At 32.0% G+C, this 115,343-nt stretch carries 93 protein-coding genes and 2 tRNA genes (2 of these 95 running past the window's edge); 48 read left to right on the top strand and 47 right to left on the bottom strand.

Annotation, left to right across the window (positions count from 1 at the left end):
- Positions 1 to 727, bottom strand: the 5' portion of a protein-coding gene (locus GN138_RS12090) for a hypothetical protein (RefSeq protein ID WP_157364255.1). Its footprint begins 26 nt before the window's first position; only the first 727 of its 753 coding nucleotides appear in the window; its start codon is at positions 725 to 727; the stop codon falls past the left edge of the window.
- 93 nt (positions 728 to 820) lie between these two features.
- On the opposite strand from GN138_RS12090, the gene GN138_RS12085 reads away from it, so the two are divergent.
- The 8 genes from GN138_RS12085 to GN138_RS12050 all read left to right on the top strand — a co-directional run bounded on the left by GN138_RS12085 (position 821) and on the right by GN138_RS12050 (position 11,193).
- Entirely contained in the window at positions 821 to 1,468 is a 648-nt protein-coding gene (locus tag GN138_RS12085; RefSeq protein WP_157364254.1) for a thymidine kinase, read from the top strand.
- A complete protein-coding gene (gene alr / locus GN138_RS12080) occupies positions 1,461 to 2,567 on the top strand; it encodes an alanine racemase (protein ID WP_157364295.1) in 1,107 nt (368 codons plus the stop codon). Before GN138_RS12085 ends, alr begins: the two co-directional genes overlap by 8 nt.
- Before the next feature lie 87 nt (positions 2,568 to 2,654).
- Positions 2,655 to 3,056, top strand: coding sequence for a large conductance mechanosensitive channel protein MscL (mscL, locus tag GN138_RS12075; RefSeq protein ID WP_157364253.1), 402 nt, complete (start codon positions 2,655 to 2,657; stop codon positions 3,054 to 3,056).
- Between the two features lie 183 nt (positions 3,057 to 3,239).
- Positions 3,240 to 4,229, top strand: a complete 990-nt coding sequence (locus tag GN138_RS12070) for an aspartate-semialdehyde dehydrogenase (RefSeq protein WP_157364252.1) — start codon at positions 3,240 to 3,242, stop codon at positions 4,227 to 4,229.
- Between the two features lie 149 nt (positions 4,230 to 4,378).
- Positions 4,379 to 6,544 (top strand): prolyl oligopeptidase family serine peptidase, encoded by a 2,166-nt coding sequence (locus tag GN138_RS12065; protein WP_157364251.1) that lies wholly within the window; start codon positions 4,379 to 4,381, stop codon positions 6,542 to 6,544.
- Between the two features lie 80 nt (positions 6,545 to 6,624).
- Positions 6,625 to 7,701, top strand: a complete 1,077-nt coding sequence (locus GN138_RS12060; RefSeq protein WP_157364250.1) for a hypothetical protein — start codon at positions 6,625 to 6,627, stop codon at positions 7,699 to 7,701.
- 10 nt (positions 7,702 to 7,711) lie between these two features.
- Positions 7,712 to 10,186, top strand: coding sequence for an FG-GAP-like repeat-containing protein (locus tag GN138_RS12055; protein WP_157364249.1), 2,475 nt, complete (start codon positions 7,712 to 7,714; stop codon positions 10,184 to 10,186).
- Between the two features lie 92 nt (positions 10,187 to 10,278).
- A complete protein-coding gene (locus GN138_RS12050) occupies positions 10,279 to 11,193 on the top strand; it encodes an ABC transporter ATP-binding protein (RefSeq protein WP_157364248.1) in 915 nt (304 codons plus the stop codon).
- Here GN138_RS12050 and GN138_RS16315 read toward each other — a convergent pair.
- Entirely contained in the window at positions 11,179 to 12,909 is a 1,731-nt protein-coding gene (locus tag GN138_RS16315; protein WP_157364247.1) for a phytanoyl-CoA dioxygenase family protein, read from the bottom strand. The two genes, GN138_RS12050 and GN138_RS16315, sit on opposite strands and share 15 nt — an antisense overlap.
- 137 nt (positions 12,910 to 13,046) lie before the next feature.
- On the opposite strand from GN138_RS16315, the gene GN138_RS12040 reads away from it, so the two are divergent.
- The 6 genes from GN138_RS12040 (at position 13,047) to GN138_RS12015 (ending at position 18,949) form a co-directional block, all read left to right on the top strand.
- Complete coding sequence (locus tag GN138_RS12040) at positions 13,047 to 13,655, top strand: hypothetical protein (protein ID WP_157364246.1); 609 nt, start codon at positions 13,047 to 13,049, stop codon at positions 13,653 to 13,655.
- A 410-nt stretch (positions 13,656 to 14,065) separates the two neighbouring features.
- On the top strand, positions 14,066 to 14,599 hold the full coding sequence (locus GN138_RS12035) for a tetratricopeptide repeat protein (RefSeq protein WP_157364245.1): 534 nt from the start codon (positions 14,066 to 14,068) through the stop codon (positions 14,597 to 14,599).
- Between the two features lie 139 nt (positions 14,600 to 14,738).
- Complete coding sequence (locus GN138_RS12030) at positions 14,739 to 15,035, top strand: DUF6331 family protein (RefSeq protein ID WP_157364244.1); 297 nt, start codon at positions 14,739 to 14,741, stop codon at positions 15,033 to 15,035.
- Positions 15,036 to 15,041: 6 nt separating this feature from the next.
- A tRNA-Tyr gene (locus tag GN138_RS12025) sits at positions 15,042 to 15,125 on the top strand.
- A gap of 1,087 nt (positions 15,126 to 16,212) precedes the next feature.
- The gene (locus GN138_RS12020) at positions 16,213 to 17,313 is read left to right on the top strand and encodes a slipin family protein (RefSeq protein WP_157364243.1); all 1,101 of its coding nucleotides are present in this window, start codon (positions 16,213 to 16,215) and stop codon (positions 17,311 to 17,313) included.
- A gap of 229 nt (positions 17,314 to 17,542) precedes the next feature.
- A complete protein-coding gene (locus GN138_RS12015) occupies positions 17,543 to 18,949 on the top strand; it encodes an RtcB family protein (RefSeq protein ID WP_157364242.1) in 1,407 nt (468 codons plus the stop codon).
- A gap of 87 nt (positions 18,950 to 19,036) precedes the next feature.
- Here GN138_RS12015 and GN138_RS12010 read toward each other — a convergent pair whose 3' ends face one another.
- From GN138_RS12010 to pdxA, 9 genes are all read right to left on the bottom strand, one after another.
- Positions 19,037 to 19,486 (bottom strand): 3-oxoacyl-ACP synthase, encoded by a 450-nt coding sequence (locus GN138_RS12010; RefSeq protein WP_157364241.1) that lies wholly within the window; start codon positions 19,484 to 19,486, stop codon positions 19,037 to 19,039.
- Between the two features lie 45 nt (positions 19,487 to 19,531).
- Entirely contained in the window at positions 19,532 to 20,647 is a 1,116-nt protein-coding gene (locus tag GN138_RS12005; protein ID WP_157364240.1) for an NAD(P)/FAD-dependent oxidoreductase, read from the bottom strand.
- Between the two features lie 65 nt (positions 20,648 to 20,712).
- Positions 20,713 to 23,403 (bottom strand): zinc-dependent metalloprotease, encoded by a 2,691-nt coding sequence (locus GN138_RS12000; RefSeq protein WP_157364239.1) that lies wholly within the window; start codon positions 23,401 to 23,403, stop codon positions 20,713 to 20,715.
- Positions 23,404 to 23,550: 147 nt separating this feature from the next.
- A complete protein-coding gene (gene accC, locus GN138_RS11995) occupies positions 23,551 to 24,903 on the bottom strand; it encodes an acetyl-CoA carboxylase biotin carboxylase subunit (RefSeq protein WP_157364238.1) in 1,353 nt (450 codons plus the stop codon).
- 92 nt (positions 24,904 to 24,995) lie between these two features.
- Positions 24,996 to 25,484, bottom strand: a complete 489-nt coding sequence (gene accB / locus GN138_RS11990; RefSeq protein WP_157364237.1) for an acetyl-CoA carboxylase biotin carboxyl carrier protein — start codon at positions 25,482 to 25,484, stop codon at positions 24,996 to 24,998.
- 33 nt (positions 25,485 to 25,517) lie between these two features.
- Positions 25,518 to 26,513, bottom strand: coding sequence for a beta-ketoacyl-ACP synthase III (locus GN138_RS11985; RefSeq protein WP_157364236.1), 996 nt, complete (start codon positions 26,511 to 26,513; stop codon positions 25,518 to 25,520).
- Positions 26,514 to 26,690: 177 nt separating this feature from the next.
- Positions 26,691 to 26,894 carry a 50S ribosomal protein L32 gene (gene rpmF / locus GN138_RS11980; protein ID WP_157364235.1) on the bottom strand — a complete coding sequence of 68 codons (204 nt, stop codon included), beginning with the start codon at positions 26,892 to 26,894 and terminating at the stop codon, positions 26,691 to 26,693.
- A gap of 8 nt (positions 26,895 to 26,902) precedes the next feature.
- Positions 26,903 to 27,442 carry a YceD family protein gene (locus tag GN138_RS11975; protein WP_157364234.1) on the bottom strand — a complete coding sequence of 180 codons (540 nt, stop codon included), beginning with the start codon at positions 27,440 to 27,442 and terminating at the stop codon, positions 26,903 to 26,905.
- A 79-nt stretch (positions 27,443 to 27,521) separates the two neighbouring features.
- Entirely contained in the window at positions 27,522 to 28,562 is a 1,041-nt protein-coding gene (gene pdxA / locus GN138_RS11970) for a 4-hydroxythreonine-4-phosphate dehydrogenase PdxA (RefSeq protein WP_157364233.1), read from the bottom strand.
- 139 nt (positions 28,563 to 28,701) lie between these two features.
- Between pdxA and GN138_RS11965 the strand changes: the two genes are divergently transcribed.
- Positions 28,702 to 29,292, top strand: coding sequence for a riboflavin synthase (locus GN138_RS11965; RefSeq protein WP_157364232.1), 591 nt, complete (start codon positions 28,702 to 28,704; stop codon positions 29,290 to 29,292).
- On the opposite strand, the gene GN138_RS11960 is transcribed toward GN138_RS11965, so the two are convergent.
- The 8 genes from GN138_RS11960 to GN138_RS11925 all read right to left on the bottom strand — a co-directional run bounded on the left by GN138_RS11960 (position 29,289) and on the right by GN138_RS11925 (position 37,497).
- A complete protein-coding gene (locus GN138_RS11960; protein WP_231743076.1) occupies positions 29,289 to 29,432 on the bottom strand; it encodes a PID-CTERM protein-sorting domain-containing protein in 144 nt (47 codons plus the stop codon). The two genes, GN138_RS11965 and GN138_RS11960, sit on opposite strands and share 4 nt — an antisense overlap.
- 385 nt (positions 29,433 to 29,817) lie before the next feature.
- Positions 29,818 to 30,660, bottom strand: a complete 843-nt coding sequence (locus GN138_RS11955) for an EcsC family protein (RefSeq protein ID WP_157364230.1) — start codon at positions 30,658 to 30,660, stop codon at positions 29,818 to 29,820.
- Between the two features lie 237 nt (positions 30,661 to 30,897).
- Positions 30,898 to 32,166 carry an alginate export family protein gene (locus GN138_RS11950; RefSeq protein ID WP_157364229.1) on the bottom strand — a complete coding sequence of 423 codons (1,269 nt, stop codon included), beginning with the start codon at positions 32,164 to 32,166 and terminating at the stop codon, positions 30,898 to 30,900.
- Between the two features lie 145 nt (positions 32,167 to 32,311).
- The gene (locus GN138_RS11945; RefSeq protein ID WP_157364228.1) at positions 32,312 to 33,136 is read right to left on the bottom strand and encodes an ABC transporter ATP-binding protein; all 825 of its coding nucleotides are present in this window, start codon (positions 33,134 to 33,136) and stop codon (positions 32,312 to 32,314) included.
- Positions 33,137 to 33,152: 16 nt separating this feature from the next.
- Complete coding sequence (locus GN138_RS11940; RefSeq protein ID WP_157364227.1) at positions 33,153 to 33,992, bottom strand: ABC transporter ATP-binding protein; 840 nt, start codon at positions 33,990 to 33,992, stop codon at positions 33,153 to 33,155.
- A 19-nt stretch (positions 33,993 to 34,011) separates the two neighbouring features.
- The gene (locus GN138_RS11935; RefSeq protein WP_157364226.1) at positions 34,012 to 35,118 is read right to left on the bottom strand and encodes an ABC transporter permease; all 1,107 of its coding nucleotides are present in this window, start codon (positions 35,116 to 35,118) and stop codon (positions 34,012 to 34,014) included.
- Between the two features lie 31 nt (positions 35,119 to 35,149).
- A complete protein-coding gene (locus GN138_RS11930; protein WP_157364225.1) occupies positions 35,150 to 36,538 on the bottom strand; it encodes a CmpA/NrtA family ABC transporter substrate-binding protein in 1,389 nt (462 codons plus the stop codon).
- A gap of 242 nt (positions 36,539 to 36,780) precedes the next feature.
- Positions 36,781 to 37,497, bottom strand: coding sequence for a Crp/Fnr family transcriptional regulator (locus GN138_RS11925; protein WP_157364224.1), 717 nt, complete (start codon positions 37,495 to 37,497; stop codon positions 36,781 to 36,783).
- A gap of 503 nt (positions 37,498 to 38,000) precedes the next feature.
- On the opposite strand from GN138_RS11925, the gene nirB reads away from it, so the two are divergent.
- The 7 genes from nirB (at position 38,001) to GN138_RS11890 (ending at position 49,250) form a co-directional block, all read left to right on the top strand.
- A complete protein-coding gene (nirB, locus tag GN138_RS11920; protein ID WP_157364223.1) occupies positions 38,001 to 40,520 on the top strand; it encodes a nitrite reductase large subunit NirB in 2,520 nt (839 codons plus the stop codon).
- A gap of 17 nt (positions 40,521 to 40,537) precedes the next feature.
- Positions 40,538 to 40,915 carry a nitrite reductase small subunit NirD gene (gene nirD / locus GN138_RS11915; RefSeq protein WP_157364222.1) on the top strand — a complete coding sequence of 126 codons (378 nt, stop codon included), beginning with the start codon at positions 40,538 to 40,540 and terminating at the stop codon, positions 40,913 to 40,915.
- 29 nt (positions 40,916 to 40,944) lie between these two features.
- Positions 40,945 to 41,526, top strand: a complete 582-nt coding sequence (locus GN138_RS11910; protein WP_394366133.1) for a DUF4202 domain-containing protein — start codon at positions 40,945 to 40,947, stop codon at positions 41,524 to 41,526.
- Between the two features lie 11 nt (positions 41,527 to 41,537).
- The gene (locus GN138_RS11905; RefSeq protein ID WP_157364221.1) at positions 41,538 to 43,352 is read left to right on the top strand and encodes a sensor histidine kinase; all 1,815 of its coding nucleotides are present in this window, start codon (positions 41,538 to 41,540) and stop codon (positions 43,350 to 43,352) included.
- Positions 43,353 to 43,406: 54 nt separating this feature from the next.
- Positions 43,407 to 44,069, top strand: a complete 663-nt coding sequence (locus GN138_RS11900; protein WP_157364294.1) for a response regulator — start codon at positions 43,407 to 43,409, stop codon at positions 44,067 to 44,069.
- A 220-nt stretch (positions 44,070 to 44,289) separates the two neighbouring features.
- Complete coding sequence (locus GN138_RS11895) at positions 44,290 to 47,802, top strand: nitrate reductase (RefSeq protein WP_157364220.1); 3,513 nt, start codon at positions 44,290 to 44,292, stop codon at positions 47,800 to 47,802.
- A gap of 5 nt (positions 47,803 to 47,807) precedes the next feature.
- Positions 47,808 to 49,250 (top strand): rubredoxin, encoded by a 1,443-nt coding sequence (locus GN138_RS11890; protein ID WP_157364219.1) that lies wholly within the window; start codon positions 47,808 to 47,810, stop codon positions 49,248 to 49,250.
- 4 nt (positions 49,251 to 49,254) lie between these two features.
- Here GN138_RS11890 and moaA read toward each other — a convergent pair whose 3' ends face one another.
- The 11 genes from moaA to GN138_RS11835 form a co-directional block, all read right to left on the bottom strand.
- Positions 49,255 to 50,262 (bottom strand): GTP 3',8-cyclase MoaA, encoded by a 1,008-nt coding sequence (gene moaA, locus GN138_RS11885; RefSeq protein WP_157364218.1) that lies wholly within the window; start codon positions 50,260 to 50,262, stop codon positions 49,255 to 49,257.
- A complete protein-coding gene (moaCB, locus tag GN138_RS11880) occupies positions 50,262 to 51,170 on the bottom strand; it encodes a bifunctional molybdenum cofactor biosynthesis protein MoaC/MoaB (protein WP_157364217.1) in 909 nt (302 codons plus the stop codon). Before moaCB ends, moaA begins: the two co-directional genes overlap by 1 nt.
- A gap of 85 nt (positions 51,171 to 51,255) precedes the next feature.
- Entirely contained in the window at positions 51,256 to 51,684 is a 429-nt protein-coding gene (locus GN138_RS11875; protein WP_157364216.1) for a molybdenum cofactor biosynthesis protein MoaE, read from the bottom strand.
- A complete protein-coding gene (locus tag GN138_RS11870; protein ID WP_157364215.1) occupies positions 51,665 to 52,717 on the bottom strand; it encodes a HesA/MoeB/ThiF family protein in 1,053 nt (350 codons plus the stop codon). Before GN138_RS11870 ends, GN138_RS11875 begins: the two co-directional genes overlap by 20 nt.
- 2 nt (positions 52,718 to 52,719) lie before the next feature.
- Complete coding sequence (locus GN138_RS11865; protein ID WP_157364214.1) at positions 52,720 to 52,956, bottom strand: MoaD/ThiS family protein; 237 nt, start codon at positions 52,954 to 52,956, stop codon at positions 52,720 to 52,722.
- Between the two features lies 1 nt (position 52,957).
- Complete coding sequence (locus tag GN138_RS11860) at positions 52,958 to 53,542, bottom strand: precorrin-2 dehydrogenase/sirohydrochlorin ferrochelatase family protein (RefSeq protein WP_157364213.1); 585 nt, start codon at positions 53,540 to 53,542, stop codon at positions 52,958 to 52,960.
- A gap of 1 nt (position 53,543) precedes the next feature.
- Positions 53,544 to 54,347 carry a uroporphyrinogen-III C-methyltransferase gene (gene cobA / locus GN138_RS11855; protein ID WP_157364212.1) on the bottom strand — a complete coding sequence of 268 codons (804 nt, stop codon included), beginning with the start codon at positions 54,345 to 54,347 and terminating at the stop codon, positions 53,544 to 53,546.
- The gene (locus GN138_RS11850) at positions 54,347 to 54,925 is read right to left on the bottom strand and encodes a molybdenum cofactor guanylyltransferase (protein WP_157364211.1); all 579 of its coding nucleotides are present in this window, start codon (positions 54,923 to 54,925) and stop codon (positions 54,347 to 54,349) included. Before GN138_RS11850 ends, cobA begins: the two co-directional genes overlap by 1 nt.
- The gene (locus tag GN138_RS11845; protein WP_231743075.1) at positions 54,926 to 55,660 is read right to left on the bottom strand and encodes a sulfite exporter TauE/SafE family protein; all 735 of its coding nucleotides are present in this window, start codon (positions 55,658 to 55,660) and stop codon (positions 54,926 to 54,928) included.
- A 5-nt stretch (positions 55,661 to 55,665) separates the two neighbouring features.
- The gene (locus GN138_RS11840; protein ID WP_157364209.1) at positions 55,666 to 55,995 is read right to left on the bottom strand and encodes a winged helix-turn-helix domain-containing protein; all 330 of its coding nucleotides are present in this window, start codon (positions 55,993 to 55,995) and stop codon (positions 55,666 to 55,668) included.
- Positions 55,995 to 57,170: a molybdopterin molybdotransferase MoeA gene (locus tag GN138_RS11835; RefSeq protein ID WP_157364208.1), complete on the bottom strand. Its 1,176-nt coding sequence runs from the start codon at positions 57,168 to 57,170 to the stop codon at positions 55,995 to 55,997. The genes GN138_RS11840 and GN138_RS11835 overlap by 1 nt, the downstream gene beginning before the upstream one ends.
- A gap of 328 nt (positions 57,171 to 57,498) precedes the next feature.
- Between GN138_RS11835 and GN138_RS11830 the strand changes: the two genes are divergently transcribed.
- From GN138_RS11830 to GN138_RS11810, 5 genes are all read left to right on the top strand, one after another.
- Entirely contained in the window at positions 57,499 to 58,881 is a 1,383-nt protein-coding gene (locus tag GN138_RS11830; RefSeq protein ID WP_157364207.1) for a sugar porter family MFS transporter, read from the top strand.
- A gap of 70 nt (positions 58,882 to 58,951) precedes the next feature.
- Positions 58,952 to 63,115: a two-component regulator propeller domain-containing protein gene (locus GN138_RS11825; protein ID WP_157364206.1), complete on the top strand. Its 4,164-nt coding sequence runs from the start codon at positions 58,952 to 58,954 to the stop codon at positions 63,113 to 63,115.
- Positions 63,116 to 63,512: 397 nt separating this feature from the next.
- Complete coding sequence (locus GN138_RS11820) at positions 63,513 to 66,542, top strand: SusC/RagA family TonB-linked outer membrane protein (protein ID WP_157364205.1); 3,030 nt, start codon at positions 63,513 to 63,515, stop codon at positions 66,540 to 66,542.
- Positions 66,543 to 66,560: 18 nt separating this feature from the next.
- Positions 66,561 to 68,102 carry a RagB/SusD family nutrient uptake outer membrane protein gene (locus GN138_RS11815; protein ID WP_157364204.1) on the top strand — a complete coding sequence of 514 codons (1,542 nt, stop codon included), beginning with the start codon at positions 66,561 to 66,563 and terminating at the stop codon, positions 68,100 to 68,102.
- Between the two features lie 94 nt (positions 68,103 to 68,196).
- Positions 68,197 to 71,481, top strand: coding sequence for a VCBS repeat-containing protein (locus GN138_RS11810; protein ID WP_157364203.1), 3,285 nt, complete (start codon positions 68,197 to 68,199; stop codon positions 71,479 to 71,481).
- Here GN138_RS11810 and GN138_RS11805 read toward each other — a convergent pair.
- From GN138_RS11805 to mce, 6 genes are all read right to left on the bottom strand, one after another.
- Positions 71,478 to 72,821, bottom strand: coding sequence for a GntP family permease (locus GN138_RS11805; RefSeq protein WP_157364202.1), 1,344 nt, complete (start codon positions 72,819 to 72,821; stop codon positions 71,478 to 71,480). The two genes, GN138_RS11810 and GN138_RS11805, sit on opposite strands and share 4 nt — an antisense overlap.
- Positions 72,822 to 72,823: 2 nt before the next feature.
- Positions 72,824 to 75,094, bottom strand: a complete 2,271-nt coding sequence (locus GN138_RS11800; protein WP_157364201.1) for a glycoside hydrolase family 3 N-terminal domain-containing protein — start codon at positions 75,092 to 75,094, stop codon at positions 72,824 to 72,826.
- A 29-nt stretch (positions 75,095 to 75,123) separates the two neighbouring features.
- Complete coding sequence (locus GN138_RS11795) at positions 75,124 to 76,083, bottom strand: SMP-30/gluconolactonase/LRE family protein (protein WP_157364200.1); 960 nt, start codon at positions 76,081 to 76,083, stop codon at positions 75,124 to 75,126.
- 107 nt (positions 76,084 to 76,190) lie between these two features.
- Complete coding sequence (locus tag GN138_RS11790; RefSeq protein ID WP_157364199.1) at positions 76,191 to 78,416, bottom strand: beta-glucosidase family protein; 2,226 nt, start codon at positions 78,414 to 78,416, stop codon at positions 76,191 to 76,193.
- A gap of 300 nt (positions 78,417 to 78,716) precedes the next feature.
- Positions 78,717 to 78,790, bottom strand: a tRNA-Ile gene (locus GN138_RS11785).
- Between the two features lie 82 nt (positions 78,791 to 78,872).
- Complete coding sequence (mce, locus tag GN138_RS11780) at positions 78,873 to 79,277, bottom strand: methylmalonyl-CoA epimerase (RefSeq protein WP_157364198.1); 405 nt, start codon at positions 79,275 to 79,277, stop codon at positions 78,873 to 78,875.
- Between the two features lie 133 nt (positions 79,278 to 79,410).
- Here mce and rbfA point away from each other — a divergent pair, with 133 nt between their 5' ends.
- Both rbfA and GN138_RS11770 read left to right on the top strand, forming a co-directional pair.
- A complete protein-coding gene (gene rbfA / locus GN138_RS11775) occupies positions 79,411 to 79,809 on the top strand; it encodes a 30S ribosome-binding factor RbfA (protein ID WP_157364197.1) in 399 nt (132 codons plus the stop codon).
- The gene (locus GN138_RS11770; protein WP_317162748.1) at positions 79,810 to 81,012 is read left to right on the top strand and encodes an ABC transporter permease; all 1,203 of its coding nucleotides are present in this window, start codon (positions 79,810 to 79,812) and stop codon (positions 81,010 to 81,012) included.
- 69 nt (positions 81,013 to 81,081) lie between these two features.
- On the opposite strand, the gene dusB is transcribed toward GN138_RS11770, so the two are convergent.
- On the bottom strand, positions 81,082 to 82,077 hold the full coding sequence (dusB, locus tag GN138_RS11765) for a tRNA dihydrouridine synthase DusB (protein WP_157364196.1): 996 nt from the start codon (positions 82,075 to 82,077) through the stop codon (positions 81,082 to 81,084).
- Between the two features lie 11 nt (positions 82,078 to 82,088).
- Positions 82,089 to 82,742 carry a hypothetical protein gene (locus tag GN138_RS11760; protein ID WP_157364195.1) on the bottom strand — a complete coding sequence of 218 codons (654 nt, stop codon included), beginning with the start codon at positions 82,740 to 82,742 and terminating at the stop codon, positions 82,089 to 82,091.
- Between the two features lie 139 nt (positions 82,743 to 82,881).
- Here GN138_RS11760 and GN138_RS11755 point away from each other — a divergent pair, with 139 nt between their 5' ends.
- Positions 82,882 to 83,415, top strand: a complete 534-nt coding sequence (locus GN138_RS11755; protein WP_157364194.1) for a hypothetical protein — start codon at positions 82,882 to 82,884, stop codon at positions 83,413 to 83,415.
- An 89-nt stretch (positions 83,416 to 83,504) separates the two neighbouring features.
- On the opposite strand, the gene GN138_RS11750 is transcribed toward GN138_RS11755, so the two are convergent.
- On the bottom strand, positions 83,505 to 84,098 hold the full coding sequence (locus tag GN138_RS11750; RefSeq protein ID WP_157364193.1) for a hypothetical protein: 594 nt from the start codon (positions 84,096 to 84,098) through the stop codon (positions 83,505 to 83,507).
- 66 nt (positions 84,099 to 84,164) lie between these two features.
- Positions 84,165 to 85,409: a M28 family peptidase gene (locus GN138_RS11745; RefSeq protein WP_157364192.1), complete on the bottom strand. Its 1,245-nt coding sequence runs from the start codon at positions 85,407 to 85,409 to the stop codon at positions 84,165 to 84,167.
- A gap of 150 nt (positions 85,410 to 85,559) precedes the next feature.
- Between GN138_RS11745 and GN138_RS11740 the strand changes: the two genes are divergently transcribed.
- Positions 85,560 to 86,675, top strand: a complete 1,116-nt coding sequence (locus GN138_RS11740) for a TolB family protein (protein WP_157364191.1) — start codon at positions 85,560 to 85,562, stop codon at positions 86,673 to 86,675.
- A gap of 64 nt (positions 86,676 to 86,739) precedes the next feature.
- On the opposite strand, the gene GN138_RS11735 is transcribed toward GN138_RS11740, so the two are convergent.
- Positions 86,740 to 89,145, bottom strand: coding sequence for a TonB-dependent receptor domain-containing protein (locus GN138_RS11735; RefSeq protein WP_157364190.1), 2,406 nt, complete (start codon positions 89,143 to 89,145; stop codon positions 86,740 to 86,742).
- Between the two features lie 174 nt (positions 89,146 to 89,319).
- On the opposite strand from GN138_RS11735, the gene lepA reads away from it, so the two are divergent.
- Both lepA and GN138_RS11725 read left to right on the top strand, forming a co-directional pair.
- Positions 89,320 to 91,116, top strand: a complete 1,797-nt coding sequence (lepA, locus tag GN138_RS11730) for a translation elongation factor 4 (RefSeq protein ID WP_157364189.1) — start codon at positions 89,320 to 89,322, stop codon at positions 91,114 to 91,116.
- Positions 91,117 to 91,273: 157 nt separating this feature from the next.
- Positions 91,274 to 92,146 (top strand): T9SS type A sorting domain-containing protein, encoded by an 873-nt coding sequence (locus tag GN138_RS11725; RefSeq protein ID WP_157364188.1) that lies wholly within the window; start codon positions 91,274 to 91,276, stop codon positions 92,144 to 92,146.
- Between the two features lie 320 nt (positions 92,147 to 92,466).
- Here GN138_RS11725 and GN138_RS11720 read toward each other — a convergent pair whose 3' ends face one another.
- Positions 92,467 to 94,317 (bottom strand): cation:proton antiporter, encoded by a 1,851-nt coding sequence (locus GN138_RS11720; RefSeq protein ID WP_157364187.1) that lies wholly within the window; start codon positions 94,315 to 94,317, stop codon positions 92,467 to 92,469.
- Between the two features lie 129 nt (positions 94,318 to 94,446).
- Here GN138_RS11720 and GN138_RS11715 point away from each other — a divergent pair, with 129 nt between their 5' ends.
- Entirely contained in the window at positions 94,447 to 95,295 is an 849-nt protein-coding gene (locus GN138_RS11715) for a universal stress protein (protein ID WP_157364186.1), read from the top strand.
- A complete protein-coding gene (locus GN138_RS11710; RefSeq protein ID WP_157364185.1) occupies positions 95,292 to 97,487 on the top strand; it encodes a SulP family inorganic anion transporter in 2,196 nt (731 codons plus the stop codon). The genes GN138_RS11715 and GN138_RS11710 overlap by 4 nt, the downstream gene beginning before the upstream one ends.
- 6 nt (positions 97,488 to 97,493) lie before the next feature.
- Here the strand turns inward: GN138_RS11710 and GN138_RS11705 are convergent, their stop codons facing one another.
- Positions 97,494 to 97,835 (bottom strand): DUF202 domain-containing protein, encoded by a 342-nt coding sequence (locus GN138_RS11705; protein WP_157364184.1) that lies wholly within the window; start codon positions 97,833 to 97,835, stop codon positions 97,494 to 97,496.
- A gap of 173 nt (positions 97,836 to 98,008) precedes the next feature.
- On the opposite strand from GN138_RS11705, the gene GN138_RS11700 reads away from it, so the two are divergent.
- From GN138_RS11700 to GN138_RS11690, 3 genes are all read left to right on the top strand, one after another.
- Positions 98,009 to 98,869, top strand: a complete 861-nt coding sequence (locus GN138_RS11700) for an MBL fold metallo-hydrolase (RefSeq protein ID WP_157364183.1) — start codon at positions 98,009 to 98,011, stop codon at positions 98,867 to 98,869.
- Between the two features lie 92 nt (positions 98,870 to 98,961).
- Entirely contained in the window at positions 98,962 to 100,566 is a 1,605-nt protein-coding gene (locus tag GN138_RS11695) for a S8 family peptidase (protein WP_157364182.1), read from the top strand.
- 15 nt (positions 100,567 to 100,581) lie between these two features.
- Positions 100,582 to 102,384: a M1 family metallopeptidase gene (locus GN138_RS11690; protein ID WP_157364181.1), complete on the top strand. Its 1,803-nt coding sequence runs from the start codon at positions 100,582 to 100,584 to the stop codon at positions 102,382 to 102,384.
- A gap of 78 nt (positions 102,385 to 102,462) precedes the next feature.
- Here the strand turns inward: GN138_RS11690 and GN138_RS11685 are convergent, their stop codons facing one another.
- Positions 102,463 to 104,457 (bottom strand): DUF3352 domain-containing protein, encoded by a 1,995-nt coding sequence (locus GN138_RS11685; protein ID WP_157364180.1) that lies wholly within the window; start codon positions 104,455 to 104,457, stop codon positions 102,463 to 102,465.
- Positions 104,458 to 104,673: 216 nt separating this feature from the next.
- Between GN138_RS11685 and rnpA the strand changes: the two genes are divergently transcribed.
- The 3 genes from rnpA (at position 104,674) to GN138_RS11670 (ending at position 107,616) form a co-directional block, all read left to right on the top strand.
- Positions 104,674 to 105,081 (top strand): ribonuclease P protein component, encoded by a 408-nt coding sequence (rnpA, locus tag GN138_RS11680; RefSeq protein ID WP_157364179.1) that lies wholly within the window; start codon positions 104,674 to 104,676, stop codon positions 105,079 to 105,081.
- The gene (locus GN138_RS11675) at positions 105,081 to 106,715 is read left to right on the top strand and encodes a S41 family peptidase (protein ID WP_157364178.1); all 1,635 of its coding nucleotides are present in this window, start codon (positions 105,081 to 105,083) and stop codon (positions 106,713 to 106,715) included. The genes rnpA and GN138_RS11675 overlap by 1 nt, the downstream gene beginning before the upstream one ends.
- Positions 106,716 to 106,779: 64 nt before the next feature.
- Positions 106,780 to 107,616 carry an OmpA family protein gene (locus tag GN138_RS11670; RefSeq protein WP_157364177.1) on the top strand — a complete coding sequence of 279 codons (837 nt, stop codon included), beginning with the start codon at positions 106,780 to 106,782 and terminating at the stop codon, positions 107,614 to 107,616.
- A 14-nt stretch (positions 107,617 to 107,630) separates the two neighbouring features.
- Here the strand turns inward: GN138_RS11670 and GN138_RS11665 are convergent, their stop codons facing one another.
- The 3 genes from GN138_RS11665 to rpiB are packed head-to-tail and all read right to left on the bottom strand — an operon-like array spanning position 107,631 to position 109,459.
- Positions 107,631 to 108,074 carry a GNAT family N-acetyltransferase gene (locus GN138_RS11665; protein WP_157364176.1) on the bottom strand — a complete coding sequence of 148 codons (444 nt, stop codon included), beginning with the start codon at positions 108,072 to 108,074 and terminating at the stop codon, positions 107,631 to 107,633.
- A 2-nt stretch (positions 108,075 to 108,076) separates the two neighbouring features.
- Positions 108,077 to 108,991, bottom strand: coding sequence for a cation diffusion facilitator family transporter (locus GN138_RS11660; protein WP_157364175.1), 915 nt, complete (start codon positions 108,989 to 108,991; stop codon positions 108,077 to 108,079).
- Between the two features lie 33 nt (positions 108,992 to 109,024).
- On the bottom strand, positions 109,025 to 109,459 hold the full coding sequence (gene rpiB, locus GN138_RS11655; RefSeq protein WP_157364174.1) for a ribose 5-phosphate isomerase B: 435 nt from the start codon (positions 109,457 to 109,459) through the stop codon (positions 109,025 to 109,027).
- 712 nt (positions 109,460 to 110,171) lie between these two features.
- Between rpiB and rnr the strand changes: the two genes are divergently transcribed.
- The 7 genes from rnr to GN138_RS11620 all read left to right on the top strand — a co-directional run.
- The gene (rnr, locus tag GN138_RS11650) at positions 110,172 to 112,406 is read left to right on the top strand and encodes a ribonuclease R (protein ID WP_157364173.1); all 2,235 of its coding nucleotides are present in this window, start codon (positions 110,172 to 110,174) and stop codon (positions 112,404 to 112,406) included.
- Between the two features lie 102 nt (positions 112,407 to 112,508).
- Entirely contained in the window at positions 112,509 to 112,808 is a 300-nt protein-coding gene (locus GN138_RS11645) for a YbjQ family protein (RefSeq protein ID WP_157364172.1), read from the top strand.
- Between the two features lie 2 nt (positions 112,809 to 112,810).
- Positions 112,811 to 113,047 carry a hypothetical protein gene (locus GN138_RS11640; protein WP_157364171.1) on the top strand — a complete coding sequence of 79 codons (237 nt, stop codon included), beginning with the start codon at positions 112,811 to 112,813 and terminating at the stop codon, positions 113,045 to 113,047.
- A gap of 11 nt (positions 113,048 to 113,058) precedes the next feature.
- Positions 113,059 to 113,730: a head GIN domain-containing protein gene (locus GN138_RS11635; RefSeq protein ID WP_157364170.1), complete on the top strand. Its 672-nt coding sequence runs from the start codon at positions 113,059 to 113,061 to the stop codon at positions 113,728 to 113,730.
- Between the two features lie 44 nt (positions 113,731 to 113,774).
- Complete coding sequence (locus GN138_RS11630; protein ID WP_157364169.1) at positions 113,775 to 114,458, top strand: LysE family translocator; 684 nt, start codon at positions 113,775 to 113,777, stop codon at positions 114,456 to 114,458.
- A 6-nt stretch (positions 114,459 to 114,464) separates the two neighbouring features.
- Positions 114,465 to 114,857 (top strand): RDD family protein, encoded by a 393-nt coding sequence (locus GN138_RS11625; RefSeq protein ID WP_157364168.1) that lies wholly within the window; start codon positions 114,465 to 114,467, stop codon positions 114,855 to 114,857.
- Between the two features lie 9 nt (positions 114,858 to 114,866).
- Positions 114,867 to 115,343, top strand: partial view of a GldL-related protein gene (locus tag GN138_RS11620; RefSeq protein WP_157364167.1) — the 5' portion only. Its footprint extends 69 nt past the window's final position; the window shows 477 of its 546 coding nt (coding positions 1-477); the start codon lies at positions 114,867 to 114,869; the stop codon falls past the right edge of the window.

Below are 115,343 nucleotides of genomic sequence, written 5' to 3'. Positions count from 1 at the left end.
CCATAAAACGAGCTTCATACTCTTCTTTACCAACCCAATTGTTGTAATCTGGTTTTACCATTTCTAAGATGAGTAGTTTTGTTTCCTCTAATGAATTCATGGTGTTTATTTGAGAAATCACACGATCGTAATCTTCGTTTTGACCTTCAAATAAATGTTTAATAAAAGCTAGTTTATCATTGAGTCCAATATTTAATCGTTTTCCTTTTAGCTTATCGTTTAAAGATTTTTTCGCGGATTCGGCTTCTCGTTTTTTAGCCTCTTCAATAGGTTCAAATTCTGGCATCGCTTCAAAACCAGAGGTTATAGTTTCAAATTCAATGGTTTTTGCTGGTACTTCTTCTTGCGCTAAAGCTTTTTCTAATATTGTATCTTTTGGTTCCGTATCCTTAGGCATATGCTCATACATATCCTTAATTTTAGTCATTACAGGTTCTACAATACCATCATCTTCAACCTCGTCCACATTTATATAGGTGCGGTTTTCAACCTCTACATTATCGCTTACTTTATTGTTAAAAGCAGTATCTAACATGCCAAAAAATGATGAATCATGACCAATGGTTGGCATAGTTTCTTCAAAATTTTCTTGCGCGAATTTCAAAACAGTCAATTTTTCGTAAAGCTTAGAAACTTCTTTATGCATCTGCTCTACATCTTCTTTTCCTTTTAGTTTTAGAATCCTATGTGCAATGCTAACTAATTCTGATTCTAATTTCTTTTTCATCTTTTCGTAAGTTTTACTTTTGATTTTTAATAAATTTGCGAGACCTTTATGAAAATCGAATGTTAGATTTCGATCTAGTGCTAAAATTACAAAATGTTTCTCGAAAATACAGTAAATCAGAAAGAACAATTTGGGTGGATTGAAGTCATCTGCGGATCCATGTTCTCAGGTAAAACCGAAGAATTAATCCGTCGACTAAAACGTGCGCAATTTGCAAAACAAAAGGTTGAAATTTTTAAACCTGCTGTAGATACGCGCTATGATGAAGAAATGGTGGTTTCTCATGATGCTAATGAAATTAGATCTACACCTGTACCTGCTGCTGCAAATATCCCCATTTTAGCAGACGGTTGTGATGTGGTTGGCATTGACGAAGCTCAATTTTTTGATGATGAAATTGTACGCATTTGTAATGATTTAGCTAATAAAGGCATTAGAGTTATTGTTGCTGGTTTAGATATGGATTTTAAAGGTAATCCCTTTGGGCCAATGCCAAACCTAATGGCAACGGCAGAATATGTAACTAAAGTACATGCCGTTTGTACCAAAACAGGAAATTTAGCACAATATAGTTATAGAAAAGCTACGAGTGATGATTTAGTTTTACTAGGTGAAGTTGACGAATACGAACCTTTAAGTAGAGCCGCATATTATAAAAGTATGCAACGCGATAAAGTAAGACAAATGAAAGTGAATGATGCCGAAGAAATAGATTCTAAAGACAAAAATGGAAATGCCTAAAGCTCAAGAAACAGTTCTCGAAATTGATTTAAGTGCACTTACCCATAATTACAATTACTTAAAATCTAAATTACAACCAAAAACCAAATTTTTAGCTGTAGTTAAAGCTTTTGCTTATGGAAGTGATTCTGTAGAAATCGCCAAACATTTAGAAAAACTAAATGTAGATTATTTTGCTGTTGCTTATGTAAAGGAAGGTGTTGCACTTAGAGATGCAGGTATAAAGACACCAATCTTAGTGCTTCATCCACAATCTATAAATTTTAATACACTTATAAATCGCTGCTTAGAACCTAGTATTTATAGTAACCATGTGTTAGATGAATTTATTAAAATTACAGAAGAACTTGATGTGCAAGATTATCCTATCCATCTCAAATTCAATACAGGTTTAAACCGTCTTGGTTTTAAAGATAAAGAAATTGAAAATGTAGTATCTAAAATTAAACACTCGCCATCGGTAAAAATAAAATCTTTATTTTCTCATTTAGCGGCTAGTGAAGATTTTAACGAGTTACATTTTACCCAATTTCAAATTAAAACATTTCAACATATAGCTAAACAGTTTGAAAACCTATCTGGTGAAAAACCTTGGTTACATTTATGTAATACTTCTGGAATACTTAATTATCCAGAAGCGCATTTTAACATGGTAAGATCTGGTATTGGACTTTATGGTTTTGGAAATTCTGTAGAAGAAGATAAAAACCTTAAACCTATTGCTAGTTTAAAATCTATTGTTTCTCAAATTCATACTATAGAAAAAGATGAAACTGTTGGTTATAATAGAGCTTATACCTCTCAAGGAACTGAAAGAACTGCTACCATACCCATTGGTCATGCAGATGGTATAAATAGAATATATGGTAACGGCAATGGTTTTGTTGTTATAAATAACAAAAAAGCACCTATAATAGGAAATGTCTGTATGGACATGATTATGGTAAACGTTACTGATATAGAATGTAAAGAAGGTGATGAGGTGATTATTTTTAACTCAGAATATAAAGCTAGCAACCTTTCTGAAAATGCAAAAACCATTTCTTACGAGATTATCACAGCTGTTTCTCAGCGAGTTAAACGCATTTTTTTAAGCTAATTTCACATTTTTTTAACATCTTGTGACTTTTTCTACTAACTTTGTGTCTCAACTAACACATTAACTAACTATTAAAAACATTAAATTATGTTAAAAGAATTTAAGAATTTTATTATGACTGGCAACGTTGTAGAGTTTGCCGTTGCTGTAATTATGGCTACTGCTATTGGTGGAGTAGTAAACGGATTTGTATCTAATATTGTTATGCCAGTTGTTGGTATGTTTACAGGTGGTGTAAATTTTGCAGACAAAAAAGTTGTATTATCTGAGGCTGTTGTAGATGCTGCAGGTAAAGTAACTCAAGCTGAAAACGCTATTACTTATGGTGCTTGGATAGATACAATCATTAACTTATTAATTGTTGGTTTTGTAATGTTCATAATCGTTAAGGCATACAACAAAACTAAGGCACCAGCTGAAGAACCAGCTCCAGCAGGACCTACTGAGCTTGATATATTAAAAGAAATTAGAGATTCATTAAAAAAATAAAACGTTTAGCGACACCGCTACACCGCAATTTTAATAACCAAACCCAGATAGTAAATCTGGGTTTTTTTATGTAAATTGTTAAATAATTAACATTTTGTTTTTTGTTGTTATAAGACATAGTTAAATTATTAAAAAGAGGTTTTTTGTTTAGTTTTGCTTAAAATTTATTTAAAAGTTAAAAAAATGAAAGTAGCTATCGTAGGAGCAACAGGCTTAGTAGGAAATGTAATGCTTAACGTCTTAGAAGAGCGTAATTTCCCAGTAGATGAATTATTATTAGTCGCTTCAGAACGTTCAGTAGGCAAAAAGATGGATTATAAAGGCACAGAGATTTCTGTAATTAGTATTCCGTCAGCTATAGAAGCCAAACCAGATATTGCTCTTTTTTCTGCAGGAGGTAGCACGTCTTTAGAATGGGCTCCAAAATTTGCTGAAGTTGGTACCACAGTAATTGATAATTCTTCGGCCTGGAGAATGGATAACACTAAAAAATTAGTAGTCCCAGAAATAAATGCCAATGAGTTAACTAAATCAGATAAGATTATTGCTAACCCAAATTGCTCAACCATTCAAATGGTTATGGCATTAGCTCCGTTACATAAAAAATATAAAATTAAAAGAATCATTGTGTCTACATACCAATCTGTTTCGGGTACTGGTGTAAAAGCTGTGGAACAAATGGAAAATGAAATTGCAGGTAAAGAAGGTGATATGGCTTACCCTTATCCAATTCATAAAAATGCAATTCCTCACTGTGACGTTTTTGAAGACAACGGTTACACCAAAGAAGAAATGAAATTGGTTAACGAAACTCAAAAAATATTAGGTGACCGTTCTATCGCTGTTACTGCAACTGCTGTTAGAATTCCTACAGCTGGTGGACATAGCGAAGCTATTAATGTAGAATTTGAAAACGAATACGATGTTGCTGACGTAAGAGAACTTCTAAACGCTACAGATGGAGTAATTGTTCAAGATAATTTAGAAACCAACAGTTATCCTATGCCAATGTTTGCGCATGGTAAAGATGATGTTTTTGTTGGTCGTATAAGACGCGATGGTTCACAACCAAATACTTTAAACATGTGGGTTGTAAGTGATAACCTCAGAAAAGGTGCTGCAACAAATACGGTTCAAATCGCAGAATACCTTGTAAAAAATGACTTAGTGTAAAGTAATATACATCTATACAATCTTAATAAATACGCTAATTCAATTATGTTATTAATTGAATTAGCGTATTTTTTTGCATTTTAACTAATGCCAAAATATGAAAATCTTATCTTTGGGAGAATCGTACTTTAAAATCAATCATTCTAATTATGAAAAAATTACTGCTCCTAACCCTAGTGCTGAGTATTTTTGTATCATGTAAAAACGAAACTGAAACTTTGAAAACAATTTCTGTAGACTACCCTAACACAAACAAAATTGAAGTTATTGACACTATATTTGGAGAAGCTGTATCTGATCCATACCGTTGGTTAGAAGATGACAGAAGTGCCGAAACTGAAGCTTGGGTTAAAGCTGAAAATGAAGCAACTTATGGTTATTTAGATAACATTCCTTATCGAAAAGAATTAAAAGAACGTCTTACGAAACTTTGGAATTACGAAAAAATAGGTTCACCATTTAAAGAAGGAGATTATACCTACTTTTATAAAAATGATGGTTTACAAAACCAATACGTAATTTACAGATATAAAACAGGAAATGACCCAAGTACTGCAGAAGTATTTTTAGACCCAAATACATTTAAAGAAGATGGCACCATTTCTTTAGGAGGTACAAGTTTTTCTAAAGATGGTAAAACGCTAGCCTATTCTATTTCTGAAGGCGGTAGCGACTGGAGAAAGATTCTGATTATGAATACAGATACCAAAGAAATTGTAGAAGACACTTTAGTTGATATTAAATTTAGTGGCATGTCTTGGTATAAAAACGAAGGGTTTTATTACTCTAGTTACGACAAACCAAAAGGAAGTGAATTATCTGCTAAAACAGACCAACATAAAGTTTACTATCATAAACTAGGTACAAAACAATCCGAAGACGAATTAATATTTGGAGGTACACCAGAACAAAAACACAGATATATTTATGGAGGTGTAACAGAAGATGATAAATACTTAATTATATCAGCTAGCGTTTCAACATCTGGTAACAAACTTTTTATTAAAGACTTAACAAAACCCAATAGTAAGTTAATTACTATTTTAAATCATACAGATAGTGATATTAGTATTTTAGAAAATGTAGGTTCAAAACTTTATCTGTCTACAAACTTAAACGCTCCAAATAAAAGGGTTGTAACGGTTGATGCTTCAAATCCAACTCCAGAAAATTGGGTAGATTTCATACCCGAAACGAAAAATGTATTAAGCCCATCAACTGCTGGTGGTTACTTTTTTGCTAAATACATGGTTGATGCCGTTTCAAAAATATTACAATATGATTATGATGGAAAATTAGTTAGAGAAGTTGAACTACCTGGCGTAGGAAGTGCAGGTGGTTTTGGAGCAAAAAAAGAAGAAAAAGAGCTATACTACTCATTCACAAATTATGTGACTCCAGGAAGTATCTACAAATATGATATTGAAAGCGGAACCTCAGAATTATACAGAAAACCAGATATTGATTTCAATCCAGAAGATTATGAAAGCAAGCAAGTGTTTTATAAATCTAAAGATGGTACTAAAGTGCCAATGATTATAACTCATAAAAAAGGTTTAGAGCTTAATGGAAAAAATCCAACAATATTATATGGTTACGGAGGTTTCAACATAAGTTTAACACCAAGTTTTAGTATTGCAAATGCTGTTTGGATGGAACAAGGTGGTATATACGCAGTACCAAACCTTAGAGGTGGAGGAGAATACGGAAAAGCATGGCATGATGCTGGTACAAAAATGCAAAAGCAAAATGTTTTTGATGATTTTATTGCTGCAGCAGAATATCTTATTTCAGAAAACTACACGTCTTCAGATTATTTAGCGATTAGAGGAGGTTCTAATGGAGGCTTATTAGTTGGTGCAACTATGACCCAACGCCCAGAATTAATGAAGGTAGCTTTACCTGCTGTTGGCGTTTTAGATATGTTACGTTACCATACATTTACAGCTGGTGCTGGTTGGGCTTATGATTATGGAACCGCAGAAGATAGTAAAGAAATGTTTGACTATCTTAAAGGCTACTCACCTGTTCATAATGTAAAAGAAGGAGTAGAATATCCTGCAACTTTGGTAACAACTGGTGATCATGACGATCGCGTTGTACCTGCTCATAGTTTTAAATTTGCTGCCGAATTACAAAGTAAACAAACAGGTAACAACCCAACACTTATTAGAATAGAAACAGATGCTGGACATGGCGCTGGTACACCTGTAAGTAAAACCATTGAGCAGTATGCTGATATTTATGGATTTACTTTATACAATATGGGATTTGAAGTGTTACCATCTAAAACAGAAGAAAAAATAAAAGGATAATATATTTTAAATTTAAAAATACGTTATGGTAGGGTTTTCAAGTATTTAACTGTCTTATTTATAAGGATTAACTTTAGTGCATGAAAAAAATCTACTTTACTTATTTACTAATTATTCTATGTCTATTTTCTTGCGGTAAAGATGATGGGTTAACACCTGTTGACCCAGAATCCATTGTTCAATTTGATTTAGAAAATATACCTTATCAATCACTTTCAGATTATCAATTTTTTGAAAATGATTTAAAAAATCTAGAACCAACATTTGGCGTGGTTCCATATACCTTAAATTCTACGTTATTTAGTGATTATGCAAAGAAAAAACGATTTGTTTGGATGCCTAACAACACCAAAGCAGCATTTGTTAGTGCCGATAAAAACTTAGATTTTCCAATAGGAACTATTATAATTAAAAGTTTTTATTATGATAATGTTTTACCAGAAAATGAATCTAAAAACCTAGAAACAAGACTAATCATAAGAAAAGAAGAGGGTTGGGTTTTTGCTAACTACGTCTGGAACACTGATCAAACCGAAGCTACCTTAAACATGGATGGTAGCTATGTAGATTTGCAATGGCAGCAAGACGATGAAATAAAAACAGTACAGTATAGAATACCATCAGCGGCAGAATGTCATACGTGTCACAAAGTAATGGAGATAGCGCAACCAATTGGTCCTAAACCAAGAAACTTAAATTTAATATATAATTATAGTGATGGCTCTGCAAATCAATTAGACAAATTAGTGGATGTTGGTTATTTAGAAAATTCACTCCCAAATACCATAGCAAAACTTCCAAATTATAACAATACTAATGAGACTTTAGAGCGCAGAGTAAGAGCTTATGTAGATATAAATTGTGCACATTGCCACTCAGAAGAAACACATTGCGCATACAGACCACTACGATTAGATTTCACAGATACAGAAAACCTAACAAACTTAGGAGTATGTGTTGATGCAGATACTGACCTTGGTTTTGACCTTGGACATATTATAGAACCAGGTGATGCAAGAAATTCTGTATTGCATTACAGAATTAGTTCTATTGAACCTTCAAATAGAATGCCCTTATTAGCAAGAACTGTTATGCATACTGAAGGTGTTCAATTAATTGAAGCTTGGATAGACTCATTAAATACCAATTGTAACTAAACCAACCAATATGATAAAACTTCTACGCTTTACTCTTCTATTTAGCTTGTGCTGTAGTTACACATACGCGCAACAGTTAAATCAACCTGCCAATTGGCCAAACAATCAATGGACACTTTCTGGATCTTACAATGCTTCATATTTATATGAAGACCCAACAACTAGCAGTAGCTCATTTTCATTTGATGATAATCTTGCAGGTGGTGCTTCGGTTAATGATGTTGCCGCAGAATCGCCTATTATTGATTTAAGCGCTGCTTTTAATGCTAATGAAACCAACATTGTGGTTAGTTTTCAATATGGTCTTAACATTTATCAAAATGAAGCTCTACAACTTCAGTACTGGAATAATTCTACGAGCTCATGGGAAAATTGGGGAAGCACTCTTCCTGAAAATTCTAATACAACAGTAAATTTTTGTAACGATACTCCAACAACATTTATTAGTGATGGTTTAGACATTTCAACATTTTCCACTTCACAATTAACTGGTTTTAAATATCGTATTTATTACAACGATAATAATTCTTATGGTTGGGGTTTCTGTGTTAATACCGTTAATATATCTTCAAGTACACCTCCTGCTTGTCCAAATGTTAACGCTGTAACTGTTAATAATATCACTGATACAACTGCACTTGTTAGCTGGGTTCCAGGTGATACTGAAACAACCTGGGAAGTTGCCGTCTACTTAACTACTGAATCTACACCTACATCAGGTACTACTACAGCAGAAAACCCATATACAATTACAAACTTATTACCAGAAACCGACTATATCGTTTGTGTAAGAGCCGATTGTGCAATAGAAGGTTTTAGTGGTTGGGAATGTTATAATTTTACAACGGGAATTGATTTATCTAGTTTTCCAACAACATTTACAACCAACTCCATAAACACAACTGGAACTTATGATATTGCTCTGGTAGATTTAAATGGCGACTTTTTAGATGATGTTGTTTCTGTAAGTTCCAATAATATCAATGTGCATTATCAATTAGCAACAGGCGGTTTTAATGAAACAAACATTGCAACCTCAACAGCAGATTTTGTGCCTAGTTGGAGTTTAGCTGCTGGTGATTTTGACCGAAATGGCTATAACGACCTCGTTTATGGAGGTGGATCAGGCGTTACGTTTATGAAAGCTAACAGTTCTGGCACTGGTTATACTGAAATATCTGGATCTAATTATGTTTTTTCACAGCGATCTAATTTTGTAGACATCAATAACGATGGTCACTTAGACGCTTTTGTTTGCCATGATGTTGATGCTAATGTCTATTATATTAATGATGGATCAGGTAATTTAACTTTTTACCAAGGACAGAGTGCAGGTGTTGTTCCTAATGGTCTAGGCCTAACTCCTGGTGGTGGAAATTATGGAACCGTATGGATAGATTTTGACAACGATAGAGACATGGATATGTTTATCGCAAAATGTAGAGGTGGATCGACAACTATAAGTACAAACGAATTATGGAGAAACGATGGCAATGGTATTTTCACCAATGTTGCCGACAGCAATAATTGGTACAATTCCAATTACCCAAGCGTCGGACACAATAATTCTTCAAATTTAGGAGACAACATTCAAACCTGGTCTTCTGCTTGGGCAGATTTTGATAATGATGGTGATATGGATGTATACGTTGGCGCAAGTAGTAGTACAAACGGACTCTCAAAATTAATGCAAAACAATGGTGACGGTACTTTTACAGACGTTACTGCGGGATCAGGAGTAAACGGTGCACCAATGGGAATAGAAAATGCACCTGCAGATTTCGATAATGATGGCTATGTAGACATATTAACTAATGGTGATATATTATTTAATAATGGTGATTTTACATTTACAAATTATTCAGATTATATGCCACAAAGTGGTGCCATTGGAGACACAAATAATGACGGATTTTTAGATGTTTTTAGAAACGGGAATATCTATTTAAATAATGCAAACTCTAATCACTGGATTAAAATTAACACCATAGGTACAAATAGTAATATTAATGGAATTGGCGCCAGAATAGAAATTGAAACTGCAACAGGAACTCAAATACGTGATGTAAGAAGTGGAGAAGGTTTTGAGTTTATGAGTTCACTAACGGCACATTTTGGGCTTGGTACAGAAACTTCAATTAATAGTATAACTATATATTGGCCTTCTGGTGTTGTAGATTACATAGAAAACCCAGCAATAGATACAACCCATAATATTACCGAAGGTTCTGCATTAAGTGTTATAGATGAAACCTTATTAGATCTTACCGTATATCCTAATCCTGTAGAAGACGAATTAAATATTGAAACCACTGCTGATATTACCAATAAAGTAGCAACAGTTTTTGATATTAATGGTAAACGCGTCCTTAACCTAAAATTAAACACAACCTCAATTGATGTTTCAAATTTAACAAGTGGTGTTTACTTTCTAAGATTAGAATCTAATGGAAAAATTATGAAACGAAAGTTTATAAAGAAATAAAACTTCAAAATTTAAAAATCATATGAAACCGTTTGAGAAATCAAGCGGTTTTTTTATGCAAATTAATTTTTTGAAAGACCTATCTTTGCAATATGCTTCAAGTAAAAAATGTCACTTTTGGATACTCTAAAACTAAGGTTTTAAAAGCTGTTGACTTTAAAGTTGAAGCTGGAGAAAATCTTGCCATAATAGGCGAAAGTGGCTCAGGAAAAAGCACGCTTCTAAAACTAATTTATGGCGAATACGATTTAAAACAAGGCCATATTTTTTGGAAAAACGAAGAAATTTTAGGTCCAAAACACAACTTAGTGATTGGTTATGATTTTATGAAATACGTGACCCAGGAATTTGACCTTATGCCTTTCATTACAGTCGAAGAAAATATTGGTAAATACCTGTCTCGTTTCTATCCTGAAGAAAAACAAAGACGCACAGAAGAACTTATAAAAGTTGTAGAATTAGAAGCCTTTGCCAAAACCAAAGTAAAACTATTAAGTGGAGGACAAAAACAGCGCGTAGCCATTGCGAGAGCCTTAGCCAAACAACCAGAAATCCTTCTACTAGACGAACCATTTAGCCATATTGATAATTTTAAAAAACAATCATTGAGGCGAAGCATTTTTAAGTATCTAAAAGACAATAATATTGCTTGCGTTGTTGCCACACACGACAAAAATGATGTCCTCGGTTTTGCAGACCAACTACTCGTAATTCACGATTCTAAAATTATAGAAAAAGACACACCTCAGCACATTTACAACCATCCAAAAACACCTCTAATAGCTTCATTTTTTGGAGAGTTTAATATTATTGAGCCTTTTGGTATTGTATATGCTAGTCAAATTGAAATTGTAGAACAATCCGATTTAGAAGCTGTTGTAAAACATTCTTATTTTAATGGTAGTAACTGGCTAATTGAAGCAGAATATAAGTCAGAATCTATTTTTATTGAGCATTCTAAGGAAATAGAATCAGGTCAAGACATTTACATCTCAATTGCTAAATAAATCTTCTCGCTCTGCGTAGCTCAAACCATTTGGTAATTCTATAGATGAAAATTCTAAATGCAAAACGCGTCTTCTCTTTTGTACTGTTGTTTCCGATGACGCATGCAACACTAATGGTTTTAATAATTGAACACCACCAGAAGTAACTTCACTGACAAAAGGAATAGAATTAGTGCTAATTAAATTAATGTCTTCGGTACTCAACTGTTTATTATGAGAACCAGGAATCACTTTTAGCGCCCCATTTTTTACCGTTGTATCATCTAAATGTATTCGCATTGAAAACGTGTTTTTTGAAATCGCTTCTGGTGGACGAACGCTAATTACACCTTTTTTATTTGTCCAAGACGAAAAACCTTCAGTGTCTATTTTTTCCAACACATTTATAGGCACATCTTGATGCCAAGTAACGTACCAATTATCTTTTGGCGATTTATCAAAATAAATGGCTTTAGTTAAAAAAGCATTTCTATCAATCGATTTTACGAGTTTTTTAAAATTCTTGTTGAATAAAATTTCTTTCAATTCTGGCATCTTTTTTAGCACTTTTCGCATACCAAAAGTCTGCTCGTTGTGTGCTTTAAAATAAGCGTCGAACCTAGTTTTTAATTTTCTTATATCTCGTTTAGTGTACACATGGTTTAATATGCCAAAACCTTTATGTTCTAACCGTTTGGCAATTGTTCTTAGGCTTTTATCATTAATTTCAGTTTCATAAGTATCAATAGCATCATATAAGCGTTCTTTAATGTTTCGTTTTAAACGCTCTGGTGCAATAACTTTGATGCCTTCACCTAAGCCTAAAATCTCTTTTTCTAATTCAAAATTTAACTGTACATCTAAAGAAATGGTTACACCATAATAATCTCTACTCACTTCTTTCTGCGAGTGATGAAATGGCTTTGTTAACACATATGGTGCTTGTTTATGTGTCACATAAAGTAAGACGTGTTCTGGCTCTAAATTAGGACTCACAGAAACGCCAATAGCATTGTTATAATAGTTTACAACATCAAAATTATGGTCAATTACATAAGGGCTATCACTTTTTTTAATGGCAATAATTCTATCTAAAGCTAAATTCATAATGCCTTCATTTTTATTGCGTTTCCCAATTAAAAACCACCGATTTCTAAACTCTTTCAACAAATAGGCATGAAATAAAAAGGTGTTTTCTTTCCTTGCTTTAAACGATTGATAGGTTATTTCTATCGTTTCTTTCTTTAAAATAAATTGGTACAGCTCATCTAAAAATTCTAAGCCTTTTAAATTATCGTTCTTTTCAAAATCGATTAACGATTTTTCATGTGTTTTTTGTGTGTAAACGTGGTCTTCTAATTTTTGAACCATACTTCCTAATTCCGAAAAATGAGAAAATCCTTGAAACTGTTTTAAAAAGGAAACAGCCTCTGATAATTTGGTTAAATCTTGATTAGATATTGGACTGTTTGTAATACTATAATCGTCATCATCGTATTTGTAAAACTTACGATTATAAACTACAATTGGTGCGTTGTAACCTAATTTATCGCTACGCATCATTTGCAAATCTAATTGTACAGTGCGTTTACTCACATCAACATCTTTGCCTTCGTATTCATAAAGCGCATCAGAAACGGCTTCTATTAAATCATTAAGTGTCCATTGTCTAAACCTATTCTGTAGACATTTATCAATGGTTTTATATCTTATTAATGCGTTTTTATTTACTGCCATATCACCTTATCTACATACGTTTAGACCTAGCAGATTTTAAAAATCTAGCAGGTCTTAATAATTAAATTTAAAAGAAATAATTAATCTACGCAAAAAGATTGCGCAACATCTAAAGACATTTGATCAAAATTAATAAAATGGAAACTTTAAAATTAAAAATAATCGAAGTGTTAGTTAACGATATTAGCATTGAGGAATTTGAAAAATGGTTATATCAATCAGATTTATTAAATGAAAATCTAAAACAAAACTCACTTATTTTTGAAGTTATAACGATCAATTACAGAAAAGAAACTGCGCTAAAAGAACTAAAAAATATTGCTTCAACTCTATTTGATGAAAAGCACTTAGTCGCTATGAAAATTAAAGTGAATTGTAGAAAAATAGTGAACTCAAACACACCAAAAAATATAGAAAAATATGTCTTTAACATTATTAAAGATTTTAATTTTGAAATAGAATCAACGGTATATGAAAATTTTTATAGTTTATATTACTCATTCAATGGTTTTGACTACACAAATTTCACAAAAGGTTCACTGAAGGACATAAATTTTAGAACAGTTACCTACGCAAAAACCGTCTTAGAAAACTTAAAAAACTGTAAAACTATTGACGACAAAAAAGAAGTTTTGTTCTTAGATTTACTTGATAAAAATCAAGCAATCAAACATATAAAAACGCTTCCAAAAACCAGAAAATCAACTTTAAAACAAAAATTATTTGCTTTTTTAAAAAAATTATAATACTTCGTATTATGGTCTCAAATTTTATACCATCTCGAAAATAAGTTTTGTAAAGTCAAAAAAAAAGCTAAATATTTGCATCGCATTTCAACCAAAACATAAGTTGAATTAAAAATTAGAAGCTATGAGTTTATTTATAACATATCAAAACCGTCCAGAAGGAATACCTCCTTTTGTGATGCTTCGTGATTATCGTTAGATAAACTTTTCAAAATTATAGATGAAAAATCCGAAGCCAATTAAAAACTGTTTCGGATTTTTTGTTTTCAGTCATTAGCAAACCTGCTAAACACATTTTCACAAACAGTACAAATTAAAGTTGAACAAAAATGTTTTGCAATTACGCACATTTGCGTTCAATAATTTTAAATCACTTTCTGAAATAAATTCAGGAAAAAAATAATATAACAATGGACACTAATTTATTAAACAATTATGTGCTAAAAGCTATAGATGCTTATCCATACGAACTAGAAGAAACTGTAGAAAATCTAAACTACGCCTTATCCTACGAAGCCAACAATGCCTATGCTTTGTATTTAATGGGTCGTTTACAAGCCGAACAATTTGGCGATTACGAAAAAGCCAGGCAGTATTATGCAGAAGCTTTGGCTAACAAACTAGATTTTCACAAGGTGTATTCAAAATACATTCTGGTTTTAATGTGGAATGAAGATTACCAAGAAGCTCAAAAATTAATTGACTTTGCATTAACCGTAAAAGGATTAAACAAAGGCGAAGTTTACTTGTTTCAAGGGCAACTTTTTGAGATTCTTCAAAAATACAAGAAAGCATTAAAGACTTTAAAACTCGCAAAAAAGCACGTGTACAATAACAGCTTTACCAGTTTTATCGATTCTGAAATTAAAAGAATTAAAAACAAAATGAAACCGAAAAAGACTAAAAAAGTCAAGAGCAAGAAAAAAAAGAAGAAGAAAAATTGAAATAATTATTACTACGCAAAAACATTGCGCAATAGCGTAAAATATTTGCATCGTAATTAATAAGAAGTCTTTTTGGAATCAGACTTTAAAGTAGTGCTCTGCCAGAACGAGGCATCTGGCAGAGCTTAATAAAAGGAAAATGAAATATTTAAATATTGATAATTGGATTAATAAAAATGAAACCTTTTGGAAAGCATTAGAAATTCATTGCATGGTAGAATGTTGCGGAATTGATGCTTTTGCTTTTGATAAAGAAACTATTCTTAGCAAAACATTACAGCATGACGTACTAGATATTAAAAATAATATTGAAGCGATTATCAAAGAAATTAACATTTCAAAATTTGATAAAATATCAAGTGGCTTTTTTAATCTATATGAAGACAAAGAAGTATTCGGAAAAAGAATGACAGAAATATTACTATTACTAGAGTAACAAAACGGAAGCATTGAGCAATTGGTTGGCTCACGAGATTGTAAATCTTGTTTCATAATGAACGCGTAGGTTCAAGTACTACTGCTTCCACATGAGTTAGGAAAAAAGCCATAAACATTTTTTTATGATGAAAGACGGCAAATATTCAAACCCTAAATCAATTCGCAGAATTGAACATCAAGGCGCAGAATAGATGAAGAAAAGCTTCGAAATCAGGAGAACACAGTTCGACGCGAAGTTTTCAAATCGGTTTCAGTTTGAAAAACTGAAAATTCCTTGACTTGACAGTGATTTTTTGGTTCGTTTTGTATCAAGACAAAATGAACGTATAGAAAAAAGCTAAAGAAAGTTCTTTAAAATAAAAACTGAGAATATAACGATTGGATGTTTTCTCGCTTTGGATGCGAAAGGTTGCAGGTTCGAGTCCTGCTTCTCAGACTAAGATTCCTGCTTTTGCAGGACATAATATCAAGCAAGTCTTGTTAAGTGTTTCAGTATAGCACTATTGTATAAATCCTTACCAATAGGTATTAGGTTTTTATATTCAACTTGACTTGATACCAACGGGTTATTTGGTAAAGAATAACCACCACATCTATGTACACAGGTTCGAATCCTGTCTTCTTTAACGGGAAGTAGCTAAAGCGGTTATAGCAATAGATTCAATATGTAGGTTCGAATCCTACCAAACCGAGATTCGGTTTGTGGCGGAATTGGTAAACGCGCTGTATTTCGGTTACAGTTTGAAATGGACTAAAAATCCATCATTAGTCAAAGAAGGTCACTTTTAAAAATAGACCACCAAGTGCGCCACACTTTAAATGGCAAAAACAAAGTGAACTAAAACTAGCAATAGCAACTTGTTGTTAGCGCAGTCTAGAAAACACCTTGAAATACTGATGTATTAAAAGCCGTTTTAGGTTTTCTTTTAAAGATTCATTTTTCAATAAACGATTCAACATTGGTTGCTTCAAAATTGATAAATTGTCTCAAGAACAAAGCTTAAAAACTCTTTAAATCGCAAGTATTTCCGTAGTTAGAAAGATGGTTTTCTTTCATTTTGTTTTAATTGAATAGTCATTCTCAATCCTGTCAATTATCGGGAGAGAATTCTATTATAAATGTTTAACCGTTCTGAAATAAAAAATAAAAACTTCAGAACAAAAAATTAGAAATCATGTATAGAGTAAGAATTCATGCAGGTACAGTAGGTTTAGTGTTTAAAAACGGTAATTACGCTCGCGTTATTACAGCAGGTAAACATTGGATAAATTTTAGAGAGCAAGTTTTAAAATACGACTTATCACAAGCTTTCAGTGCACCAAAAGCATTAGAAATCTTGCTTAAAGATGAGACTTTAGCCAACATGTTGCACGTTGTAGAGGTAAAGGATAACGAAATTGTTTTGCTTTACGAAAACAACAACTTTAAATGCGTATTAAAAGCTGGTCGTTACACCTTCTGGAAAGGTTTAATAAACTACAAGTTTGTTACTGCAGATTTAAGTAAAATTGACATCACAGAAGAAGTCAGCAAAGCTTTATTTAGCAATATGCAATTGCGTCAATACATTAGAACATTTGAAGTTGCAGCATACGAAAAAGCTATTATGATTGTTAATGACGCGTTTGTTAAAACCTTAGAACATGGTACATACCATTTCTGGAGAAATGAGCAAACCATTAAAATCTCTAAAGCAGATATGCGTCAATTGCAATTAGAAGTTGCAGGTCAAGAATTATTGACTAAAGACAAAGCAACCGTTCGTATTAATTTCTATGCACAATACAAAGTGACTAACGTAGAAACCGCGTTAATGCATAACAAAGATTACGAAAAGCAATTGTACATTATTTTGCAATTAGCATTACGCGCATTTGTTGGCGCTTACACTTTAGACGAATTGTTAGAGCAAAAGGAAACAATTGCCAAAGCTGTTTTAGAGGATGTAAAAACACAAGCCAACAAGTTAGGTGTAAATGTGTTGCACGCAGGTTTACGAGATGTTATTTTACCAGGTGATATGAAAGAGATTATGAATCAAGTATTGATTGCCCACAAAAAAGCGCAGGCTAATGTGGTCACAAGACGAGAAGAAACAGCCTCAACAAGAAGCTTGTTAAATACCGCGAAATTAATGGAAAACAACAGCATGTTGTTTAAATTAAAAGAGATGGAATATGTTGAGAAAATTGCCGACAAAATTGGTGAAATCACAGTTGCTGGCAACGGTAACGTCATTGAACAATTAAAGGACATATTCTCTGTGAATAAGTAAATTCTATAATCCTGCAAGGTTTCAGAACCTTGTAGGTATTATAATAAGTAGTTTATCCTATAAGGTCAAAAAAGACCTTGAATGACAAAAAGACAACTACGCAAAAACAATGCGCAATACACTATAATATTCGTAGTGTTATTGACAGTTAACTGTTATTCCGCACTTGATGCGGAATCTATAAAAAAACTATTAATTAAAAAGACTACCACTTCCGTGGAAAATGAATATGAAAACAAATAAAAAATTAACAGGTCACGATTTGTTAGCCTTAGGTTACAGACAAGGCAAATGGATGAAAGACGCCCTAACTCATATCAACAAAAATGAATTAAAAGGCGACGCCTTAAACACCTATTTAGCGCAATTTAAATCGCCAGACCCAATAGAATTACACAAAACACCGATTGAGTTTTCAATTAACATTAAAGCAGAAAACGAAGAAGAAAAAGAGAATGTTGATAAAGTGATTAATTCCATGCAAACGCTTATGAAAACACCAACATTAGTAAATGGTACTATTATGCCAGATGCTTGTCCTGCTGGTCCAGATGGAACCATACCTGTAGGTGGTGTTGCAGTGGCCAAAAACGCCATTCATCCAGGAATGCATAGTGCAGATATTTGTTGTTCTGTAATGTTAACCGATTTCGGAAAAGCAGCACCAAAAGACATTTTAGATGCAGCACATTCCATTACACATTTTGGTCCTGGTGGACGTGATAGAGATTCACAGTTTAGATTTCCTAAAGAACTTTTAGACGCTTTTGAATCTAACTATTTCTTGAATGATGGTAATATGATTTCAATCGCAAGGTCTCATTTAGGAACTCAAGGCGATGGTAATCATTTCTTGTTTGTTGGTACATCTAAAAAAACAGGAAACATCATGTTGGTTACACATCATGGCTCAAGAGGTCCTGGAGCAAGATTGCACACCAAAGGTATGAAGATTGCAGAACGTTTTAGAAAAGAATTATCGCCAGATACGAAAAAGCAAAATGCGTGGATTCCATTTGAAACTGAAGAAGGGCAGTCGTATTGGGAAGCACTGCAAATCATAAGAGATTGGACCAAAACCAATCATGAAGTATTGCATAACTCAGTAGCTGAAAATTTAGAAATTAATATTGAAAACAGATACTGGAACGAACATAACTTTGTCTTTAAAGATGGCGATTTATTTTATCATGCAAAAGGAGCCACACCATTAGATGCTAAGTTTATGCCAGATATTACAGGACCAAGATTGATTCCGTTAAACATGTCTGAACCTGTTTTAATTGTTGAAGGCGCTACTACAAACACCAATTTAGGCTTTGCACCACATGGCGCAGGTAGAAACGTGAGTAGAACACAACATAGAAAAAGGAAAACAGGAACAACTATGCAAATCTTTAAAGAAGAAACGCGTGGATTAGATATCCGGTTTTTTTCAAAAGAAATTGATATTACTGAGTTGCCGTCGGCATACAAAAATGCCAAAGCGGTAAGACAACAAATAGATGAATTTAATCTAGGAAAAGTCATTGACGAAGTCATGCCTTATGGTTGTATTATGGCAGGAGATTGGCAAAAAAATGCACCTTGGAAGATTAGGCGTGAGAAACGTAGAAACTCTAAAAGGAGACATTAACCTTTAAAAATAAGACCTGCTAGGTCAAAAAATTTAATCTTAGAAAGGGAAAAAGTGGATTGACTTCGGTTGGTCTGCTTTTTAATTTTAAAAAACCTCAACTACCTTAAATTCATTCCCTCTAAAAACAATGACATCCTCAACACCTTTAGACAGCAATAATTGTGCGATTGGTGTTGCTGCAGATATCGCAAAATACTTTGTTTTATCCACAACTAATTCGCCAGCACTAACAGCAATAAAATAATTGGCTTGCGTTGTTTTTATCACAGAACCTAATGCTACTTTTTGGTGTTTTGATTCTACATTTATTTTTTGAAGAATTTGTTTTTGCTTTTCAATTTCAGCTAATTGATGACCTGCTTTTTCGCGTTCTAATTGCAGCATGGCTCTTCCGGTTTCGTGCTTATCGCCTGCACTGCTTTTGGTTTCGGACGTTAGAGACACTTGAATATCCGAAATGGTATTTTGTATCACTTCTAAACGATTGTTTAAGAAATCTTGGCATTGATTATGTAGTTGTTGTTTTATATTCATGTTTGTATTAAAAAGTAGATTTGTGTCTGTGCAAAAATTACAAATCTATTCGATTAAATCAGCTAATTCCTTACCTACAATACTTCCAATTGCAATACCCATGCCTCCTAAACGCACGCCACAAAACACATGGTTAGATAGTTGTTTTACCATTGGTTTTTTATGTTTACCAACACCCATAATGCCAGACCAACGATGGTCAATTTCAAAATTTGTAGTTGGCAAAATTGTTGTTTTCAATAAGTCTTCAAGCTTATTTTGTATAATTTCTGTTTGGGCAAATATTGTGGTTTCTTCAGTTTTAAAATCTAGGTGTCGTCCGCCACCAAGTAAAACTCTATTATCTATATTTCTAAAGTAATAATAACCTTCATCTAAATGAAACGTGCCTTTTATGTGTAAATTATCTATCGGTTTTGTAATTAAAACTTGTGCTCTTGCTGGTTTTACTTTTTCTATATTAAGATGGTTAGCAAATCCATTGGTTGCAATACATAAATTCTTGGTTTTGAATTCAAATTGGTTGGTTTTAATTGTTACAGCATTTTTGTCTTCAGAATAGGATTCAACCGTTATGTTATTCAAAATTTTTATGCCCAAAGACTGAACTTTATTCAATAAAGCACTCATCATTTTTCCGGTATCAATCTGCCCTTCAATTGGATTAAAACAATAGTCTGATTTTATATTTTTAAAGCCAAAATCGTTGTCTTTAAACGAAAACACATTCGCATTAAAAATTGGGAACAACAGTTCATTAATTTCTTTCTGCTGACTTTTACATGAGTCATAAAGTATTTTGTTTGATTCTAAAAACAACTCAAAACCTCCTAAATTCTGATAACCAATTGTTTTATCTCCTAAGTTTTTACGAAGAATTTGTAATCCATTTATTCTTTTCTTAATCAATTCTAAAACTTCTTCTTTAGAATGCGACTGTAAATCATAAATAATCTCACTTAAGCTACCAAAACAAGCAAAACCAGCGTTTTTTGTACTTGCGCCTTGTGGAAGGATTCCTTTTTCGAGAATTAAAATCTTTGAGTTTGGAAAACGCTGTTTTAACCGTAAAGCACAATTGAGACCAACTATTCCGCTACCAACAATTGTAAAGTCAATGTTAGCTAACCACGTTTTTGTTTCCCAATACGATAAATTCATAACAACATTATTTCCCATAAAAAAAGCCCCTCAAATAAGGAGCTTTTAAAGTATACATAATATTTTTATTCTACTATAATTTTCTTGGTCACTTTTTGTAAACCGTCGGAAATCATTAGCATATAAACACCAGCCTGAGCATTACTCAATTGAATCGTTTCTTCAAAACGACCTGTGTTATCATAAATATTTTTATAAATAGAACGTCCTCTAATATCATAAACATCTATTGAAATTGCTTCACTCGATTTAGAATCGAATCCTATATTAAATTCTCCATTATTTGGATTAGGATAAACGCTTAAATTATCTAACTCATTTTCTGTAACACTTAAAGATTCTGTGCAGAATTCTAAAGACCAATTATTTAAAGTACCTGTATCACCATTATAGAAATCTACGGCCAAAATTGTCCAATCTCCATTCATATCTAAACCATTAAAAACACTTAGCGGGCTTGAGGATTCATATGTACCGGTTGTAGGTGACGCACAGGAGATAGCTGGTTCACCATCCATAAACGTAACGTCAATATTACTAAACTGACCTGTATTACATGTTCTATTCCAAACATTTACAAAATCGGTGCCGTTAGGATGTTGTAATTGTAAAATTAAATCGCCTATATAAGAATGTGTAACATCAATAGAAACTCTTAAATCTGTAATAATACCTGTGTCTGAAACATTAATAGTGTTCCCAACTACTGTTCCTTGCATATTCGCTCCAGCTCCGTCTGGAATTGCCAATGCAATATCACCTGAGGCATAAGTTGTACATATTACATCTACACCTATTGCAATACTATTACTGTTAATATTAAAGAATATACCATTTGCTGCCTCTACCATAATTCTACAGTTTGAAGAAGCTACATTTGGTACAGTAATATTCTGAGAACCATCATTTGGTGTATTACTTGCTAAAACGGTGTCAAAATTTAAACCACCATCTGTAGAAAGTAAAATATTTACATTCGCCTCATTTACACCATTGGCAGTAGTACCTGCAACATTCCAAGTTATGGTTTGTGTACTACCAACATCCCATGAAATTCCACTTGTATTTTGAGACGTTACTGTAAACGGACCTGCAGAAGTTGTTACCGTTGCAATCATACCATCAGAATCCGTTTGTCCTCCACTAGCATCATTATCTCTAACAGTTAATGTAAAGTTTATATCTCTATTTACAGTTGCTAGTTTTTCCCATGTTGTAGACACACCTCCGTTGGCAACGATATCAATTAATCTAGGAATATATCTTACAGGATCTGTAGTGCCTTCATAAGACCTTACTAATGGTCCTGAAGCTGTTGTTTCTGTAGGAACACCTGCTGCACCTAAATCATATTGTTCCCATGTATAGGTTAATGAGGCTGTACCATCTACATCAGTAGAGCTACTACCATCTAATTTATATGGTGTACCTTGAGGAATAATATAATCGGACCCAGCATTTGCAACTGGCTCAGTATTTCCGGTAGCTGTACTATTTACAGGACATGTTCCTGTACCTGATATATGACTCCACATTCTGAAAATACTATTTCTATGAAAATAAGCATCACTCCCTACTTGAATATTATCTGAACCACATATACCAGCATACGCCATTATTGTAGACCCACTTCCTGGTTCATATGCATTAGCTGCAGATCGGTTTCCTCCGGCACAGCTACCAACAGATCCATTAAATGTATGAGGCGCTCCAAATTGATGACCCAACTCATGTGCAACATAATCTATATCAAAAGAATCACCAACCGGTTGCGAAACACCTGTTACACCTCTAGCTTTATTACTATTATTACAGGTAACACCTAAACCAGCCAGTCCACCAGCTCCTGTACTAAATGTATGGCCAATATCATAATTTCCAGAACCAATTGTACCATTTATCTGGGTTTGACTTTGATTAATCAAAGTATTAGTATTATCATTACTAAAAGGGTCAGTATCTGCATCTGTGTATACTAAACTAGAGTTATTAGCAACTAATGTCATAGTAACGGACAAATCTCTTTCGTAAATGCCGTTAACTCTATTCATTGTAACAACAATTGCAGCCATAGCATCAGCAACTGTTCCTCCATGAAATGCCGTATATTCTCCAGTACAAGCAACGGCTAGTCTATAGTTTCTTAGCGTACCATCATTGGCATTTTTAGCAAAAGATGTAGCGTCATCAAATGAGCTAGTTAGCCTTTCGTCATCAATTACACCACATTCAAAATTAAAATTTGAATCTTCTAAATTTCGTCGAGAATATACCGTATATATATCACCTTCCGTTGAAAATGGATCAATAAATTGTGTGCCTTCTGCTGTGTTTAAGAACATAGCATGAAATCCTTTAGATGTTATACTAAACCTAATTATCTCGGAAGGATTTTCAATACCTTGACCTGCATAAGTTTTTATATTAGGATATTCAGCCTGAAGCTCAGCTTCCATCATCGGAGTCTCAAACACTCTATAATCTTTAAAGTCTCCATTAGAATTTGGAAAAGAAATTATAGTATTGCCTTTATTCTCTCTATTTCCAACGTTTTGTAATGCATATTTTAAATCATCAAGGTTCAATTTAAAAAATTTCTCCGTTTTTAAAGAGATTTTTCTAAAAACCTGATTATACTGAATTGCTTTGGCTTCATTTATACTAGACCATAATTCATTAGAATTCTGTGCGCTAACTGCTATTGTGAATAGCACAAAGAAAGCCATTGTTGTTTTAATAAAGTAGTTTTTATTCATAGTTACTATTATTTTTCATCCTTAAAGTTACTTGTATTTATTAGATTATCAAAAAAACGTCATTATATCTTTAAAATTGCAATAAAAAAAGTATATTATTTGAGTTAGTCTAATAAAAAACCCAAACCTTTCGATTTGGGTAGTTTTTTAATCTTCAATTTGATTTTGAATTTTAAAATCTTCCATAAATTTGGTGGTATAATTACCAGCTAAATAATCTGGATGATCCATTAATTGCCTGTGAAAAGGAATTGTAGTTTTTATCCCTTCAATTACAAATTCATCTAAAGCACGTTTCATTTTATTGATAGCTTCTTCTCTTGTTTGAGCCGTTGTAATCAACTTCGCAATCATTGAATCGTAATTAGGAGGAATGCTGTAACCTGCATAAACATGAGTATCTAATCTTACTCCATGACCTCCTGGCGCGTGAAGTGTTGTGATTTTTCCTGGTGAAGGTCTAAAATCATTAAATGGATCTTCAGCGTTTATTCTGCACTCTATTGAATGCAATTGAGGTAAATAATTTTTACCGGAAATTGGCACACCTGCAGCTACTAATATTTGCTCTCGAATTAAATCGAAATCAATAACTTGCTCCGTTATTGGATGCTCTACTTGAATACGTGTATTCATTTCCATAAAGTAGAAGTTTCTATGCTTATCTACAAGAAACTCTACTGTACCAGCACCTTCGTATTTTATAAATTCGGCAGCTTTCACAGCTGCTTTACCCATTTTGGTTCTCAATTTATCTGTCATAAAAGGAGAAGGCACTTCTTCTGTTAATTTTTGATGACGTCTTTGAATAGAACAATCTCGTTCTGATAAATGACAGGCCTTTCCACTAGAGTCTCCAACAATTTGTATTTCTATATGACGAGGCTCTTCAATAAGCTTCTCCATATACATATCGTCATTTCCAAATGCCGCTTTAGATTCTGATCGGGCAGATTCCCACGCGCTTTGAAGATCTTCTGGTTTCCATACGGCACGCATCCCTTTTCCGCCACCACCTGCAGATGCTTTTAACATTACAGGGTAACCAGTTTTTTCTGCAACTATAACACATTCTTCATAAGATTGTATTACACCATCACTTCCTGGCACACATGGCACGCCTGCAGCCTTCATTGTTGCTTTTGCATTAGATTTATCACCCATTTTGTCTATCATCTCTTCAGATGCACCAATGAATTTTATACCATGCTCTTCACATATTTTAGAGAATTTTGCATTTTCAGACAAAAATCCATAGCCAGGATGTATAGCATCAGCATTTGTGATTTCTGCCGCAGCAATAATATTTGATATTTTTAGATAAGAATCAGTACTTGAAGGTGGACCTATACAAACAGCTTCATCTGCAAATTTCACATGAAGACTTTCTGCATCTGCTGTAGAGTATACAGCAACAGTTCTGATACCCATTTCTTTACAGGTTCTAATAACTCTAAGTGCTATTTCCCCTCTATTTGCAATTAGTATTTTTTTAAACATTTCTTTTGAGTTTAAGAGTTCATGGTTTAGTTGTTTAGGTTTAAATAAAATCTATTACTTAAACTTTTAACTTAAACTTCTAAACTTAAAATTTATGAAGGATCAACTAAAAATAATGGTTGATCAAATTCTACTGGTGATGCATCATCAACCAATACTTTTACAATTTTACCAGAAATTTCAGATTCAATTTCATTAAATAATTTCATGGCCTCTATTACACAAAGTATATCACCTTCTTTAACATCTGTTCCCACCTCTACAAAAACTGGTTTATCTGGAGATGGTTTGCGATAAAATGTACCGATTATTGGAGATTTTATTGTAATATATTTAGAATCGTCTGGAGCATTACTTGCAGCTGGTTTAGCTGGAGCCTCTTGTATAGGTGTTGGTTGTTGTTGAACTGGCACTTGTTGGTGCATTACAGGTGCTGCCTGAACTGGTACTTGTTGAACAATTGTAGTGTCATCTGAACCGGTTCTAATGGTAATTTTAACATCATCCATTTCTAACTTCACTTCGCTTGCACCCGATTTGGCTACAAACCTAATTAAGTTTTGTATTTCTTTTATATCCATAATTTTAGATATTAATTAGTTAGTTAATTGTTTTTAGGAATTATAAGCCCATTTAAAATATATTGAGCCCCAAGTAAATCCACCACCAAAGGCAGCGAATATTATTTTATCACCTTTTTTAAGTTGTGATTCGTAATCAAACAATAATAATGGTAGCGTTGCAGAAGTTGTGTTTCCATACTTCTGAATATTCATCATTACCTTGTCTTCTTCTAAGTTTATTCTGTTTGCAGTAGCATCAATGATACGTTTATTGGCTTGGTGAGCCGCCAACCATTGCACATCATCGTTAGTAAGGTTGTTTTTATTTAAAAGGCGTTCTGTTATGTCAGCCATATTAAAGACAGCGTTTTTAAACACTGTTTTTCCATCTTGAAAAACGTAATGCTTACCTTCTTTAAATGTATTTTCATTAATTGGATAAGAAGAACCACCATAAGTTGCCTGAAGAAATTCTCTCCCTTCTCCATTACTTCTTAATAATTCATCTTGAAGACCTAAACCTTCTTCATTGGGTTCAAACAGCACTGCTCCTGCGCCATCACCAAAGATGATACATGTTGCTCTATCTTTATAGTTTATAAATGAAGAATTTTTATCAGCTCCAATAAGAAGAATCTTTTTATATCTGCCTGACTCTATGTAAGCAGATGCCGTAGACATACCGTAAAGAAAACTAGAACACGCCGCTTCTAAATCGAAAGAAAAAGCGTTAACAGCTCCAATTTGAGTAGCTGTATATGCTGCCGTTGCCGCAGCTTTCATATCTGGTGTTGCTGTACAAACAATTACCAAATCAATTTCTTTTGGGTCTAGACCTTTTTTATTAATTAAATCTTCGGCTGCTTTTATAGCTAAGAATGAGGTTCCTTTACCTTCTTCTTTAAGAATTCGACGTTCTTTAATACCTGTTCTAGTAGTAATCCATTCGTCGTTAGTTTCAACCATGGTTTCAAGGATTTTGTTAGTTAAAACATAATCCGGAACATAGCCTCCGACTGCTGTAATTGCCGCTGTGATTTTACTCATTGTTAGGATTTAGAAGATTAAATGTAACGGAAATCGACAAAAATTGCCGTGTTTTATTCAATTTTTATCAATTTATCGCAAATAATTACGCAAAGTAAGTAGTTTTTGCGCTATTCGAAAAATAATAACAAAAAAAACGCTCACAAGTGAGCGTTTTCTTATATGCACGCATAATAGTTATGCTACATTTTCTTCTTCAACAGATTTGTCAATTAAAATTTGACCTCTGTAGTATAATTTACCTTCATGCCAGTGAGCTCTATGATATAAGTGTGGCTCACCTGTTGTTGGGCAAGTTGCTATTTGAGGTACAGAAGCTTTGTAATGTGTTCTTCTTTTATCTCTTCTTGTTTTCGATATTTTACGCTTTGGATGTGCCATTTTAAATGTTATTTATCCGTTAATAGTTTTTTTAAATTATTCCAACGAGGATCAATTTCCTCCGATGATTTTTCATTATTGTCCTTTTTTGGACTCAATTCTTCTAATTTTGAAAGTATATCTGATTCTAATGTACCATCTTCTATACCTGGATGAATTCTCTTAATTGGAACTGCCAAAATAATGAGCTCATATATATATTGAGCTACATTAATTTCATATTCTCCATGCGGTACAATTAGTATATCTTCATTATCGTTATTGTACTCATCACCAAACTTAACTACTAACTTAAAATCGTCATTAATAGCTTGATTAAACGGTTCATTTGTAAGGTCGCAATTAATATTAACATTACCTTCTGCCGAGAAATGCAACTCTAAAAGCGTTGTTTTTTTCTCAAATTTCAGGTCAATTTTAACATCAACTGAGTTTAATTCATCGTATTCAAAATGCTCAAAGAACGTATTGTCAATTTGATAATCAAAATGATGCTCTCCTATTTTTAATCCTACAAAAGGAATTGTATAAGATTTTAATGCCTTCATTACTCCACTCATTTTGAGCCTGCAAATATATAAATTTTTAATTATTTACAGCCTAGATATCAACAAATTTTGTTTATAACTATCTCGTTTGCTTTTTTAACGGGTTTTTACTGTAAAAATTATATGTTTTACGACTCCTAAAAATTTGAATTGCAGTAAATATTGCTTGTTTCATAGATCCCTCATTGGCAATACCTTTTCCTGCAATTTCATAAGCTGTTCCATGATCTGGTGATGTCCTCACCTTACTTAAACCTGCTGTATAGTTAACACCTTCTCCAAAAGCAATAGTTTTAAAGGGTATTAATCCTTGATCGTGATAAGAAGCGATTATAGCATCGAACTTTTGATATGTACTAGAGCCGAAGAAGCTATCTGCAGAATAGGGACCATAAACCAAATTACCTTTAGATTTTATTTTTTCTAACGTAGGTTTTAAAACCACATCATCCTCATTACCTATAACACCATTATCACCTGCATGCGGATTAATGGCTAAAACAGCTACTTTTGGTTTTACAATGCCAAAATCTTGTTTTAACGATGTTATAACTGTTGCAATTTTTTCATTTATTAATTCCTCTGTAATCTTTTCGCTAGCTTCTTTAAGCGGAACATGATCGGTAAAAAGCCCAACACGAAGTCTATTAGAAACCATAAACATAAGACTTTTACCATTTAACGCATTCGCTAAATAATCTGTATGTCCTGGAAAATTAAATTTTTCGGACTGTATGTTGTGCTTATTAATTGGAGCAGTAACTAAAACATCTACTGTTCCATTTTTTAAAGCATTGGTTGCGGCTTCAAGTGATTTTATAGCATATTCCCCTATGTTTCTGTCTTCTTTGCCAAAATCTATTTTTACGGATTCATTCCATACATTTACTACATTAACCTTACCAACAACTATTTTTTCTGGTGTATCAATATTGTAAAAGTTAATTTTACTTTTAAAATGTTTTTTAAAAAACTGCATAGTTTTACCTGATGCAAAAATTAATGGTGTACTTAACTCCAAAGTTCTTGGGTCTTCGTAAGACTTTATAATAATTTCTGGGCCTATACCATTAAGGTCTCCAATTGAAATGCCAACAATCACTGATTCATTTTGGTTCATATATATGCTAACTATCTTTTTTAACTAATTACTAGTATATAATAGTGTTTCGTTTTATTTATACTATCTACAAAGTTATATTTCCACTTTTTGGGTTTAACTTTGTAATTGCAAATTTAAACTAAATAAAGCATATTCTATGTTTACAGGAATTATTGAAAATCTAGGTACAGTTAATAAACTAGAAAAGGACGGAAGTAATCTTCATATTACAATACAATCTTCTATTACAAATGAATTAAAAATTGACCAAAGTGTTGCCCATAATGGAGTTTGTTTAACGGTTGTTAATATTGAAAATGACTTGTATACAGTTACAGCAATACAGGAAACATTAGATAAAACTAATATCTATGACTTAAAAGAAAATGAGCTTGTTAATTTAGAACGTGGCATGAAACTAAATGACCGCTTAGACGGACACATTGTGCAAGGCCATGTAGACCAAACTGCAAACTGTATTAGTATTGTAGAAGAAAATGGAAGTTGGATCTTTACTTTTAAATATGATACAGCTTTAAACAATATTACAATAGAGAAAGGGTCTATAACTGTAAATGGGGTTAGCTTGACAGTTGTAAACTCTGAAATAAATAAATTTTCTGTTGCAATTATTCCTTATACATATAATAATACAACCTTTAAATCAATAAAAGTTGGAGATAAGGTAAACTTAGAGTTTGACGTCATTGGAAAATATGTAAAACGCTTAAATGACTTAAGGATTTAAATCGTTTTTTTAGGCATATTATAAATTTTGTAAGCTCCATAAATTAGAGCTACAATAAATAATACTATAATTCCCGTATCAATTGGAAGACCTGGTGGCGGTGGTGGCGCAGGCGGAGGAGGCGTTTCTCCTTGCGCCATAGATGCGAAAGCAACGAAAAAAACTAAGACTGAGGCTAACATATTCTTGTTCTGCATTCTATTAAATATGGTGTAAAAGTATTAAAAAAAATGAGCTTACAAAATTAATTGACACAAAAACGTCTATAAACGGTAAAATTTATCGACAAAACGCTTAAAAATGTAGTTTTTTAGGGAAGTTACCTACATTTCCTTTTTATTTAAGCACAAATATACTATTAATTTCTCTTATTATAAACAGAACCAAAAGTATATAAATTAAAAAAATAAGTGTTAATACTATTTTAATAAACCCAAAATATTATTTAACTTCTATGTAACAATAAACTATTCTATTTATTTTTTTTAAACTTAGACAATTAAACGCTACAAAGTTGAAATTCACTTAAACTTTAATAGTTTGAAAAGCATGCTTAACTACCGTTTCACCATACTTACGTTCTAGGCGTCGTACAGTAAAATGAGCCGTTGCCATTTTCTGAAAATGATCCACAAATACATAATTTAATCCTCCCCCTCCTAATGCTCCAATTACAGGTACAGCTTGTGCTAAAAATTTTTCACTAATTAACAGACTTAATCTCGTTGCTATTTTAGATAAAAAATTACCTATAGCGTTAGACCCTAAAACACCTGCACCTTTAGCCAAACTCTCTAAAGTCACTTTTATACCAGAAGCAGACACGTTATTAATTGTTGAGTTTAGCGCTAAACGAGTTGTATAGTAACTTGCCTCTAAATCATCGTCGTTTTTAGAACCACCTCCTAAAGCAAAAACCTGTAAACAGGCCATTTGCCCTTCTAACGTATATATATCTTCTCCTTCACTACGAGCAATATCCATTATAGTCCGCATTAAAAATTTAGTTGTTAGCGTTACTTCTGATACAAAAATTGCTGTACCAAAACCTGTAGATGCACCAAAAAAGCCACTAATCGCTCCTGTACCAGTTACAATTCCTTTATATGTTTTTTTAGAAGGCTTTTTAAATGTTTTGTTTTTCTGAATCGTTAACAAATTAGCCTGCACCACTTTTAATAACACAGACTCTGTAATTTTCTTAACTTTTAATAAAATTTTCTCAGGCACAAATTTCACACTTGTCTCTACTGTATTACCGACCTTATTAACGTTTTTAATAGCCCAACTTAAATTGTGCATACTAGCTTTAGCATTTATTAAGGCGTCTTTATCTTCAGCGGAAATTGTAATTGGCGTTATATTCAAAATATAGCTTTATTACTATCTGTCGCTAATCTTCAATTTTAGTTACACCTTAATCAATTTCTAAGAGAAAAACCTTTCAATTTCTTGAAAGGCTTAACTTAATTCTTGAATAACTTTTGAAAACTCAATAATAACAACACTAAGAACTATTACATGGTTAAAAAGAGTCTTTAAGTTTATAAAATTAAATCATCTGGTAGAATTACATTCTTAAACCCATATCCAAGAATTTAATTTTTAAAGAAATTTAGGCTTAATAACTAACATCGCCCAAGCCCAATTTTGACTACCTGCAGCTAAATCTTCAGTAATACCTTTTAACTCATACATGCCATCGCCCGCAAACATTTGAGAATAACCCAAAACCAATGCGTAACCTTTAAATTTTTGCTTAAAAACCAAATCAACCTCAGTTCCTAAAGATTTTTCACCGCTAGATAATTCTTGTTCACCACTAAAATTTAATGCTTTTACCAACAGACTAGACTTTTCACCTAGTTTAAAGTTTGCACTAGCATGTATATCTACCAATCCTATTGAATTAGCATGGTTACCTACATAGAAATAATCCATAAATCCGTTAAACTTATGGTTTGTTCCGTATAATGGAAAAAACGCTCCTGTCTCACCAGCATCAGCATCATTTCCACTAATAACTTCAACACCAGCACCAAATGTAACTTTATCGGAAGATTTGTAAGATAAATCAAGACTTAATAAATGAGCACCTTTAACATCTACTTCACCTTGTCTTTGACCAGTTTGTATATAAGCATTTGCAGCTACACCAAATTTACCACTATTATATTTTAAGTGCGTACCTATTGTTTGCAAACCACTTGTTCCATCAGCAGTTACACCATCATCTTCATATTCCTGAAAACCATTATTCATCAATAATAAACTTCCAGAAAATTTAGACCACTTTTTACTTAAATGGAGCATTTGCATTGTTTTATAAGAGAAAAAACCTGTAGTATCGTAAGAAGTACCTGAAGAAACAAAACCGGTTGGATTACTATAATCTTGATTAAAAGCTAAAGCAAAATCTAATTTAAAACTATCCTTAGAATACTTAAGTAAAGCTGCATCATGGTTACGCCCTTGCTGTGCCCAATCTAAACCTCCTAAAATTCTTTGATCATCATAAGATAAAATTTGACGACCAATTTTTGTAGAAAACCCTTCACCTAACTTAATGTCTGCCCAAGCTTGAAATACAGCAAAAGAATTATTTTGATCATAAGGTAAAATTTGCCTGTTTTCTCCCCAAACCAGCACATCTTGTAAACTTAAATAAAAGCTATAAGCTTCGGTTTTAAATCCGGCATTTAATCTTGCTCTTGTGGAAATTCCAAATCCGGCATCTGCATCATCAGCAATAAGACTTCCAAATCCATTTCTATATTCTGTTCGTGGTCTAAATTCTCCATCTAGACTAAATTGTGCTTGAGCAAATTGCACAAACAAAGCTATAAAGCCTATTAAAATGTATTGTTTTTTCATGGTTCTTGTTTTTAAATTTGAATTATTTTTCGAGTTATTAAGTGTCATTTTTTGATTGTTTTTAGATTGTAGCTTCCCTGTGCTTATAAGAAATCTCCTTTTCTTAAGCCTGTTTTAAATTGAATAAATTCTTGTGTTTTACTTCTTAGTGCTCTAAAAAGTCTATTAGGTGTTTTCTGTATTTATAATAATCATCATGCTCTAAAACGGTCTTCCGTGTTCTGGGTCTTTCAAAGTTTATATCTAGAATATCACCAATTTTAGCCTTTGGTCCACTTGTCATCATAACCACTCGATCTGCTAAAAAGATAGCTTCATCAACATCGTGAGTAATCATTACGGCAGTGATTTTTTCTTTATTCCATATTTCAATTAAAATATCTTGAAGCTCACCGCGCGTAAGTGAATCTAACATACCAAAAGGCTCATCTAATAGTAGTACTTTAGGTTTAATAGCAAACGCTCTGGCAATACCAACACGCTGTTGCATACCTTGAGACAAATCTGATGCTCTTTTATGAAACGCATCTTCTAAACCCACTTTCTGTAAATAGTATTTAGCAATATCGCTGCGTTGTGCCTTTGTAGCATGAGGAAAGACCTGATTAACGCCTAACATTACATTTTGAAGAGATGTCATCCAAGGCATTAAACTCGGTGCCTGGAAAATAACACCTCTATCTGGACCAGGACCTTTTATAGGTTTACCTAATACTGATATATTGCCTCCTGTGATTGGATTTAATCCAGCTATCATTGACAACATTGTTGTTTTGCCACAACCTGAATGCCCAATTATAGTTACAAATTCTTCTTTTTTAATTTGAAGATTTAAATCTTCTAACACTACATAATCACCTTTTGGAGTAGGATATATTTTTTTCAAATTATTTAAATCTAGCATCACCTCACTAGAGGAAAACACAGTACTTCCTGCTGAATTTTTTAATTTTTCTTCTACAATACTCATTACAATGCTTATTAAATTATTTTACAAAATCTATTGGTGTTAATTCTGGAAGTAAAATTTCTTCTGTAGCCTTGGCTTTTCTTTCTTCTCCTATATCCATTAAATATTCGATAATAGCATTTCTTGTTTGCTTAAAATTTTCATTATCGTTTAATTCTGTTTTATCTCTAGGACGATCTATATCTATTTTAAATTCTGGTCCCAAAGTAGCATTAGGTCCAGGTCTCAATGGAATTATACGATCAGCCATATATATACCTTCATCAACATCATTTGTTATTAACAAAGCTGTTCTTTTATCCTTTTCCCATATATTTAAAATTTGATCCTGAAGCGTCCCTCTTGTTAAAGCATCTAAAGCTCCTAAAGGTTCGTCCATTATAATCATATCTGGTTTCATCGATAAGGCCCTAGCTACCGCAACTCTTTGACGCATTCCTCCAGATAATTCTTTAGGTAATTTATTAATAGCTGGTGTTAGTCCTACCATTTCTATATAATAATGGGCTTTTCGTTTCCATACTGCTTTTTCTCGTTTTGGAAAAGCTTCCTTAACAGCCATTAATACATTTTGTTCTACAGTTAACCATGGTAACAATGAGTAATTCTGAAAAATCACACCTCTTTCGTGACTTGTGCCAGAAACTGGTTTTCCTTTAAATAAAACCTCTCCTTTAGTTGGTTCTATCAATCCATTAATAAGATTTACTAACGTTGTTTTTCCGCTTCCTGTAAAACCAACAATAGCCACAAACTCTCCTTCTTCTATTGAAAGGTTTATATTAGACAAAACTTCTGTTTCAGAATCACCTTGACCGTAATTTTTATAAATATTATTAAGTTCTAGATATGCCATTTTATTTGCTATTTGGTTTTTAAATCGCTTCGGTTTTATCAAAAGATACCCAATTCTGTATGGTTAGCATTAAACGATCTAATAAAAAACCTATAATACCAATAACAAACATTGCTACTATAATTTTTGCATTAGAATCATTAGCGCCATTTTGAAATTCCTCCCAAACAAACAGTCCTAAACCTGGGCTTTGTGCTAATAATTCTATAGCAATCAACACCATCCAAGCAACTGATAAGGTAATTTTTAATCCCGTAAAAATTAGTGGTAATGAAGACGGCAATACCACTTTAAATATTTTTTGAAAAGGTCCCAATTTTAATACTTTAGCAACATTTATATAATCTTTATCTACTGAAGAGACTCCCATTGCGGTATTCACCAATGTTGCCCACATTGAACACAAACCAACACTGATAAAAGAAATAGTGAAAGAACTGTCTTCATTAGAATCTATTAATAATGTTTTTACAATCATAAACACCAACAAGTACCATACTACTGGAGATACAGGTTTAAAGATTTGAATAAACCAATTAAATGAACTTTTTAAAGTTGGGCTTAGTCCTATAAATATTCCTAATGGTACAGCAATTAATAATGCCAATAAAAATCCTGCAAATACAGTTTTTAAACTTCTAAATATTTGATCTACAAACGAAGGCCTGCCTGTATAGGTAATTGGATCCAAACCATCTGCAATTCGTTTTTCATTTAAAACAGCTGTTTTCTCTTTAAAAGCCGCCTTGTCCGCAGCAATAATATTATGATCCCTTAATAAGGACTTGTAAGAATCCCAAACCTGAGCGGGTGACGGTAATGTGTTTGGCTTACAACTTACATCACCAGAAGCTATACATGCTTCCATTGCATCTGCAGCTGCTTGTCCTTGATCCGAAAGCGCTTTTTGAATTTTAAAATCGGCTTCTTTATTATAAAGTGCCTTAGCTCCAATATGCCAAATACCAATAAAAAGAAGTATAGAAGCAAGTGGCACAATTGTTTTACGGATAAAATTTTTAAAATCTTCTTTTTCTAACTTACCCGTAAATAGATCCTTAAGTGTGCTAAAAATACCTAATCCCATAAATTTAGTAACTCTTCCTAATGTTATACTTTGCTTCATAACTTCTTATTTAATTGTTGTTTAAGATTTATTATTCAACCTTGTCTTTGTTTCCAATTTTAAAACTGTTGATATAAGAAATTGGATCCTTAGCATCATAAGTTGTACCATCAATAAAGTCTGATGTTGCTGGTTTATAACCATCTGTTTCAGGAATATCTGTTGCAGGAATATTTCCTTCTTCAACTAAAAGTGTTGCCGCTTTTTTCCAAATGTCTGGTCTATAAATATCCTTTATAGTATTAGCATACCAATCCGCCGATTTTGCTTCTGGTATCTGTCCCCATCTTCTCATTTGAGTTAAAAACCAAATACCATCAGAATAAAATGGGTATGTTGCATTGTATTTATAGAACACATTAAAATCTGGCATCTCTCTTTTATCACCTTTTTCAAACTCAAAAGTACCAGTCATTGAATTTGCTAATACAGCCTCATCAGCTCCTACGTATTGAGACATTGATAAAATCTTTACAGCCTCAGCTCTATTACTAGGCTCATCTAACCATTTACCAGCTCTTATTAGTGCTTTTGTAACAGCAACAGCTGTGTTAGGGTTTTCTTCTACAAATTTCTCTGTCATAACAAATACTTTTTCTGGGTTATTTTTCCAGATATCATAATTTGTAACAACAGGTACACCAATACCTTTAAAAACGGCTTGTTGGTTCCATGGTTCACCTACACAATACCCATAAATAGTTCCTGCTTCTAAAGTTGCTGGCATTTGTGGTGGAGGCGTTACAGATAATAACACTTCAGCATCAATTTGCCCTTGTACGTTATCTGCCGTATACATACCTGGGTGAATACCAGCAGCGGCTAACCAATATCTAATTTCGTAGTTATGTGTAGATACAGGAAACACCATACCCATTTTAAAAGCTTTACCATCTGTTTTATATTGTTCAATTACTGGTTTTAAAGCTTCAGCCTTAATTGGGTGAATAGGCTTACCGTCTGAATCCTTTGGCACATTTGGTTTCATTTTAGACCAAACATCGTTAGATACGGTAATTCCGTTTCCATTTAAATCCATAGAAAATGGTGTAACCAATTTGGCTTGACGACCAAAACCAGCTCCTGCAGCAATTGGTTGACCCGCTAACATATGCGAACCATCTAGTTGTCCGTCTATAACACGGTCTAATACATTTTTCCAATTAGACTGTGCCTCTACAGAAACAAATAACCCTTCATCTTCAAAAAAACCTTTTTCTTTAGCAATGGCTAAAGGTGCCATATCAGTTAATTTTATAAACCCAAAAGTTAATTGTGGTTTTTCTATTTCTAAACTAGTTGTTTTAGCAGTAGAAGTTGATTCGGTTTCTTTAGCTTCTGTTTTCTTTTCTTCTCCACAAGCTGACAATAAAATAGCGAGCGAGAATATCCAAGTCCATTTTGATAATAATGTTTTCATCTCTAAGTTGATTTTTAGTTAATCTAAGTATTAATACTTATTTGAGACAAATATATAAGTACTTCCTTAAACTTAAGATGTTATAGACATGCTATAAACCTATTTATAAACATATAAAATATTGCTAAAAACCATACTAAAACCATAAACACCTATTAATCAATACAAATTGATGTAAATAAAAAATACTTAGACAAATTTCTTTGACTAAGTATTTAAATCACTAGTTTACTTATTTATATTTAACTGTCTAAAAAATAATTGTGTTCTGATATTTCCATTCTTAACCTATCTATATTAACAATCCCTATTCTTTTACCTATAGTAAAAACTAAGCCCTCTTTTTTTAAAGCAGAAATAGTCCTTGTTACCTGCTCATCTGTAGTACCTGCAAAACCAGCTATTTCCTTCCTGCTTAATTTTAAATCTAATAGACCTTTATAATTAACACCAAACTTTCTGTTAATATATAAGAGCGCATCAATCACTTTTTCTCTAACCGTCATTTGAGCAATTGCTTTAACTTTAGACTCTATTATATTTAATTCGTAGGCATAAAACAACATAAGGTCATAGGTTAGTTCTGGAATTTCCTTTAGCATTTTTTTCAGAGTCTTATCAGTAAAATTACATAGAACACTGTCTTCTAATGCTACAGCACTTATGGAATACTTCTCACGGACACCAAAACCACGATGCCCAATAATTTCGCCATTACTTACAAAACGTAAAATTTGTTCCTTGCCGTAAATACCCGTTTTCAGCACCTTAGACTTTCCTTTATTCATAAAAAACAAGCCATTTGTTGGCGCACCTTCCATTACAAATTGTTGCCCCTTTTTACAGACAATTGTACTTCTATCTGGCATAAATTGCTCAATAGAATTTCTATCAATATTTTTTTTGATTAAACAATTTTGATTAGAACAAGTCTTACAATTTATATTTGGAACAGCCATAAAGTGTTATTTTCAAGTTATAAAATAAACCCATTACTGTAAGACTACGTATTAATTAATCTAGTTAGCAATACAACAAATCTATAAAACTAAGTATTTAAACACAAAAATACATCGAAAAAACTAAGTATTTATTCCTCTTATTACATAATTGTCAATGAACTCTTGTTGAAAAACAGAATAATTCAATAAAACCCGTCAAATTTAAAACACTCATAAATCTAAGACCCGAAATCAGAAGGAAAAACAGCATGCCAAAGCATAATTATTTGGTTTTAAATAAAATAATTCCTTTTTAAACCATAGAAATATTCATTTACATAAAGAAATAACAATAAAATTTCTCAGTTTTAACAGGTTTAATTAAGCACATTATTATAAATACTGGAAATTATTTTGATATTCATAAAAATACGTATACAACAAAAAGCAAATTACAATTTAATACATATAATTAAGTATTTATACGTAATTTTGAAAGTATTGTTTTAAATTATAACCTTATGAAAACCTTAATTGTTATAGGAAATGGAATGGTTGGATACAAATTTTGCGAAAAATTAGTAAGCAAAAAAGGCCATGAAAATTTTAAAATTATTGTTTTTGGTGAAGAACCTAGACCAGCTTACGACCGCGTTCATTTAAGTGAGTTTTTTGAAAACCAAAATGCAAAAGCCTTAGAAATGGCCCCAAGATTATGGTATAAAGAAAACGGTATTGAACTCATAACAAACACACGCATTACTGATATTCACAGAAGCAAAAAGACCATAACCAGTACTACAGAGCAACAATACAACTACGATTATTTAGTACTCGCTACTGGTTCTTCCCCTTTCGTTCCTCCAATTAAAGGTATAGAAAAAGAAGGCGTTTTTGTTTATAGAACAATTGAAGATTTAGAGGGTATGTTAGCATATGCAGACAAACTTAATAAAGAGAAACCAAACGCTAAAGCAGCTGTTTTAGGCGGAGGACTACTTGGCTTAGAGGCTGGCAAAGCAGTAATGGATATGGGCTTAGAACCACATATTGTAGAGTTTGCTCCTAAGTTAATGCCAAGACAATTAGATTCTAGAAGTAGCCAAGTACTGCAATTAAAATTAGAATCTATAGGGTTAAACATTCATTTAAGTAAAGCTACAAATCAAATTTTAGGAAACGATGGCCATATTACTGGAATGGAATTTGGAGAGGATGACAAATTAGATGTAGACATGTTAGTAATATCTGCAGGTATTCGGCCTAGAGACGAACTCGGAAAAACGTGCGACTTAGAAATGGGTGTTCGTGGCGGAATTGTAGTTAATAATAAAATGCAAACTTCTGATAAAGATATTTATGCTATTGGCGAAGTAGCATTATATAACCAAATGATTTATGGTTTGGTAGCTCCTGGTTATGATATGGCAGAGGTTGCTGCAAACCAAATTTTAGGTAAAACCGACATATTAATGCCAGACGAAATAGATATGTCTACCAAATTAAAACTTATAGGTGTAGATGTCGCTAGTTTTGGCGAGCCTTTTATGCCAGCATCAAAGGGACATTCTATTATTTTTGAAAACAAAACACAACATTTATATAAAAGAATTAATGTTAGCCTTGATGGAAAATCTCTACTAGGCGGCATTTTAGTTGGCGATGCAACAGATTACAACATGCTGCATCAAATTTATTTAAACGGCATGGCAATTCCAGAGGATCCCGCACAATTAATTCTGCCTGCCAGTGAAGGAGGCGCTTCTTTTGGTGATGTAACAGATTTACCAGACGAGGCACAAGTTTGCTCATGCGAGAGTGTTACTAAGGGACAAATATGCAGTGTTATTGAAAACGGTAAAGCTACAGATGTTACAGGTGTAGTGAGTTGCACAAAAGCAGGAACAGGCTGTGGAGGTTGCAAACCTATGGTAACCGACTTAACAAACGCAACCCTAAAAGCTCTAGGAATAGAAGTTAAAGAAGGTGTTTGCGAACACTTTGACCTAAGTAGACAAGACCTCTACAAAATTATCCAAGTAAAAGGTTACACTAAATTTAACGAAGTACTAGATAACCACGGAAATGGAGGACATGGCTGCGAACTTTGCAAGCCTTTAATAGCATCATTAATGGCATCAATTAATGCAGATACAGCTAATAAAGAATATGCAATTCAAGATTCTAATGATCGCTTCTTAGCCAACATTCAACGTAACGGAACTTATTCTGTAGTTCCTCGTGTTCCTGGTGGAGAAATCACTCCAGACAAACTTATTGCTTTAGGACAAATTGCTAAAAAATATGATCTTTACACTAAAGTAACAGGAGGCGTTCGTATTGATTTATTTGGAGCAACTTTACGACAGTTACCCTTAATCTGGAAAGAACTCATAAGCCATGGATTTGAAAGTGGCCATGCTTACGGAAAATCTCTACGTACCGTAAAAACTTGTGTAGGATCCACATGGTGCCGATACGGAATGGACGAAAGTGTTTCATTCGGAATTGAACTAGAAAACAGATATCGTGGCATACGCGCACCGCATAAAATTAAAGGTGGTGTTTCTGGCTGTATACGAGAATGTGCCGAAGCACGCGGAAAAGATTTTGGATTAATTGCCGTTGAAGGTGGTTGGAATCTCTACCTAGGAGGAAATGGAGGTGCAACACCAAGACATGCAGAATTGTTTGCAGAACAAATTGACAACGAAACCGTAATCAAATACTTAGACAGGTATCTTATGTTTTACATGCGCACAGCAAAACCTCTACAACGTACTGCAGCATGGCAAGAACGCTTAGAAGGCGGACTAGAGTATTTAAAAGAAGTTATTATAGAAGATAAACTTGGCATTGTTCAAGATTTAGAAGACGAAATGCAAACCCTTGTCAATAAATTTGAATGCGAATGGACACAAGCCGTTAACAATCCGGAAATGATGAAACGCTTTAACCATTTTGTAAATAGCGAAGAGGAAGATGACAACCTTGTATTTGTACCAATGCGAGACCAAAAAATGCCACAACCTTGGAAATAAACAAAACACACAACACTATGGAAAACATTCTAAACACGTATACAACCACTAAATTAGATAATGTAAATGTTTGGTTTAAAGCTGCTTTAGTTAGCGATTTCCCAAAAGACGGAGGGGCTTGCGTAAAATACAAAGACAAACAAATAGCTGTATTTAATTTTGAAAGAACTCAAACTTGGTATGCCTGTCAAAACCTTTGTCCTCATAAACTAGAAATGGTTTTATCTCGCGGAATGATTGGTGATCAAGGAGGGATTCCAAAAGTAGCTTGTCCTATGCACAAAAAAACATTCTCCTTAGAAACTGGGGAGAATCTTAATGGCAACCTAGAAGCAATAGCTACCTATCCTGTGAAAATTGAAAATAACATTGTATATATTGGATTTTCTGAATAGATTTAGAAATTACATTTAATCATTTTATTGTGGATGCCAAGTTTAACAAAGCAATTGCCCTTATAGATCAAAAAAACTCTGAAGACCCAAATACAGTTGTGTTTAAAGGCAAAACGTTTCCAAAAGAACTATTATATTCTCATCGGATGACCACTATGCTAATAGACATAGAAGCTAATGCTTCTGCTGAACTTCAAATTGCTATAAGAGCCCAACACATTTGTCGTTGGGCAATAGAACGCAAATCTTATCCAATGGATAAAATAGGTTATTTTCAGTGGAGAAATGATTTAAAAAAAATGCATTCTAAACTTACTGGTGAGATTCTTAAAGATGTTGGTTATACTCAAGAGTTTATAGACCGCACTTCTTTTCTAATTAATAAAAAACTTATAAAAAAAGACTCTGAGAGTCAAACTTTAGAAGATGTAGCCTGTTTAGTTTTTCTAAAATACTATTTAGAAGATTTTATAGAAAAACATACAGATGAAAAAATTATTGATATTTTACAAAAAACTTGGGGCAAAATGTCCGCTAAAGGCCAAGCTATAGCTTTAAAATTAAATCTTTCGCCTCGTAGCCTAAATTTGGTAAAAAAGGCATTAGAATAAAACCAACGACAATGACAACTAATGTTAGCTCATTAGATAATAGAACTTTTAGCAAATTAAGACGTTTATATATAATTGCACTAAGCGCCATTGCCTTATCCGTTTTTATTAGCCAAATATTTGTTAGAAATTATTTAGATGACCAACAAAGTGACTCTACAGTTATAAATGTTGCTGGTAGACAACGTATGCTTAGCCAAAGAATTACAAAAGAAATTCTGCTCATCTCTATAGAAAATAAAATTCCCAATAAAATTGAATTAAAAAACCAATTAATTAAAACATTAAATCTATGGGAAACCTCTCATAACGGTCTTCAAAAAGGCAATGACAGCATTAATTTACCTGGCGAAAATAGCAATGAGATATTAGCCATGTACAAAAAAATTAGCCCTTACCACGAAACAATTCTAAAAGCAACAAAAGCAATAATTAAGTCAGTAGAGAATAATCCCGAAACCTCTTCGGCATCACTAACAGAAAATATAGAATTAATTAAAGAAAATGAAGCCCCTTTTCTTCAATTAATGGATAAAATAGTAAATCAGTATAACCTTGAAGCCAACGAAAAAGTTGATCGTCTGCGTAACCTAGAATTAATTTTAGTTTTAATCACCTTAGCCATATTATTAGGTGAATTTATCTTCATATTCTGGCCATCAGCCAAGTTTGTAAAAGCAACTATAAAACGCTTATTAAAATCTGAAACCCAAGCTTTAAAAATAGCTCGTGACGCCGATGTTTTAAGAGAAAAAAATGAAAACTCGGTAAAAGAACTCCGAAAATTAAACGAGGTTATGGACAGAACTCTACTTTTTGCTAGAGTACGTTCTGATGGTTCAATTATACATTTAGGCGATAAATTTTCGAGATTATTTAAAGTTTCGCATTTTACAAAAGGGCTCAAATTATCAGAAATAATATCCATAAATAAAAACGAGCAAAAAACTATAAATAACTTGCTAGCAAACCATAGCAAAATAGGATGGCAAGGTGAAGTAAAAGGTACTAAAATAAACAAAGAAAGCGTTTGGCTAGAAATGTATATCATTCCATTTTATAGCGTTAACGAAAAGTCAGAATTTATTATTATTTCTTCAGACGTTACAACAAGAAAAAATGCACAATTAGAAGTCCAAAAACTAACTAATGAACGCTATTTAGAGCAAATGAATCAACAAAAAATAATCGCTAGCAAGATTATTGAAAATCAAGAAAAAGAACAAAACAGAATTGCTAAAGACATCCATGATGGCATAGGCCAAATGCTTACAGGACTAAAATTTAATTTAGAAAGCATTAACCCTAAAGATGTAGAAAAATCAACTATTAAAGTAGAATATCTAAAAGAACTAGCTTCAAATATTATTCAAGGTGTAAGAACTGCTACATTTAATTTAGCACCACCAGAATTAGGTGATTATGGAATTATACCAGCATTAACTAAACTCACTCAAGAGCTTAATAAGTTTACAAACAAGAAAATAGAATTCTACAATAAAACTGGCTTTGATCAAAGATTAGACTCTCTTGTAGAAATCAATATTTACAGAATAACCCAAGAAGCCATTAATAATGCTATTAAGTATGCAGAATCTAGCCATATTATAGTAACATTATCACATAGCTCAACTATACTAAGTATTTTAATTGATGATAATGGAATTGGTTTTGATACCAAGAACACCAACAACCCATCAAAAGAATCTGGCGGTATGGGAATGATGTTTATGAAAGAACGTATTTCTTACATCAACGGAAGGTTTTTTGTAGCTTCTTCTCCAGAAAACGGAACAAGAATAACCCTTAATATACCCATTACTTAATTAGGTATAATTACTTAAAAAAGCTTATTTTTGAGTTCAAAATCATACGTATTTATGAATACCTTAAATATAGTTCTTGTTGATGACCACGTGCTTGTAAGAGACGGCATTAAAGCACTTTTAGAAGAAGAACAAGGCTTAACTGTAATCGACGAAGCTTCTAATGGCATAGAGGCACTAACCGTTTTACAAAAACAACAACCTAATATTTTAATTGTGGATATAAGAATGCCACAAATGAATGGTCTTGAAGTTGTAAAAGAAGTAAAAAAAGACTATCCACAAATTAAAACTTTAGTACTATCCATGCACGATTCTGAAGAATACGTCCTTAGTGCTATTGAAGCTGGCGCAGACGGCTATCTATTAAAAGGGGCAAGCAAAGAAGAATTCCTTAAAGCGTTAAACACCATAGCAACAGGCGGAAAATATTTTTCTGGTGACATCTCCGCTATAATAATTAACAATTTAACAAATAAACAAACTGTTACAGAACCTGAGGCCAAACCTATTGACGACAATCCATTTCAACTCACCAAAAGAGAAAAGCAAATTTTAAGACTCATTTTAAAAGGAAATAGCAACAAAGACATTGCCGCAGAACTAGAAGTTAGCAAACGTACTGCAGAAGTTCATCGTTTTAATTTAATGAAAAAACTAAAAGTAAAAAACCTAATAGAACTTTCTAATAAAGCTGCAGAATTCAATTTTAAGTAAATAAAACTACATCAATCAATAAAATAAAGGACGCTTTATTAAAGAATTACTAAAATAACAATCTTACGTTGCCAAATCAACAAAATGCCTAAAAACACTTAGTTTTTAATTTAAAAACTACGTATAAATACGTATTTTTATAGCTGTTAACATATTTAAGACCATTAAATTGGTAAACAAAACTTAGATTATGTCACTTTATAACACTTAACTAAGTCTCATGCAACAAAATGAAATTAAAACAACATGTTCGTATTGCGGTGTAGGATGCGGAATTATTGTTAAAAAGGATATAAACAACAACATCACTGTAGAAGGAGACAAAGAGCATCCTGTAAACAGAGGAATGTTATGCTCTAAAGGCATGAATCTTCATTATGTAGCAAAAGATACCTCAGATAGACTTTTGTATCCTCAAATGAGATGGAGTCGCTCACATCCTTACGACCGTGTTTCTTGGGACAGTGCACTAAATCGTGCTGCAGGCGTTTTTAAATCTCTAATTAATAAGTACGGACCAGATAGTGTTGGGTTTTATGTTTCCGGACAATGTTTAACCGAAGAGTACTACATAGCCAATAAGCTAACCAAAGGATTTTTAGGGACCAATAATATTGACACCAACTCTAGACTATGCATGAGTTCTGCCGTTGTTGGATACAAAAAAACATTTGGTGAAGACTCTGTCCCTATTTCTTATGAAGATATTGAATTAGCGGATTGCTTTTTCATTACAGGTGCAAATCCTGCATATTGTCATCCCATACTTTTTAGACGATTAGAAATGCATAAGGAAAACAATCCTGATGTTAAGATTATTGTTGTAGATCCAAGGAAAACAGACACTGCAAACTTTGCAGATTTACACCTTCAAATTATTCCAGGAACAGATATTGTTCTTAATAATGCCATAGGAAGACGCCTAATAGAGCGAAAAAAAATAGATAAAAATTTCATTAAAAATCATACTGAAGATTTTGAAAAATATAAAAAACATGTGCAATCTACATCACTTAAAAACGCCGCAGATATTTGTGGTATAACTGTAGATGAAATAAAGAAAGCAGCATCAATGATAGGCAATGCTACTGGATTTATAAGTATGTGGACAATGGGATTGAACCAAAGCGCCATAGGTACCTATAAAAATTTCTCATTAATAAACTTATCACTTATTACTGGCCAAATTGGCAAACCTGGTTCAGGACCATTTTCTTTAACCGGCCAACCAAATGCAATGGGTGGTAGAGAAGTTGGAGGCATGGCTAATCTTTTAGCTGTACACAAGGATTTGTTAAACGAAAAAGACAGAAATGATGTTGCTGAATTTTGGAACGTAGATAAAATATCACCAAATCCTGGCCTAACCGCAACCGAAATGTTCGATGCCTTAGAAAGTGGTAAAATGAAAGCCATTTGGATTATTTGTACCAATCCAATGGTGAGTATGCCAAATTCTCATCGTATTGAAAAGGCACTTAAAAATGCCAAGTTTGTTGTGGTTCAAGATATTTCAAAAAATGCAGACACAGTAGATTATGCAGATTTAGTACTCCCTGCGGCTGCATGGTTAGAAAAGGAAGGAACCATGACTAATTCAGAACGTCGTATCTCTTATTTACCCAAAGCCATTGAAGCACCAGGAGAAGCCAGACCAGATGTAGAAATCTTATGCGATTTTGCAAACAGAATGGATTTCAATGGTTTTAATTATAACTCAACAAGTGAAATTTATCAAGAATATTGTGCCATGACCAAAGGTTCAAATATTGATATTTCACATCTTAACTATTCTAGATTAAAAAATGAAGGTACCTTTCAATGGCCTGTACCTTCTTCTGGACATAAAGGAACACCTCGACTTTTTGAAGACAAAAAATTCTATACACCTTCTCAAAAAGCAATCTTCAATATTCCAGCAACTACAAAAAATACATCTGAGCATCCTAATTTAGAATTCCCTCTAATTTTAACCACAGGTAGAATAAGAGATCAGTGGCACACCATGACTAAAACCGGTAAGGTTTCGAGATTAAAAACCCATTACTCTAGTCCTGTTTTAGAAATTAACAATGCAGATGCCTATGTCAATAAAATTAAAGATGGCGATGTTGTTGAAGTAAGAAGTGCAAATGGTGTTGTTAGAGTACGAGCCAAACTCACAAATAACGTTAGATTAGGCGTTGTTTTCTTACCTATGCACTGGGGAAAACAACTACAAAGCGATCTAAATCGGGCCAATAATTTAACCAACACACTCATAGACCCAATATCTAAAGAACCAGATTTTAAGTACACGCGTGTTTCGGTTTCAAAATATAACAAACCTGAAGAAAAGATTATTGTTGTTGGAGCAGGTGCAGCCGCATTTAGATTTGTACAAAACTATCGTGATCATAACGACGTTGATAAAATAAGTGTATTTTCTAAAGAAGATAATCCTTTTTACAATCGTGTTTTGCTCCCAGAATACGTCACTGAAGAATTGTCTTGGGAGCAACTTCAAAAAATTAAAGATCTTGAATTAGAAAAACTTAAGATAGATTTATACGGCAACACTTTCATTATTGATATAGATAAAGAAAATAAAATTGCTACCGATAATAAAGGAGAAAAACATAATTACGATAAGTTAATCTTAGCAACAGGAAGTCGTGCTTTTGTACCAAACGATGTGCAACTCGCTCTACCTGGAAGATTTACATTACGAAGCAAAACTGATGCAGATAGGTTTAAATCTTACCTTAACGCCACTAATTTACCAGCACATGAGCAACACGTAACAATAGTAGGTGGAGGGCTTTTAGGTCTAGAATTAGCCGCTGCACTTAAACATAAAAATGTAAATATTACTATTATCCAGAGAGGTTCTAGATTAATGGAGAGACAACTAGATCAGCTTTCTAGTAAGTTGCTAGCCATGCATGTACAAGAACTGGGTATACAAGTTTATTTTTCTAATGAAGTTAGTACCGTTTTTAATGATGAAGACACTGATGAACTAGGTGTAACCTTAAAGAGTGGAAAAGCATTTAAATCTAACGCTATTGTATATGCCATTGGAACAAGACCAAATATTGAAATTGCAAAATCTTCTGGTATTGCCTGTGGACGTGGTATTAAAGTAAACCAACATTTACAATCTACAGATCCAAACATTTTTGCTATAGGTGAAATTGCAGAATTTAAGAATACTTTACTTGGCATTACCTCTGCAGCTGAAGAACAAGCCGCAATTCTGGCAAATTTTATTTTGGGCGATATTAGCAGTATTTACAAAGGTTCTGTAGCCATGAACATTTTAAAATTTAGCGACTTAGATTTATGTAGTATTGGCAACATAAGTGTGCCAGAAAATGACAATAGCTATGAAGAAATCATTTTCACCGACATGAGCAAGCGCTACTACAAAAAATGTATTGTTAAAGACGACTTACTTGTTGGTGCTGTTTTAGTAGGTGACAAAAATGAGTTTGCAGAATTTAAAGGCTTAATAGAAAGTAAGGTTGAATTATCCGATAAACGAGAGTCTTTATTAAGAGGCGCTTCTAACGACAAGCCAGTGATTGGAAGACTAATTTGCTCTTGTAGCCAAGTTGGCGAGGGTAATTTAACAGAAGCCATAACAAATGGCTGCACAAACTTTACCGAATTATGTAAACAAACAGGTGCTGGCTTAGGTTGTGGTAGTTGTAAAACAGAAGTTAGAGAGATTCTTAATACTAAAATCTAATTGGTATGATTAACAAGTTAACGCGTTTAATAATTAAAGGTGGTGTTTTATCTCCTGCCGAATTAAAATTAATTTGCCAATCTGCAGAAGACCTAGGTTCAGATGTGATTTCATTTGGATCAAGACAAGACATTTTATTTCCTGATGATTTAAATAATGATAACACAGAGAAAATTGAAGGTTTTCAAGTTGTTAATCCTATAAAAAACAACACTGAAAACATTATGTCGTCTTATGTGTCTGCAGATATTTTTCCTAACACACCATGGCTTACAGGCGATAAATATCTATACGTATTAGAACAATTTAGAAATGAACACCATTTAAAAATAAACATTACAGACCCAAAACAACGTTTAGTTCCCTTATTTACAGGACACCTTAATTTTATTGCATCAGAGCAAGAAGATTATTGGTACCTTTATATAAGATTGCCTTTTTGGAAAAAGATGGAAGCCTACCCTGTTTTAATCTACAGTTGGGATATAGCTAAAGTGGCAAACGTCATAGAAAATCTACTTAAAGAAGAGCCAGAATCTGTAGACATGATTTTTGATTTAGTCAACGACGCCATACAAACCAATAACATTACAATAGACAAACCTTTGCACATACCGTTTCATCCGTTTCCATATTATGAAGGCATGAACAGAATAGGAAGCGATAAGTACTGGCTTGGACTATATTGGCGCAATAATCGATACGATTTAAAATTTTTAAAAGCCATGTGCGATTTATGTTCAGATTGTAAAATTGGTAAAATATCTATTACGCCTTGGAAATCCTTTATAGTAAAAGACATTCCAAGGACCGCAAAATTACATTGGGAAAAATTTCTAGGTAAACATGGCATCAATGTTAGGCATTCTATGCTAGAATTAAATTGGCATTTACCTGTAGCAAATGACGATGCTTTAAAGCTAAAGAAATACTTAGTTGATTATTTTGACACCAACGATATTAGTACCTACGGTTTAACTTTTGGTATTACAGAATATACCCGAAAAGCTTACTATTTTACATCTGTTGTTATTGAAAAAAACACTCCGCCAACAGGACTAAAAGATTTTAAAATACGAGACACCTATAACTTATTATACGCTAAAAATTTCGACCCAAACACAAGAGAATATATTGTACATGTACAAGAGGTTGATAAAGCAGAATTGCCAAGTTTACTTTTAGAATTAAGTCGTTTGTATTTTGAACAATTAGGCTCAGAAAGCACCTCACTAGAACCACTTGAAGTGGTAGAAGAAGAAATTGAATACGAAGTTTATCAATGTAAAGATTGTTTAACGGTATATAACCAAACTTATGGCGACATTACCCAAAACATTGAACCCAACACTGCTTTTGAAGATTTAAGCGACAATTATGTGTGTTCACTTTGTGAGGCGCCTAAATCTAATTTTGAAAAGAAAACCTTTACTAAAAAGCTTAGTTAAATAACTATCCTCCAATAGTAATCATACTTCTATTATTAGAGTGTTGTTTTGGGTCGTTTAGTTGCTCAAAACTGTTCATTCCACCTCGTTTTGGTAATTTTTTATAAATGGCTTTTGCGATAACATCTTCAATATATTCTTGGTTTCTTAAAGCGGTTAAAATATCGGTTTCATTATTAGAAAATAGGCAGTTTTTAACTTTACCATTGGCTGTTAAACGAATTCTATTGCAACCATCACAGAAAGGATTACTCACAGAACTTATAATTCCGAATTCGCCTTTATGACCAAAAATTTTATAATCTCTAGAGGTGAAGTTGTTTTCATTTTTTAGCTTTATTAAATTCTTAGCTCCAAAATGATTTGTGGTTTGTTCTAATATATCTTGTTGTGTAACCAGTTTTGATTTATTCCAGTTATTGCCATCAAAAGGCATAAATTCTATAAACCGAATTGAAATTGGTAACGCTTTCGTTAATGCAATAAAATCAATAATTTCATTATCATTAAATCCTTTAATTAAAACAATATTTAGCTTTACTTTAAAACCATTTTCAATTAACAAATGAATGTTTTCGTAGGCTTTAGAAAATTGATTTCGTCTTGTGATGTGATTAAATTTTTCAGCATCTAAAGTATCTAAACTTACATTAATGTTTTTGAGTCCGTAAGTTTTAAAATCGTCAATAAATCGGTCTACTAAAATACCGTTTGTAGTAATGGAAAGTGTTGTTTTTAGTGATGACAAACGTTTCAAAATAGCTTTAAAATCTTTCCTCACTAAAGGCTCTCCTCCTGTTAATCTAATTTTATCTACACCATTCGCCACAAACACTTTTGCAATTTCATAAACCTCATCTGCATTCATTAAATGCTGTCTTGGTGTTAATTGCACACCTTCAGACGGCATACAATACGTACAACGCAAATTGCATTTTTCGGTCAACGAGATTCTAAGGTAGTTGTGTGTTCTACCTAATGTATCCGTTAAAATGGTGTTGGGTTTTTGCATTAGTAATGTTGCTGACCTTTTAGTATTTTAAAAACATGTGTTAAATGCGGAAACACAGCATCCATAGATTCTTTTGCGCCATTTGTAGAACCTGGCAGTGCTAATATTAAACTATCTCCAATAGTCCCACAAATACTTCTAGATAGCATCGCATAAGGCATTCGGTCTTGGCCGTAACTTCTAATGGCTTCTTCTACGCCAGGAATTCGTCGTTCTAAAATTGGCTCTAAAGCTTCTGGTGTAACGTCTCTGTACGATAAGCCTGTTCCACCTGTAAATATGACTAGATTAGAGGTTTCAGAATACAACATGGCTTTGTTTCGTATGTTTTCTATTTCATCTGGAATGATATCATAATTACTAATTTCAATGTCACTTTGCTTCAGTTTTTCAATGATGGCTTTTCCTGCAAAATCTTCTTTTTTACCTTCGGAAATAGAATCTGAACACACAACTACACTCGCTTTTAATTGCGAACGATGCTTGGTTTTAAAACTACTCTTTCCACCTCGTTTTTCAACTAATCGTATGTTTCCTATTTCAATTTGTTTGTCAATTGGTTTCAACATATCGTACATGGTTAGCGCCACAACCGAAGCACCATGCATAGCCTCAACTTCAACACCAGTTTTATAAATGGTTTTAATCGTTAAGCTGATTTGTACTTCTAAACCTTCAATTTTATAGGTAATTGCAGTGAATTCAATAGGTAAAGGATGACAATCTGGAATAACATTATGTGTGGTTTTTACAGCAAATAAACCAGCCGTCTTTGCCATCTCAAACACATTGCCTTTTGGTACTGTATTATTTTGAAGCGCATCTATAGTTTCTTGCTTGCTCACTTTTACAGTAGCTTCTGCAGTTGCCACTCTGAGCGTTTTAATTTTATGCGTAATATCTACCATTTTAATAATTTATTATTGGTCTTTCCTTAATGATTAGAGTTAAGTCTTTATTCTTGATTCTAACAGCAAAGCGGTCTTGGCTCTATTATTTATTAACCTTCCATTGGTGCGACTCATCTTCAAAAATTTCCTTTCCAAATATGGGCACTTTCTTTTTTACAATATTGACTAAATACTCCGTGGCTGCATACACTTCTTTACTGTGTTTTGCAGATACAAAAACGAAAAAACAGACTTCTCCTGCTTTAATTTCGCCCAAACTATGGTAAATATGCATGCATGTTAAGTTGAATGTCTTAAACGCTTTTTCTCTAATATCGTCTAAAATAGGATGTGCCATGTCTTCGTAACACGTAAAGTCTATTCCTGCAACGGTTTTATCCTTTATGACATCTGCTCGCACTTGGCCTAAAAAGATATTGTGCGCACCAATACTGTGTTTGGATTGATGTTTTTCTATAGAATTGGCTATAAATGCTGGTGTAATTGGTCCGTTAATAAATACTTTTTTCATTGTTGATGTTTTGTTGCATTGAAATTACACCACCTTCAATATTTTTTACATTTTGAAATTGATGGTTTTTCAATAGTTTAATGGCTTCTATACTACGTTTTCCGCTTTGGCAGTAAACTGCATAGTTTTCGTTTTTATTTAGATTTTTAATTTTCGTTTCTAAAATTGATAAGGGAATTTGAACACCATTTGGGACTGTAATTTTTGGTGTTTCGTGCAATTCTCTCACATCTATAAAAATGAGGTTCTGAGAAATGGCTTCGTTAACACAAACCGCTTCTATTTTATGGGTTTTATATTCTGAATTAAAAAAGGCTTCGTCAATAATTTTAGTTTCAGATTTTTTGAAATTGATACCATTCTGAGCATTATTTAAAGTGTTATACACCAATAATTTTCCAGATAAAACGTCACCTATTTCCAAAATCATTTTGATGACTTCATTAGCTTGAAGCATACCAATTAAACCAACAGTTGTTCCTAAAACACCTACAGTTTCGCAATTGGTTACTTTTGCTTTATCATTTTTAAATAAACAACGATAAGTTGGTCCATTTTTATAATTGAAGACCGAAACCTGACCTTCAAACCTATAAATAGAACCGTAAACAAAGGGTTTGTTAGTAATAATACACGCGTCATTAATTAAATAGCGTGTTTGTATGCTGTCTGTGGCATCGATTATAATATCGTAGTTTTTAAAAATCTCTAAGGCATTTTTGCCTGACAAATAGTAATTATAAATTTCAATATTTACATTAGAATTTAAAGCTTTTAATTGTTGTTTGGCTACGACAACTTTTTGCTGCTTAATAGCCTTTTCCGTGTATAAAATTTGACGTTGCAAATTGGTTTCTTCAATGGTGTCTCCATCAATAATTCCGATATTTTCAATACCAGAAGCGGCTAAATAAGGCAAAATAGCGCAACCCAAACCACCAGCACCAACCACTAAAATTTTTGCATCTTTTAGTTTTTGCTGACCTGTTTTACCAACTTGTGGTAATTGTATTTGTCTATTGTACCTTTCCAAAATTATCCTCCTGCAAATGGAGGCAACAATGCAATTTCATCGTTATCACTCAATTTAATTGTACTCTCTCTATCTACTAAATTTTGATTTAATGCTACAGAAACATCAATCGTATTTAGATTATACTTTTCATTTAAAAGCTCCAAACAATCTGAAACTTTTAAATCTGAAACCTCAATTTGTTCTTCATTACAATTTGTTACCTCTGCAATTGCTCCAAAATATTTTATTACAGCCATATTATTTCTTTTTGTTTACCAAGGCTCTTGTAACCTGATTCATTTTTTCTACTTTTTCTTCAAAATTCCCTTTAATGGTTTTTCTAAATTCGTTGAGATTAAGCACCATTTCATTAACATCTTCCGGAATGACATCTTCTAAAAATTGTCTGATACGTTTTGCCGTTGTTGGCGATTTTCCGTTGGTAGAAATCGCAATTTTTACGTGTCCTTTAGTGACAATGCCTCCTAAATAATAATCGCATTGGTCTGGTGTATCTGCAATATTTACCAATAAATATTTGGCTTTAGCTTCTCTGTTTATTTGCAAATTCACATCGAGATTATCGGTACAACCAATAACCATATGACGTTTTTCTAAATCTGAAATATCATAAGCCTTTTGCGTTAATTTTACGGTTGGATGCTTCTCAGCAAGGTCAACTAACTCCTGTAAAAAGTCTATAGAAATAACTTCTACGTTGGCATTAGGGCTAGATTTTAAAAGAAAAGATAGTTTCTCTAAACCAACATTTCCGCCACCTACAATTAAGACATTTAGCTCGTGTACTTTTACAAATATTGGGTATAACTCGTTACGTTCCATATTATGGATTTATATTTAAATTTTGATAGATAAAATCGTCGTCCATAAACGATTCTTTAAAATAAGTTAATGCACTTTTATGACCATTAACCACATTGCCAATGATAATAATTGCAGGACTTGTTAATTGCTTCTCTTCTACAATAGCTTCAATGGTATTTATGGTACCAACACCAGAATTTTCATCGGTTTTTGTACCATCTTGAATGACTGCAATAGGCAGATTTTCACGATTATTTTGCTTATAAATAGAAACAATTTCTGCTAGTTTTCCCATTCCCATTAAAATAACCACAGTTGCTGAAGATTTAGCTGCAAATTTTACGTCTTCAGATAATTTTCTGCTTGACGTTGTTCCTGTGATAACCCAAAAACTTTCGGTAACGGTTCGTTGCGTTACAGGAATACCAATTGCAGCAGGAACGGCAATTGCAGAGGTAATTCCTGGAATAATTGCGGTTCTAATCCCAAAAGTTTCTAGATAATCGGTTTCTTCTTTTCCGCGTCCAAAAACAAATGGGTCGCCACCTTTTAACCGAACGATATATTCGTATTTCTCAGCGTATTCTACTAACAAATCATTGATTTCATCTTGCGAATATGCATGTGCGCCTTTTCGTTTACCAACAAACAGTTTAACCGCATTTGGTGCATGCTCTAAAATGGACTCATTTACCAAAGCATCGTACAAAACAGCTTTAGCTTTATTGAGCGCTTTTACGGCTTTTAGTGTTAGCAATTCTGGGTCTCCTGGTCCAGCGCCAACCAATACAACCTTAGGTCTTTTTTTTGTGTGTTCTGTCATTATTTTAATTGGCTTAAAGCTGTTAATTCTTCTTTTGTATTTATATTTTTTACGGCTGATTTTGCTTCAGGTTTAATTTGAATGGTATTATAATCCGTTGTTTTTATAAGGTCTAAAAGCTTTAATTTGTTTTCTAAAATTGCCGCTTTAAAAAGTGACGTTAATTTTTTTGAATACATTCCGATTAATGGATAATCGCTTTCATCATCTTTTAAATAAGAAATGGAATGGCTTTGAAAATTTTGCAACAAATAGGTGTTTAAAACAGCTGTTTTTATATTTGGGATATCACAACTTAAAATCAGATTGAATTCATTTTCTGAATGGTTTAATGCCGAATAAATGCCTCCAACAGGTCCTTTGTTTTCATAAATATCTGCAACTAACGGATATCCAAATTGTTTATACGCGTCGTTTTTTGTAACTAGAACTATGCTTTCACTAATTGGAATGACAGCGTCGATAATATGTGCTACAAACGGTTTGTTTTTATACAAAACAAGTCCTTTTTCTTCCTGCATACGCGAGCTTAATCCGCCACATAAAATATAAACTGATATGTTGGTTTTATTACTCATTTATATCAATGTCAGTTTAAAACAAGCAATTAATAATACAACAGCAAGGATGTTTTTTAAAACCGTATTTGGGATTTTATGACTACCATAAACAGCACCTAAAAAACCTCCAATAAATGCAATAGGTATTAATTTGAAGGATGCTACAGAAATGGAATGGTTAAACGCATAACCAGAAATACCAGAAACGGAATTCACAAAAATAAAGAGTGCCGAAACTGCTGCAGCTTCCTTCATGTTTCCCCAACCTAAAAGGATGATAATTGGACTTAAAATAATGCCGCCTCCAATACCAATCATTCCAGAAAACAAACCTATAAACAAACCAATTCCTATGGCGAAAAGGGTTTTAAATTCAACTTTAGTGGTTGTGCTTTCTTTAGACGCAAACACAATTCTGAAGATAGCAACCAATAAGAAAACTGCTAAGATTATTTTATACACTTGCGCATCAATTGTAATATAACCTCCTAAAAATGCCGCAGGAATAGATGCCACTGCAAAAGGATAAAACAGATTCCATTTAAAATGATTGTGCTTTTTAAAATACCAAAATGAAATTCCGGAAATAAAAATATTTAAAATTAAAGCCGTTGGTTTTATATAATCTACAGGAAATGAAAATGCTGCCATTAAAGCTATGTAGCCACTTGCGCCTCCATGACCAACACTTGCGTACAGAAATGCAATGCCAATTAAAGCAATAGAGAAAATGACCCATATATCTGTAGACATTATATTCATAATTCTAATTTCTTGTATTCCGCTTCTAAAAAATTAATACAGTTTTGGTTTAAAGTTTCAAATTGAAGAATTAATGATTTTCCATAGTCTGTTACTTGAGTTCCGCCTCCATTTTTACCGCCAATGTTTTTTACCAAAACCGGCTGTTCTGCTAAAGTTTCTATCTCATTGAGTAGATTCCATGCTTTTTTATAAGACATTTTTAACGCTTTTGCGGCGGCACTTATTGAGGCTGTTTCATCAACTTGCTTCAATAAATTAATGCGCCCAAAACCAATAAAGGGTTTACCTTCTTTCTCAATCCAAAGTCTCGATTTTATTTCCATTATACGTCTAGTTTTATACAGGTAACCTCATCTCCTATGTTAACTTCAGCTGTTTCAGAATCTACACAAATCAATACATTACTCATGGCATAAGTGTACAACATCGCTGAGCTCTGACCTTGCAATATCTCAACAAATTCGCTTTCTAAATAAGCCTTGAGAAACAATGTTTTTTGAGATGGATTTTTTATCACTGATTTACTTTTTGCTATTACTTTTTGTAAGTGATTATTTTTAAAACCACACATTTTTCTTAGTAATGGAAGCGTATAGATATAGAAACACGTCAACGCAGAAGCCGGATTCCCTGGTAATGCAAATACATATGTATTTTCTTTTTTACCAAACCACAATGGTTTGCCTGGTTTTTGATTAATTTTGTAAAACAACTCTTCAACATCGTTTTCTAATAAGGCTTCTTTTACAAAATCGTAATCTCCAACTGAAATTCCACCAGAAACTAATAATATGTCATTAGCTTGTAAAGCCTTTTTTACACATATTTTTGTCGCATCATAATCATCTTTTACAGCGATGATTTTTATGTCTTTTATTCCAGATTTTTGTAATGCTGCTTTGAGCATTACGGAATTGCTTTCGTATATTTTTCCGATTTCTAAATCCGTTCCTGGTTGTTGTAATTCGTTACCAGTTACTAAAATTGCTACACTTGGTGTTTTATAAACCGAAACAGTGGTTACACCTAAACAGGCTAAAAAACCTATAGCTGCTTCATTTAGTTTGGTTCCTTTTTTTAATGCTAATTCTCCTGTTTTAATTTGCTCGCCAGTTTTACGAATATTAGCAAATTTTGAAGGCATTTTTTGAATCTGAATAAATTGGTCTTCACGCTCAACATGTTCTTGCATAATCACAGTATCTGCATGGTCTGGCACTAATGCTCCTGTAAAAATACGAACAGCTTCTGTTGGTTTAAGCGTATAATTTGTAGAATCGCCTGCTTTAGATTCTTCAATCACTGTAAATTTTTCTGCTTCTGAATATTGAATAGCGTAGCCATCCATGGCAGATTGCCTAAATGGTGGCATGTTTATAGGTGAAAACACATCTTCAAACAAAACCAAATTTAATGCATCTTGAAGCTTCACTTCTACAGAAGAAAACCTATTTGGAAACCTATCAATTATATCTAATGCTTGTTGAACTGAAATCATGCTAACTAGAGCGTTATATCTAACCAAATATAACGAAGGGATTTCACATTAAAAACATCTACTCTCATTTTTATATAGAAATGAAATTGAGAGCATTTTAATTAGGAAAATACTAATTCAGCATTAATATTTTAAGGATACTGTTTTAAATAGAATCTAAACCGCTGGTAATTCTAACAAAAAACAAGGCTTTACATGCCTTGTGTTTTCTATGTAAAACACCATATGCATCATTTGTTTCATTAATTGCTCGATTTATAATCTCTTCATTTTTTTTAACCAATTACATTTATTAAAAAATATAGAATAACACACAAAATAAACTTACATGTCTAAAAAATCTTTTTTGTTATTAATAACAACAGTTTCTGCATTAGGTGGATTATTATTTGGTTATGATACCGGAGTTATCAATGGCGCACAATTTTATTTAAGTAAATATTTTACACTCTCAGATGGCATGAAAGGATGGGTTGTAAGTAGCGCACTTATGGGTTGCCTATTTGGCGCCATTGCCGCAGGACCTCTGAGTATTAAGCTTGGCAGAAAGCACTCTTTAATAATCTCGGCTATTTTATTTTCAATTTCTGCTTATGGTTCTGGCTTACCAGAAATTTTTCCGCAAACCATCTCTACATTAGTTTTCTTTAGAATTTTAGGAGGACTTGGTATTGGTATTGCTTCAATGAATGCTCCAATGTATATAGCAGAAATTGCGCCTAGCCACATTAGAGGTAAAATGGTAACCTACTATCAATTAGCCATTGTAATAGGTTTTTTTATTGTCTTTTTAGCCACATATGCAATAGGAAATAATTTATCTGAGTCTGAAAATATTCGTATAGGTTGGCGACGTATGTTTTGGTCTGAATTAATACCAAGTGCCTTGTTTTTAATCCTTTTATTTTTTGTCCCTAAAAGTCCACGATGGTTAGTTTTAAAAGGCAATGACAGCGAAGCAAAAACCATTCTTTCTAAAATACACAATGATGATGAAGCCTCTAAAGAATTACAAAACATAAAAGAATCACTAAAAAAAGAAAATGTAAAAGTTAAAACCAATTATTTATCTAAAGCTATAATAAGCATAATTGCAATTGGTACCTTATTATCTGTTTTACAACAATTTACCGGAATTAATGCTGTATTATATTATGGTGCAGATATTTTTGAAAAAGCCCTTGGATTTGGAAAAGAAGACATTTTAGCACAACAAATTTTGTTGGCTTTTGTTAATTTAGTTTTTACTCTTGTGGCAATGTATACAGTAGACAAAAATGGTAGAAAACCTTTACTTTATATTGGTTCTGCAGGTATGGTATTAGGCTTTTTACTCTTAGGTATAAGTTTACAACAAGAATCTGTAGGTATCATATCTTTATTAGGTGTCTTAATTTTTATTGGTTCTTTTGCCCTGTCAATGGGACCTGTAGTTTGGGTTTTGTTATCAGAAATGTTTCCTAATAAAATTAGAAGTTTTGCCATGTCTATTGCTGTGGCAGCGCAGTGGGCAGCCAATGCTTTTGTGTCTCAAACTTTTCCGGTTGTAATGGGAAGCGATATAAATAATGGCTCACCTTGGCATGGCTCATTACCTTACTTTATCTTCATAGCTTTCATTCTTGTTATTGTTTTTGTCACTTACAAATATATACCAGAAACTAAAGGAAAATCGCTAGAAGAGATTGAAGACTTCTGGAAGAAAAGCTAAAATAAAGCTACAACTAATGTAAAATAAAACTGTAAATTTGAGTAAATCTCGCTAGAGAAATATTATTAAAATGAAAATAAAGTATCGCCTTTTTATATTCTTATTATGCTTTATAAACCAATGTATTTGGTCTCAAGAGCCGCTTCAAAAGTATGATTTTGTGAGTATAAAAGAAGGTATTTCTAAAGTTGGGGTTTACACAATAATTCAAGACAATTTAGGTTTTATTTGGTTAGGTACAAATGGGGCTGGTTTATATCGTTATGATGGTATAAATTATTCGTCTTACAAATACATTATAAACGATTCTACATCTTTAAGTAGTAGTTTGGTTCAAAGTTCTTATTTAGATAGCAAAAATAGGCTTTGGTTTGGCACAGATAATGGACTAAATTATTACAACAGAGAAAACGATTATTTTAATCGCATACCTAATTCGTTATTTCATTTAAACCATAACTCAAACATTTCCATTAACAGTTTAATGGAAGATAAAAACGGAAATTTATTTATCGGTACACTAAGTACTGGATTATTTAAAATGAATGCAGAGCGTACCGAAATAGAACGTATTATAAGCAAGGAGTCCATAGAATCTATTCCTCTTAACATAAAGGGAATTCAAATTGATAATAATGGTAAAATTTACATTGCTACTGATAGAGGTCTTAAAGAATATGATTATAATACAAATACCTTAAAACCCTCTGTTTTTATAACTGAACAAGGAGAAAATACGGTTGAGAATGCCATTGAATCTTTAATTATAGATGTGCAAAACAACATTTGGGTAGGTACAGAAACCGATGGCTTAATTAAAGTAAGTTCCAATCAAAATAACAACAACTTATTTACAATTGATCAGTTTCACTTATCTTCTAATCAATTTTTATCTCTTGTAGACTTAAAAAATGGCACCATATTATGTGGTACCGAAAATGATGGCTTATATCATATTGAGAATAATGGCACTGTTTTAAATAAATACGAAGCAAGCAAAACAGATAACAACAGTATTCTATCTAACTCCATCTGGTCGTTATATATTGATAATAACGAGCGAATATGGCTTGGATATTATAACCAAGGTGTTTCCGTTTATGACAAATTATACGATAAGTTTAACGAAATAAATAGTCTCTCTCAAAATCCAAATTCTCTACAACATGTTTCAGTAACAGCTATCGTCCAAGATGAGAATGATAAACTATGGATAGCCATGGATGGAGGCGGAATTGATGTTTTAGATAGACAAACAAACAATTTTACTCATATTAACTCTAGTAATAAAGATGTACATGGACTTACCAGCGATTATATTGAAGCGTTACTAATTGATAGCAACCAAAATATTTGGGCAGGTAGTTGGGAGAAGGGTTTATTTTACCTAAAAAAGGGATCTAAAAAATTTGTTAACTACCGTATAGAAAATACAAATAATTTAGCATCTAACACAATTCTCACTCTTGCAGAAGATGCAAACGGCATTATTTGGATTGGTTCTTACACTAATGGGCTCTATTCCTATAATCCAAAAACTAAAGGTTTTACACACTATAATTCTGGAGTATTTGCAGAAAACGGAATATCTAATATTGAAATAAGAAAAGTAATTATAGACAAAAATGATAATATTTGGATTGGTACAGAAGCAGGACTTTACAAAATAAAAAAACAAGCAAATGGTAAGTTTTCTGTAACAGACATGCGCAATAAAATGCCAGAAAATTTTAATAACCATAATAGTTCAGACAATATCTTATCACTTTTTGAAAGTACCGACGGCAATATCTGGATAGGCACAAGAGGTGCTGGTATGTGCAAATACAATCCGGATGAAGAAGAATTTATATGGTATAATAAACTTAATAACCTGGTAGAAGAAAATGTAAATAGTATTGAAGAAAGTGCTGACGGAAATATCTGGATTGCAGGTAACTCTGGTATTACAAAACTAAACGTATCAACAAATACATTTACCAATTACACAGTAAATGACGGCTTATTATCTAATGATTATAATATAAATTCTGCATTTATAGACAAGGACGGTTTAATGTACTTTGGAAATTTTCAAGGCATAGATTATTTTAATCCAATAGAAATTAAGGTAAATAATAGCCTACCTTCATCATATTTAACGGATTTTAAATTATTTAACGAAAGTGTTTTACCAAACGAAAATGGGTCTCCATTAAAAAAAGTAATCTCAAATACAGATGCTATTACACTTACAAATCAGCAATCTGTTTTTACAATTGAGTATTCTAGTATTAATCACACCAGACCAGAAAAAACCGAATATGCTTATTATTTAGAAGGCTATGAAACCGCATGGAATTATGTTGGTAAAAAACGCAGTGCAACTTATACAAATTTAGATTCTGGCACGTATACTTTTAAACTAAAGTCAGCCAACAACGATGGTGTATGGAACGAATCTTCTTTAGATTTAAAAATTACCATATTGCCTCCTTGGTGGAAAACAATTTGGGCCATATTATCATACATACTTTTATTTCTAACAGGACTATACTTATTAAATAAAATAACCCGAAATAGAATTAGAGACAAACAGCTTGTTTTAAACGAAAGGAACAACCGACTTTTAGAGAAGGAACTCAACGAGAAAAAACTTCAGTTTTTTACAAATATTTCTCATGAGTTTAGAACTCCACTATCTTTAATTATTGGTCCGCTTGAAGATATAATTAAAAATGACAGCGAAAACCTACCAGAACGAGTAAAAAATAAACATAACACCATCCATAAAAATACCAATAGACTCTATCGTCTTATTAACGAATTATTGGATTTTAGAAAATTAGACTTAAACAAAGTTCGTATTAAAGTAAGTGAATTAAACCTAGTAGCATTCACAAAAAACGTAACCAGTTACTTTAAAGAAGAAGCTTTTATTAAAAACATTCACCTCAGTATTGATACAGATGTGCAAGACATTGCTATTTATGCCGATCAAGGTATGCTAGAAAAAATAATTTTTAATATTTTGTCTAATGCATTTAAAGTAACACCAGAAGGAGGCGCCATTACCATAGATATTTCCTCTAAAGAAGACTTGGTAGATTTACCTTTAGCAAATGATAAAGAAAAAATTAAAGCCATTGAAATATCAATTTCAGATACAGGACCAGGATTAAAAGAAGAACAAATTGCAAATATTTTTGAACGCTTTTATCAAGTAGATAATCTAAATAAAACCTATTACGGTGGTACAGGTATAGGGTTAGAAGTGGTACAAAATTTCGTAAAATTACATAAAGGAAAAATTAAAGTAACTAGTGAACTAGGAGTAGGCACAACATTTACAATAATTTTACCGGCCGGAAATGCTTGTTTTAGTGAAACAGAAACTTTAACCGAGAACGTAAAAGACCAAGTAAAGCAAGCAACTTATTTTATACCTAAACAAAGTGAGGAATCTACAAATAACCATAGTGAAGAAGACGCCAACGTAAGTTCTCGTACATTATTAATCGTAGAAGACAATACCGAATTAAGAAATTACTTAAAAAACGAATTAAAAAGCCAATACAAAATTCTGTTAGCCAAAAATGGAAAAGAAGGTTTACAAATGGCAAAAGAAGTTCTCCCAGATATTATAATGACTGATGTAATTATGCCAGAAATGGACGGATTTCAATTTTGTAAACACATAAAAAGCGACATTAAAACAAGCCATATTCCATTACTAATGCTTACCGCAAAAACAACAATAGAAAACAGAATGGAAGGCATAGAAAATGGCGCAGACGCTTACATGGTAAAACCATTTGATATGGGCTTATTAAAGCTGAGATTATCACAGCTTATTACAAGCAGACAATTAATTTTTAACAAATACTTTAATGTTATAAGTGATGTAGAAACAAAAAACACCACTTCAATGGATAAAGAGTTTATTGAAAAAGTACTAAGCTTTATCAATGAAAGTATTGGCGATCCAGATTTAAATGTAGAATCTCTAGCGTCTCAATTAAATTTAAGCAGAAGTCAATTTTATAGAAAAATTAAAGCACTTACTAACCAAACAGCCAATGAATTTATAAGAAATATCCGGTTACTAAAAGCCAAGCAAATGATAGAAATGGGTAATAGTAATATCAGCGAGGTTTGTTATAAAGTAGGCTTCTCTTCACCTTCATATTTCACCAAATGTTTCAAAAGTTATTTTGGAATACTACCAAAAGAAATTGAAATAAAAACACCATAATTCCTACTTAAGAAAAAGACTTTTTTCTTCATTATACATAATTTAAGGCTGTGTAATTTTTTAATAATATCATATTTTTACTTATTAAAAAATACGAATTATTTATAAAATTGATTTAGTTGTTATAATATTAAAAATGTTGCAGTCTAAAAGAAACATGTTGAATTTAAAGGGCTTTTGCGCTAAAACGCATCAAAATTTACATCAGATGCTCTAAAATTAATATTTATAATTTAATAATTTTTTAACATTTGTTTAATGGGAATCAAAAACTCTAAACCAAAACTCTTAAGTGAGCTTATTCTCATCACTGCTATTATTTGTCTAATCATTTTTTTAGCGGTATTTATCTTTTAAACTAAACAACTAATAAACTAACAATTAAAAAACAATTTTTATGAAGATTAAACTACTCAAAAAATTATTTTTCACATTGACCATTCTGTTTGGTGTATTTTCCCAAGCACAAACAGTTACTGGTACTGTAAGTAGTGGAGACATGCCACTGCCTGGTGCTAGTATCATTGTGAAAGGTACTACCAATGGAACATCCTCCGATTTTGATGGTAAATATACCATTGAAAATGTCTCTACAACTTCCGTGTTGGTAGTTAGCTATTTAGGCTATATAACTCAAGAAATAACCGTTGGCAATCAATCTGTAATTAACGTAACGCTAATAGAGGATGAAAATTCTTTAGAAGAAGTAGTAGTTGTAGGTTATGGAACTAAGAAAAAGAGCTTAGTTACAGGAGCCATATCTAGTATAGATTCTAAACAAATTAAAAGTTCTTCTAATCAAAGAGTAGAGCAGGTTTTACAAGGTAGAACTTCTGGTGTTACAGTTACTTCATCATCTGGTTCTCCTGGTCAAGGTGCACAAATTCGTATTCGTGGTGCTGGTTCAAGTGGGTCTTCTGAGCCTTTATATATTGTAGATGGAATGAAATCTTCTTCTATTGCAACACTTGCGCCTAGTGATATTGCGAGTATGGAAGTCTTAAAAGATGCAGCTTCTGCTGCCATATATGGTACAGAAGGTGCAAATGGTGTTGTTATCATTACTACAAAAGGAGGTAGTAGAGGCGGCATTAAAGTTGGTTTTAGCACACAATTAGGTACACAGTTTGTTAATACTGATATGGAATTAATGAATGCTTCTCAATTTGTTCAATATATGAATGAGGCAGGTATTTCTTCTGTAGTAGATAATGGTTATAACACAAACTGGATAGACTCTACATTTGACAAAGCACCACTAACCCGATACGATTTAAATGTTTCTGGAGGTAATGACAAAACATCTTTCTATGGATCAATGGGCCACTTAGAACAAGAAGGTATTGTTGGGCAAGAAAACTCTTCATTTAAAAGAAAAACTTTCAGATTTAACTTTAAAAGTGAGTTAACCAAATTTTTAGAAGTTGGTGTAAACGCAACATATTCTTTTTCAGATAGATTTGGTATTCAAGAAAACAGTGATACCAGAGGTGTTATTCAAAACATGTTAATTATAGACCCATTAACTCCTGTAATTTATGATAGTTTAGCAGATGTACCACAATCCGTTTTAGACAACGCTGCTGCAAACAATGTTCCGTTATTAACAGACAGTAATGGAAATGTTTATGGCTACCCAAGCTATTCTACTGGTGAGGTGGTAAACCCTGTTGCATATGCTAACGTTATGAACAAAACTATTACAAATGATGTACAGTCTTTATATTCTGCATATTTAAAATTAAATATACTTGAAGGGTTAAGCATTACAACAAGATTTGGTAAAGAAACTGGAAGAATAGATGTTAAAAACATGATTAATCCATATTATGTATCTTCTGAAGCTTCAAACACAGCCTACACAGGTTCTCATACAAAATATGAAAACAAAAGATGGTTGTGGGAAAATTTTATAACCTACAATAAGTCTTTCAAAAATCACAATTTTAAGTTACTTGCAGGATATTCTGCCGAAGATAGAGACAATGTAACCTTAAAAGCAACAAGTGGATCCGTTAGTATAGATGAGTTTACTGGTTTCGATTTTAGTTTACCAGGTTTTAATTCAAACGTAACAAATCCCTTACCATATTTAGATAATATGGTTTCTACATACGGTAGATTATCTTACGATTATGATGGTATATATTTATTTGAAGCTTCCATTAGAGCAGACAAGTCAGATAAATTTCCAGAAGCTAACAGAACAGCTGTGTTTCCTGCATTTTCTGGTGGTTGGTTAGTGTCTAAAGAAGATTTTTGGAAAACTGAATCACCTATAAGCTACCTTAAATTAAGAGCAAGTTGGGGACAAAATGGTAGTCGAAGTAATTTAACAGGAAATGCAGATAAAACGTATATAATTGAAGCATTAAATGGCTTAGGAATTGATTACTTAGGAAATACAGGTGCTCAAATAACTGGCTATTCTAATGAAAATTTAGTTTGGGAAACATCAGAACAATTAAATTTTGGTATTGATTTAAGAGCTTTTGATAATAAATTAAGATTTACAACAGAATATTACAAAAAAACGACAAGAGATGCTGTTGTTGATGACGGAAGTTTAATAACTCCAGGTTCTGCTGGCTTTAATTCACAAGCCTTTAATGCAGGTACTATTGTTAATCAAGGTTTTGAATTTGAACTTGGATATTCAGACACTACGGAAGGTGGTTTTACATACAGTATTAATGCCAACTTATCCACTTTAAAAAATGAAGTTACCGAAATTCTTTATGTTGGAGACGCTGGTTATTTAACAGGTGCAGGCGCACCACAGAACGCAGAAGGAATCACAAGGTTTTCAGAAGGGTTACCGGCTTGGTATTTCTATGGTTATCAAACAACAGGAATAGACTCTAATACAGGGGAAATTCTTATTGCTGATACCAATAATGACGGAGACATTACAGATGCAGACAAAACCATGATTGGCTCACCTCATCCAGATGTATTATATGGTGGAAATATTAGTTTAGGTTATAAATCTTTCGACTTTAATCTTCAGTTTCAAGGAACTATAGGAAATGATATCGTTGCCACTTACCACCAACCTTCTAGAGCAATAACCAATAAACCTATACATTTCTTTAATAACAGATGGCAACAACCAGGTGATAACGCAAGTTTTCCAGGCGCTGCAAATGTAGCATCTGCTTACGATACAGATTTAGTTGTAGAAGATGGTTCATATATGAGAATAAAGCAAATACAACTTGGATATACACTGCCAAGAAGCTTTAGCGACAAATTAAAACTAGATAATTTTAGAGTTTATGTTTCATTAGATGACTTCTTTACATTCACAGATTACTCTGGCTTAGATCCTGAAATTGGAAACTTTAGTTTTAATGCTATTGGTGTAGATAGAGGATTCTACCCTACAGCAGCAAAAGCAATATTTGGACTAGCATTAGACTTTTAATAAAAAAAACAGACTATTATGAAAAGAACTTTTTTAACACTTTTATGTATTGCCCTCCTAGGTATTGTAGCCTGTGATGATGACTTTACAAATAACCCTAGACTAGATGGTCAGGACTTACAAACTTATTTTCTAGAAGAAGGTAACGTAGAAAAAGCCGTAATTGGCGTATACGATTTAATGCAATATAATTATGGTAGAGATTGGCATAGTGCCTTTTTAGTAAAGCTACTTCCTGGCGATGACGCTGGAGCAGGAGGAAGCGGACCAACAGACCAACCACAACTGCACGATATTGATGATTACAATACGTTATCTTCATCTAATGTTTCTGTAACTAGTAATTGGGACCTATTTTATAGAACAATTGCATTAACAAATTTAATTATAGAAAATGTACAGGACACTAATCTTAGTAACAAGGATAGAGTAATTTCAGAGGTTAAGTTTTTTAGAGCTTGGTGTCATTTTGAATTAACAACTATGTTTGGTGACGTTCCTCTAAGGGTTTCAGTACCTAGCAGTGCTGAAGATTTTCCTATTGCAAAATCATCAAGAGCAGACGTTTACGCTCAAATTGAGTCAGACCTTTTAGATGCTATATCATTTTTACCAGAAAAATCAGCATTAGCAGATAATTTTAGAGTTTCTAAAGGTGCCGCACAAGCTTTAATGGGTAAAGTTCTTGTTTTTCAAGAAAAATACTCAGAATCATTACCTTATTTTCAAAGTGTAATCAGTAATGCCTCTCATGATTTAGAACCTAATCCTGAAGACGTTTGGAATATTGATCATGAATTTGGAATAGAATCTTTATTAGAAATTGGCTATGTATCTACATCGGCAAGAGATTGGGGAAATATAGCTTGGGGCGGAAGAAACGAGAGCAACCTGCATATTCAATTAATGGGACCACGTGGTGATGGTATTTTTGATTTAACCGGAACAGAATTAATTAATGGATGGGGCTTTAACCTTCCTTCTAGTAAATTAGTAGACGCCTTTGATTCAGCGGGAGATGTAAACAGAAAAGCAGCAACTGTATTATCAGAAGCAGATTTAATAGCAGGAGGTGGTTCTGTTGATCCTACTGCAGCCACAGGTGGAGTAATTGAAGACTATGAAGGTGCTATTAGAATTAAATATGCAACAAAAACTGAAGATACTAGTGATGGTGGTGTTTTAGAATTAAACTATTCAACTAATTTTAGATTATTCCGTTATGCAGAAGTATTATTATTAGCTGCAGAGGCATATAACAAAACCTCTCAAGACGGCCTAGCAAGAATTGAATTAAATAAAGTTAGAAATAGAGCAGGCTTAGCAGATATTGATAACTCTGTAGCAGGTAATGATTTATTTGAAGCCATTGTTGATGAAAAATTCTTAGAGCTTGCTCATGAAGGTCAACGTTTTTGGGATTTAGTTAGATGGGGAAAAGCAGCAACTGAATTAGCAGGTACTGGCTACACATCTAAAAACGATTTATTCCCTATTCCAATAACAGAAATAGATAAAAACGAATTAATGACCATAGAAGATCAAAACCCTGGTTATTAATAATAAACAATTGATTATAGTTTGTAGATTAGTTTTTAAAAGCAACGTGGTATTTTTACTACGTTGTTTTTTTAGATTTTAAAAATGCTTTAAGATGTCAATTAGATTAGTATCTCTCATTATTTTAAGTCTAGTTTTTGGATGTAGCCAAAACAAATCCCTAGATAATACTAAGGTATTTAAAAAATTAGGTGTTAAATCTACAGGTATTAATTTTTCTAATACACTAGTAGAAACAAATAGCATGAATTATTTTAACTACACCTCAATTTATATGGGTGGTGGTGTATCTGCTGGAGATATTAACAATGACGGACTAATAGACCTCTTTTTTACAGGTAACCAAGTAAAAAACCGACTGTATCTAAACAAAGGCAATCTTCAATTTGAAGATATTACTGAAAAAGCTAATATAAGTGGAGATAGCAGATGGTATACAGGATCTACTATGGCGGATATTAATGGAGATGGCTTACTAGATATTTATTGTTCTGTTGCGGGTTTATCTAATGAAAGACGAAACCAACTTTATATTAATAACGGTAATAACACATTCACAGAAAAGGGAGAAGCATATGGTGTTGACGATGCTGCAAACTCTACACAAGGTACATTTTTTGATTACGACAATGACGGCGATTTAGACCTATATGTTGCCAATTACCCTATATCTAATGTAAATACATCTAATTTTACATATGTTAACAGAATGAAAACTGTAAATAATACCGAATCTGATAAACTTTTCAGAAATGACGGAGAGAAATTTACAAATGTGTCTGAACAGGCAGGCGTAAAAAGTTATGGTTTTTCTTTAGGTATAACTGCTGCAGATATTAATAATGATGGTTGGCAGGATCTCTATGTATCTAATGATTACAGTATTCCTGATTTTATGTATATCAATAATGGAGACAATACGTTTAAAAATGTTGTAAAAGATGCAACAAACCAAACTTCTTTTTACGGTATGGGAATAGATATTGCAGACATTAATAACGATGGCTTTTTAGATATTTTTCAAGCAGATATGGATTCTAAAAGTAGTAGAAGGCAAAAAGCCAACATGTCTAGCATGAATCCACAACTTTTTCACGAAATTGTTTACATGGGATTTCATTACCAATACATGCACAATTGTATGCAATTAAACACTGGTATCACAGATAATGAAATTCCACAATTTACTAATATATCTAGATTAACAGGAACCTCTTCAACAGACTGGAGTTGGGCACCTCTATTTGCAGATTTTGATAATGATGGTTATAAAGACCTATATATTACTAATGGTGTTAGAAGAGAAATTAACAACACAGACTTCTTTAATACCTACTCTAAAAACGACACAACAAACCTTACCGATCTAGAAAAAAGCCTAAAAATACCTTCTGAAAAAACAGATAATTTTATGTTTAGAAACAACGGTAATTTAGATTTTAAAAATGCTAACAAAGATTGGGGAATTGAGTACAAAGGTTTTTCTAATGGTGTAGCATATGCAGATTTAGATAACGATGGTGATTTAGAAATAATTATTAATAATGTAGACGACTATGCTTCTGTTTTTAAAAACAATAGCTCTGAAATTAATAATTACATTTCAATTGAGTTTAAAGGAACAAATAAAAACAAATTCGGACTAGGAAACCGTGTTGAAATCATCACAGAAGACCAAACCCAAATGCAAGAATTAACGCTAACTAGAGGCTTTCAATCTTCTGTAGCTCCAAGACTCAATTTTGGTATAAACAATAAAACAATAATAAAGCAACTAAAAGTAACTTGGACAGATGGTAAAACTCAAACTATAAAAAATGTAAAGGCAAATCAAAATCTTATTCTAAACTATAAAAACGCAAAACTAGAAAAAGAAACCTCAGAAGAATCATATCCTCTTTTCACAACTATAAACAGTAATAACCTTCCTAAACATAAACATATAGAAAACGATTATGACGATTTTCAAAAACAAGTTTTACTTCCTCACAAAATGTCTTCATTTGGGCCAGCTTTGGCGGTAGGCGACCTTAATAATGATGGTTTAGATGATTTTTTTATTGGAGGTTCGCATAGTAATATTGGTAGTATTTACTTTCAATCTAATAATGGATTTACTGAAGGAAATAAAACATTTTTAGAAAAAGACAATTTATGCGAAGACGTAGGTGCATTAATTTTCGATGCAGATGCAGATGGCGACAACGATTTATATGTGGTAAGTGGAGGTTATGAATTTTCCGCTAACTCAAGCTTTTATCAAGACCGCTTATACTTAAACAATGGTAATGGAGAATTTACAAAAAGTGTACTTCCTAATATGCCTATAAGTGGTTCTAATGTTTATAATGCAGATTTTAATAAAGATGGAAAACAAGATCTTTTAGTTTTAGGAAGGCAATTACCAGAACATTACCCTTCACCTGTTAATAGCTATTTATTGTTAAATAATAGCACAAAAAACGAGGTCTCTTTCTCAGATGAAACCAACCAATTTGCAGACGGATTTCAAAACTTAGGTATGGCAACAAGTGCAGTAATAACCGATATTGATAATGATACCTGGTTAGATATTATTGTGGTTGGAGAGTGGATGCCAATTAAGGTTTTTAAAAACAAAAAATCACATTTTGAAGACATATCCTCACAAATGGGATTAACAAAAGAAAATAGCACTGGCTGGTGGTGGAGCATAAAATCTGGTGATTTTGATAATGATGGTGACCAAGATTTTATAGTAGGTAATAACGGACTAAACTACAAATACAAAGCTACTGAAGACGAAACATTTGATATTTATGTTAAAGACTTTGATAATAATAACCATGATGATATTGTGCTTAGTTATTATAGTGAAGGCAAACAAGTACCTTTAAGGGGACGCTCTTGCTCTTCTCAACAAATACCTGCTATAAAAAGTAAATTTAAAGACTATAACAGCTTCTCTAAAGCTACATTAGTTGATGTTTATACAGAAGAAGAATTAAATAAATCATTGCATTACCAAGTTAAATCATTTGCAAGTATTTATCTCGAAAATAAAGATGGTAAATTTATAAGTCATAATTTACCCATTGAAGCTCAGTTTTCGTCTATTAACCAAACTATTGTACAAGATTTTAATAACGATGGAAACTTAGATATTATAATAGCCGGTAACTTATACGTTTCTGAGGTAGAAACACCAAGAAATGACGGTAGTTTTGGCTATTATCTTGAAGGAAATGGTAAAGGCAATTTTAAAGCTGTAGATACACAAACAAGCGGACTATTTATAAAAGGAGACACAAAAGATATTTCTAATATTAAAATTGGAAACGACAATTATATTATTGCTGCCAAAAACAATGATTATCTGCAGTTTATTAAAGTAAATTAAACTATTAATGATAAAACTAATACCACAATAAAGCTAGTTAAAGAAAGTAAGGTTGTCATTACAGTCCAGCTTTTAAAAGTTTGTTTTTCATTTAAACCTAAATATTTACTTACCAACCAAAAGCCGCTATCATTAACATGAGATGCTATTGAAGCACCTGAAGCAATGGCAATAACCAATAAAGCTTTATCTGTTTCAGTAATACCAATTGCTAAAAGTGGCGCTGTTATGCCTGCAGCTGTAATCATTGCAACCGTAGCAGAGCCTTGTAAAACACGAATAAGTACAGCTGCTAAAAAGGCAAATAACATTACACTTACTCCCTTATCTGCAAAGTAATTAGCTAACATTTCTCCTGTGCCTGTATTAACCAAAACTTGCTTAAACACACCACCTGCTCCTGTTAATAGAATTATAATTCCGGCTGGTCCCATAGATTTGGTTGTAATGTCTAGTAATTTTTCTTTGGTAAAATTTCGCTTAATACCCAGAAAGTACCAAGCAATTAAATTGGCTATAATTAAAGCGGAAAATGGATGACCAATCATTCCTAACCAATCTTTTAAATCTTCAGGTATTGTTCCTTCTTCAAATAAAGCACTATTTAAAACTGTATTACCTACTATAAGCAGTATCGGAATTCCTATTATAGATATAATTAGTCTAACTGAAGGATAGTTTTCAACTAAGGCTATTTCAGTCTCTAACTTTGGTGCTTCAATATATATTTTCTCAGCAATATATTTTCCAAATAATGGGCCACAAACCACAGCTGTAGGCAAACCAACAATAAAACCAAATAAAATAACCCAACCTAAATCTGCATTCAAAATATCAGCCACAGCAACGGGTCCTGGTGTTGGTGGTATAAATGAATGTGTTATTGCTAAACCTGCTAATAACGGAATGGCATATAACAATAAAGATTTTTTTGTTTTGCGCTGAAGTGAATATAAAATAGGCACTATAATTATAAAAGCCACATCAAAAAAAACAGGTATAGCAATGAAAAAACCAGTAATTACCATGGCCCAAGAAGCATTTTTTTGGCCAAACGTCTTTAATAAATAAGTGGCTAATGCTTTTGCACCTCCGGAATGTTCTAAAATTGCACCAAACATTGCACCTAAACCAACAACTACGGCTACAAAACCTAAGGTGTTTCCCATTCCTTGTTTTATGGTAGACATGATATCTCCAGGATGCATTCCGGCAAGTATACCAACACTAATACTAGCTATTAATAGTGAAATAAATGCTTGGATTTTATATTTAAGTATCAGCGCCAATAAAATGGCAATGCCAGCAAATACCGCAACTATAAGCGTATAGTCTATCATTACTACTTCAAATAAAAGGACGTTTTTAAACCTGAAGCTGCGTTTGGTGCTATCCAAACATTAAATGCACCTTCTTCCGCATTGTTTATTAATTTAGAATTTGTAAACTTTAAATCTACCGAACTTATAGTAAATGAGACTTCTTTTATTTCTCCTGGTTTTAATGACACATGCTTAAATCCTTTTAATTCTCTTATTGGTCTGGTAATACTTCCTACTACATCTTGTATGTATAATTGAACTATTTCTTTTCCAGAGGTCTTACCTGTATTTTTTACGTAGGCTTTAATTGTAATGTCTTCATTAAAACTAATCGTATCTTTTGAAACTGAAATATCTTCATATTCAAAATCCGTATAAGATAAACCATAACCAAATGGAAAATGAGGTGTATAACCTATATCTAAATAATGAGAATCGTTACCCAGAGAACTCTGCCATACACCAATAGGAATACTATCCATTTGTACAAATTGATCTACCTCTGCTGGTCTGCCAGTATTTTTATGATTGTAAAAATATGGTAATTGTCCAGCTGCTTTTGGCCAAGATACTGGTAATCTTCCTTGTGGTTCACTCCTTCCAAAAATAATATCATGTAAAGCCTCTCCTCCCATTGTACCTGGATGCCATGCCATTAATACAGCATCTACATCATCTATAATATTAGTAATGGTTATTGGTCTACCAGCCATAATTATAAGTACAATAGGTTTGCCTGTTTGGGCTAAGGCTTTCAGTAATTCTGTTTGAGCACCAGGTAAATCTATGTTTGCTCTGCTGTGTGCTTCACCAGAAAGAATAGCTTCTTCACCTCCAAAAAACAAAATAACATCTGCGTTATTAACTGCTTTAATAGCTTCTTCAAATCCATTTGTACTTTTATCTCTACTGTAGGTTAAACCTTCAACAAATTGAAAGTTAACTTCCGATTTTTTAAAAGCATCAACAGGTGTTACAGTATGCGTTTTATCACCATCAAAAGTCCATGTGCCTAGTTGCTCGTGAGGTTTGTTTGCCAATGGTCCAATTACAGCAACTTTTGTATCTTTAGCCAATGGTAATATGGATTCATTTTTAAGTAAAACTGTACTTTTAACAGCAGCTTTTTTAGCTTCTTTTAAATGTGCTTCTGCATATAAATTACCCGTATGATTTTCTGGTATATACGGCTTTTCAAAAAGATTTAATCTTAATTTTATACGAAGAATATGCTTTACAAATTCATCTAATTGCTTCAAAGAGACTTTACCTTCATCAATTAATTCTTTTAAATGGTTTTCGTAGACTTTACTATTCATTTCCATATCTAAACCTGCATTAGCTGATAATTCTGCTGCATGTTTATCATCTCGTGCATAGCCATGTGCAATCATTTCTTTTGTAGAGTCCCAATCGCTTACTACAAAACCATCAAAATTTAGTTCGTCTCTTAACACATCTTTTAATAGGTACTCGTTTCCTGTGGCTGGTATTCCATTAATTTCATTAAAAGAACTCATTACGGTTGCCGCACCTGCATCTAAAGCAGACTTAAAAGGCGGTAAATATACGTTTCTTAATAAGGGTTCAGATATGTTTACAGTGTTATAATCTCTTCCTCCAATGGCTGCTCCATAACCAATATAGTGTTTTGCACATGCCGCCATTGTTGTTGGATTGCTTAAATCATCACTTTGAAAACCTTCTATATAAGCTTTACCCAAAATAGAAGCTAAATAAGGGTCCTCACCTGGTGATTCTGCTATGCGTCCCCAACGACTATCTCTAGCAATATCTAACATAGGTGCAAAGGTCCATCTAATACCAGCAGAACTAGCCTCAAAAGCAGCAATTTCTGAAGATTTTCTAGCCACCTCAGCATCCCAAGATGCGGCCATACCTAATGGAATTGGAAAAACCGTCTTAAAACCATGAATGACATCTCTTGCAAAAATTAACGGAATACCATTTGGACTTTCTTCTACGGCAATACGTTGTAATTCTTTTACATAATCTAAATTCATAACGTTTAAAAAGGCACCAATTTCTCCGTTTCTAACTGCGGTCTTTAGTTCTTCTGGTAATTCACCTTTTACTCTACTCGACGTTCCCCTTAAATTGGTTTGTCCGATTTTTTCTTGAAGCGTCATTTTAGATAGAATGTCTTCGATTTGAGATTCTATCTTATCTTCTTCAGAGCTTCTCGATTCGCTTTGTGATTCTTTATTAGAACAAGCCGAAAAACAAATAAAAATGAATAATAAGGTTAAGGTTTTTAGTGATAATTTCATAGTTGATTTATATGTACTTGGATTGTTAATCAATTTTTAAAAAAATTACTTTTCACGCCTTTAACTCCAGGAACAACTTTAAATATGGAACCTGCTAGCGGATAATTTTCTAATTCTTCTACGGTCATATCTACACGTGCTGAGGTAATAAAAAGAATCTCTAAATTGTCGCCTCCAAAAGCACAAGATGTAATATTATGAGCCGGAACTTCTATACGTTTAAGTACTTTACCTGTATTTGGGTTAAAGCGAATAACAGCATTTCCATTCCACATGCCAACCCAAAGCATATCTTCTTTATCTATAGTCATTCCATCAGGATATCCTAACTCTTCGGGTATTTCAACAGCTATTCTTTCATTAGATATTGCACCAGTGTCATTATTAAAATCGTAGGCTTTTATTTGTGATGTTGGTGTGTCTATATAATACATGGTTTGCTTATCTGATGTCCATACAATGCCGTTAGAAATAGTAACACTATCTATTTTGGTTTCTAACTCTGGTTTGTTAGTGACACAAAAAAGTTTAGCTTCTCCTTTGGTTTGGTTAAAGTGCATTGAACCCACCCAAAATCTTCCTGAAGGATCACATTTCCCATCATTAAGTCGTTTTCCTTTTAAGTCATCTTTCATATTTAAAAACAAAGATGTTGATCCTGTTTTTAAATTTATGGTATGTATACCATCTTCTAAGGCTACTAAAGCTTCAGTCTTATTTTTTGGTACAACCGTCCCAACTCGAGATGGTGTTTTTAAAACCTTATTAATATTAGTTTTTGGATTATAAATATTTAAGGACTTTCCTTCTATATCTATCCAATAGAGTTCTTTTGTTTTATCATTCCAAATGGCACCTTCTCCTAATTTTGCTTTTGTTAGATAGGCTAATGTTACCTTATTTTCTTCTGTAGTACTCAACGTATCATTTGTAATTCCACAGCTTATTAATGTTATGGATACAATAGCACAGAGAACATATTTTAGCATATAACGAAATTATTAAGGTTATTAATAGTTATTTATAAAGTAAAATTAAACCGAAACCACGAAACAAAAAGGTTTACGATTATTTAAAATATCAACTTAGAAATAACTTACTGAATATTAATTTTTAACGTTTCAAAAATGTTATTAGAGGCGTTACCAACATAAACCGTGTAATCTCCTTTTTCTAAATTCCAATCTGAAATTGATTCGTCATAAAAAGCAAGTTTATTTACATCTATAGACACTTCAATAGTTTCAGATGTTCCTTTCTCTAAATTCACTTTAGAAAAGCCTTTAAGTTCTTTTAAAGCACGTTTTACTTTAGAATTAGTTTTACCTATATACACTTGCACAACCTCTGCACCTTCACGATTTCCGGTGTTAGATACTTGACAAGATATCTTTATGTTTTCATCCTTAGTATAACTATCCTTATCTACAGCGATATCTTTAAACTCAAAATTGGTATAAGACATTCCGTAACCAAAGGCATATTGAGGTTCAATATTTTTAGTATCGTGCCAACGGTAACCTACTAAAATATCTTCTTTATATTCTTGTTTTAAATCAACACCAGGATAAGACGTTTCACCAAAAGACATAGCAGCATTATCTTCTATTTTTTTAGGAAATGAAAATGGTAATTTACCAGAAGGATTTACGTCTCCACTAATAACATCTGCAATAGCATGACCTGCCATAGAGCCTAAATACCATGTTTGAATAACACCATTGACCTGATTTAACCACTCCATTTCAACAGCATTACCTGTAACCAAAACAAAACCTACGTTTTTATTTACTGCTTTAATAGCACTTAATAATTCCTCTTGGCCAAATGGTAAGTTATATTGTCTTCTGTCATCACCTTCGCAATCTTGTAAATGACTTTTAGTTAAACCACCAACAAACAGCACAATATCAGCTGCTTTAGCAACTTCTATTGCTTGCAACTTTAAAGAGTCTGCATTGTAGGTAGACGGAATAATTTCATCGTAAACTGATTTACCAGAATGATAACCCAAAGCATGCGTAATGGTCGCATTTTTATAGCGTTCTTGTAAACCTTGAAGTGGAGAAATTTCGAATTTAGGTTTTAATTCTGAAGATCCACCACCAGCGGTCATTGATCGTGTTGCGTTTTCACCAATTACAGCTATGCTTAAGCCTTTTTTATCTTCTATTGGAAAGAAATTGTTATCGTTTTTTAATAATACAATACCTTCTGTTGCTATTTTTCTTGCCACATTATGATGCGCTTTAGTATTTGCACGACCCACAAGACGGTTTTCGCTCATATTAGTGCGATACATTAATCTTAGTATACGTCTTACTTTTTCGTCTACCACAGATTCTGCAATTTCCCCTGATTTCAGCTTATTTAAAAACGGTGTAGCCAAGTAATATTGACTATAATGGTTAGCCGTTGTTAACCCTAAGCCATCCGTACCAGTTCCCATTTCTAAATCTAGACCAAAATTAGCAGCTTCGTCTGTAGAGTGTGCAGAACTCCAATCACTAATAACAACACCATCATACGCCCAATCGCCTTTTAAAATTTTCTTGGTTAACAACTCGTGATGTGTTGTATACTGACCTCTAAACTTATTGTAAGCTCCCATTATCGCCCAAACATCTGCTTCGGTAACTGCAGCTTTAAAAGCTGGTAAATATATTTCGTGTAAGGCACGATCACTTACGTAAACATCTACTTTATCTCTCCAACGTTCTTGATTATTAAGTGCAAAATGTTTTATACATGCTGCAACACCTGTAGATTGTAAACCTTTTACATACGGTACAACCATAGTAGATGCTAAAAATGGATCTTCACCCATATATTCAAAATTACGACCATTCATAGGTGTTCTATAAATGTTTACTCCTGGTCCTAAAATGATATCTTTTTTTCTGTAACGCGCTTCTTCTCCTAAACTAAACCCATAATTATTAGCAAGTTCTGGATTAAAGGTAGACGCTAAACACGTTAAAGCAGGAAACGCGGTAATGGAATCATTTGTCCAACCAGCATAAGCCCAATCGTCCCAACTCACCTCAGCTCTTACACCATGTGGTCCGTCTGCCATCCAAATTTCTGGTATACCCAAACGCTCAACCCCTTTTGTACTAAATTTTGACTGCGCATGGCACATTTCCACTTTTTCTTCTAAGGTTAATAATGGGATTATAGAGTCTATTTTAGCTTCAATTTCATTATTATAATCTGAAACTTTACTATCTAACGTTTTAGAGTCTTTTTGTTCACAATTTAGAAATAAAACTATTAAGGAAAAGCAAGATGCTATTTTGCAATATTTAGTAACAAAATTCATATAAAATATTTAGTTAATTAGGTTTAAAATAATCTAATTCTAAATGAGAATAAGATTAAACTCTTAGTGAAAGTAAATCTATATGAAATGAAAACTTTACAGTAAAACTAATGATGCGAACATTAATACATTTGTTGCATAAACCCTATAAACACGCATGTTTACAGTGCTTAGCGTAAATTATGTTATTATTAAAGAACAAAAAGTACTGAGAAATTAAGAGTGAATAAGTAATTATATTTTATTTAGAGACAACATCAAGGCACAAAAAAAGCCAAACAAAAGTTTGGCTTGAAGTTGTGGTCCCACTTGGGCTCGAACCAAGGACCACCTGATTATGAGTCAGGTGCTCTAACCAACTGAGCTATGGGACCAATTAACATTGCTGTTAATTTTATCTCTTATTTTAAAAGAGTGTGCAATATTACTACATATTTTAATACTCTACAAGAAATTTTATTTGTTTATCTCTTGGCACAACTCTATAAGAACGCCATTTGTTGATTTTGGATGTAAAAAAGCAATTAATTTATGATCCGCACCTTTTTTGGGTGCTTTATGGATCATGGTAAAGCCTTCGTTGGTTAATCGTTTTATTTCGGCTTCTATATCATCTACCGCAAATGCTATGTGGTGTATACCTTCCCCTTTTTTTTCAACAAACTTAGCAATAGGACTGTCCTCTGTTGTTGCCTGAAGCAATTCAATTTTATTAGGTCCGCATTTAAAAAATGATGTTTTTACACCTTCGCTTTCTACATCTTCAATTTTATAGTATTTTTCTCCAAATAAGGATTTAAACAACTGATTAGAATGTTCTAAATCTTTAACAGCAATACCTATATGTTCAATTTTTTTCATCTTTAATTCTGCAAAAACAGTTCTGTTATTAAATTTTTAGTGTAATTGAGGCATAAAATCAAATTCTACCATCAAAAATAAGATAATCCTTAAATATCATCTACTTTTGCAGAAGTTTAGTTAGAATAGGATTATGGAAGAATTTACACAGAGACAGAAAAAAATAGGAGGAATCCTTCAACAAGATTTAGCACAAGTATTACAAAAAGCAGCAACGGATGGTGGCTTGCGTGGTGTAATTATTTCAGTAAGTAAAGTTAATGTTACAACAGACTTATCTGTTGCAAAGGTATATCTTAGTATTTTCCCTAATAAAGAAGCCCAAAGTTTATTAGAAGGAATTAAATCTAACAAACCACTTATTAGGCATGAGTTATCTCAACGTACACGTCATCAACTTAGACGTATGCCACAACTAGAGTTTTTTATTGATGATTCTTTAGAATATATTGATGGCATAGAGCGTTCTTTAAAAGGTGAAGATAACCCATTAGAAAATCCAGATTTATTAGATAAGCGCAAAAAATCTTAAGTGAATTTCCCTTTATATATAGCAAAACGATATTTGTTTTCTAAAAGCAGTAATAATGCCATTAATATAATGACGTTAATTGCTTCTGGAGGCGTTATAATTGCATCTGCAGCATTATTAATTGTATTGTCTGTTTTTGCTGGTTTAAAGGATTTTAGCTTACAATATTCCTCATTTGTAGACCCAGATTTAAAATTATTTCCTACAGAAGGAAAATCATTTCAATGGCAAGAAGATGATGCGCGAGCATTGCAGAATATTAACGGAATTAATTCTTATTCTAAAATTATAGAAGAACGCATTTTTATTAAATCTGATAACAAAAACCTTGTTGCCACTTTAAAAGGTGTTGATGCCAATTATTTAAATGTAACCAATATAGATTCAATGGTAACTAAAGGAGGTTGGATTACTCCCGGAAGTAATGATGTGGTTTCTGGTTGGGGAATTTCTAATAACCTTTCTTTTGGAATTATAAATTACCTTCAGCCTTTATCGTTATATGTACCAAAAGCAGGTGTTGGACAAGCAAGTACACCAAAAGGCTATTACAACTCAGTTTTTGTTAATAATGTTGGTTTATTTCAAATAAATGAAGAATTGAATAACAAATACATATTTTCTGATATTGAATTGGCCAAGCAATTACTAAATTATTCTGATGCACAATTAACAGCTATTGAAATTAAATTAGAACCTAATACAGACGAAAACGCTATTAGAACTCAGCTTGAAACAACTTTCGGAACAAAATTTAATATAAAAAATAGAGCAGAACTTAATGATGCGCTCTATAAAATGTTGAATACCGAAAATCTTGCTATCTACCTCATCTTTACCTTAGTAATTATTATAGCCTTATTCAACGTAATTGGTGCTATTATTATGATGATTTTAGATAAAAAGAAATCACTGAATACACTTTTTAATCTTGGTACCGAATCAAAAACTATTAAATCTATCTTTTTTCTTCAAGGCAGTTTAATGACTATTGTAAGTGGTCTAATTGGTGTTACCATTGGTTTAATAATAGTGTTTTTACAACAAAGCTTTGATCTAGTTATGCTTACACCAGATTTGGCCTACCCTGTTCGTCTTAATGCCTTTAATGTTTTGGTAGTTTTAGCAACCATTTTTATCTTAGGAATTGTAGCTTCTAAAATTGCATCGCAACGTATTACACCAAGCTTAATTAAAAGCTAAAGTTAAAACAGACTTTAAAACTAAACGAATTAACTAGATTAACTCTTCAACTTTGAAACTTAAGCAGTATTAAGACGTAAACTGATGATCGGCAAACTTTTCTAAAACCTCATCAAAAGCTGCAAATACATCTTTAGAGTCATCGCTAGTTACCATTTTCATGCGGTATTCTTTAAAGTGTGGAATTCCTCTAAAATAGTTGGTGTAATGTCTTCTGGTTTCAAAAACACCTAAGGTCTCCCCTTTCCAATCTATTGCCATTTTAAGATGACGTCTAGCAGCATCTACACGTTCTGGCATTGAAATAGGTGCTAAATGCTCTCCTGTTTCAAAAAAGTGTTTTACTTGTTTAAAAAACCAAGGGTTTCCTATAGAAGCTCTTCCAATCATTGCGCCATCTAATCCGTAAGAATCTCTCATTTCTGCAGCTCTTTCTGGTGAGTTTACATCACCATTTCCAAAAACTGGGATGTGCATTCGTGGATTATTCTTTACCTCTGCAATAGGTTTCCAATCGGCATCGCCTTTATACATTTGGGCTCTGGTTCTTCCATGAATTGAAATGGCAGCACAACCAACATCTTGTAAGCGTTCTGCAACCTCTACAATTTTAATAGAATTGTGATCCCAACCTAAACGCGTTTTTACAGTAACAGGTAAATTGGTTCGTTTTACCATTTCTGCAGTGAGTTGCTCCATTAAACAGATATCTTTTAAAATACCTGCTCCTGCACCTTTTGAAACTACTTTTTTAACAGGACAACCAAAATTAATATCTATAATATCTGGCTTAGATTTTTCTACAATGTCAATGGTTTTGAGCATGCTTTCCATGTTAGCGCCAAAAATTTGTATACCAACTGGTCGTTCTTTTTCGTAGATATCTAATTTCATTACGCTTTTTGCTGCGTCTCTTATTAATCCTTCACTAGATATAAACTCTGTGTATACTACATCTGCGCCTTGCTCCTTGCACAACGCTCTAAATGGAGGATCACTAACATCTTCCATTGGTGCTAAAAGCAAAGGGAAATCTGGTAATTCTATGTCGCCTATTTTAACCAATCTATATCTATTTAATCGTTGCCTAATTCTGTTATTTTTTTCTCGTAGAGTTTTTTACTCTCAACAACAGCAACGTTTAACTCTTGCATAATGCCATCTACTCTATCTTCTATACTTTTCATTTGTCCGTTAATAGAATCAAACGAATTTAAAGCTGCTGCAACTTCTAAAGCTTTAACAACATCAACAGCATCTTTATGTAATAATCTTAATTTTCCAATAGCTTCAGACGTATTAGATAATGTAACATTATACTTGGTTTTAGCTTTATTGATGGCCTTTAATAAAGTGTTTCGGCTTTTCTCATCGCTTAAACTATTGGTTTGCGTTTCCATGGCTGTAAATAAGTTTGAAGCTTTAGTTTTTAAATCTTCGTATTCTTTATTTAAATTTTCTACACGCTTATTAACTTTTTCCCAATCGCCATATACCTTAGCAAATTCTTTATCTTCATTTTTTGCATCTTCTAATGCTAATTTTAAAGCACCTAAAGATTCTAAACCTTGAGACACCTTTTTATTAGCTACTTCCTTTTTACTTTCAAAATCAGAAACTTGAGATTTAAACTTGTCTTTTAGACGAATTAAATCCTCAGGACTTTTGTCTTTCCAACAAGAACTAAGTATAAGAAGTAAAGAAAGAATAGCGAGTGATTTTTTAAACATGAATTCTAAAATTAATTGTATTTGGCTGCAAATATACAATGAACCTATTAAACATCAATATTGAAGAATTTTAGTTGTTTCGTAGTATTTATAGGTGGTTAATGTAAAACATGTATATTTACAGCCAAATCTATTTATTATGAAAAATAACCTATTAACCATTTTATGGGCACTTGTTGTGCTTGTTAGTTGTGATGTTGTAGACGAATTAACAAAATTTGATTTAGATTACCAGACCAATTATTCTATTGCTGCAACCACTTTAATAAACACCCCTTTTACTTTAGATACACCAGATGTTACCACAGAATCTGAGTCGTCTTTTGAAAGTAATGACACACACAAAGATTTAATTGAAAGTATTAAATTAAAAAGTTTAAAACTTACCATTGATGCGCCTGAAGATGGTGATTTTAATTTTTTAAAAGAAGTACATATCTATATTGATGCAGAGGATTTAGATGAAGTAGAAATTGCTAATGTTTACGATTTAGAAAACACAGATTCTAACATTTTAGAATTAGATGTGCTGGGTGAAGAACTAAAAGAATTTATTAAAAAAGATAGTTTTAGTTTACGCGTACAAACCGTAACAGACGAAACTATTAATGAAACACACGATATAATTATTGATACTACATTTAGAGTAGATGCTGAAATTTTAGGTGTTTAATCCTAATTTTTAAATAAAAAAAGCAGCTCCATCATTTTTAATGAATAGCTGCTTTTTTTATTTATGCTAAAACCAAAGATGTTGTATACCTATTGTTTTGTCCAAACAGAAGTAGAGTTTGTAGCACTAGAGGTTACTGTACCTGTTACGGGATCAGTTTGAGAAATTGTTTCTTCCTGATAAAACGTTAGTGTTTGCCCATCTTCAGAAATTTCAAAAGTTCCAGTTTGTTCTTCGTCTAAAATACTTTGGTCCATCCCTTCATATTCAAATTCATAAAAAGAACCATCAACAGTCATTAGGTTTCCACTTGTATAATAAGTTCCACTTCCACTTACATTTTCTAATGTATAAGGCTCACTTTGCGTAGTTTCACCGTTAAATACAATATTTGTATCATATGAATAACTTCCATTTGTAGTAAAAGAACTTTCTGTAAAAGTTAACACATAATCTTCTTCTGTACTTTGTATGTCTATATTAGAGGTAAAACTCTCACCATTAAATTCTGTAGAGGTTTCAAGAATTACACTAAAATCGGTTAAATCCCAAGATCCTATTAAAGCAACATTTGTGTCACTAGTGTTAGATCCAGAATCTATACCATCATCTAAAGGTTCGTCTTCGCAAGTAAATGCAGTTAATAAAGTAAAAAGACAAAAGAGCGCTAAAATTTTTTTCATATTAAATGGGAGTTAGATTAGTTGTTTCACAAATCTACATTATTTTTTTTAGTTTGCTTTTTTACACTAAAACTTCACCTTAGTATCTATAACTTCTTCGCCTCTTTTTACAGAGATAGCTGCTTCATCGCCTTTATCAAAAACAGATAATGCTCTCATATAACTCATCATATCTGTTATAGTACTGTCTCCTAATTTAACAACTACATCTCCTTTTTGTAAACCTGCGTTAAAGGCTGGAGTTTCTTCTCGTGTGCCGTCAATTCGCATGCCTTTACCATCGTACAAATAATCTGGTACAACACCTAAGCCCACTTTAAATCTGGGAGTTTCCTCACTTTCATTTTTAGTTTTTCTGAATGCTAACTCACCATTGTCATCTAAATCTGATATAATATTGAAGAGATAATCTGAAATAAGATCCATACCTTGATAATTCAACTTATCAGAATCATCACCAGGTTTGTGATAATCTTCATGCTGACCAGTAAAGAAATGTAAAACCGGAACATCAATTAAGTAAAAAGAGGTGTGATCACTTGGCCCTACACCACTTTCGTTTTCAACAATATTAAATTTATCGTTATTTGCTTTGATTGTTTGTTTAAACATTGGTGATGTGCCTGTGCCATAAACAGCTAATGTGCTATCAGCTTTCATTCTACCGACCATATCCATATTAATCATATAATTAATAGATTCAGATTCTATAGTTGGGTTTTTTGAAAAATAATTAGAGCCTAACAATCCCATTTCTTCTCCAGAGAAAGCCATAAATAAATAGTTGTTTTTGTCTTTAATTTTGGCTTGGTCGTTTTTTATTTTTAATCGGCTTGCTAAATTAAGCATAACTGCAACTCCACTAGCATTATCGTCTGCGCCATTGTGTATCGCTTTTTCCTTACCACGATATAAAGAGCCTTCGCCTCCAAAACCCAAATGATCATAATGCGCACCAATAACAATTGTAGTTTTCGCTTTATTGTCTATAAAACCTATAACATTATGACCTGTAATTGTGCTGTCTGCGTTGGTCGTAAATTCTACTTCGCTATGCGGATCTGTTTTGGGTTTAAAAGAAAATGATTGTAAAAACCCTTCCGTTCCTTTAGGCTGAAGCCCAATTTCGGTATAGCGTTTAATAAGATATTCTGAAGCTAATACTTCGCCTTGTGTCCCTGTTTGGCGACCTTCAAGTTTATCATCGGCTAAAAACATAACATCTTCTTTAATTTTATTTTCAGCTACTTTGGGTTCGTTTTTACAAGATAATACTCCTGCAAAAAGGAATAAAAACATTAATTTTTTCATTTTAAAACACCTATTTTATTGTTTTGTAAAAATGTAATTCGTCATTAAAATTTAAAGTAATTTCAAAAATACAATGTGGCTCATTTGATCTTGAAATCTTATTTTTACACAAAATTAGGTATTAAAAGCCATTTATTATAATTCTATATTATGAACAAAATCATTGTTATTTTAATCATACTCGTTTCTTTTTCGTCATGTAAAAACGAAAAGTCTGAGGCTTCAGAATATTCTAACGATACTACATCTGGCGCTACTAAAAAGTACGATTCGTTAATTTACCCGGAAGAAACCCATTTTAAATCTTTAAGACAAGTAACTTATGGAGGCGATAATGCCGAAGCGTATTGGAGTTTTGATGACAAACAATTAGTGTTTCAATCTAACAACGTAAAATGGGGTGTTGGTTGCGACCAAATGTTTTTAATGAACGCTAATGAAACCTTTACAGATAGTATTGCACCACCAATGGTAAGTACCGGAAAAGGGAGAACCACCTGCTCGTATTTTTTGCCAGATAACAAACATATTATATACGCTTCTACCCATTTAGGTGGTGAAGAATGTCCTGAAACTCCACTAAGAAAAAATGGTAAATACATCTGGCCAATCTATGATAGTTATGATATTTTTGTAGCCGATTTAGAAGGCAATATTGTTAAGCAATTGACCAATGAAATTGGTTATGATGCTGAGCCAACAGTATCTCCTAAAGGTGATAAAATTGTATTTACCTCAACAAGAAGTGGCGATTTAGAATTGTATACCATGAATATTGATGGTACAGACGTTAAGCAAATTACAAACGAATTAGGTTACGATGGAGGCGCATTTTTCTCGCCAGATGGTAGTAAATTAATCTTCCGATCGTCTAGACCAAAAACCGAAAAAGAAATAAAAGAATACAAAGATTTATTGGCTGAAGGATTAGTAGAACCAACCGAAATGGAACTTTATATCTGTAATGCAGATGGCTCAGAATTAAGACAATTAACGGATTTAGGCAATGCCAACTGGAGCCCATTTTTTCATCCTTCTGGAGATAAAGTATTATTCTCTTCTAATTTTGAAGCAGAACGCGGTTTTCCCTTTAACTTATATTTAATAGATATTGATGGAAAAAATCTAAAGCGCGTTACGCATGGTGAAACGTTTGATGCATTCCCTGTGTTTTCTAATGATGGTAAATATTTAGCCTTTTCTTCTAATAGAAATAATGGTGGTGGACGCGATACTAATTTGTTTATTGCAGAATGGCGCGATTAGCGATATTCTGAAATATACAAAATGAGATACAATCTTATTTATTGCAGAATGGCAAGATTAAATTCTAAAGCCTTTCTCGTTCTTCTGCGTCTGTAGTACGCTCGTTAGTATTTAGCTTTGTGTTACCAAATTTGTAACGAAAACCTAGTTTAATATAACGGTTATCAGAATCTATATTACCAAAACTTGATTGATTTAAATAGCTTGTTCTTGTTTTAAAATCTTGAAGGTTAAAGAAATCTTCAACGGCTAAAGTTATAACGCCCTTTTTCTTTAAAATAGTTTTAGAAACACTTAGTTCTGAAATTAACCGATCATCTATAGTTTGAAATTGCTGTAAGTTTTTACCAACCCAAGTAAAAGTGAGACTAGCATTTAAACTTCGATCTTCTAAAAATGAAAAACTGTTAGATAAAATACTATAATTAGACCACTGATTTTGCTCAGCAAAACCTTCTACAAAACTGGCTTCTTCTGTAATATTATAAAACGAAGTCACAAAATATAAGTCCCAATTATTGGCTGGAGCCGCGATATATTCAAAATCAAAACCATACTCTACTTTTTTATCGAGATTGGTTGGTGTATACGCAATTATATTTGTGTCATTATCTTGCCTAGGTAACTCAACAATATCTCCATCATAGTTACTATAGTACCCAGAAATTGTAAAATTCTCAAGAAAGTTAAATCCTAAATAAAAATAATCTCTATATGTCGGGTTTAAATTAGGGTTACCGAGAACTACATTGCTCTCATTTAAAAAGAATGTAAAAGGGTTTAAATCCGTGTAACTTGGCCTTGTAATACTGCGTTTATAATTAGCTGTTACACCTATATCTTCTGAAATTTGATATGATAAACTCGCATTAGGAAACCAATCTAAATAGTCTTGAGTATTTGTCTCTCCCAAAGTTTCAGAGGTACCTTCAATATTACTTTGTTCTACCCTTAGGCCTAAACTTAATTCCCATTTTTCCCAAGATTTTGAATAGTTTGAATAGGCTGCAAAAACATTTTCGTCATATATAAAAGCATCTGTATTATCTGTATTAATTACTTCTGATCCAGCTATAATATCTAATCTTGTAATATCGCTTTCAGTATTTACGTTAGAATATTTTACACCAACATCTAAACCAGAGGTTTCATTTATTGGTAAACTATAATCTATTTTACCATTAATAATATCGGTTTTTTGGTTGGCATCTGTATTAAATTCTGAGCTGTCTTCAAAATTATAAGCCGCATCATAATTATTAGTAAATACGTTTTGGTCTCTATTATAATTGTAAATAGTATAATGACCATTTAGAGTAAGGCTTGCACCACTTTCAAAATTGTGTTTAAAGTTTAAATCTGTACCTATATTATATTTATTATCTCTAGATAAATTATCTGCAGTAAAACGGTCTTGAAACGTTAAGTTTTCATCGAAAATACTAGTTCTATTCTTTACAGAATATTTATAATAAGGTGTGTAGAGTCCTGTACTTGTTAGGCTAAACGTATTATTATCATCAATATAATAATCAAAATTAAGGTTAAGGTTATGTGTTTGGGACCATGTGTTTCTGTTGATATTAGATTTCCAAATTTGATCTATTTCATTTAAATCATCCAAATAGTTAATAGTATCATCTTGATCTCTGTTTATTTTATTTTGAGAATAGCTATAATTTAAATTAAGATTGATTTTGTTGTTTTTAAAATAATGACTCGTCCCAGCATTATACCTAGGAAAAACACCTTGTGTATAATTAGCAAACACACTTCCTCTATAACCTGTAACAAGGTTTTTATCCATTTTTATGTTAATTACAGATCCAGAATCTGCATCATAACTTGCAGGCGGATTTGTAATCACCTCAACTGATTTTATACTGTTGGCAGGCGCACTTTCTAATAATGTTATGAGTTCATCAGACGTCAATTGTACACGTCTATTATTTATAAATACTGTAGCTGGTGCACTTTTAATATTAATACTACCCTCTGAAACAATAATGCCTGGTGTACTTTTTAATACACCTAGCGTTGAGCCTTCAGTTAAAGCCGTGTTTTCTACATTAAATATAAGTCGGTCTGGTTGACGTGTTACCGTAGGTTTTTTTGCAACTACAGTAACTTCATCTAAACTTTCAGAAATTTCTTTAAGCTCAATATTAGCCAAATCTAAGTTTCCGCTAAGAATAATTTTTTGTTCAAATTCTTCATATCCAATAAAGCTAATCTTTACTAAATAATTTTCAGTAGAAAGTTTACTAATTGTAAAAAAACCTTGGTCATCGGTGGATGTGCCTTTAATAAATGTATTATCATCATCACTATAGATTACGACATTAGCTAAAGAAATAGGTTTATTATTAGTATCTACTACCTTACCAGAAATTGAAGACTCTTGGGCAGAAACAATAGAAGTTAGTATTATAAATAATGTACAAGTGAAATAACGAAATCTAAAAACCATTTACAAAAATTGTGAAGCAATATATTAATTGTTTTTAACTTTTTAGTGTGGTTTTACCGTAAATGCCACAGTTTAATTGTAATAATTGATAGTTTAAAGCACAAGAAATCGATTATATTTGCAAATTAGATATTAGAACTCGTTTTTTGCAAGTTCATTGCCTTAGAAAAAGACATGAAGAACATACGTAACTTTTGCATTATTGCACATATTGACCACGGAAAAAGTACCTTAGCAGATCGCTTATTAGATTATACTGGTTCTGTAACTGCTAGAGAACAGCAAGCTCAACTTTTAGATAATATGGATTTAGAGCGCGAACGTGGAATTACCATAAAATCGCATGCCATACAAATGGATTATGAATTAAACGGTGAAAAATATGTATTAAACCTAATTGATACGCCTGGTCATGTAGATTTCTCCTATGAAGTTTCTCGTTCTATTGCCGCTTGTGAAGGAGCATTACTTATTGTAGATGCTGCACAGAGTATACAAGCGCAAACTATTTCTAATTTATACTTGGCATTAGAAAATGACTTAGAAATTATTCCGGTGTTAAACAAAGTAGATTTACCGAGTGCTAACCCAGAAGAAGTTACAGATGATATTGTTGACCTTTTAGGTTGTGACCCAGAAGAAGTGATTCATGCCAGTGGAAAAACAGGTTTTGGAGTAGATAATATTTTAAAAGCAATTATAGAACGTATTCCTGCGCCAGAAGGCAATGTTGATGAACCTTTACAAGCTTTAATATTCGATTCTGTATACAATACATTTAGAGGTATTGAAACCTATTTTAGAGTATTTAATGGCGAAATTAAAAAAGGACAAAAAATTAAATTCGTTGCCACAGGAAAAGAATATTATGCTGATGAGGTTGGTACTTTAAAACTAAACCAAGTACCTAAACAAAGTGTAAAAGCTGGTGATGTTGGCTATTTAATAACAGGGATAAAAACTGCAAAAGAAGTAAAAGTTGGTGATACCATCACAGATTTTGCCAATCCTACAACCAATGTAATTGAAGGTTTTGAGGATGTAAAACCAATGGTATTTGCTGGTATATATCCTGTTGATACGGAAGATTATGAAGAGTTGAGAAACTCTATGGAAAAACTGCAACTAAATGATGCGTCTTTAGTATTTCAACCCGAAAGTTCTGCGGCTTTAGGGTTTGGGTTCCGATGTGGTTTCTTGGGTATGTTACACATGGAAATTATACAAGAACGTTTAGAGCGCGAGTTTGATATGACGGTTATTACTACAGTTCCTAACGTATCGTATCATGCTTATACCAACAAAAACCCTGACGAAGCTTTTATAGTTAACAATCCTAGTGATTTGCCAGAACCAACTACGGTTAATCGTGTTGAAGAACCTTTTATAAAAGCCACCATTATTACAAAATCTGACTTTGTTGGTAATGTAATGAGTCTTTGTATTGAAAAACGTGGGATGATTGTTAACCAAACCTACCTAACTACAGAACGTGTTGAGTTAATTTTTGAAATGCCATTAGCAGAAATTGTTTTTGATTTTTACGATCGTTTAAAAACAGTCTCTAAAGGCTATGCTTCTTTTGATTATCACCCAATTGGTATGAAAGTTTCTAAATTAGTAAGACTAGATGTCTTATTAAATGCTCAACCCGTTGATGCACTCTCAGCTTTAATTCACGCAGACAATGCACATAGTATTGGTAAAAAAATGTGTGAGAAGTTAAAAGAATTAATTCCACGTCAGCAATTTGATATCCCTATTCAGGCTGCTATTGGAGCCAAAATTATTTCACGAGAAACCGTAAAAGCTTTACGTAAAGATGTAACGGCTAAATGTTATGGTGGAGATATTTCTCGTAAACGTAAGTTATTAGAAAAGCAGAAAAAAGGTAAAAAACGTATGCGCCAAGTTGGTAATGTAGAAATACCACAGCAAGCATTTATGGCTGTACTAAAACTGAACGATTAACAAATCTGTTTTTTAATCGTTTTATTGTTTCTATTTGATAAAAAAATAGGGGTTTATCAACGTTTTTACTAAAAACCTAAAAATATTTAAGCAAATCTTTTTCTTAATTATGACTTTTTATATTTTTATTTAAACTAACCTTTTTAAATATTTAAATATGAATAGAATTTTACTCTCTTTTTTAGTTTTCTTAGTAACCATCTCAATACAAAGTCAAGTATTTTCTGAAGACTTTTCAGGTCTTACATCCACTGCTACAGGAAATAATTTCTCTCTAGGAGACTGGAATCAAACAAGAAATACAGATGGTACCTACGCTAATGGCTACTCGGTAGATGATGGTGGCGCATGGCTAAGGGATGGCTTTAATAATAATGGAACTACTGGTGCAATTAGACTTAACATGACCAATAGTGTAAAACGTGACTGGTTGATTTTTCCTTTGGTAGATTTATCAACTACACCTACAAGCGGTAGTTATACTATTGAGTGGGACATGGCTTTTGCCGCTCACGGCTCTGGAACTACATTTCAGGCACTTAATGCAGGAGATGAAATTAGATTACTTGTCTCTGTCGATGGTGGGTCTACTTTTACCTCTTTAGCTGCTTTTGACAGTACTTCTGTTATAACAGATGGAGGAGAAACTTTTTCTGTAGAATTATCAGACAGCTCTTACTTTGTAAATGACGTACAGTTTGCTTTTTGGGGTTTTGAAGGAGATATAACAACTAATGCTACTAATGTATTTTTAGATAATATAACTATAACAGATAGTTCAACTTTATCCTCAGAAGACTTATCTTTTACAGAAGGTGCAGATTTATATCCAAATCCAACATCAGAGAATTTATTTGTTAAGGATTTGGCATTAAAAAAAGTGGAATTATTTACAATGATAGGAAGAAAAGTTTCTGTTGAATTTAATGACTCAACTATTTTTACATCTGCGTTAGCAGCAGGAACTTACATTGTTCAATTAACCGATGAAAATGGTTATACTTTTACCAATAAGTTTATAAAAGAATAAATAAACTATTATAGTTTAAATACAAAGCAGTTATCTCAATATAGATGACTGCTTTTATTTTTTAAGTACACTACCTAAACCTAATTGAAATTACAAAAGTGAAAATCCATAAATAATATACTTAAAAAAGTATTATCTATAAACATTATACAAAATAGCGTTAATAAGGTACAAAAAACAACCAGATTAATACCTAAAACTATCTATATAGAGTAGAGAAAATAATGCATCTATAATTGTTTATAAGACTTCATCTTCCTGATGCTTTGAATAATATACTGTTAATTTTACACTATTACTCATTTTAACTTTTTAATAAATTAGGCGTCCTCTAAAACCACCTTTTCAACATCAAATGGCTTTCCTAAATAAACCAATTTAAAGTCTTCTCCTATTTTATCAATTTTAGTATTATTGGAAGAAATAATATGTAATTCGCCTTCATTATCTTTTAAAAATAAAGGAATCATATCTACATTTTTATTCGTAATTTCAATAAGGTTTAAGTAATGTTCTTTGTCTTCTAAATCAATTTCTTGAATAGATGGATATTTTCTAGTGACTTCAGTTAATTTAATAAAATCATCGGTTTGAGAAAACAAACCTTCACTTGGTATGGTTTCAGGATTATTCATTTCATCAGTCGTTACCAATCTAAAAGAACCATTTTCACCAAATTGATCTCTAAACTTATTAATAGCGTACTTATTAATATCAGAATTACCAGTCATAGCCATTAAGTAACCAACATCATTTAATTCTATATTATCGGTTAACGCGTCAGAATATATATTAGTATTAATAGCTTCTAAGCCTAATTCTTTAGTTTTATTAATATTGCTTTGGTTACTATCTATTAACACCACATGTCTGCCATTGCTTTCTAAATAATGGCCTAATAAACGCGATATTTTTGAAGCACCAACAATTAAAATTCCGTTAGATTTTTTTAGAAATACACCTACAAGTCTTGCAAATAATCTTGCCGTAGTTGCATTTAATAATACGGTTCCTAATACAATAACAAATACTAATGGTGTAATATATTTTGCATCTGTTACGCCTTTACTCGCTAATTTTAATCCAAATAAAGAAGCAATACCAGCAGCCACAATACCACGAGGACCAACCCAACTTATAAACAGTTTTTCATTTAATTTTAGCGTAGAACCATAGGTGCTTAAAAACACACCAATTGGTCTTATTAAAAATACAATAACTAAGAAAAGTATAGCAGTTTTCCAATTATAGATTAATAGTAATTCGTCAAAATTAATATTAGCGGCTAATAGAATAAATAATATAGAAATTAAGAGGACACTTAGCGATTCTTTAAAATATAAAATGTCTTTAATATGTGGAGAATTAGAGTTACCCAAAACCATTCCCATTACAACTACAGCTAATAAACCAGACTCGTGAGCAAAGCTATCTGATAAAACAAAAACACCTAAAACTGCGGCTAACGAGAAAACATTGATAAGATAATGTGGTACCCATTTTTTATTTAAAATAAGATTAACGGCATGTGCAAAGGTGAAACCAAATGTAGAACCAAACAATACAATTTTTCCAAATTCTACTAGTGCTGTTTTAGTAAATTCACCTCCTGCATCTACACTAATAAATTCAAAAACTAATACGGCCACTAAAGCACCAATTGGATCAATAAGAATACCTTCCCATTTTAAAACAGCAGATACATCTTTCTTTAATGGTATATTTCTTAAAATAGGTGTTATAACCGTTGGACCTGTTACAATAATAAGACCTGAGAATAAAAACGATATTTCCCAGCTTAGCTCAAAGATAAATCGAGCAGCAACAGCAGCACCAAAAAATGTAACTATAGAACCAACTGTTATTAACTTTGTAATTACTGGGCCTACGTTTTTAATTTCACTTAATTTTAAAGTTAGTCCACCTTCAAAAAGTATAATACTTATAGCAAGAGATACAAAATAAAATAAACTTTCACCAGGAAAAAGACCTTCGGTTTCATTCCAAATAGGTTCTATCCACTTGGTTCCGTCACTACTTAAAAACTCAGCAGCAATTGGACCAACTAAAAGACCAATTAAAATTAATGGTAAAATTGCCGGAATCTTAAATTTCCATGCCACCCATTGTGCTAATATACCAAGTATAATAATTCCTCCTAATTCTAACATCTATCTGCTTTTTTTGTGAAAATACTAAATTAATATAATTTTTAAAGTGCAGTAATTGTATTTATAATCTAAAGGTTTTTAAAAATGTACTATCTTTCGTAACTTACTCATAAAACAATAATTACAAAATTGCCTTTAAAACCATTTAAAACTATAGGTATTGGTGTCACTTTTTCACCAAATCTAAAAGCAAATATTTATGAGGCCGCGCGATTGTCTCAAATGCTAAATACACGTTTGGTTTTAGTACATGTTGGTGATAAATCTTTAGAAAAAGAATCAAAATTTAAAGCCATTTTAAAACCATTCTTAGAAAATAATTTAGAAGTAGAAATTGTATTTAAGTCTGGTGATCCGGTTAATGTTATATTATCAACCGCAGAAAATAAAAGAATTGATTTATTAATTTTAGGTGCTTTACAACGCGAAAATTTCCTAAAATATTACGTTGGCTCTATTGCTAGACAAATTACTAGAAAAGCTAAATGTTCTATTTTACTTCTTATAAAACCATCTATAGAAAGAATACCTTGCCAGCATATAGTGGTTAATGGATTAAAAGACCCTAAAACTAAAGAAACTATTGCAGCTGCATTTTATGTTGCCAATGCTTTAGATGTTAATAAAATAACCATTGTTGAAGAAGTATCTAAAAATGAATTAGACGTAAAAGTAGAAGACGATAAATCTCTACGAATGGCCAATATTGTAAAAGAACGCATTAAACTTAGAGAAAATGCACGTGTAAAAGCTATTATTGAAGATATACCAGAAACGTACACAAAAGATGTGAAAATTAAATCGCAGCCCATTTTTGGTAAAAAGGGATATTCTATTGGTCATTATGCACAAATTGCCAGAGCAGATTTGCTCATTATGAATTCTCCCAGCAAAATGAACTTTTGGGACCGTCTCTTTCCACACGATATAGAGCATATTTTAACAGAACTACCAACAGATGTTTTAATTATTCAATGAGTCCAAAACGTAATAAATTAAACGTCTTTTTAAAAGCATTGCCTAAAAATATTTTTGCTGGTTTTGTAGTAAGTCTTATTGCATTACCACTAGGATTAGGACTAGCTATGGCAAGTGAAGCACCTCCTATTTCGGGTGTAATTGCTGCAGTAATTGGTGGTATTATAGTTTCAATTTTTGGTGGCAGTAACGTCACCATAACAGGGCCAGGAAACGGCTTGGTTGATGTGCTATTAGTAGCTGTAACAACACTAGGTTTAGAAAGTGCTTATGCAGCAATTATATGTTCTGGCATATTTTTAGCTGTTTTAGGATTCTTAAGATTAGGAAAACTAGCCGATTTTTTTCCGTCGTCTGCCATACAAGGCATGCTTGCCGCAATAGGTCTAATTATTCTAGGGAAACAATTTCATATTATGCTTGCTCATAAAATTAAACGAGCAGATACTATAGATTATTTAATTGAGATTCCCTACACTATAAACGACGCTATACATTACGATAAAACAGGCTTAATTTATGCAGCAGCTGCAGGTGTTCTAAGTTTAATAATAATGGTATTATACCCTAAAATTAGAAACAAGTATTTACAACTTATACCAGCACCAATGTGGATTGTTATATTCTCCATTGGATTTAGTTATTATTTTGAATTTATTGCGCACCAAGCCAACCCTATTTCTTCGGTGTATATGATTTCTGGTATTCCGGAGTTTAAAGCTATTATAGCACAATTACCAACCGTTAATTTTAGTAAAGCTGGTACATTTCCGTTTTGGTCTAGTGTTTTAGCCTTAACCTTAATTGCAAGTATAGAATCTCTTTTAAGTATAAAAGCAGTAGATAAATTAGATCCAGAAAAAAGACGTTCTAATGTAAATTTAGATTTAAAAGCTTTAGGTTTAGCTACTATTGGTAGTGGTTTTTTAGGCGGTTTAAATGTTGTAACTGTAATTGCAAGAAGTTCTGTAAACGTAAATAATAATGCAACTAATCGCTCATCTAACTTTTTTCATGCCACGTTTTTAGTCATTTTTATTGTGCTTTTTAGTACGCAATTAACGCGTATTCCTTTACCTGCTTTAATGGCTATTTTAGTGTATACAGGTTACAAATTAGCATCACCATCAACTATTAAAAGAATTTTTTCAATAGGAAAAGAACAAGCAATTATATTTTTAGTAACCCTTATTATAACCTTAAAAATAGGCTTGATTTCTGGAATTTTATCTGGTGTTATTGTTACTTTTTTAATTCATATTATCATTAATAAAAGTGCTTCGTTATTTTTTAGAAATGTTTTGAAGCCTAACGTCTTAATGTATCAAGAGCAAGACAATGGTAATTATTATGTAAGCATAAAACACTTTTGTAGTTTTTTAAATTTTTACAGATTAAAAGAAAAATTAGACGCTGTCCCAGAAAATAGAGATGTAATTATAGATTTTTCACTTTGTGAATTTGTGGATCACACAGTTATGGAAAACCTAAATAATTATCGTGATTTATTTATAAAAAGAGATGGTAATTTTGATGTCATTGGTTTAGATTTACACAATTCAGATTCTAAACACCCTTTTGCGCTTAGGCGCTTATTGCCAGTTCCCGGAATAATTAAAAGTGGACGTACAAAACGTCAAAAAACACTAGAAGAAATTGCTAAGAATTTTAATTTAATTTATGAATCTAAAAACGAAAAAAACACGCACTTTTTAAATAAATTTTATTTCTTTAGAATTAAAGTAGTTAATCATATTTATAATAAACTCACTGCCAAAAATGGATCAATTAGCATTTTTGATATCGAATTTTCTGAAGGTGAATTAATTGCTAAAGAAACGATTAAAACTACAATGTTGTTTATGACTCTAGAAAAGACCATTCCGAAATTTACGTTAGATCGTGAAGGTTTTCTTGAAAAATTATATGGTTTTGCTAGTCATAAAGATATTCCTATTAAAGAACACTCAGATTTTAACAAACGTTTCTATTTATTAGGTGATAATGCAACAGCCGTTAAATCACTTTTTAATACCGAAATCACTCATTTTTTTGAAAGTAATCCATACTATCATGTAGAATCTAACGGAGAGTGTTTGTTAGTTTTTAATAAAGAACGATTAGCAAGTACAAAAGAAGTAAAAGCTTTACTTGACTATGGCAAACGCTTAAAAGAAGTTATTTCTAAATAATTATTATTACAACTGTTCTGCAGATTCCGTTTTATAATATAAACGTTTTAAACTGCGTTTTAATAGCGAAAAACGGTACACACCTATCACAAAAAAGACCACACAAAAAATTAAAGCCACCAAAGCTAAATATTCAAAATTAGCAAACTCCTTAAGTTGGTAAAGTGCAATTGCTCCTAATAACAAATACAACGAAGAACGAATGTAAGATAATAACGTTCGCTCATTAGCTAAACGTGTTCGCTCTATGGCCAAATAATCTCTTAAAATTACTTTTTGATCAGGATTAAAATCGCGACCAAAACTCAATAAATACTTTTTTTTGAATGTAGTTTTTGGTGTTTTCATGAGTAGAAATAATTCAATTTTAAAGCCGAATAGTTAAATGTAATTATTTTTTAATAATAGATATAAGATAATATGCTTCAAATTTGTTAAAAATCCCGTAATTAATTGTTACTAACAACAATTAGTTTTAATCCTTTTAGTAATTTGCAAGACTTTTACATAATTTTTTGCAAATGAAATTATATCCTATTGAATCTGGAAATTTTAAGCTCGATGGTGGCGCCATGTTTGGTGTTGTTCCAAAATCTATATGGCAACGTACCAATCCTGCAGACAATAATAATATGATTGATATTGCTGCACGCTGTTTATTAATTGAAGATGGTGATCGCCTTATACTAATAGATACAGGTATGGGCAATAAACAAAGCGATAAATTTTTTGGGTACTATTTTCTTTATGGCAATGATAGTATAGATAAATCTTTAGCGTCTTATGGGTTTCATAGAGATGATATTACAGATGTATTTATGACGCATCTTCACTTTGATCATTGTGGAGGAAGCGTACAATGGAATAAAGATAGAACAGGCTATGAACCTGCTTTTAAAAACGCACACTTTTGGAGTAACCAAGATCATTGGAAATGGGCAACAGAACCAAACAGACGAGAGGTTGCTTCGTTTTTAAAAGAAAACATTCTACCAATGGAAGAAAGTGGTCAATTAAAATTTACAGATGTACCTGATCAACATATTTTAAAAAATTCTGCATTAGGATTTGATATTTTCTTTGCCAATGGACATACCGATAAACAAATGATTCCTATGATTACCTACAAAGGAAAAACCATTTGTTTTATGGCAGACTTATTGCCAACTGTTGGTCATTTACCTTTACCATTTGTTATGGGTTATGATACAAGACCTTTATTAACCTTAGACGAAAAAGAATTGTTTTTAAATAAAGCTGCGGATAACAACTTCTATTTGTTTTTAGAGCATGATGCGCATAACGAAATTATTACCGTTAAGCATACCGAAAAAGGCGTAAGACTAAACGAAACATTTACAACAAATTCAATATTTAATTAATACTTAAAAAAACGTATACTTTTAACGTAAACATAATTTATATTATAAGCGTAAAAAGGATATTTCAATTCAATAACAATAAATAAAAACAAATGAAATTTAATTACAGAATAGCTGCATATTTAGGATTTGCAGGAACAGTTTTATTAGGCTGTGGTACAGGAGATATTATATCTACACCAATAGAAAATATAGATACTTCACCTTTAAAAGTTACAGAATTAACAGATGCCGAAGCAAAAAATTGGGGCCATTTGGATCTTGTTAAAGATACAATTCCTGGTATGGCTGTAGATAAAGCTTATGCTGAAATTATAAAAGATAAAAAAGGTAAAACTGTAATTGTTGCTGTAATAGACTCTGGTATAGATATTGATCACGAAGATTTAGATGGTGTTATCTGGACTAATGAAGATGAAATACCAAACAACGGTATCGATGATGATAAAAACGGTTATATAGATGATATTCACGGTTGGAATTTCTTAGGAGATGCTTATGATGAACAATTAGAAATGACAAGAATAGTGGCTTCTGGTGACACAAGCAATCCTAAATTTTCTGAAGCTAAAACCGCATTAGAAGCAGGTATTGCACAATTATCGCCGACTAAAACACGTTATGAGCAAATTTATCAAGCCTTACAAGAAGCTGATACTGCCTTTACAAAACACTTTGGTACTGCAGATTATACAAATGATCAAGTAAAAGCATTAGAAACTACTGATGAAACTTTATTGAAACATAAATCTGTAGCTGCACAAATGAATAATTTTGGTTTAGAAAGTGTACAAGATGCAAAAGAAGAATTAAAAGGAGCTTTAGACGGTTTAGCTGAGCGTTTAAATACTAACTACAATGTAGATTTTAAAGGTAGAACAACTGGTGATAATCCAGATGATTTTAATGATAAGCCTGGTTATGGTAATGCAAACGTTAAGCCAGTAAAAAAATCTGAATCTCACGGAACACACGTTGCTGGTATCATTGCTGCAGAACGTAACAACGGTTTAGGAGCTAATGGTGTAGCAAACAACGTACAAATTATGTCAGTTAGAGCAGTTCCAAATGGAGATGAGTACGATAAAGATGTAGCTAAAGCAATACGTTATGCTGTAGATAATGGCGCACAAGTAATTAATGGTAGTTTCGGAAAATCTTTTTCTCCACACTCTCAATGGGTAAGAGATGCTATTAAGTACGCATCAGATAATGATGTTGTTTTTGTACATGCTGCAGGTAATGATAGTAAAGATGTAGATGTTGAAGCTAATTTTCCAGATGATAATGTAGATTACGTTGAAATTTCTAACACATATATTAGAGTTGGTGCCTTAACATCTAAATATGGTTCTAAAATGGTTTCTGGTTTTTCTAATTACGGAAAAAATAATGTAGATGTTTTTGCACCAGGTTCTGCTATCTATTCTACATTCCCAGAAAACGAATATAAAAGCATTAGCGGAACTTCTATGGCTGCGCCTGCTGTTGCTGGTGTGGTTGCTTTAGTACGTTCTTACTATCCTAAATTATCAGCTGCACAAGTAAAACAAGTAGTTTTAGATTCTGGCTTAGCTTTAACAACTAAAGTTGTAGTAGGTGGCGATGCTTCTAATGTAAAATCATTTTCAGAATTATCTAAAACCGGTAGAATAGTTAATGCTTTTAATGCGTTAATTATGGCTTCTAAACTTTAATAAAATAATTTTTACATGAAACATTTCATTTTCAGCATTTTTTCTCTCTTAGTTTTATCGGCTTGTGCTGCCTCTAATACAACTGCAACTACCGTAACTAAAGTTACAGATTCTGTAAACGGTTATTGGCAACAACATGTTGATTATTCTATGGAGATTGATATGGATACTAAAAATTATCAATACAAAGGCAAGCAGATGTTAGTGTATACTAATAACTCGCCAGATGTACTTAAAAGAGTATATTACCATTTGTATTTTAATGCTTTTCAGCCTGGAAGTGAAATGGATGTACGTTCTCGTACTATTAAAGATCCAGATCCTAGAGTTGGTGATCGTATTAGTAAACTTCAGCCTAATGAGATTGGTTATATTAAAGTTAATTCTTTAAAACAAAACGGTACTTCTATTTCTTACGACACTGTAGGTACCGTTTTAGAAGTAAAATTAGATCAACCTATTCAACCTGGTGAAAAGGTAACTTTTGAAATGGATTTTGATGCACAAGTACCAGTTCAAATTCGTCGTTCTGGCAGAAATAACAAAGAAGGTGTAGCATTATCAATGACACAATGGTATCCTAAATTAGCAGAATATGATGAAGAAGGTTGGCATGCTGATCCTTATATAGGAAGAGAATTTCATGGTGTTTGGGGAAATTTTGATGTAAAATTAACCATTGATAAAGATTATGTAGTTGGTGGAACAGGTTATTTACAAGGTGAACCAACTAAAAAATCTGGTAAGAAAACACATCATTTTAAAGCACCTAATGTACATGATTTTACTTGGGCTGCAGATCCAGATTTTATTCATGATACGTTCCAAATGCCAAACGGTCCTTTACTTAATTTCTATTATAAAAAAGATTTAGAAAAAGAGTATTTAGACAATTGGAAAAAGTTACCAGCAGAAACAGCTAAGCTTATGGCTTATTTTAGCACTAACGTTGGTAAATATCCTTACGATCAATATTCTGTAATACAAGGTGGTGATGGCGGAATGGAATATGCTATGTGTACTTTAATTACTGGAAAACGTAAGTTTGGCAGTTTATTAGGTGTTACTGCACATGAGTTAGCCCATACTTGGTTTCAATTTTTATTGGCAAGTAACGAGTCTAAACATGAGTGGATGGATGAAGGTTTTACAACTTATATTTCTACTTTAGCCATGAACTCACTTAAAGAAGAAAAGAAACCAAATCCACTTTCTGGTGCCTATAGAGGTTATTTAGGTTTAGCCAATTCTGGTTTTGAACAGCCTTTAACAACACACTCTGATCGTTATTTATTAAATAAGGTTTATGGAGCTGCTGCATACAACAAAGGTGCCGTATTTTTAGCGCAATTAGGTTATGTAATTGGATCAGATAATTTAGAAAAAACCATTAAAAAGTATTTTAATGATTTTTCATTTAAGCACCCAAAACCTTTTGATATTATAAGAACCGCAGAGCGTATTACAGATTTTGAACTCGATTGGTATTTTATTGATTTTGCACAAACAACTAACACTATAGATTATGGTGTTAAAAACATAGAAGGAAAATCCATTACCTTAGAGCGTATTGGTTTAATGCCAATGCCTTTAGATATTTCTGTTACTTATACAGACGGAACAACAGAAACATTTTATATTCCTTTACAAATGATGCGTGGTGAAAAGCCTACCTCAGCTACAATAGTTAGTGATTGGGCTTGGGCCATGCCAACGTATACTTTTAAAACGAAAAAAACTGTAAAATCTGTTGAAATTGATCCATCTCAAATGATGGCAGATGTTAATAGAGAAAATAATTTGTTTACGGTAGAGTAAACTTATTAAACAATTTTAAATTAAAAAGAGCGCAACTAATTGTTGCGCTCTTTTTTATGATACCATTTAGATTTTAAACTAAAAACGTTGTTTATAAACAACATCACCTTTGTAATTAAAAACACGCCAAGTTCCGTCTTGGTTATCTCTTTTGTACTTTCCTTTTATTTTTAGTTTTCCGTTACTATAATATTCTATATATTCTCCATGTTTTAGTCCATTTTTAAGTTCTACAGAAAATCTAACTTTACCATTATAATATTTTTTAGTGAACTTCTTAGCGGTTAAATCTGAAGGAAAAATTTCTTTAATATTAAATACTGCTGCTTTATTAATATTATCATCAGTTATTTCAACAGGTTTATTTGAAGAATTTCCTTTTTTTACAATTGGTGAATCTGTAAATTTATATTTAGTTTTTACAGTTTCTGGATCCTCATAGTCAACTACTATTTTTGTTTCAAATAAATCATCTTCTGGCTTTAGTTGAATTCCTATTTGCGAAAAACATATAAAATAATCCTTATTATCTCTCAATTCTTTTTTAGTTGTGGCATCAACAAAATTGTAAGCACTATTGTATAAATTAGGAGAGTTTATATATGCAAAGACTGTAGATCTGCTATCAAAATTATTATCAAAATCTTCAAAGGATTCAAAATTTGCTAAGGTTTCATCATTAATGTAGCTAGTGATTATGCTTTTTAGAGTGTTTGGGTGATTACTAAAAACCACATAATCGTCTATAATTGTAAAATAAGGTTTATCAATTTCCTTAAATAAATCGCCTAGTAAAATTTTAAAAAAGCCTTTAATATCCATAAAATTTATAGAATGACCTTTATAACTAACTTCCTTAAATTTTACCGGACTTTTACGTCTTATCTGTTCTAATATAAACTGCAAATTTTTGTTAGCATCATCACTATCAGTTGCTTTTAAAATTAATGCCACATCTTTTTTAGAGTTAGTAACGGTAGAATGTAATTGTACTAAGGCAATTTCATCATCTATCCAACTTACAAAATGCTTTTTTAAATCTATTTTTAAGAAATTTTCAACTTGTTCTGTACCATCTAAATAGCTTTTAAATTCTTCTGGTTTTTCTTTTAAAACACTTTCAAAATTTCCATAGAATTTTTCAAAACTATCAAATGAAAAACTGAGATAAAAAGCAGTTTGTTTAGGTGCAATTTCTGTAATTTTGCGCGAACTTTTTCCAGAATTTTGAAGCGATTTTAAATACAAACTTGCATCGTCATTAAAATTAGTGATTCCGTTTGCAGAGATTGTATTATCATCTACATTAAAATTAAATCCGCTAAAATTTAAACTATTACTTAATGTTTTGGTAAATGCTCCTGGCTCATTAGAAAACACTTTTAAATAATCTTCTAGATACTTGTATTGTACGTAAAGTCTAAACATATCGCCATATCCAACTTCTTTTTCAACTTCAATATATTCTAAATTTCTTCCTATTTTAGGTTCTAAATATTGATCAATTGATGCTTCAACCAATGTATGAACATAAGACGCAATCATTTGATTTTTTATAAAACTGATATGTAATGTTTCGCGCTCTTTTACATCATAGATTTCTATAATTTCGTGATTGTGATATTTTCGTTTACTTACCTTATAATTACTATTTGTAAACGTATTTAAGTGATCTTTAAGAATATTTAGTTTTGCTATTTTTTGTAGGTCTACCACATAGAAAAAATCGTATTTTTTAGGTTTATAGACGTGTGCAGATACTAAAATTTCCCTATTCCCTATTCTATTAAAAATACTTTTTTCTTTTTTAAAAATAGTATCTATTTTATTTAGACTTTCTGCGAGTTCATTAAAGTAAGAATTGGTATTAAGATGTTTCCATATATCGCTTTTACTAATTTCATCCCAATTATCTATTGGATCTTGAGTTTCAATAATATAAACTGCATCTTCAGGAACCAGATAAATAGATTTTAAATTGTCATTATTATCTATGTAAAAACTATAAAATGAATATAAGCCTAAACTTAATATAAGTAGAGTTATAACAACCAGAGTTTTCTTTTTTGTCATTATACTGCAGTATTAGAGTTAAATTAAATAAATCATTACAACAAAAATAACCGAATAATATTGTAATAAAATTTTAGAAGAAATTTAAACCATTAAATAGCTATTTTCTTAATTTTTAGTACTAAAACTTTAGTATTGACAAGATTTAAACGTACTTTGTTAAATAAAATATGGTATTAAGTTTTTAAAGCTTTATTAAAAGTATAATGTCTCAAAATGTCTTTTAAATATTCTAAAAAAGATAAACTAAAAAGTAAAAAGTTAATAGAGCAACTTTTTACAGAAGGGAAAGCTGTAACTGCCTATCCGCTAAAGCTTATATATCTAAAAACAGATTTTGAAAACGGTTTACAACTAAAAACAGGTGTTTCTGTTAGTAAACGATTACATAAAACAGCAGTTTCTAGAAATAATATAAAACGTTTACTTCGCGAAGCTTATAGACTTAATAAACCCTTGTATTTTAACAATAGTTCTGGCTCTTTTGCGTTTATGATTTTATATTTAAGTAAAGATGGAACAACTTTTGATAAAGTTAACCATAGTATGAAATTGTTGTTTAAAAAATTCTTAGCTAAAAATGAACTATCCATAAAAAAAGCAGATTCTAAAACTATACTCTAATGAAAAGACTTTTACATAAAAAAATACTAATTCCTGCTGTAGCAGTAATTATCTTTTTTAGTACCACAGCATTCAAAAATGATTTCTTCGAAATTGCAAAACAAATAGAAATATTTACAACGCTCTTTAAGGAAATTAACATGAACTATGTGGATGATACTAATCCTGGTGATTTAATGGATACTGCTATAAAAAGCATGTTAGAGGATTTAGATCCATATACACAGTTTTACAACGAGCAAGACGTAGAAGCCTCTAGAATTAATAATGCAGGCGACTATACAGGTATTGGCGCAAAAGTGTTAACGTTAAAAGATAAATTAGTAATTGTAGAACCTTACCAAGGTTATGCAGCTGATAAAGCCGGTTTAAAAGCTGGTGATGAAATTATTAAACTAGACAATGTTACCATTAAAGATTATGAGAATGATGCAGCCAATATTTTACGTGGTGCAGCAGGTACAGAAGTTAATGTGACTTATAAACGCCAAGGAAAAACAAAAACTGTAAAAATTATAAGAGAATCTTTAGAGATAAAAGCAGTGCCTCATTACTCTATGGTAGATGAAAAAACAGGCTATGTGGTTTTAAGAAAATTTAATGATAAAGCTTCTTCAGAAACAATTAAAGCTATAAAAGCGTTAAAAAATCAAGGTGCAACACAATTAATATTAGATTTAAGAGGAAATCCTGGTGGTTTACTACATGAAGCAGTTAATGTTACTAATATTTTTGTTCCTAAAAATCAATTAGTAGTTACTACAAAATCTAAAGTAAAAAAATATAATAAAACCTATCACACACAAAGAGAACCAATTGATACAGAAATTCCGCTAGTAGTTTTAATAGATGGAAGTAGTGCCTCTGCAAGTGAAATTGTGTCTGGTGCATTACAAGATATGGATCGTGCAGTTGTTGTTGGTACAAGAAGTTTTGGTAAAGGTTTAGTACAACGACCAAAACCATTAACCTATGGTACACAAATGAAAATTACAATTTCTAGATATTATACACCTTCTGGTCGTTGTATACAAGCTTTAGATTATTGGAATAGAGACGAAAACGGAAATGCAACAAGAACAAAAGAAGAAAATTATAATGTATTTAAAACTAAAAATGGACGGAATGTTTATGATGGTGGAGGCGTACAACCAGATATAGAAATAGAATTTTCTAAACAAACACCAATTACTAAGGCTATATCTAACGAAAACCTTGTGTTTAACTATGCAACCAAATACTATTACGATAATAAAATAAACGACTTAAAAGAATTTGAATTTTCAGATTCTGATTTTAAAAAATTTAAAAACTATTTAAAAACAAGTGGTTTTAACTTTAAAACTAAAACCGAAATAGCATTAACAAATGCAATAAATGTGGCTAAAGAAGAAGAATTAGACGGTGTTATTAAAACTGAATATACAGACCTAAATAACGCTTTACAATCTTATAAATCTAATGCCATTGACAACAATAAAAAACAATTAAAATCATTACTAACAGACGAAATTATTAAACGTTATTTTTACAGTGAAGGTTTATATTCTTATTATACGGCTAATAATACCGAAATAAAAAAGGCAAAAGAAATTTTAAATAATCCATCACAATACACAAGTATATTAAGATAAACGCTATTTTTTTTCTATATTTAACATCGTAAACATTTTCTGTTAGTAAGAAAATTATTATAAAATGAAGTCCCTAGTTATCCTTTTGTGCTTATGCTTTCAATTATCTTTTTCTCAAGAAGAATTGAAACACGAAGTTTATTTTGAAACCGACCAGCACGATATACCAGAAACAGAACATAGTAGATTATTACTATTTTTAACTAAAATTGAAGATATTGATATCGAAAAAATATCAATTTACGGATTTACAGATGATAGAGGTAGTGATAATTATAATTTAGTATTATCTCAAAACAGAGCAGAATCTATAAAAGAAGTATTTTCTAATAATGAATTTGACGAATCTGTAATTACCAATGTAGATGGTAAAGGCGAAATTTTAGTAAACGTTGTACACGAAGAAAATCTTAATAAAATAAGAGGATTAAATCGTAAAGTTGAAATTATTGTAACACCTGTTTATCCGCCAAAACCAGAAGAAGTAGTACCAGAAAAAAAAGACACCAAAGATATTTTAAAAGGCGAATTAAAAGAAGGCGATAAAATTCTATTAGAAAACTTATTGTTTAGAACAGGTTATAGTTACTTAACTAAAGAGTCTAAAGTTGTATTAGATGGCATTGCAGAAATTTTAGTAGAACGTACTAATGTTTATTTTACCATTGAAGGTCATGTGTGTTGTACAGAAGGAACTAGAGATGCTATTGATCGTAAAACTAAAAAAAGAAACCTTTCTATGGCTCGTGCTAAATACATATACGATTATTTAGTAAAAGCAGGCGTAAAACCTTATAGAATGAAATTTGCTGGTATGCGACGTAAATTTCCGCTTGGTGGTGAACCAGAATTAGATAGACGTGTAGAAATTTTAGTGACTAAAATTTACGAGAAAAAATAAAATCTTATAAAAAACTAAGAACGCAGCATAGCAATATGCGCAATACCATCTTCTAAGTATGCCTCGCCTATTTCTTTAAATTCTAAATTGTTATAAAAACGTTTTAAATACACTTGGGCAGAAATCTTAATTTCGCTTTGGTTATAATATGTTTTAATAGCTTTTATAGAAGCCTTCATAATTTCATAACCGTATTGGTGTTGCCTTTCAGTTTTTAGCACTACTACTCTACCAATACTCGCTTCTTTAAAATAATCACCTGGTTTAAAAATACGTGTATAAGCCACTAACTTGTTATCTTTAAAACCTAAAATATGTAAAGCTTTTTGGTCTTTACCATCAATATCTTGGTAAACACAATCTTGCTCTACTACAAAGACTTCACTACGTAATTGTAATAAACTATATAATTCATCAATAGAAAGTGCCTTAAAATCGCTTATTTTAATTGTTAACATAATTAATCTTGTACAATAATATCTTTGGTATCACTTTTTCCAAATTCTGGTTGAATATTTACATGGTTAATATCGTATTTATTATATATAAAATCTTCAATTTTACTACGTATAACATCAAATTCTGTTAATGAAATATCTTTTTCAAAATCTACATGTGCTTCAAAATGTATCTCTTCTTCATTTAATTGCCAAACATGGACATGATGCACGTTACTAATAGTTTCAAAACTATTAAGCTTTGTTACAATTTCATCTACCGGAATTGAATCTGGTGTAAATAACATAAGAACTTTAGTTGATGCTTTTAATAAAGCAAAACCCATCCAAATTAAATATAAAGCAATTAAAAATGTAAGTACACTATCTATCCACCAAATTTGATAAAACTTCATTAAAAGTCCACCAACTAAAACAGCCACACTTGCCATCATATCTGTTAAGAGATGTAAGTATGCGCTTTTCATATTCATATTAGATTTGGCATTATTCTTTAATAATAATACACTAAAACCATTTCCTATAATAGCCATTACAGATAACCAAATAACCAAATTAGATTCAATCTGTTGTGGATTTTGAAAACGTTTTACTGCTTCAATAATAAGCAGTACAGCAACAATTATTAACGTAGAAGCATTAATAAAAGCAGCCAAAATTTCGGCACGTTTATAACCAAAAGTACGTTTTAAAGACGCTTTTCTTTTGACTAATTTATGAGCAATGTAACTTATAATTAAAGACACTACATCACTAAAATTATGTAAAGCATCACTTAATAAAGCTAAACTACTAGAAAGCAAACCACCAATAACTTGGGCAACAGTGATTGCTATATTAAAAAAAATGGAAATTAATAGATTACGACCATTTAGATCGTGTGCATGCAAATGCGAATGTGAATGAGAGTGACTCATATTTTATCAATTTAAAATTGATAGTTTAGATGTTTAGCAAGACAGCGGTATTTTATCTACTCTATTTTGATGACGACCACCTTCAAAATCAGTATCTAAAAACGTATCTACCATTTTAATAGCTTGAGGAATAGATGTAAAACGCGCAGGTATACAAAGTATATTTGCATTATTATGCAAACGTGTGAGTTCCGTAATTTCACTAGTCCAACAAACACCAGCTCTTACGTGTTGATATTTATTAGCCGTCATTGCAACGCCATTTGCACTACCACAAATTAAAATGCCAAAATCTACTTTGTTAGCTTCTACATCTTTAGCTACAGGATGCACAAAATCTGGATAATCAACACTATCTAAAGTATCAGTTCCATAGTTATTAACAGTATAACCCTTAGCTTCTAAATGTTTTACAATGGCAAATTTATAATCTGGTCCTGCGTGGTCGTTTCCTATTGAAATAGTCATAATATGTAAATTATCTTATTAAACATCAAAGTTAATAATTGCTTATAAGTAAGCATAACTAATACTGCCTTTCTTATTCATAAATTTTAAGTTTGAAACTTATACGCTTCAAAAATTTTTATAATTACTGTTTATAAGTCTAACTAAAAATGATCACTACTTGTTAATAACTGTTTACAAGTATTGAAAATAAAAATTAGGATTATCCACTTATTTTTTCAAACCAAAATACAGATGAGATTACCAAATAAGTTAGTCCTTTTTTAAAATTGAGTTATTAAAGATCATTTGTATTGAAATGAACAGTATTTTATAAAAAACATATCAGTCATTTCTATTAACAACGGTTATTAACAGTTGTTAATAGCTTTTAAAATAACCTTTAAAATGAAGTAGTTATATGTAAACTTAATGTTAACTAAGTATTAAGTAATTCTAATAAGTCACTTCTCAAAATAAAACCTTAAAAAGTTATACCAACTATTAACAACCTATAATAACCACCATTTTATTTTTTAAATTTTAAAAGAAAAAAGATAATATGTATATATATGTTGATAACATCAATTTTTATTTATTTAACGTTCTCTAAACAACTTTAAAAAATTAAAACGTAACTTTGTAGTAAACTTAATAACCTCTCTTCGCCTTATATTAAGTTTTAAATTAGAATTCCTATCACTTATAGGAAATGAATATGATTACAAATTAAATGACAAAAAAGAAAAAAAAGAAGTCTAAAAAAGGGATTTCAAATCTTACAAATACTATTCTGGGTATTTTAAAAAAAGACAGAAACAAAACTTTTAATTATAAACAGATTGCAGCTATACTTGGCGTAAACGATACTAGTAGCCGAAATCAAATTATAAAGAAACTTCATCAACTTAAAGCTAAACAAGAGATAGAAGAAGTAGATCGTGGTAAATTTAAAGCTATTGTAAATACAGAGTATCATACAGGTATTTTAGATTTATCTTCTAAAGGAAATGGTTATATTATTTGCGATGATTTTGAAGAAGATGTATTTATTGCTTCAAACAATATCAACAAAGCTTTAAATGGCGATGAAGTAGAATTTTACGCCTATAAAAGAAGACATAGAGGTAAAAAAGAAGGGGAAATTACCAATATTATTAAACGTGCAAAAACTGAGTATGTTGGTACAATTCAAATTCACGAGAAAAAGAATTTTGCCTTCGTTGTGCCAGATAGTAACAAAATGTACACGGATATTTTTGTACCTATCAATAAAATAAACAAAGCCGAAGATGGCGATAAAGTATTAGTATCGTTAGAAGATTGGCCATCTAAGGCAGATTCACCAAACGGTAAAGTGATAGAAGTACTTGGTAAACCAGGTGAACATGGTACTGAGATTAATTCTATTATGGCAGAGTATGGATTACCTATGGAGTTTCCTCATGAGGTTGAAGCCTATGCTAATAATATAGATTTAGAAATTAAACCAGAAGAAATTGCTAAGCGACGCGATATGCGTAAAGATTTAACCTTTACCATAGATCCTAAAGATGCTAAAGATTTTGATGATGCCTTATCGTTTACAGTTTTAGAAAATGGTTTATACGAAGTTGGAATACATATCGCAGATGTATCGCATTATTTACAACCAGGAACCGTTTTAGATGATGAAGCTTACGAGCGTGCAACCTCTATTTATTTAGTAGATAGAGTAGTACCAATGTTACCAGAAATTTTATCTAATGGAGCCTGTTCTTTGCGTCCACACGAAGAAAAATATACCTTTTCTGCAGTGTTTCAAATGAATGATAAATGCGAAATTAAAAACGAATGGTTTGGTAGAACCGTAACCTATTCTGATGCGCGTTTTGCATACGAAGAAGCACAAGCTATTATAGAAAACAATCCTGGAATGCCAACCAAAGCTGCAATTTTAGATATAGATACTACAATTCCTACCGAAGTTTCATTAACCGGAAAAGCATATAAAACTTCTAATGATATTGCTTTTGCAGTATTAAAAATGAATGAATTAGCGCGTAAAATGCGAAGCGCTCGTATGCGAGATGGTGCTATTTCTTTTGATAAAGTTGAAGTTAAGTTTAATTTAGATGAAGAAGCAAACCCAGTTGGTGTATTCTTTAAAACAAGTAAAGATGCTAATAAATTAATTGAAGAATTTATGTTGTTAGCTAACAGAAAGGTTTCAGAATTTGTTGGTAAACAGAAAAAAACATTTGTTTATAGAGTTCATGATGAGCCAGATGAATCTAAATTAGCACAACTTCAAACCGTTGTAGGTCGTTTTGGACATAAATTAAATTTTAGAGACAAAGGTAGTATTGCTTCTTCCTTAAATAATTTACTAAAAGATGTTGTAGGTAAAAAAGAACAAAATTTAGTAGATACGTTAACTATTAGAACCATGTCTAAAGCAGAATATACCACACATAATATCGGTCATTACGGTTTAGCTTTTGAGTATTACAGTCACTTTACATCACCAATTCGTCGTTATCCAGATGTCATGGCACATCGTTTATTACAACGCTATTTAGATGGCGAAAAATCAGCTAATCAAGAGGTTTATGAAGAGCGTTGTAAACATTCTAGCAACATGGAATATTTAGCAACAAAAGCAGAACGCGATTCTATTAAATACATGCAAATTCGTTTTATGCAAGATCATCAAGACGAAGAATTTTTGGGTGTAATCTCAGGTGTAACAGATTGGGGAATTTATGTAGAAATTATTTCAAATAAATGTGAAGGCATGGTTAGTGTGAGAGATATGAAAGATGACCACTACCAATTTGATCAAGATCAATATGCTATGATTGGTAAAAATTCTGACGTTGTATATCAACTTGGAGATGAAGTAGTTGTTAAAGTTAAAAATACTGATTTAACAAAAAAACACTTAGACTTTTATATGGTAGGTAAACCAGAAGTAGATACTGAATAAGTTTAATTTTAGTTGTTAAGTGTACGTTTTTATCTTCATTCAAAACAAATAGAATTGTAACTTTACAGTATATAAAAAATCTAATAAGAAAATACTCAGAAAATGATACTGACTACAACTAACTCAATAGAAAACCATAAAATAATTGATTATTTAGGTATTGTAACTGGTGTTGCCATGAATAAAGAAGCGTTATCTATGGGTTTTAGTATGTCTAAATATTATACTAAAATACAGAATAGTATAGAAGATGTTAAAGAAGAAGCGTTTCAAACGTTACAAAATAATGCAGCAAAATTAAAGGCAAATGCTGTAGTTGGTATTAAAATAGAAATAGAATTAACTACTAGTAATTATGCAATGGTTTCAGTAACAGGAACAGCAGTAAAAGTTGCCGTTTAATTATGAAAACATCTACAAAAGCAAGTATATATGTATTCTTAATCTTCTTAGTCACTTATTTGATTATTAGATTCGGAATTCAGATGATATTTCAAGATATAAACAGATATGTATTAACAGCGGTTTCGGCATTATTAACGCTATTATTATCACCACAAAGACGTATTGTAAAAAAACGTTCTGGAGACGAAATTCAGCTTAAATGGTTATTTAGTAATAAAGTAATTATCTTAAAATAAATTTTTTAAAAATGAAACAAATAATATCCATATTGTTTATAGTTTTTGGTTTTTATGTAAATGCTCAAGATGCTATAGAAAAAACTATAGGTGAATTTACAACTGTTAAGGTTTTTGATTTAATTCATTTAAAAATGATTCAATCAGATGAAAATAAAGTAGTTATATCTGGTAAAAATAAAAATGATGTTGAAGTTGTTAATAACAACGGAAAGCTTAAAATACGCATGAATCTTGAAGAAAGTTATGATGGTAATGATACTGTTGTACAATTATACTTTACTTCTGTAGATGTTATAGATGCTAATGAAGGGGCTAAAGTGACATTTAAAGGAACACTAAAGCAATACGAAGTTGATTTAAGAACGCAAGAAGGTGCTGAGATTACAATTAATTTAAAGACTACTTACGCTAATATGAGAGCTGTAACTGGTGGTGTAATTAATGTCACTGGTACTTCTAAAAATCAAGATATTTCTATTTATACTGGAGGTGTTTTTAATGGTGAAGAATTTATTACAGAACATACCGAAGTAAGTATTAATGCAGCTGGTGAAGCGTATGTAAATGCATCAGAATTTGTAGAAGTAAGAATAAAGGCTGGTGGTGATGTGTTTATTTATGGTAAGCCAAAAACAATAGATGAAAATACACTGCTTGGTGGTAGAATAAAACGTATGTAAAGTCCACTTAGTTTCTTACATTTGTGTAAAGCTAAATTTTATAGATGTTAGACGATATTTTAGCAGCGATTCCTTTTGGAATTATATTAGCCTTTACTATTGGTCCTGTGTTTTTTGTGTTATTAGAAACAGGTGCAACTAAAGGCTTTACAAGCGCTGTTATATTTGATTTAGGCGTTATTTTTGCTGATATCGTATTTATCTTTGTTATATTTTTTAGTACAGATTCTCTTTTAGATAAAATTAAAGATGACCCAAAACTTCTTGTATTTGGTGGCACTTTATTAGTGGTATATGGTCTTATAAGTTTTATAAAAACTTCCAAATCATTTCGTTCTATAGTTAGAGAACATCATCGAATAGAACTACCTAAAAAGGATTACGGTAAACTTTTTATTAAAGGATTTTTACTCAATTTTATTAATATTGGTGTACTGTTAGGTTGGTTAGGTTTTATAGTTATTGGTACATCTATTACAACTTCAAAAAACGGCGTTACCATTTTTATTACAACTATGTTAATTTCTTATTTCTTAACGGATTTAATAAAAATAGCAGCTGCAAAAAGACTACGTAGTAAACTAACACCAAGGCGTATTTTTAAGACTAAAAAGATTGTGTCTTTAGTGATTTTGATTTTCGGAATTTTTTTATTGGTTCAAGGACTTTTTCCTAAGGTTTATGAGAAAAGTATAGAGCAGATTGAAAAGGTAAATCCTATTAATTAAAACGTTATGGAAAACGTATATGCTGGTTTACAAGATAGAATTAAAGCTGCAGTTGCAGATGGAATTCTATTAATTGTTATAATGTATAGCATTACAGAAATTCTTAAGTTTTTTAATGATGTACCTTCGTTGTTAAGAATGTCTTTATTTATACTATTCTTCTTTTTATACGAGCCTTTAATGGTGTCTATTTTTGGCTTCACTGCAGGACATTATTACTTTGATATTAAAGTAAAAAGAGAGAATAATCATGATAAAAACATAAGTTTTCCATTAGCAGTATTAAGATTTATATTAAAGTTTTTTTTGGGTTGGGTGTCTCTATTAAGTGTTACTGGTACTGATAAAAAGCAAGCTATTCATGATAAGATTGCGAGTTCTGTGGTATTAATAGATTAAATATTTTAAATGCAATATAAAGTTTTAACCTTTCCTTTACGTCTTTCATTAATCATCTTAATTTTTGGAGCGCTATTTAAAATTATGCATTGGCCATATGTAACCCAATTAATGTTAATTGGTGGAGTTTTAATAGGAATTTTATATAGCATTCGTTTTATAAAAAAAGTTTATAAGTCTAAGTTAGATTATATAAAATTAAGTCTAGTTTTAATCTGGGTTTTTAGTTATTTAGTTAAAGTATTTCATTTATTTAATATGCCATATGTATTTGAAATACTATTGGTTACACTATTTATCTACTGGTTTTTTGTAGAAGGTATATATTATTTTAAAAACAGAAAATACAGGAGTAATAAATTGATAAAAGGCATTTATTACGTTTTTATTGTAGTAACATTTGTAACTTTAAGTTGCGGAATTATATTTAAAATTCAACATTGGCCTTATGGTGCAATACTCTTTACACTTGGTATTTTACAATTA

It is taken from the genome of Winogradskyella endarachnes, assembly GCF_009741275.1.
Classification (GTDB): domain Bacteria; phylum Bacteroidota; class Bacteroidia; order Flavobacteriales; family Flavobacteriaceae; genus Winogradskyella; species Winogradskyella endarachnes.
This window is presented reverse-complemented; position numbering and strand designations above follow the sequence as displayed.

What these genes read in the sequence shown, in the direction of transcription:
- GN138_RS12085 (WP_157364254.1), top strand. Translation starts at nt 821, where the DNA reads ATGTTTCTCGAAAATACAGTAAATCAGAAAGAACAATTTGGGTGGATT.
- alr (WP_157364295.1), top strand. Translation starts at nt 1,461, where the DNA reads ATGCCTAAAGCTCAAGAAACAGTTCTCGAAATTGATTTAAGTGCACTT.
- mscL (WP_157364253.1), top strand. Translation starts at nt 2,655, where the DNA reads ATGTTAAAAGAATTTAAGAATTTTATTATGACTGGCAACGTTGTAGAG.
- GN138_RS12070 (WP_157364252.1), top strand. Translation starts at nt 3,240, where the DNA reads ATGAAAGTAGCTATCGTAGGAGCAACAGGCTTAGTAGGAAATGTAATG.
- GN138_RS12065 (WP_157364251.1), top strand. Translation starts at nt 4,379, where the DNA reads ATGAAAAAATTACTGCTCCTAACCCTAGTGCTGAGTATTTTTGTATCA.
- GN138_RS12060 (WP_157364250.1), top strand. Translation starts at nt 6,625, where the DNA reads ATGAAAAAAATCTACTTTACTTATTTACTAATTATTCTATGTCTATTT.
- GN138_RS12055 (WP_157364249.1), top strand. Translation starts at nt 7,712, where the DNA reads ATGATAAAACTTCTACGCTTTACTCTTCTATTTAGCTTGTGCTGTAGT.
- GN138_RS12050 (WP_157364248.1), top strand. Translation starts at nt 10,279, where the DNA reads ATGCTTCAAGTAAAAAATGTCACTTTTGGATACTCTAAAACTAAGGTT.
- GN138_RS16315 (WP_157364247.1), bottom strand. Translation starts at nt 12,909, where the DNA reads ATGGCAGTAAATAAAAACGCATTAATAAGATATAAAACCATTGATAAA.
- GN138_RS12040 (WP_157364246.1), top strand. Translation starts at nt 13,047, where the DNA reads ATGGAAACTTTAAAATTAAAAATAATCGAAGTGTTAGTTAACGATATT.
- GN138_RS12035 (WP_157364245.1), top strand. Translation starts at nt 14,066, where the DNA reads ATGGACACTAATTTATTAAACAATTATGTGCTAAAAGCTATAGATGCT.
- GN138_RS12030 (WP_157364244.1), top strand. Translation starts at nt 14,739, where the DNA reads ATGAAATATTTAAATATTGATAATTGGATTAATAAAAATGAAACCTTT.
- GN138_RS12020 (WP_157364243.1), top strand. Translation starts at nt 16,213, where the DNA reads ATGTATAGAGTAAGAATTCATGCAGGTACAGTAGGTTTAGTGTTTAAA.
- GN138_RS12015 (WP_157364242.1), top strand. Translation starts at nt 17,543, where the DNA reads ATGAAAACAAATAAAAAATTAACAGGTCACGATTTGTTAGCCTTAGGT.
- GN138_RS12010 (WP_157364241.1), bottom strand. Translation starts at nt 19,486, where the DNA reads ATGAATATAAAACAACAACTACATAATCAATGCCAAGATTTCTTAAAC.
- GN138_RS12005 (WP_157364240.1), bottom strand. Translation starts at nt 20,647, where the DNA reads ATGAATTTATCGTATTGGGAAACAAAAACGTGGTTAGCTAACATTGAC.
- GN138_RS12000 (WP_157364239.1), bottom strand. Translation starts at nt 23,403, where the DNA reads ATGAATAAAAACTACTTTATTAAAACAACAATGGCTTTCTTTGTGCTA.
- accC (WP_157364238.1), bottom strand. Translation starts at nt 24,903, where the DNA reads ATGTTTAAAAAAATACTAATTGCAAATAGAGGGGAAATAGCACTTAGA.
- accB (WP_157364237.1), bottom strand. Translation starts at nt 25,484, where the DNA reads ATGGATATAAAAGAAATACAAAACTTAATTAGGTTTGTAGCCAAATCG.
- GN138_RS11985 (WP_157364236.1), bottom strand. Translation starts at nt 26,513, where the DNA reads ATGAGTAAAATCACAGCGGCAATTACAGCAGTCGGAGGCTATGTTCCG.
- rpmF (WP_157364235.1), bottom strand. Translation starts at nt 26,894, where the DNA reads ATGGCACATCCAAAGCGTAAAATATCGAAAACAAGAAGAGATAAAAGA.
- GN138_RS11975 (WP_157364234.1), bottom strand. Translation starts at nt 27,442, where the DNA reads ATGAAGGCATTAAAATCTTATACAATTCCTTTTGTAGGATTAAAAATA.
- pdxA (WP_157364233.1), bottom strand. Translation starts at nt 28,562, where the DNA reads ATGAACCAAAATGAATCAGTGATTGTTGGCATTTCAATTGGAGACCTT.
- GN138_RS11965 (WP_157364232.1), top strand. Translation starts at nt 28,702, where the DNA reads ATGTTTACAGGAATTATTGAAAATCTAGGTACAGTTAATAAACTAGAA.
- GN138_RS11960 (WP_231743076.1), bottom strand. Translation starts at nt 29,432, where the DNA reads ATGGCGCAAGGAGAAACGCCTCCTCCGCCTGCGCCACCACCGCCACCA.
- GN138_RS11950 (WP_157364229.1), bottom strand. Translation starts at nt 32,166, where the DNA reads ATGAAAAAACAATACATTTTAATAGGCTTTATAGCTTTGTTTGTGCAA.
- GN138_RS11945 (WP_157364228.1), bottom strand. Translation starts at nt 33,136, where the DNA reads ATGAGTATTGTAGAAGAAAAATTAAAAAATTCAGCAGGAAGTACTGTG.
- GN138_RS11940 (WP_157364227.1), bottom strand. Translation starts at nt 33,992, where the DNA reads ATGGCATATCTAGAACTTAATAATATTTATAAAAATTACGGTCAAGGT.
- GN138_RS11935 (WP_157364226.1), bottom strand. Translation starts at nt 35,118, where the DNA reads ATGAAGCAAAGTATAACATTAGGAAGAGTTACTAAATTTATGGGATTA.
- GN138_RS11930 (WP_157364225.1), bottom strand. Translation starts at nt 36,538, where the DNA reads ATGAAAACATTATTATCAAAATGGACTTGGATATTCTCGCTCGCTATT.
- GN138_RS11925 (WP_157364224.1), bottom strand. Translation starts at nt 37,497, where the DNA reads ATGGCTGTTCCAAATATAAATTGTAAGACTTGTTCTAATCAAAATTGT.
- nirB (WP_157364223.1), top strand. Translation starts at nt 38,001, where the DNA reads ATGAAAACCTTAATTGTTATAGGAAATGGAATGGTTGGATACAAATTT.
- nirD (WP_157364222.1), top strand. Translation starts at nt 40,538, where the DNA reads ATGGAAAACATTCTAAACACGTATACAACCACTAAATTAGATAATGTA.
- GN138_RS11905 (WP_157364221.1), top strand. Translation starts at nt 41,538, where the DNA reads ATGACAACTAATGTTAGCTCATTAGATAATAGAACTTTTAGCAAATTA.
- GN138_RS11900 (WP_157364294.1), top strand. Translation starts at nt 43,407, where the DNA reads ATGAATACCTTAAATATAGTTCTTGTTGATGACCACGTGCTTGTAAGA.
- GN138_RS11895 (WP_157364220.1), top strand. Translation starts at nt 44,290, where the DNA reads ATGCAACAAAATGAAATTAAAACAACATGTTCGTATTGCGGTGTAGGA.
- GN138_RS11890 (WP_157364219.1), top strand. Translation starts at nt 47,808, where the DNA reads ATGATTAACAAGTTAACGCGTTTAATAATTAAAGGTGGTGTTTTATCT.
- moaA (WP_157364218.1), bottom strand. Translation starts at nt 50,262, where the DNA reads ATGCAAAAACCCAACACCATTTTAACGGATACATTAGGTAGAACACAC.
- moaCB (WP_157364217.1), bottom strand. Translation starts at nt 51,170, where the DNA reads ATGGTAGATATTACGCATAAAATTAAAACGCTCAGAGTGGCAACTGCA.
- GN138_RS11875 (WP_157364216.1), bottom strand. Translation starts at nt 51,684, where the DNA reads ATGAAAAAAGTATTTATTAACGGACCAATTACACCAGCATTTATAGCC.
- GN138_RS11865 (WP_157364214.1), bottom strand. Translation starts at nt 52,956, where the DNA reads ATGGCTGTAATAAAATATTTTGGAGCAATTGCAGAGGTAACAAATTGT.
- GN138_RS11860 (WP_157364213.1), bottom strand. Translation starts at nt 53,542, where the DNA reads ATGGAACGTAACGAGTTATACCCAATATTTGTAAAAGTACACGAGCTA.
- cobA (WP_157364212.1), bottom strand. Translation starts at nt 54,347, where the DNA reads ATGACAGAACACACAAAAAAAAGACCTAAGGTTGTATTGGTTGGCGCT.
- GN138_RS11850 (WP_157364211.1), bottom strand. Translation starts at nt 54,925, where the DNA reads ATGAGTAATAAAACCAACATATCAGTTTATATTTTATGTGGCGGATTA.
- GN138_RS11845 (WP_231743075.1), bottom strand. Translation starts at nt 55,660, where the DNA reads ATGTCTACAGATATATGGGTCATTTTCTCTATTGCTTTAATTGGCATT.
- GN138_RS11840 (WP_157364209.1), bottom strand. Translation starts at nt 55,995, where the DNA reads ATGGAAATAAAATCGAGACTTTGGATTGAGAAAGAAGGTAAACCCTTT.
- GN138_RS11835 (WP_157364208.1), bottom strand. Translation starts at nt 57,170, where the DNA reads ATGATTTCAGTTCAACAAGCATTAGATATAATTGATAGGTTTCCAAAT.
- GN138_RS11830 (WP_157364207.1), top strand. Translation starts at nt 57,499, where the DNA reads ATGTCTAAAAAATCTTTTTTGTTATTAATAACAACAGTTTCTGCATTA.
- GN138_RS11825 (WP_157364206.1), top strand. Translation starts at nt 58,952, where the DNA reads ATGAAAATAAAGTATCGCCTTTTTATATTCTTATTATGCTTTATAAAC.
- GN138_RS11820 (WP_157364205.1), top strand. Translation starts at nt 63,513, where the DNA reads ATGAAGATTAAACTACTCAAAAAATTATTTTTCACATTGACCATTCTG.
- GN138_RS11815 (WP_157364204.1), top strand. Translation starts at nt 66,561, where the DNA reads ATGAAAAGAACTTTTTTAACACTTTTATGTATTGCCCTCCTAGGTATT.
- GN138_RS11810 (WP_157364203.1), top strand. Translation starts at nt 68,197, where the DNA reads ATGTCAATTAGATTAGTATCTCTCATTATTTTAAGTCTAGTTTTTGGA.
- GN138_RS11805 (WP_157364202.1), bottom strand. Translation starts at nt 72,821, where the DNA reads ATGATAGACTATACGCTTATAGTTGCGGTATTTGCTGGCATTGCCATT.
- GN138_RS11800 (WP_157364201.1), bottom strand. Translation starts at nt 75,094, where the DNA reads ATGAAATTATCACTAAAAACCTTAACCTTATTATTCATTTTTATTTGT.
- GN138_RS11795 (WP_157364200.1), bottom strand. Translation starts at nt 76,083, where the DNA reads ATGCTAAAATATGTTCTCTGTGCTATTGTATCCATAACATTAATAAGC.
- GN138_RS11790 (WP_157364199.1), bottom strand. Translation starts at nt 78,416, where the DNA reads ATGAATTTTGTTACTAAATATTGCAAAATAGCATCTTGCTTTTCCTTA.
- mce (WP_157364198.1), bottom strand. Translation starts at nt 79,277, where the DNA reads ATGAAAAAAATTGAACATATAGGTATTGCTGTTAAAGATTTAGAACAT.
- rbfA (WP_157364197.1), top strand. Translation starts at nt 79,411, where the DNA reads ATGGAAGAATTTACACAGAGACAGAAAAAAATAGGAGGAATCCTTCAA.
- GN138_RS11760 (WP_157364195.1), bottom strand. Translation starts at nt 82,742, where the DNA reads ATGTTTAAAAAATCACTCGCTATTCTTTCTTTACTTCTTATACTTAGT.
- GN138_RS11755 (WP_157364194.1), top strand. Translation starts at nt 82,882, where the DNA reads ATGAAAAATAACCTATTAACCATTTTATGGGCACTTGTTGTGCTTGTT.
- GN138_RS11750 (WP_157364193.1), bottom strand. Translation starts at nt 84,098, where the DNA reads ATGAAAAAAATTTTAGCGCTCTTTTGTCTTTTTACTTTATTAACTGCA.
- GN138_RS11745 (WP_157364192.1), bottom strand. Translation starts at nt 85,409, where the DNA reads ATGAAAAAATTAATGTTTTTATTCCTTTTTGCAGGAGTATTATCTTGT.
- GN138_RS11740 (WP_157364191.1), top strand. Translation starts at nt 85,560, where the DNA reads ATGAACAAAATCATTGTTATTTTAATCATACTCGTTTCTTTTTCGTCA.
- GN138_RS11735 (WP_157364190.1), bottom strand. Translation starts at nt 89,145, where the DNA reads ATGGTTTTTAGATTTCGTTATTTCACTTGTACATTATTTATAATACTA.
- lepA (WP_157364189.1), top strand. Translation starts at nt 89,320, where the DNA reads ATGAAGAACATACGTAACTTTTGCATTATTGCACATATTGACCACGGA.
- GN138_RS11725 (WP_157364188.1), top strand. Translation starts at nt 91,274, where the DNA reads ATGAATAGAATTTTACTCTCTTTTTTAGTTTTCTTAGTAACCATCTCA.
- GN138_RS11720 (WP_157364187.1), bottom strand. Translation starts at nt 94,317, where the DNA reads ATGTTAGAATTAGGAGGAATTATTATACTTGGTATATTAGCACAATGG.
- GN138_RS11710 (WP_157364185.1), top strand. Translation starts at nt 95,292, where the DNA reads ATGAGTCCAAAACGTAATAAATTAAACGTCTTTTTAAAAGCATTGCCT.
- GN138_RS11705 (WP_157364184.1), bottom strand. Translation starts at nt 97,835, where the DNA reads ATGAAAACACCAAAAACTACATTCAAAAAAAAGTATTTATTGAGTTTT.
- GN138_RS11700 (WP_157364183.1), top strand. Translation starts at nt 98,009, where the DNA reads ATGAAATTATATCCTATTGAATCTGGAAATTTTAAGCTCGATGGTGGC.
- GN138_RS11695 (WP_157364182.1), top strand. Translation starts at nt 98,962, where the DNA reads ATGAAATTTAATTACAGAATAGCTGCATATTTAGGATTTGCAGGAACA.
- GN138_RS11690 (WP_157364181.1), top strand. Translation starts at nt 100,582, where the DNA reads ATGAAACATTTCATTTTCAGCATTTTTTCTCTCTTAGTTTTATCGGCT.
- GN138_RS11685 (WP_157364180.1), bottom strand. Translation starts at nt 104,457, where the DNA reads ATGACAAAAAAGAAAACTCTGGTTGTTATAACTCTACTTATATTAAGT.
- rnpA (WP_157364179.1), top strand. Translation starts at nt 104,674, where the DNA reads ATGTCTTTTAAATATTCTAAAAAAGATAAACTAAAAAGTAAAAAGTTA.
- GN138_RS11675 (WP_157364178.1), top strand. Translation starts at nt 105,081, where the DNA reads ATGAAAAGACTTTTACATAAAAAAATACTAATTCCTGCTGTAGCAGTA.
- GN138_RS11670 (WP_157364177.1), top strand. Translation starts at nt 106,780, where the DNA reads ATGAAGTCCCTAGTTATCCTTTTGTGCTTATGCTTTCAATTATCTTTT.
- GN138_RS11665 (WP_157364176.1), bottom strand. Translation starts at nt 108,074, where the DNA reads ATGTTAACAATTAAAATAAGCGATTTTAAGGCACTTTCTATTGATGAA.
- GN138_RS11660 (WP_157364175.1), bottom strand. Translation starts at nt 108,991, where the DNA reads ATGAGTCACTCTCATTCACATTCGCATTTGCATGCACACGATCTAAAT.
- rpiB (WP_157364174.1), bottom strand. Translation starts at nt 109,459, where the DNA reads ATGACTATTTCAATAGGAAACGACCACGCAGGACCAGATTATAAATTT.
- rnr (WP_157364173.1), top strand. Translation starts at nt 110,172, where the DNA reads ATGACAAAAAAGAAAAAAAAGAAGTCTAAAAAAGGGATTTCAAATCTT.
- GN138_RS11645 (WP_157364172.1), top strand. Translation starts at nt 112,509, where the DNA reads ATGATACTGACTACAACTAACTCAATAGAAAACCATAAAATAATTGAT.
- GN138_RS11640 (WP_157364171.1), top strand. Translation starts at nt 112,811, where the DNA reads ATGAAAACATCTACAAAAGCAAGTATATATGTATTCTTAATCTTCTTA.
- GN138_RS11635 (WP_157364170.1), top strand. Translation starts at nt 113,059, where the DNA reads ATGAAACAAATAATATCCATATTGTTTATAGTTTTTGGTTTTTATGTA.
- GN138_RS11630 (WP_157364169.1), top strand. Translation starts at nt 113,775, where the DNA reads ATGTTAGACGATATTTTAGCAGCGATTCCTTTTGGAATTATATTAGCC.
- GN138_RS11625 (WP_157364168.1), top strand. Translation starts at nt 114,465, where the DNA reads ATGGAAAACGTATATGCTGGTTTACAAGATAGAATTAAAGCTGCAGTT.